80 protein-coding genes are annotated in these 100,113 nt (G+C 71.0%); 40 read left to right on the top strand and 40 right to left on the bottom strand.

Annotated elements, in window-relative coordinates; translation table 11 throughout:
* Both IEZ13_RS40555 and IEZ13_RS40550 read right to left on the bottom strand, forming a co-directional pair.
* A partial coding sequence (locus IEZ13_RS40555) for an ATP-dependent Clp protease ATP-binding subunit (protein ID WP_189285771.1) occupies positions 1-1,627 on the bottom strand: 1,627 nt, incomplete at its 3' end.
* 235 nt (positions 1,628-1,862) lie between these two features.
* Positions 1,863-2,720 carry a helix-turn-helix transcriptional regulator gene (locus IEZ13_RS40550; protein ID WP_183226818.1) on the bottom strand — a complete coding sequence of 286 codons (858 nt, stop codon included), beginning with the start codon at positions 2,718-2,720 and terminating at the stop codon, positions 1,863-1,865.
* Positions 2,721-2,822: 102 nt separating this feature from the next.
* Here IEZ13_RS40550 and IEZ13_RS40545 point away from each other — a divergent pair, with 102 nt between their 5' ends.
* Positions 2,823-3,878 (top strand): aldo/keto reductase, encoded by a 1,056-nt coding sequence (locus tag IEZ13_RS40545; protein WP_183226819.1) that lies wholly within the window; start codon positions 2,823-2,825, stop codon positions 3,876-3,878.
* Positions 3,879-3,943: 65 nt separating this feature from the next.
* Here the strand turns inward: IEZ13_RS40545 and IEZ13_RS40540 are convergent, their stop codons facing one another.
* Entirely contained in the window at positions 3,944-4,861 is a 918-nt protein-coding gene (locus IEZ13_RS40540) for a helix-turn-helix transcriptional regulator (protein WP_183226820.1), read from the bottom strand.
* Between the two features lie 133 nt (positions 4,862-4,994).
* On the opposite strand from IEZ13_RS40540, the gene IEZ13_RS40535 reads away from it, so the two are divergent.
* The 4 genes from IEZ13_RS40535 to IEZ13_RS40520 all read left to right on the top strand — a co-directional run bounded on the left by IEZ13_RS40535 (position 4,995) and on the right by IEZ13_RS40520 (position 9,792).
* A complete protein-coding gene (locus IEZ13_RS40535) occupies positions 4,995-5,915 on the top strand; it encodes an NADP-dependent oxidoreductase (RefSeq protein WP_183226821.1) in 921 nt (306 codons plus the stop codon).
* Positions 5,916-6,025: 110 nt separating this feature from the next.
* Positions 6,026-6,460, top strand: a complete 435-nt coding sequence (locus tag IEZ13_RS40530) for a hypothetical protein (RefSeq protein WP_183226822.1) — start codon at positions 6,026-6,028, stop codon at positions 6,458-6,460.
* Between the two features lie 71 nt (positions 6,461-6,531).
* Positions 6,532-8,532: a M48 family metalloprotease gene (locus tag IEZ13_RS40525; RefSeq protein ID WP_183226823.1), complete on the top strand. Its 2,001-nt coding sequence runs from the start codon at positions 6,532-6,534 to the stop codon at positions 8,530-8,532.
* A gap of 63 nt (positions 8,533-8,595) precedes the next feature.
* On the top strand, positions 8,596-9,792 hold the full coding sequence (locus IEZ13_RS40520; protein WP_183226824.1) for a CehA/McbA family metallohydrolase: 1,197 nt from the start codon (positions 8,596-8,598) through the stop codon (positions 9,790-9,792).
* Between the two features lie 155 nt (positions 9,793-9,947).
* Here the strand turns inward: IEZ13_RS40520 and IEZ13_RS48235 are convergent, their stop codons facing one another.
* Positions 9,948-11,375, bottom strand: coding sequence for a questin oxidase family protein (locus IEZ13_RS48235; RefSeq protein ID WP_183226825.1), 1,428 nt, complete (start codon positions 11,373-11,375; stop codon positions 9,948-9,950).
* 58 nt (positions 11,376-11,433) lie between these two features.
* On the opposite strand from IEZ13_RS48235, the gene IEZ13_RS40510 reads away from it, so the two are divergent.
* From IEZ13_RS40510 to IEZ13_RS40490, 5 genes are all read left to right on the top strand, one after another.
* A complete protein-coding gene (locus IEZ13_RS40510; RefSeq protein WP_183226826.1) occupies positions 11,434-12,600 on the top strand; it encodes an RtcB family protein in 1,167 nt (388 codons plus the stop codon).
* A 9-nt stretch (positions 12,601-12,609) separates the two neighbouring features.
* Entirely contained in the window at positions 12,610-13,179 is a 570-nt protein-coding gene (locus tag IEZ13_RS40505; protein WP_183226827.1) for a dienelactone hydrolase family protein, read from the top strand.
* 123 nt (positions 13,180-13,302) lie between these two features.
* The gene (locus tag IEZ13_RS40500; RefSeq protein WP_183226828.1) at positions 13,303-14,364 is read left to right on the top strand and encodes an aldose epimerase family protein; all 1,062 of its coding nucleotides are present in this window, start codon (positions 13,303-13,305) and stop codon (positions 14,362-14,364) included.
* 61 nt (positions 14,365-14,425) lie between these two features.
* On the top strand, positions 14,426-14,992 hold the full coding sequence (locus IEZ13_RS40495; RefSeq protein ID WP_183226829.1) for an RNA polymerase sigma factor: 567 nt from the start codon (positions 14,426-14,428) through the stop codon (positions 14,990-14,992).
* Entirely contained in the window at positions 14,989-16,080 is a 1,092-nt protein-coding gene (locus tag IEZ13_RS40490; protein WP_183226830.1) for a hypothetical protein, read from the top strand. Before IEZ13_RS40495 ends, IEZ13_RS40490 begins: the two co-directional genes overlap by 4 nt.
* Positions 16,081-16,087: 7 nt before the next feature.
* On the opposite strand, the gene IEZ13_RS40485 is transcribed toward IEZ13_RS40490, so the two are convergent.
* Both IEZ13_RS40485 and IEZ13_RS40480 read right to left on the bottom strand, forming a co-directional pair.
* A complete protein-coding gene (locus tag IEZ13_RS40485; protein ID WP_183226831.1) occupies positions 16,088-16,363 on the bottom strand; it encodes a hypothetical protein in 276 nt (91 codons plus the stop codon).
* Between the two features lie 87 nt (positions 16,364-16,450).
* Complete coding sequence (locus IEZ13_RS40480; protein ID WP_183226832.1) at positions 16,451-17,095, bottom strand: GOLPH3/VPS74 family protein; 645 nt, start codon at positions 17,093-17,095, stop codon at positions 16,451-16,453.
* A 179-nt stretch (positions 17,096-17,274) separates the two neighbouring features.
* Between IEZ13_RS40480 and IEZ13_RS40475 the strand changes: the two genes are divergently transcribed.
* Genes IEZ13_RS40475 through IEZ13_RS40460 form a run of 4 tightly spaced genes read left to right on the top strand, consistent with a single transcriptional unit; the run spans position 17,275 to position 21,478 of the window.
* A complete protein-coding gene (locus tag IEZ13_RS40475) occupies positions 17,275-17,829 on the top strand; it encodes an AbfB domain-containing protein (protein WP_183226833.1) in 555 nt (184 codons plus the stop codon).
* A gap of 51 nt (positions 17,830-17,880) precedes the next feature.
* On the top strand, positions 17,881-18,951 hold the full coding sequence (locus IEZ13_RS40470; RefSeq protein WP_229795650.1) for a hypothetical protein: 1,071 nt from the start codon (positions 17,881-17,883) through the stop codon (positions 18,949-18,951).
* Positions 18,948-20,186, top strand: a complete 1,239-nt coding sequence (locus IEZ13_RS40465; RefSeq protein WP_229795648.1) for a hypothetical protein — start codon at positions 18,948-18,950, stop codon at positions 20,184-20,186. Before IEZ13_RS40470 ends, IEZ13_RS40465 begins: the two co-directional genes overlap by 4 nt.
* A 2-nt stretch (positions 20,187-20,188) precedes the next feature.
* Positions 20,189-21,478, top strand: a complete 1,290-nt coding sequence (locus tag IEZ13_RS40460; RefSeq protein ID WP_183226834.1) for a multicopper oxidase domain-containing protein — start codon at positions 20,189-20,191, stop codon at positions 21,476-21,478.
* On the opposite strand, the gene IEZ13_RS40455 is transcribed toward IEZ13_RS40460, so the two are convergent.
* From IEZ13_RS40455 to IEZ13_RS40435, 5 genes are read right to left on the bottom strand one after another with little or no spacing between them, the layout of a single operon-like run.
* Positions 21,473-22,633 carry a hypothetical protein gene (locus tag IEZ13_RS40455; protein ID WP_183226835.1) on the bottom strand — a complete coding sequence of 387 codons (1,161 nt, stop codon included), beginning with the start codon at positions 22,631-22,633 and terminating at the stop codon, positions 21,473-21,475. The genes IEZ13_RS40460 and IEZ13_RS40455 overlap by 6 nt on opposite strands.
* Positions 22,630-24,297 carry a hypothetical protein gene (locus IEZ13_RS40450; protein ID WP_183226836.1) on the bottom strand — a complete coding sequence of 556 codons (1,668 nt, stop codon included), beginning with the start codon at positions 24,295-24,297 and terminating at the stop codon, positions 22,630-22,632. The genes IEZ13_RS40455 and IEZ13_RS40450 overlap by 4 nt, the downstream gene beginning before the upstream one ends.
* Complete coding sequence (locus tag IEZ13_RS40445) at positions 24,294-26,426, bottom strand: hypothetical protein (RefSeq protein WP_183226837.1); 2,133 nt, start codon at positions 26,424-26,426, stop codon at positions 24,294-24,296. The genes IEZ13_RS40450 and IEZ13_RS40445 overlap by 4 nt, the downstream gene beginning before the upstream one ends.
* On the bottom strand, positions 26,423-27,334 hold the full coding sequence (locus tag IEZ13_RS40440) for a hypothetical protein (RefSeq protein WP_183226838.1): 912 nt from the start codon (positions 27,332-27,334) through the stop codon (positions 26,423-26,425). Before IEZ13_RS40440 ends, IEZ13_RS40445 begins: the two co-directional genes overlap by 4 nt.
* Positions 27,334-28,245, bottom strand: a complete 912-nt coding sequence (locus IEZ13_RS40435; protein WP_183226839.1) for an encapsulin — start codon at positions 28,243-28,245, stop codon at positions 27,334-27,336. Before IEZ13_RS40435 ends, IEZ13_RS40440 begins: the two co-directional genes overlap by 1 nt.
* Before the next feature lie 122 nt (positions 28,246-28,367).
* Between IEZ13_RS40435 and IEZ13_RS40430 the strand changes: the two genes are divergently transcribed.
* The gene (locus IEZ13_RS40430; protein WP_183226840.1) at positions 28,368-28,955 is read left to right on the top strand and encodes a helix-turn-helix transcriptional regulator; all 588 of its coding nucleotides are present in this window, start codon (positions 28,368-28,370) and stop codon (positions 28,953-28,955) included.
* Here the strand turns inward: IEZ13_RS40430 and IEZ13_RS40425 are convergent.
* The 6 genes from IEZ13_RS40425 to IEZ13_RS40400 form a co-directional block, all read right to left on the bottom strand.
* Entirely contained in the window at positions 28,952-33,424 is a 4,473-nt protein-coding gene (locus tag IEZ13_RS40425; protein WP_229795646.1) for a glycoside hydrolase family 2 TIM barrel-domain containing protein, read from the bottom strand. The two genes, IEZ13_RS40430 and IEZ13_RS40425, sit on opposite strands and share 4 nt — an antisense overlap.
* Positions 33,421-36,333 carry an RICIN domain-containing protein gene (locus IEZ13_RS40420; RefSeq protein WP_183226841.1) on the bottom strand — a complete coding sequence of 971 codons (2,913 nt, stop codon included), beginning with the start codon at positions 36,331-36,333 and terminating at the stop codon, positions 33,421-33,423. The genes IEZ13_RS40425 and IEZ13_RS40420 overlap by 4 nt, the downstream gene beginning before the upstream one ends.
* 131 nt (positions 36,334-36,464) lie before the next feature.
* Positions 36,465-37,484, bottom strand: coding sequence for an LCP family protein (locus IEZ13_RS40415; RefSeq protein ID WP_229795644.1), 1,020 nt, complete (start codon positions 37,482-37,484; stop codon positions 36,465-36,467).
* A gap of 199 nt (positions 37,485-37,683) precedes the next feature.
* Positions 37,684-38,673 carry a S1 family peptidase gene (locus tag IEZ13_RS40410; protein ID WP_183226843.1) on the bottom strand — a complete coding sequence of 330 codons (990 nt, stop codon included), beginning with the start codon at positions 38,671-38,673 and terminating at the stop codon, positions 37,684-37,686.
* 162 nt (positions 38,674-38,835) lie between these two features.
* Positions 38,836-39,441 (bottom strand): TetR/AcrR family transcriptional regulator, encoded by a 606-nt coding sequence (locus IEZ13_RS40405; protein ID WP_306421558.1) that lies wholly within the window; start codon positions 39,439-39,441, stop codon positions 38,836-38,838.
* Between the two features lie 23 nt (positions 39,442-39,464).
* Positions 39,465-41,024 carry an MFS transporter gene (locus IEZ13_RS40400; RefSeq protein ID WP_183226845.1) on the bottom strand — a complete coding sequence of 520 codons (1,560 nt, stop codon included), beginning with the start codon at positions 41,022-41,024 and terminating at the stop codon, positions 39,465-39,467.
* Positions 41,025-41,251: 227 nt separating this feature from the next.
* Between IEZ13_RS40400 and IEZ13_RS40395 the strand changes: the two genes are divergently transcribed.
* The gene (locus IEZ13_RS40395) at positions 41,252-41,740 is read left to right on the top strand and encodes a CAP domain-containing protein (RefSeq protein WP_229795642.1); all 489 of its coding nucleotides are present in this window, start codon (positions 41,252-41,254) and stop codon (positions 41,738-41,740) included.
* Positions 41,741-41,869: 129 nt separating this feature from the next.
* Positions 41,870-43,111 carry a CHAT domain-containing protein gene (locus IEZ13_RS40390; protein ID WP_183226846.1) on the top strand — a complete coding sequence of 414 codons (1,242 nt, stop codon included), beginning with the start codon at positions 41,870-41,872 and terminating at the stop codon, positions 43,109-43,111.
* A gap of 1,110 nt (positions 43,112-44,221) precedes the next feature.
* Here the strand turns inward: IEZ13_RS40390 and IEZ13_RS40385 are convergent.
* The 3 genes from IEZ13_RS40385 to IEZ13_RS40375 all read right to left on the bottom strand — a co-directional run bounded on the left by IEZ13_RS40385 (position 44,222) and on the right by IEZ13_RS40375 (position 48,350).
* Positions 44,222-46,543: a tetratricopeptide repeat protein gene (locus IEZ13_RS40385; RefSeq protein ID WP_183226847.1), complete on the bottom strand. Its 2,322-nt coding sequence runs from the start codon at positions 46,541-46,543 to the stop codon at positions 44,222-44,224.
* A 415-nt stretch (positions 46,544-46,958) separates the two neighbouring features.
* The gene (locus IEZ13_RS40380; RefSeq protein ID WP_221246291.1) at positions 46,959-47,624 is read right to left on the bottom strand and encodes an AAA family ATPase; all 666 of its coding nucleotides are present in this window, start codon (positions 47,622-47,624) and stop codon (positions 46,959-46,961) included.
* 273 nt (positions 47,625-47,897) lie between these two features.
* Complete coding sequence (locus tag IEZ13_RS40375; RefSeq protein WP_203834082.1) at positions 47,898-48,350, bottom strand: MarR family winged helix-turn-helix transcriptional regulator; 453 nt, start codon at positions 48,348-48,350, stop codon at positions 47,898-47,900.
* Positions 48,351-48,435: 85 nt separating this feature from the next.
* Here IEZ13_RS40375 and IEZ13_RS40370 point away from each other — a divergent pair, with 85 nt between their 5' ends.
* Positions 48,436-49,347, top strand: coding sequence for an LLM class flavin-dependent oxidoreductase (locus tag IEZ13_RS40370; RefSeq protein WP_183226848.1), 912 nt, complete (start codon positions 48,436-48,438; stop codon positions 49,345-49,347).
* A 122-nt stretch (positions 49,348-49,469) separates the two neighbouring features.
* Here the strand turns inward: IEZ13_RS40370 and IEZ13_RS40365 are convergent, their stop codons facing one another.
* The 3 genes from IEZ13_RS40365 to IEZ13_RS40355 all read right to left on the bottom strand — a co-directional run bounded on the left by IEZ13_RS40365 (position 49,470) and on the right by IEZ13_RS40355 (position 55,196).
* Positions 49,470-50,336, bottom strand: a complete 867-nt coding sequence (locus tag IEZ13_RS40365) for an ion transporter (RefSeq protein ID WP_183226849.1) — start codon at positions 50,334-50,336, stop codon at positions 49,470-49,472.
* Positions 50,337-50,387: 51 nt separating this feature from the next.
* Positions 50,388-54,068: a LamG-like jellyroll fold domain-containing protein gene (locus IEZ13_RS40360; RefSeq protein WP_183226850.1), complete on the bottom strand. Its 3,681-nt coding sequence runs from the start codon at positions 54,066-54,068 to the stop codon at positions 50,388-50,390.
* Positions 54,069-54,197: 129 nt separating this feature from the next.
* The gene (locus tag IEZ13_RS40355) at positions 54,198-55,196 is read right to left on the bottom strand and encodes a LacI family DNA-binding transcriptional regulator (protein WP_183226851.1); all 999 of its coding nucleotides are present in this window, start codon (positions 55,194-55,196) and stop codon (positions 54,198-54,200) included.
* A gap of 153 nt (positions 55,197-55,349) precedes the next feature.
* Here IEZ13_RS40355 and IEZ13_RS40350 point away from each other — a divergent pair, with 153 nt between their 5' ends.
* The 7 genes from IEZ13_RS40350 to IEZ13_RS40320 all read left to right on the top strand — a co-directional run bounded on the left by IEZ13_RS40350 (position 55,350) and on the right by IEZ13_RS40320 (position 63,538).
* Positions 55,350-56,594, top strand: coding sequence for a sugar ABC transporter substrate-binding protein (locus IEZ13_RS40350; RefSeq protein ID WP_183226852.1), 1,245 nt, complete (start codon positions 55,350-55,352; stop codon positions 56,592-56,594).
* 2 nt (positions 56,595-56,596) lie between these two features.
* Entirely contained in the window at positions 56,597-57,544 is a 948-nt protein-coding gene (locus IEZ13_RS40345; protein ID WP_183226853.1) for a carbohydrate ABC transporter permease, read from the top strand.
* Between the two features lie 140 nt (positions 57,545-57,684).
* Positions 57,685-58,446: a carbohydrate ABC transporter permease gene (locus IEZ13_RS40340; protein WP_183226904.1), complete on the top strand. Its 762-nt coding sequence runs from the start codon at positions 57,685-57,687 to the stop codon at positions 58,444-58,446.
* Between the two features lie 8 nt (positions 58,447-58,454).
* Entirely contained in the window at positions 58,455-60,374 is a 1,920-nt protein-coding gene (locus tag IEZ13_RS40335) for a glycoside hydrolase family 127 protein (RefSeq protein WP_183226854.1), read from the top strand.
* Between the two features lie 33 nt (positions 60,375-60,407).
* Positions 60,408-62,093: a carbohydrate-binding protein gene (locus IEZ13_RS40330; RefSeq protein ID WP_183226855.1), complete on the top strand. Its 1,686-nt coding sequence runs from the start codon at positions 60,408-60,410 to the stop codon at positions 62,091-62,093.
* A 66-nt stretch (positions 62,094-62,159) separates the two neighbouring features.
* On the top strand, positions 62,160-62,648 hold the full coding sequence (locus IEZ13_RS40325) for a hypothetical protein (RefSeq protein ID WP_183226856.1): 489 nt from the start codon (positions 62,160-62,162) through the stop codon (positions 62,646-62,648).
* Between the two features lie 134 nt (positions 62,649-62,782).
* A complete protein-coding gene (locus IEZ13_RS40320) occupies positions 62,783-63,538 on the top strand; it encodes a class I SAM-dependent methyltransferase (RefSeq protein ID WP_183226857.1) in 756 nt (251 codons plus the stop codon).
* A gap of 178 nt (positions 63,539-63,716) precedes the next feature.
* Here the strand turns inward: IEZ13_RS40320 and IEZ13_RS40315 are convergent, their stop codons facing one another.
* Both IEZ13_RS40315 and IEZ13_RS40310 read right to left on the bottom strand, forming a co-directional pair.
* The gene (locus IEZ13_RS40315; RefSeq protein ID WP_183226858.1) at positions 63,717-66,146 is read right to left on the bottom strand and encodes an SDR family NAD(P)-dependent oxidoreductase; all 2,430 of its coding nucleotides are present in this window, start codon (positions 66,144-66,146) and stop codon (positions 63,717-63,719) included.
* Positions 66,147-66,179: 33 nt separating this feature from the next.
* Positions 66,180-67,319 carry an FAD-dependent oxidoreductase gene (locus IEZ13_RS40310; protein ID WP_183226859.1) on the bottom strand — a complete coding sequence of 380 codons (1,140 nt, stop codon included), beginning with the start codon at positions 67,317-67,319 and terminating at the stop codon, positions 66,180-66,182.
* 80 nt (positions 67,320-67,399) lie between these two features.
* On the opposite strand from IEZ13_RS40310, the gene IEZ13_RS40305 reads away from it, so the two are divergent.
* Positions 67,400-67,987, top strand: a complete 588-nt coding sequence (locus IEZ13_RS40305; RefSeq protein WP_183226860.1) for a TetR/AcrR family transcriptional regulator — start codon at positions 67,400-67,402, stop codon at positions 67,985-67,987.
* Here IEZ13_RS40305 and IEZ13_RS40300 read toward each other — a convergent pair.
* The 5 genes from IEZ13_RS40300 to IEZ13_RS40280 form a co-directional block, all read right to left on the bottom strand.
* Entirely contained in the window at positions 67,980-68,630 is a 651-nt protein-coding gene (locus IEZ13_RS40300) for a response regulator (RefSeq protein WP_183226861.1), read from the bottom strand. The genes IEZ13_RS40305 and IEZ13_RS40300 overlap by 8 nt on opposite strands.
* Positions 68,627-69,757 carry a sensor histidine kinase gene (locus IEZ13_RS40295; protein WP_183226862.1) on the bottom strand — a complete coding sequence of 377 codons (1,131 nt, stop codon included), beginning with the start codon at positions 69,755-69,757 and terminating at the stop codon, positions 68,627-68,629. Before IEZ13_RS40295 ends, IEZ13_RS40300 begins: the two co-directional genes overlap by 4 nt.
* Entirely contained in the window at positions 69,754-70,590 is an 837-nt protein-coding gene (locus IEZ13_RS40290; RefSeq protein ID WP_183226863.1) for a CPBP family intramembrane glutamic endopeptidase, read from the bottom strand. Before IEZ13_RS40290 ends, IEZ13_RS40295 begins: the two co-directional genes overlap by 4 nt.
* Positions 70,591-70,716: 126 nt before the next feature.
* The gene (locus tag IEZ13_RS40285; protein WP_183226864.1) at positions 70,717-71,577 is read right to left on the bottom strand and encodes an alpha/beta fold hydrolase; all 861 of its coding nucleotides are present in this window, start codon (positions 71,575-71,577) and stop codon (positions 70,717-70,719) included.
* An 11-nt stretch (positions 71,578-71,588) separates the two neighbouring features.
* A complete protein-coding gene (locus IEZ13_RS40280; protein WP_183226865.1) occupies positions 71,589-72,230 on the bottom strand; it encodes a class I SAM-dependent methyltransferase in 642 nt (213 codons plus the stop codon).
* A 101-nt stretch (positions 72,231-72,331) separates the two neighbouring features.
* Between IEZ13_RS40280 and IEZ13_RS40275 the strand changes: the two genes are divergently transcribed.
* The 6 genes from IEZ13_RS40275 to IEZ13_RS40250 are packed head-to-tail and all read left to right on the top strand — an operon-like array spanning position 72,332 to position 75,993.
* The gene (locus IEZ13_RS40275) at positions 72,332-72,796 is read left to right on the top strand and encodes an SRPBCC family protein (protein WP_183226866.1); all 465 of its coding nucleotides are present in this window, start codon (positions 72,332-72,334) and stop codon (positions 72,794-72,796) included.
* Positions 72,793-73,128 carry a YciI family protein gene (locus IEZ13_RS40270; protein ID WP_183226867.1) on the top strand — a complete coding sequence of 112 codons (336 nt, stop codon included), beginning with the start codon at positions 72,793-72,795 and terminating at the stop codon, positions 73,126-73,128. Before IEZ13_RS40275 ends, IEZ13_RS40270 begins: the two co-directional genes overlap by 4 nt.
* A 15-nt stretch (positions 73,129-73,143) precedes the next feature.
* The gene (locus tag IEZ13_RS40265; RefSeq protein ID WP_260179918.1) at positions 73,144-74,346 is read left to right on the top strand and encodes an RNA polymerase sigma factor; all 1,203 of its coding nucleotides are present in this window, start codon (positions 73,144-73,146) and stop codon (positions 74,344-74,346) included.
* Complete coding sequence (locus IEZ13_RS40260; RefSeq protein WP_183226869.1) at positions 74,343-74,882, top strand: YrhB domain-containing protein; 540 nt, start codon at positions 74,343-74,345, stop codon at positions 74,880-74,882. Before IEZ13_RS40265 ends, IEZ13_RS40260 begins: the two co-directional genes overlap by 4 nt.
* A 53-nt stretch (positions 74,883-74,935) precedes the next feature.
* Positions 74,936-75,238: a putative quinol monooxygenase gene (locus IEZ13_RS40255; protein WP_183226870.1), complete on the top strand. Its 303-nt coding sequence runs from the start codon at positions 74,936-74,938 to the stop codon at positions 75,236-75,238.
* 2 nt (positions 75,239-75,240) lie between these two features.
* Positions 75,241-75,993 (top strand): helix-turn-helix domain-containing protein, encoded by a 753-nt coding sequence (locus IEZ13_RS40250; RefSeq protein WP_183226871.1) that lies wholly within the window; start codon positions 75,241-75,243, stop codon positions 75,991-75,993.
* A gap of 223 nt (positions 75,994-76,216) precedes the next feature.
* Here IEZ13_RS40250 and IEZ13_RS40245 read toward each other — a convergent pair whose 3' ends face one another.
* The gene (locus tag IEZ13_RS40245; RefSeq protein WP_183226872.1) at positions 76,217-77,479 is read right to left on the bottom strand and encodes a M20 metallopeptidase family protein; all 1,263 of its coding nucleotides are present in this window, start codon (positions 77,477-77,479) and stop codon (positions 76,217-76,219) included.
* 147 nt (positions 77,480-77,626) lie between these two features.
* On the opposite strand from IEZ13_RS40245, the gene IEZ13_RS40240 reads away from it, so the two are divergent.
* The 3 genes from IEZ13_RS40240 (at position 77,627) to IEZ13_RS40230 (ending at position 81,247) form a co-directional block, all read left to right on the top strand.
* Positions 77,627-78,820: an MFS transporter gene (locus tag IEZ13_RS40240; RefSeq protein ID WP_183226873.1), complete on the top strand. Its 1,194-nt coding sequence runs from the start codon at positions 77,627-77,629 to the stop codon at positions 78,818-78,820.
* Positions 78,821-79,007: 187 nt separating this feature from the next.
* Positions 79,008-79,502, top strand: coding sequence for a PH domain-containing protein (locus IEZ13_RS40235; RefSeq protein ID WP_183226874.1), 495 nt, complete (start codon positions 79,008-79,010; stop codon positions 79,500-79,502).
* 74 nt (positions 79,503-79,576) lie between these two features.
* The gene (locus IEZ13_RS40230) at positions 79,577-81,247 is read left to right on the top strand and encodes a PH domain-containing protein (protein WP_183226875.1); all 1,671 of its coding nucleotides are present in this window, start codon (positions 79,577-79,579) and stop codon (positions 81,245-81,247) included.
* Here the strand turns inward: IEZ13_RS40230 and IEZ13_RS40225 are convergent.
* From IEZ13_RS40225 to IEZ13_RS40200, 6 genes are all read right to left on the bottom strand, one after another.
* On the bottom strand, positions 81,184-82,209 hold the full coding sequence (locus IEZ13_RS40225) for a hypothetical protein (RefSeq protein ID WP_183226876.1): 1,026 nt from the start codon (positions 82,207-82,209) through the stop codon (positions 81,184-81,186). The two genes, IEZ13_RS40230 and IEZ13_RS40225, sit on opposite strands and share 64 nt — an antisense overlap.
* A 50-nt stretch (positions 82,210-82,259) precedes the next feature.
* Positions 82,260-83,225: an ABC transporter permease gene (locus IEZ13_RS40220; protein ID WP_183226877.1), complete on the bottom strand. Its 966-nt coding sequence runs from the start codon at positions 83,223-83,225 to the stop codon at positions 82,260-82,262.
* Entirely contained in the window at positions 83,222-84,172 is a 951-nt protein-coding gene (locus tag IEZ13_RS40215; RefSeq protein ID WP_183226878.1) for an ABC transporter permease, read from the bottom strand. The genes IEZ13_RS40220 and IEZ13_RS40215 overlap by 4 nt, the downstream gene beginning before the upstream one ends.
* Entirely contained in the window at positions 84,169-85,680 is a 1,512-nt protein-coding gene (locus tag IEZ13_RS40210) for a sugar ABC transporter ATP-binding protein (RefSeq protein WP_183226879.1), read from the bottom strand. The genes IEZ13_RS40215 and IEZ13_RS40210 overlap by 4 nt, the downstream gene beginning before the upstream one ends.
* A 28-nt stretch (positions 85,681-85,708) precedes the next feature.
* A complete protein-coding gene (locus tag IEZ13_RS40205; protein ID WP_183226880.1) occupies positions 85,709-86,779 on the bottom strand; it encodes an ABC transporter substrate-binding protein in 1,071 nt (356 codons plus the stop codon).
* 605 nt (positions 86,780-87,384) lie between these two features.
* A complete protein-coding gene (locus IEZ13_RS40200; protein WP_183226881.1) occupies positions 87,385-88,812 on the bottom strand; it encodes an MFS transporter in 1,428 nt (475 codons plus the stop codon).
* A 53-nt stretch (positions 88,813-88,865) separates the two neighbouring features.
* Between IEZ13_RS40200 and IEZ13_RS40195 the strand changes: the two genes are divergently transcribed.
* Positions 88,866-89,540 carry a TetR/AcrR family transcriptional regulator gene (locus tag IEZ13_RS40195; protein ID WP_203834080.1) on the top strand — a complete coding sequence of 225 codons (675 nt, stop codon included), beginning with the start codon at positions 88,866-88,868 and terminating at the stop codon, positions 89,538-89,540.
* Between the two features lie 10 nt (positions 89,541-89,550).
* Positions 89,551-92,028: a DUF4132 domain-containing protein gene (locus tag IEZ13_RS40190; protein ID WP_183226883.1), complete on the top strand. Its 2,478-nt coding sequence runs from the start codon at positions 89,551-89,553 to the stop codon at positions 92,026-92,028.
* Here the strand turns inward: IEZ13_RS40190 and IEZ13_RS40185 are convergent.
* Complete coding sequence (locus IEZ13_RS40185) at positions 91,993-92,397, bottom strand: PPOX class F420-dependent oxidoreductase (protein WP_183226884.1); 405 nt, start codon at positions 92,395-92,397, stop codon at positions 91,993-91,995. The two genes, IEZ13_RS40190 and IEZ13_RS40185, sit on opposite strands and share 36 nt — an antisense overlap.
* Positions 92,398-92,481: 84 nt before the next feature.
* Complete coding sequence (locus IEZ13_RS40180) at positions 92,482-92,880, bottom strand: VOC family protein (protein WP_183226885.1); 399 nt, start codon at positions 92,878-92,880, stop codon at positions 92,482-92,484.
* A gap of 191 nt (positions 92,881-93,071) precedes the next feature.
* Between IEZ13_RS40180 and IEZ13_RS40175 the strand changes: the two genes are divergently transcribed.
* The gene (locus tag IEZ13_RS40175; protein ID WP_183226886.1) at positions 93,072-93,374 is read left to right on the top strand and encodes a hypothetical protein; all 303 of its coding nucleotides are present in this window, start codon (positions 93,072-93,074) and stop codon (positions 93,372-93,374) included.
* Between the two features lie 114 nt (positions 93,375-93,488).
* Positions 93,489-96,305, top strand: a complete 2,817-nt coding sequence (locus tag IEZ13_RS40170; RefSeq protein WP_183226887.1) for an AfsR/SARP family transcriptional regulator — start codon at positions 93,489-93,491, stop codon at positions 96,303-96,305.
* A gap of 53 nt (positions 96,306-96,358) precedes the next feature.
* Here the strand turns inward: IEZ13_RS40170 and IEZ13_RS40165 are convergent, their stop codons facing one another.
* The gene (locus tag IEZ13_RS40165; RefSeq protein WP_183226889.1) at positions 96,359-97,468 is read right to left on the bottom strand and encodes a GDSL-type esterase/lipase family protein; all 1,110 of its coding nucleotides are present in this window, start codon (positions 97,466-97,468) and stop codon (positions 96,359-96,361) included.
* 496 nt (positions 97,469-97,964) lie between these two features.
* Here IEZ13_RS40165 and IEZ13_RS40160 point away from each other — a divergent pair, with 496 nt between their 5' ends.
* On the top strand, positions 97,965-100,037 hold the full coding sequence (locus IEZ13_RS40160; protein ID WP_183226891.1) for a methyl-accepting chemotaxis protein: 2,073 nt from the start codon (positions 97,965-97,967) through the stop codon (positions 100,035-100,037).
* The last annotated feature ends 76 nt before the right edge of the window (positions 100,038-100,113 follow it).

Below are 100,113 nucleotides of genomic sequence, written 5' to 3'. Positions count from 1 at the left end.
CGACCAGACGGGACACCGTGTACCGGTCGTGGAACTCCGACATGTCCAGCTGGATCAACGCGTCCTCGGAACCGAACAGGAACTCCGCGAGCGCCTTGGACAACTCCGTCTTACCGACACCGGACGGGCCGGCGAAGATGAACGAACCGGACGGCCGCTTCGGATCCTTCAATCCGGCCCGGGTCCGCCTGATCGCCCTGGAGACGGCCTGCACCGGCTCGTCCTGGCCGATGACGCGCTTGTGCAGCTCGTCCTCCATGCGCAGCAGGCGGGTCGTCTCCTCCTCGGTCAGCCGGTGGACCGGGATACCGGTCCAGTTGCCCAGCACCTCGGCGATCTGCTCGTCATCGATCTCGGACACCACGTCCTGGAAGCCGAGCCGCTCGGGTGGCGTGCTCAGCCGGCGGATCCGCATCCGGGCGCCGGCCTCGTCGATCAGGTCGATCGCCTTGTCCGGCAGGAACCGGTCCGAGATGTACCGGTCGGCCAGCGTCGCGGCCGCGACCAGCGCCGCGTCGGTGAAGGTGACCCGATGATGGGCCTCATAGCGGGCACGCAGACCCTTGAGGATCCCGATGGTGTGCGCCAAGGACGGCTCACCCACCACGATCGGTTGGAAACGCCGCTCCAGCGCCCCGTCCTTCTCCACATACTTTCGCCACTCGTCGCTGGTCGTCGCCCCGACGGTCTGCAACTCGCCGCGGGCCAGCATCGGTTTCAGGATCGAGGCGGCGTCGATCGCGCCCTCAGCGGCGCCCGCGCCCACCAGATTGTGGATCTCGTCGATAAACAGGATGACGTCGCCGCGGGTGCGGATCTCCTTGAGCACCTTCTTCAAGCGCTCCTCGAAGTCACCGCGATAGCGGGAGCCGGCCACCAGCGCGCCGAGATCCAGCGTGTACAGCTGCTTATCCTTCAGTGTCTCCGGCACCTGGCCCTTGACGATCGACTGCGACAGGCCCTCCACCACAGCGGTCTTACCGACCCCCGGCTCGCCGATCAGCACCGGATTGTTCTTCCGCCGGCGGGACAGCACCTGCATGACCCGCTCGATCTCGCTCTCCCGCCCGATGACCGGGTCGAGTTTGCCCTCTCGGGCCTCCTGGGTCAGGTTGCGCCCGAACTGGTCCAGAATCGGCGACACCGCCGCGACGGCCGACGGCCGACCCTCCTCTGGCTCGCGGCCGAAACCGGCTCCGGTCACCGACTGGACGACCTGCCGGCGCACCTGATCACGGTCGGCGCCCATCCTGGCCAGCACCTGGGCCGCCACGCCGTCGCCCTCACGGATCAGCCCGAGCAGGAGATGCTCGGTGCCGATGTAGTTGTGGCCGAGTTGCAGCGCCTCCCGCAGCGACGTCTCCAGAACCTTCTTGGCCCGCGGGGTGAACGGGATGTGCCCGCCCGATGGCTCCTGGCCCAGGCCGATGACCTCCTCGACCTGCTGCCGCACCGCCTCCAGCGAGACACCGAGACGCTCCAGGACCATCGCGGCGACGCCCTCGCCCTGACGGATCAGACCCAGCAGGAGATGTTCCGTGCCGATGTGGTCGTGGTTGAGCGTCCGCGCCTCTTCCTGCGCGAAGACGACAACCCGACGAGCCCGGTCGGTGAATCTTTCGAACATGACCATCACGCCCTCAACGGGCACCCACGTCACCCGCAAGACGGACGGCACATCAGCGCACCGCAGCGGAACAGAACGCGCTGAGTCGAGGACTCTTGGCCACATCCATGGTCGACGTGGGCAGCCACACGAGGCTCGGGCGGGCGCTCCGCCCATCACGATCCTAGCGGCCCGGCGCGCTTCCTGCCTCCCCTCATTCCAGGGACGACGGTCACCGGGTCGTCTGATGTGGGCCTCAGCGCGCCGGTGGGCGGGCCGGCTCGATGACCCACGCGGCGAGCAACCGCAGCGCGGTCTGGGAGGGCGAGCCGTCCTCCACGGTGTGGACGACCAGTGCCTGGTCCGGGTCGTCAGGCAGCCGCAGCGTCTCGTATCCCAGTTCCAGTTCGCCGACGATCGGGTGCCGGTAGGCGTACCCGCCATGGGTTTTGTCTTTGATGTCGTGCGCGGTCCAGGCCGCGCGGAAGTCGGGGCTGGCCGTACAGAGCTCGTCGACCAGCGCCCGGGTCTTCGGGTCGTCCAGGTGCCTCGCCCCGCCGAACCGCAGGTAGGAGGTGACATCGCGGAGTTTGGCGGGCCAGTCGGCGTAGAGGGTGCGCATGCCCTCGTCGAGAACGATCAGCCGGGCCAGGTTGCGCTGGCCGGGGTCGAGGGCTCCGAAGTCGGTGAGCAGGGCGGCGGCGAGATCGTTCCAGGCCAGCACGTCGGTGTCACGGCCGATGATGTAGGCCGGAACATCCGGCACCGACGCCAGCAGCCGCAGCAGCCCCGGCCGGACCCGCTCGGGCCGGGCCGGTCCTGGATCGGTGTGCGGCCGGGCCAAACGGTAGAGGTGGTCGCGCTCCAGCGGGTCGAGTCGTAGGGCACGGGCGACCGCGTCCAGCACGGCCGCGGAGAAATGCAGGCTGCGGCCCTGTTCAAGGCGGACGTAATGGTCGACGCTGACCCCGGCGAGCCGGGCCAGCTCCTCCCGCCGCAGACCCGGGACCCGGCGCTGGCCGCGGTCGCGGGGCAGACCGAGTTCGTCCGGGCTCAACCGGGCACGCCGGGACCGGAGGAACTCACCCAACTCGGTACGCCGTTCCAAGGTCATGTCGCCAGTATTCCGTGCGGGCGCGGGCGTTGCCTGGTCATGCCGTGCCTAGGCAGCGCACGCTCCTGGCTGCGCCCCTGGGTCTGGGCGAGGGTTACCGGCATGACCGATTCCACTGTGCCCACCCGTCCGCTCGGCGCCACGGGGATGGAGTTGTCCGCCACCGGCCTCGGGGCCTGGGTGATGGGCGGCAGCGACTGGGAGTACGCCTGGGGCCCGCAGGACGACGCCGACTCGATCGCCACCATCCACCGGGCCGTCGAGTCCGGGGTGAACTGGATCGACACCGCGGCCGCCTATGGGCTGGGCCACTCCGAGCGGGTCGTCGGCCGGGCCGTGGCCGGCCTTCCGGAGAACGATCGTCCCTATCTGTTCACCAAGGCCGGCCTGGTCTGGGACGATCCGCGGCAGCGCCACATGCCCCCGCGCAAGCTGATGACCGCCGCGAGTGTGCGCCGTGAGCTGGAGGATTCCCTGCTCCGGCTCGGCGTCGACCACATCGACCTCTACCAGGTGCACTGGCCCGGCGACGGCCGGCTGCTGGCCTTCGGCGACGATCCCGGCTCCGAGCCGGTGGATGCCACCCCGCTGGAGGATTACTGGCAGACCATGGCCGACCTCCGGCAGGAGGGCAAGGTCCGGGCCATCGGCCTCTCCAACCACGGCGTCGACGACCTGCACCGGGCCGAGAAGGTGGCGCACGTCGACGCGATCCAGCCGCCCTTCTCGGCGTTGGCCCGGCAATCGGCCGACGAGATCACCTGGGCGGCCGGCCACGGCACCGGGGTCATCGTCTACCAACCGATGTACTCCGGTCTCCTGACCGGCGCCTTCGACGCGGCGCGGGTGACGGCGCTGCCGGAGAACGACTGGCGGCGCGGGCATCCCGACTTCACCGCACGCCTGGACCGCAACCTGCTGGTGGTCGAGGCCCTGCGGCGGGTGGCCGCCCGGCACGGCGTGCCGGTGGCGGCGGCGGCCGTCGCCTGGACGCTGGCCTGGCCCGGGGTGACCGGCGCGATCGTCGGCGCCCGGCGCCCGGCGCAGATCGCCGGATGGTTCCCCGCTGCGGGTCTCACCCTGACCGACGCCGACCTGGACGAGGTGGCGGCCGCGATCGTCACAGCCGGGGCGGGCTCCGGCCCCAGCCGGCCCTGACCCCGCGACCAGCCCACCCTGACCGCGGCCGGCCCGCGGTCGGCGGCCGCCGTCCGTGGGCACGGCTACCCCATCCCGCCGAGCCACGCGACCGCCTGGCCATGCACGGCCGCGACGCTCCCGCCGGGCTGGTCCGGGCCGGCAGCTCGAACGAAGCGCTCACCGCCGAGCACGCGAAGCAGGCGCAGCTGCTCGAAGTTACGGCTACCCGGCTGGGCGGTGTAGAGCATCAGGTGCTGGTCCTCCGCCGGGGACAGCAACTGCTCGCACTCGAGGTCGATCATCCCGACGCTCGGATGTTTCAGCCGCAGCCGGCCGGTGCGCCGCACCCCGACCTCGTGCCGCCGCCACAGCTCGTCGAACTCGGTGCTGACCTGCCGCAACCGCCGCACCAGGTCGGACACCACCGGATCATCGCCACGACGGGCCGCGGCCGCGCGCAGATCGGCGGCGTGCACCCGGCTCCAGTGGTCGCGGTCCTCCGGAGGGTACTCCTCCCGGTGGGCGGGGTCGGTGAACCACCGCCAGACGATGTTGCGGTCCTCCTGCCGGGTCGGGCAGACACCTCCGAACAGCGCCTCGGCCAGGCTGTTCTGCTCCAGCAGGTCGCCGATGTCGGTGAGGATCTGCGCCGGGGTGTCGACGAGCCGGTCGAGCAGGAACAGCAGACCGGGCCGGACGCGATCACCCGCCTGCCGCCCGGCGGGTGGGCGGTGACCGGCGAGCAGGTAGAGGTGGTCACGCTCGTCCTCGGACAACCGCAACGCGCGGGACAGCGGGGCCAGCACCTGCGTCGACGGCTGTGGGCCGCGTGCCTGTTCGAGGCGCATGTAGTAGTCGGCGGACATCGCGGCGAGCATCGCCACCTCCTCGCGGCGCAGCCCTGGCGTGCGCCGGCGGCCGTCGTCGGTCAGGCCCACATCGGAGGGTTTGAGCCGCTCCCTGCTACGGCGAAGGAAGTCAGCGAGTTCACGGCGATCCATGCCGGCAATCATCCCGCGCGGCCCCAGCCATAGCCATGGATCGCTGGTCCTAGGCAGGGCGATCCGATTCTAAGCCTGCCCGCACGCTGCCAGAGTCGAGCCGTCCCCGACATCCACACGAAGGAGCGGCCAGATGTCACGATTTGTCAGCTTCACCCGGTTCGGCGGAATCGACGTCCTGGAGGTGATCACCGCCGAGCCGGGCGATCCCGGCGAGGGCGAAGTGCTGGTGGAGGTCCGTGCCGCGGGCCTGAACCCGGTCGAGTCCGCCATCCGCGGCGGGTTTCTCGAGGCGGTCTATCCGACCACCTTCCCGGCCCGGCAGGGCAGGGACGTGGCCGGTGTCGTCAGGTTCGTCGGGGCCGGGGTCACCGGCTTCGCCGCCGGCGACGAGGTGATCGGCCTCACCTCCGTTCCCGGCACGCATGCTGAACACGTGATCGTGCCGGCCGCCCAGCTCGCCGCCCGGCCGGCCGGGGTCGGGTGGGAGGTGGCGGGCGCTCTGCCCACCGCGGGCGCCGCCGCGTACGCCGCGGTCCACGCCGTGGCCCCGGCTTCCGGTGACACCGTCGTGGTGGCGGGGGCGGCCGGCGGCGTCGGCTCCCTCGCGACCCAACTGGCCCGGTTCACCGGCGCGACCGTGATCGGCCTGGCCGGGCCGGCACACCACGACTGGCTGCGCGACCACGGCATCGTCCCGGTCGCGTACGGCGACGGCGTCGAGCAGCGGATCAAGGAGACCTCCGGCGGTCGGGTCGACGCGTTCATCGATGCGTTCGGCGCGCCCTACGTCGAGCTGGCCCTGTCCCTAGGTGTGCGCCCGGAGCGGATCAACACGCTGGCCGATTTCGCGGCCGCCCGGGAGCACGGCGTCCACGCGCGGGGCAGCAACCACGTGTCCGTTCCCGAGGTGCTCGCCGACCTGGCCGCCCGGCACGCCCGGGGTGGCCTGGACATTCCGGTGGAGGCGGCCTACCCGCTGGATCGGGTCGTCGACGCCTACCGGCACCTGGAGCGCCGCCACACTCTCGGCAAGCTCGTCCTGATCCCGTGAGGGTGAACAACAGCGGCGGGAATGCTCACGGAAGCTGACAAGGATGCCGATTTCGTACCGGTACGGCTCTCTACGCTTGGCGCCCGGTCCAGCGAGAGGAAGAACGCCCAGTGGACACCGTGCTCAGCGAGGTCGGCCGGCAGACCCTGCAGCTGTCCTATCCCGACGAGGTGGACGAGGTCGAGGCCGCGCTGCGCCGCTTCCGCGGCAGCGCCCGCCGGAGGCCGAAACCGCCGGTCGGGATGGGTGTGGAGCTGCTGCCGTTGGCGGACTACGTGATTCCGGTGCTGGCCGGCCTGTTCGGGATCGCATCGGGCCGGATCGCGGAGCGGGCCACCGATGCCCTGACCGACCGCACCAGGGCGCTGCTCGCCGATTTGCGCGACCGGCCGGGATCGGGAGCGGGGCCGATGACGCCCGAGCAGGAGCGGGAGGTGTTCGAGTCGGTCCTGCTCAGCCTGGAGGGGAGGGTCAGTCCGGAGGAGGCACAACGGGTCGCACACGGGGTGATCGGCGCCCTTCGGATGCGCTCGACCGGTCGATGACCGAAGCGGCACCGGCCCCGCGTTCACACGCCCGCGTCCCGTCGCCCACCGGCGGCCAGTACGTACTGCTCATGACCGTTCTGGTCGCCACCGGCACCTATGCCGGCATCCTCGTCTTCTTCGAGTTCTTCGGCGTCACCTGGCAGGCCGGCGTCCATGAGTGTCTCGCCGGCTTGGACCCGCGCCCGCTGACCGACACGGAGCTCTTCGCTCAGCAACAGCGTTTCGTCGCCTGTACCGCACCTCTGGAGCGTCCGCGGGCGGTGGCAGCACTGACCGGCGGGGCGGCGGTTCTGGCTCTCGCTCTCGGTCTGGCCCTGGTGCTTCCCCGGGTCTACCTGCGGCGCCTCGGTGAGCTGCGGCCGCCGCCGCCTCGATGGCCGGAGACGATGGCCCGGATAGCGCCCGCCTTCTTCCTCACGGCGCCCCCGCGGGTGTGGTTGGGCCCGGGCGATCTGCTCGAGGCGTTCACCATCAAGCGTGGCCGGACGCCCGAGGTGATCATGCCGGCGGGCGCACGCCGAAGATCCGACGCCGAGGTCGCCGCGCTCCTCGGGCACGAGGCCGCGCACGTTGCCGCGGGCGATGTCCGGCTGGTCTGGCTGACCCGGGGCATGCGCTGGGCTCTGCCGATGGTGGCCGTCCTGCCGTTGCCCCAGGTCGTCCTCTGGCTGGTGACCATTCGCGAGATGTCGCCACTGGACTGGCAGGCGCTGTGGATGTGGGTCGGGTACACCGCGCGGACCATAATGCTGCTGTTGGCCGCCTGGGTGCTCGCGGCCCGGATCAACCGGGCCCGCGAACACGAGGCGGATGCCCTCACCGCCGCGGCCGGCGGCCGTGCCGGCCTCGCCGCTCTGCTCAGCCGAGCCCCGGACGAGCCGGTGCCGTTTCGCGAGCGGATCTCGGCCGCACATCCCTCACACGCCAGGCGCAGGCGCTTCATCGACCGGACGGACGGCGCGGCGCCGTACGGCTGGCCCGATGAAATGATCGCCGGGATTCTCGCGACGACCGTCCTGGTGACCTCCTACCAGGTGACGAACCCCGGATTGGTCGGGACGCCGATCGGCGGCTGGATCAACATGATCGACGCCGGGCTCGCCGGGTTGCTGATCACGGCCACCTGCGGAGTGTCCTGGTGGCGCCAGGCCCATCGCCATCCCGTGATGGGGTGGCGCCGCCAGCGCCCGGTGCTCGCCATGCTCGCGGGGGCACCGATCGGCATGCTCACCGGCGTGAGCCAGACGGGCGCCAACGGCGCAGCGGGGTCGTACATCAACTGGTGGAGTCTGCTGACCGTGCCGCTCGCGGTCGCGTCCGCCACGGCGATCAGTGTCAGTTTGGCTCACCGGTGGGCCGGAGACCGGCGGCGAGCGGAGCTCCTGACACCTGTGCTGGTCAACACCGTCCTGTTCGGGCTCGCCTACTGGTTGGGCAGCGGCGGATCGATCACCTTCGTCCAGCACGGTCCCGGAAAGTTTCTGCTGATCGCGACCACCGCGCCGTGGGCGCCGTTCCTGGCCGCCGCGCTCGCTGCCGGCGCGATCTTCGCGTGGCGGATGCCTCATCAGCGAAGGCCGCTGCTGTCCTCGGCAGTGGCCGCGGCAGCCTCCGCTACCATCGTGCGCCTGCTGGCTCCACGAGCCGTGGTGCCGGAAGAGCCGAACGCGGACGCCTGGATCGACATGTGGTCGGCAGCGGCGGCCGGCCTCGCCGTCGTCCTCGCGGTCCTGGTGCTGGCCCGCGCCGAGGACTTCGCCGCGACCCTGTACGCATCTCTGATCGCCACTGTCGCCGTCTCGGCGGCGTTCTACCTCCATCGGTTCGGCGAGTGGGCGTTTCCCGTAGACCGGGCCGTCCACGTGGTGGTGTACCCCCTCGCGGTCCTGGCCACCGGCATCGCCGTGGTCGCTCTGCTCCTGCCATTGCTGCCCACGCGGGCCCGCCGCTCAACGACACGAGCATGGCCTCCCGCCGTGCTGGCAGCCGGCTTCGCGGCCGCCATGACCGCTGGCCTGATCCACGTCGCCGCCGCGCTGCACTACTCGGCGCTCGTTTACACGGGCTGACGTTCACCATGTGGACATCAACGGACTTCACTTTGTTGAGGGTGGTGAGCTTGGCTGAGATTCATGACCGAACTGTCCCGGAGGTCGCTGCTGGTCGGCAGCGGCGCACTCCTGATGCTGGCCAGCACCCCCGGCTCCGCAGAAGCCACCACCACGGGCGTCGCCACGAGCGCCGCCCCGATCCGGGCCACCGGCGCCGCCCGGGCCTCGGCGATCAGCCAGGGCACCACCCTGTTCCACGCCGACCTGCACAACCACACCCTCATGTCGGATGGCGACGGCGATCCGGCGAAGGCGTACGAATCGATGCGATCCGCTGGGCTGGACGTAGCGGCCCTCACCGACCACGCCACCCTGTTGTCCATCAACGGCCTGTCGCGGTCCGAGTGGACGCGGACGGGGCAGCTCGCCGACGCCGCCGACAATCCCGGGATCTATACGGCGCTGCGGGGCTTCGAGTGGTCGCATCCGCTGCTCGGGCACGTCAACGTCTGGTACACGGGCGCGTTCACCGACCTGGGTGGCTCGCCCGGGATGGCCCGGCTCTACGACTGGATCAGCAGGACCGGCGGCATCAGCGGATTCAACCATCCGGGTCGCGAGATCCTGCGGTTCAACGACTTCGCCTACAACGCGGCGCTGCGCGAGCAGATGGTCGGCCTGGAGATGTTCAACCGGGGTGACGACTATCTGTTCGACGGCTGGTCGAGTGGGCAGAGCTCACCGCTGAACGCCTGCCTGAACGCGGGCTGGCGGACCGGGCTGACCGGAGTAACCGATGAACACGGCACCGAATGGGGCTATCCGGAGGGCAAGGGCCGTACCGGCGTGTGGGCGGTGGAGAACACCCGCAACGGGGTGCTCGCCGCGATGCGCGAGCGCCGGTTCTTCGCGACCCGGGTCAGTGGTCTTCGGGTGGACGCGACGGCTTCGGGCGTACGGATGGGTGGAAGTCTGCCCTTCGCCAAGGGTGACGTGCGGTTCGTGGTCGATCTCGACCGCGGTCCGGAGTGGGTGGGTAAGCCGCTGCACCTCCAGGTGTTGCGGCCGGGATCGCGCGCGCCCGAGGTGGCCGACGTCGTCGAGACGGAGGCGGGGCGGGTCACCGAGTTCACCGTGCCGCTGGATGCCGCGGACGGTAGTTGGGTGGTGCTGCGGATCGCCGATCCGTCGCAGGCCAACGCATCCCCCGGTCCGTCCGGGCACCCGTGCAACGACTGGGGAGTCGCCTACACGAGCCCGTGGTGGCTCACCGCGTGAACGGCAGACGTGATGGTCACCCGCCCGGGCGGGCACGACGCAGGATCCCTCCACGGCAGCGATCGAGGTAACCGCTCACGGGGCGCTTCAGAACCCGGCCGCCCGGACGGGCGCAACACGCGGAAGGCCATCACGGCGGGGATCGAGGTGGCCGCTCACGGGGCGAAGCGTTCCAGGGCCCGGTAGGCGTAGGCGAGTGTCTCGGCGTCGCCCGCCTCGATGGTCGCGTCGGCGAGTTTGATGGCGTGGGCGTCGCCGTTGTCGGCGGCGTATGCCATCAGGTCTTCCGGCCTGATGCCGGGGCGCGGCGTCACCGGTCTCGGCTGCTCCGGGGCGTACGCCGAGGTGACCGCGGCGGTCGCGGCCCATGCGGCGGCGAGGCTCGGCAGGTGCAGCGCGCCCGGCAGAGCGGGCAGGGTGCGCAGCACCGCGGTCGGGGCGGTGGCGGCGTGCACCAGCATGACCGGGTTGGCGTAGCCGTAACCCGCCTGCCGGACGACCGCTGCTTCGATGATGGCGAGAATCCGGTCGTGCACGGTGTTCTCGTCGACGGCGAGAAGCCGCGCCGCCGACGGAATCTCGCCGACGGCCAGCGGCTCGGCGGGCACCGAGTCGCGGCCGTTCAGGAACGGCACGGCAGGAGAGCCGGACGGTGCCGGAGAAGGGCCGGTGGGTAACCCGGACGATGCCGCAGAAGGGCCGGTGCGAGAGCCGGACGATGCCGCAGAAGGGCCGGCGGGGATCCGCTTCTCTCGGCCGGTGGGGACGTCGGGCCAGGCCGGGAGATCGGCGAGCTGGGCCAGCCGGGAGCGGATCCCGAAGCGCTGGTCCGGCACGCGCGGGACCGCGTCCAGGGCGGCGCGTGGGTCGGTCGTCCGGTATGGGCCCGAACCGGGCAGGGCCATCGGTTGCCAACGGGCGGCCCAGTAGGCCAGTGCCTGCCCCAGTTCGGCGACACGGCCCGCAGGCGGGCGGAATGCGGCGAGCGAGGAAGCGGCCGCGGAGGAAGACGGCGAGTAGGGCGAGGCTGCATCGGAAGCGACCCCTGAGGAACTCCGGGGGAGAGCAGACGGAGCGGGGCCGGGGAGATCGGAGGGGAGTGCCGGGTCCGGCGGGGTAAGGACGGCTGGGGTGAGGGAGGCTGGGGTGAGGGAGGCTTGGGTGAGGGCGGCTGGGGTAGGGAGGGCTGGGGTGAGGAGGGCGCGGACCGCGTGGCCCACCCGGATCACGCCGTGGGTGGCGCCCGCGGCGATGCCCGGCAACAGCCGCGGCCACCAGCGGGCCAGTACGTCGGGCCACGGGTCCATGGTGATCTCGCGTTCGAAGAAGTTCAGCCAGTCGCCGGTGCGGGTGGGATCGCCGAGCGCGTCCCGCCACTCGTCGGCGACGATCGGGCTGATGCCGCGCGGGCGAGGCTCCAGGTTGCGGCGGTAGTCGTCGAGCCAGCGGTGCACCCGGTCGGCGTGGCCGTGGTGGATGAGGGCCTCGGCCGCCATCGGCGCGTGGTTGGACAGCCAGCCGTCGAACTCCGGCCCGGTGTCGCACAGCCGCTCGTACACCTCGTCAAGGGTCGCGTTCGCCATGGTGACGAGCCTGCAACCTGAACCACGGTAGAGGTCAATACCGGCTAATGTGGGCGGGGTGCAGCAGATCAACAGCCGTCTGATGAACTGGGCGAGCCTCCTCGAGGACGAGACCCGGCGGCAGGCCGAGCTGGCGTCGCAGCTGCCGTTCATCCACCCGCACATCGCGCTGATGCCGGACGCGCATCTGGGCAAGGGCGCCACGGTCGGTTCGGTGATCCCGACCCGTGGCGCGATCATCCCGGCCGCGGTCGGCGTGGACATCGGCTGCGGGATGGCCGCCGTCCGGACCCGCTATCACCGGGATGACCTGCCGCCGAAGCTGAGCACGCTGCGTACCTCGATCGAGCGGGCGGTGCCGCTGTCGGCCGGGTCGAACAACCAGAGGCTGACCGATTCGGCGCGCGAGCGGGTGGGGCGACTGTCCGCCGAGGCAGCGAGGGCCGGTTTCGACCCGGGCCGGTACGCGAAGAACTGGGAACTCCAGCTCGGCTCGCTGGGCAGCGGCAACCACTTCATCGAGGTGTGCCGGGACGAGTCCGGGACGGTGTGGCTGTTCCTGCACTCCGGGTCGCGGGGCGTCGGTAACAAGATCGCGAGCCATCACATCCGGGTGGCGCAGGAGTTCGTCACCCGTGGCGGGATCAGCGTGCCCCATCCGGATCTCGCCTACCTCGTGGAGGGCACCGAGGAGTTCGACGTCTACCTGCGGGAGCTGCGATGGGCGCAGAACTTCGCACTGGTCAACCGGGACGAGATGATGGACCGGGTGATCGCCTCCTTCGCGGAGTTCGTGGGCGGGCCGGTCGACGAGGTGGAGCGGGTGCAGTGCCACCACAACTACACCGAACGGGAGACGCACTTCGGCGAGACGGTGTGGCTGTCCCGCAAGGGTGCGATCAACGCGGCCCGCGGGGTGCCCGGTCTGATCCCCGGGTCGATGGGCGACGCCTCGTACGTGGTGGTCGGCAAGGGTGACGCCATGTCGCTGAACTCGTCACCGCACGGCGCCGGGCGGGCGTACTCGCGGACGAGGGCACGCAAGACGTTCACCCGGGAGCAGCTCCGGAAGGCGATGAAGGGCATCGAGTTCCGGGACACCGACGCGTTCCTCGACGAGATCCCGCAGGCGTACAAGCCGATCGACGTGGTCATGCGGGATGCCGCCGACCTGGTGGAGATCCGCCACACGCTACGCCAGCTGGTCAACGTCAAGGGCGATTAGAATGCCGGTATGGCCGAGGTCGTCCTGTTCCACCACGCGCTGGGGCTGACGCCCGGTGTCACCGCTTTCGCCGACGACCTGCGTGCCGCGGGTCACGTCGTGCACACGCCGGACCTGTTCGAGGGCGAGACCTTCGCGACGCTGCCCGAGGGCGTTCGCAACGCCGAGCGGATCGGGTTCGGTGAGGTGATCGAGCGCGGCGTCCGCGCGGTTCGGGACCTGCCGGCCGAGCTGGTCTACGCCGGTTTCTCGCTCGGCGTGCTGCCCGCGCAGAAGCTGGCGCAGACCCGGCCCGGCGCCCGTGGCGCGCTGCTGTTCTACTCCTGCGTTCCGGCGTCCGAGTTCGGCACGGCGTGGCCCGACGACGTGCCGGTCCAGATCCACGGCATGGACCGGGATCCGATCTTCGCCGACGAGGGTGACCTCGACGCGGCCCGTGACATCGTCGCCCGGAGCAAGTCCGCGGAGCTGTTCCTCTACCCCGGTGACCAGCACTATTTCGCCGACCTTACGCTGCCGTCCTACGACCGCGAGGCCACCACCCTCCTGCTTCGGCGGGTGCTCGACTTCCTGGACTGATCGGCGGAGGGCTCCGTCCCACCTGTTGTGGAGCGCTCCCACACGGCGGCGCCCGGGCGATATGCTGCGGCCGCACGCTGCCGAGAAGGCTGCCCGCCGCCGAAAGTCTGGAGTGTCTCCCCCATGTCATCGGATGCTGTCGCGATCACCCGTGAGGCGTGGGGTTCCACGCCGGATGGCCCCGTCGAGCGCCTCACCCTCGACAACGGTCGAGGGCTGCGGGTGCGGGTCATCACCTACGGCGGCATCGTCCAGTCGATCGAGACGCCGGACCGTGACGGCGAGACCGCGAACGTGGCACTGGGTTTCGACACCCTGCAGGGCTACCTGGACAACCCGGGCCCGTATTTCGGCGCGATCATCGGCCGGTTCGGCAACCGGATCGCCGAGGGCCGCTTCACCCTCGACGGCGTCACCTACCAGACCCCGGTCAACGACGGCGTGAACAGCCTGCACGGCGGCACGACCGGCTTCGACAAGATGATCTGGGCGGCCACCGAGGTGGACGGCGGGATCGCGCTCACCCACGTCAGCCCGGCCGGTGACCAGGGCTTCCCGGGTGAGCTGAGCATGACGGTCACCTACACCCTGTCCGCGGAGGGTGGCCTGCGCATCGACTACCTGGCCACCACCGACGCGGCGACCGTGGTGAACCTGACCAACCACAGCTACTTCAACCTGGCCGGCGAGGGCGAGGGGCACGTCTACGACCACGTGCTGCGCATCGACGCCGACGAGTTCACGCCGGTCGGTGCGGGCCTCATCCCGACCGGGAAGATCGCGGAGGTGGCCGGAACGGCGCTGGACTTCCGCGATCCGGCCACGATCGGCGGCCGCATCCGGGCCGGTGAGACCCAGATGCTGTACGGGCGTGGCTACGACCACAACTGGGTGCTGCGCCCGCGCGACGGCGAGCCGGAGTCGGCCGCCTTCGTGGTGGAGCCGGTGAGCGGCCGCACCCTGACGGTGCTGACCACCGAGCCGGGCATGCAGTTCTACTCCGGCAACTTCCTGGACGGCACGATCATCGGCGGCAGCGGCCGGCCGTACCGGCAGGGTGACGGGTTCGCGCTGGAGACGCAGCACTTCCCGGACTCGCCGAACCACGCGAACTTCCCGTCCACGGTGCTGCGCCCCGGCCAGGAGTACCGGTCCATCACGATCTACCGCTTCGGGGTGAGCTGACAGCACGGTCGGGGGCCGATACTGCTGTAACGTTCGGCCCTCGACCGGACATGGACGTGACGTGGGTTCTGGGACTGAACAGGAAGACCGATTCCGGCGCGTCTACGCCGGCAACTTCGAGGCGCTCCTGGCGTACGCGTTGCGGCGCGTGGATCAGCCGGAGGACGCCGCGGACGTGGTCGCCGAGACGTTCCTCGTGGCCTGGCGCCGCAGCCGCGAGCTGCCACCGGACGACGAGATCAAACTCTGGCTGTACGGCGTGGCCCGCCGGGTTCTGGCCAACCATCATCGCGGCGGCGTCCGCCGGGAACGGCTCGGCGAGCGCCTGCGCCAGCGACTGACCGCCATCGTGACCCGTGATCCGGGTAGCGAGGTTCCGCAGCGTCTGGCCGTACAGGATGCTCTGTCCCGCCTTGCCGAGACGGACCGTGAGGTGCTCACGCTGACCGTGTGGGAGGGTCTGCAGCCGCGTGAGATCGCGGAGGTGGTGGGGGCCAGCGCGGCCGCGGTGCGCACGCGGCTGTCACGGGCCCGGTCGCGGATGCGCGAAATGATCGGTGACGATCTGGCACCGCCCGGACATGTACTCGACGTCCTGACCGCGATCGTCCCGGAGGAGGGCCGATGACCGACAAGCACCTCGACCGCAAGGTTCGAGACGCCGACCCCTACCGTCCCGGTCTCGTCGCCCGCCTCGGCGGGGCGGAGCAGCAGCTCCTGGAGGAGATCATGTCCACACCGAAGCTCGATGTCGTCGAGAGCCGGGCGCCGCGCCGCGGCCTGTCCCGTCGCCTGGCCAGTGCGGTGGCCGCCGCGGCCGTCGTCACCGGTGTCATCGGCGCCACCGCCCTGCTGCGCGACCAGCCGGAGAACGGCGCCACCCCCGGCGCCTGGTCCGGGCCGCTCGGCCTGCCGAGTTCGGATACCGGTGGCGCGGGTGGTGGGTACGAGCTGGATCTGAAGGCCGCGCAGGAGCATCCGCGCCTGCTGGTCGGCCAGCCCGGCTGGAAGATCACCACGGTGTACGGGTTCGCCGCCGCCGAAGGCACGATCGAGTTCGTCGACGGGAACCGGTCGGTCCAGATGAACTGGTACAAGGCCGACCAGTACGACAGCTACTACAAGGACCGGCTGGAGGTCAGCAAGCCGGAGCCGACCACGGTGGCCGGCACCGAGGCGAGCGTGTTCACCTACGGTGGCGGCGATTGGGCGGCCATGCTGAAGCCGGTCGACAGCTCCTTCGTCGAGTTACGCACCAGCAGCGGCTGGGAGCGGTCCGAGTTCGACGCCCTGCTGGCCGCCGTGAAGCGGGTCGACGCGAAGGCGTTCCTGGCCGCGTTGCCGCCGGAGGTGGTCACTCCGGGCAAGGTCCGCGAGGAGGCCGCCAAGGTGCTCGCCGACATCCCGATCCCGCCCGGCTTCGACGTGTCCGCGGTGAACGTGGACGGCGCGAACTCGCCGTACCACTTCGGGGCCGCCGTGACCGGCCAGGTGACCTGTAGCTGGATCGCCGAGTGGTCCCGGGCCGAGGAGGCCGGCGACAAGGAGGCACAGGGTCAGGCCGCGGCCGCCCTGCAGAGCAGCCACCGGTGGAAGGTCCTCCAGGACATGAACGCCGAGGGTGACTGGCCGGAGGCGATCTGGGACACGGTGGATCAGATGATTAAGAAGAACAAGGCGCCGGAGGGCTACAAGGAGGGCCTCGGCTGCCAGTGAGCGCGGCCTAGACGAGACCGGTCGGCGGCCGGACCGGCTGCCGCTGGTCGTCGCGGGCGGCCAGCTTCGCGACGGCGCGCCGGTACTGGCGGGCGCTGATCTCGCCGCTGATCAGCTGGGCGACGAGGGCGCCCTCCAGGGTGGTCGGTCCGGTCGGCGGTTCGGGGACCGTCGCCGGGCCGGTCTCCGTCCCGGCCGGTTCCTGTTCCGGTTCCGGTTCCGGCCAGAAGGCGCTGGCGAGAACCAGGGCCACGGTCACGACGATGACGAGAATGATGAGCACGGCGGCCACCTCCATCGACAACACCATCGTCCCCGGACCGCCCGCTACGACAGGGCCGAACGGATGGAGTGAGCGTATCCCCGCCGGTCAGGCGATGCGAGTAGCCGCGAGGTCCTCGGCGGCCCCCTTCGCCTGACCGGCCAGATCACCGAGCGCCCGCGGCAGGTGGCGGCGGAACTGGTCGAACAGCCGGGCCCGGTCCCGCGGGTTGCAGGTGTCCAGCACGTACGCGTCCAGGCCGGTCGCGATGATCAGCGTGGCGAGCATCAGGTCGGCGGTCTCCAGCGTCTCGTTGTACGACAGGTGTGTCCGGATCCGGGTGGTCGGCTCACCGGTGCTCTTCGGGTCGGCGAACACCAGCTGCGGCGGGTGGGAGCCGAGCAACCGCCGCTTCGCCTCCCACCGGATGGCCCCCGCCGCGATCAGCCGCTTCTCCACCAGGTCGACCGCCATGCCGCTGGTGGCCAGGTGGGCGATCCACCGCCGCAGGGCGTGCGGGCCGGGGGTGGCGGCGAGTCGTTCCAGCAGGACCAGGGTGGCCCGGTCGCCGGTCGGCCGCGGGTCGATCACGTGCACCACGTCGCCGTCCGGGTGCAGTCGGCGCCAGAACATCAGCTCACCGAGCAGTGCGGCGCCCAGGCCCGCGCCGAGCAGCTCACCGGTGATCAGGAGCCGCCCGCCGATGCCGTCGTGGGCTGCCAGGTAGAAGTCGTCCGCCGGAGCAAGCTTCACGGCACATCACGATATCGGCGAATGGTTGCGGTGAGGTTGCGCAGCGTCGAGACCAGGATGGACAGTGGGACGCTCTTCGCGTCCGGCGGCCGCAACCGGCTAGGGTCACCGCCATGATCGACCAGGCTCCTGAGCCCTCGGGCACCGTCTACGGGCAGACTCGCCGTACACCTCCGGTGATGCCGATCATCGTCGGTGTGGCCGCCGTCGCCGTGCTCGTGGTGGGTTTCGTGGCCTGGAACTCCACCGGCGGCGCCGACCGGGCGGAATCCGCGCCGCCCGCGGCCACCGCGCCGCCGTCGCCGGCCGCGACCGGTTCCGTCCCGGCCCAGCTGGCCGCCGGCACCTGGGTGGTGTCCCCGCTCGGCGACCCCGGCACCTATCTGACCACCGGCGGCGATTTCGCGGCGCTGTCCACTGTCGACCCGCTGCCGCTGACCGTGGTTCCCGGCCTGGCCGACGGCACATGCTACTCGTTCCGCACCGAGGACGGCCGCCACCTGCGCCACTACGACTTCCGGCTGCGCTTCGACGTCGCGGAGGACTCGGACCTGTTCCGCGCGGACGCCACCTTCTGCCAGGAGGCGGGCACCGCGATCGGTACGGTCCGGCTGCGCTCGAAGAACTACCCGGAGTATCTGGTGCACCGGCGCGGCGAGAAGCTCTACATCGACAAGCCGGACGGCTCGGCCGGTTTCCCGAAGGCGAGTTCCTTCATGGTGCAGGAGCCGTAGGGGCCCATCGGCCCTGCCGGGCGGGACCGCCGGCGGCCTAGCGTTCGGGTCGTGAGGATCCGGCTTCCCGTTCTGGCCGGCGCCGCGCTCGCCCTGCTCGGCGGCCTGTACGGCGCCCTGCTGCTGCTCGGCGTGCCGGTGCCGGCGCCACCCGGCCCGGTCGACGAGGTGCACGGCCCGGTGATGGTGTTCGGTTTCGCCGGCACGCTGGTGGCCGTGGAGCGGGCCGTCGCCCTGCGCCGCACCTGGGCGCTGCTGGCCCCGGCCTGCTCGGCGGCGGGCGCCCTGATGCTGCTGGTGTTCGGTCCGGTCCTGATCGGCCGGGCGGCCCTGATGCTGGCGTCGGTCGGTCTGCTCGGCGTCTACCGGGCGCTGTGGGCGCGGCAGCAGTCGGCGGCCCTGCTGGCCCAGGCGGCCGGGGCGTTCGGCTGGTACGCCGCCACCCTGCTGTGGCTGGCCGGTTACCCGGTCGCCGAGATCGTGCCGTGGATGGTGGTGTTCGTGGTCGGCACGATCGCGGGTGAGCGCCTGGAACTGGCCCATGTGGCGTTGCGCTCCCCCGCCGCCGAGCGCTGGTTCCTGACGGTGATGTCGGCGCTGGTGTTCGCGGCGACCGCGGCCACGGTCCGGCCGGAGGCGGGCACCCGGCTGTTCGGGCTGGCGCTGCTCGCGGTGACCGCCTGGTTGGCCGCCTACGACGTGGCCCGCCGCACCGTCCGGGCGACCGGTCTCCCCCGGTACATCGCGGTGGGCCTGCTGGCCGGCTACGGGTGGCTGGCGGTGGCCGGGCTGCTGTGGGCGGGCGCCGGCCCGGTGGCCGACGGTCCCCGGTACGACGCGACGCTGCACGCCGTGTTCCTCGGCTTCGTGCTGTCGATGATCTTCGTGCACGCGCCGGTGATCCTGCCTGCGGTGGTGCGCCGCCCACTGCCGTACCACCCGGTGCTGTACCTGCCGCTCGCCCTGCTGCACCTGTCGCTGCTGGTCCGGGTGGTGGCCGGGGACGCCGCCGGGCTGGAGCCGGTGTGGCGCTTCGCCGGGACCGCGAACATTCTGGCCGTGCTGACCTTCGCGGGCTGCGCGGTCACCCTGTCCCGGCGAGCCTGGGCGGTGATGGCATGAACAGGCTGCGTGGTCACCCGGTCCCGGCGGGCCTGGGCGGGGGTGGCATGAACGGGCGGGCCGGCTGGCACCGGCGTACCGGGGCGTTGCCGTTGATGTATCTGGCCGGTCTGGTGGCGCTGGCGTTCGCCCATCCGATGCTGCCCACGTGGCGGTGGCTGGCGATCCACATGCTGCTGCTCGGCGCGGCCACCAACGCCATCCTGGTGTGGGGCGCCCACTTCACGGTGGCCGTGCTGCGGGCCCCGGCGCCCACCCGGCGTACCGGTGAGGCGATCCGGCTGATCCTGCTCAACGCCGGGGTTCTGGCCGTTCTGGCCGGTGGCGCCGCGGACCTGCCCTGGATCGGCGTGGGCGGCGCGGCCGCGGTGTTCGCGGCGGTGGCCGCGCATCTGTGGTGGTTGACCGCCCGGCTGCGGTCGGCGCTGCCGGCCCGGTTCGCGGTGACCGTGCACTACTACGTGGCGGCGGCCGTGGCGCTGCTGACCGGAATCCCGGCGGGCGCGTGGATGCTGGTCACCGACGACGCGGCCCGGTCCCGGCTGATCCTGTTCCACGCCCACGTGAACCTGCTCGGCTGGATCATGCTGACCATCCTCGGCACGATCCTCACGTTCTGGCCGACCGTGCTGCGGACCCGGATGGCCGGCGACGCGGTCGCCGCGGCCCGGATCGCGCTGCCGCTCGCGGTGTCCGGCCTGGTCCTGCTGGCGGTGGCGGTGCTCGCCTGGTGGCCGGTGGTGACGGCCGCCGGGCTGGGCCTGATCGCGGCGGCCGTGGTCCGGACCGCGATCCCGGCGGTACGGGTCGGGCTGGCCAAACCGCCGGAGTCGTTCGCCGCCTGGTCGATCGCGGCCGGGGCGGCCTGGCTGCTGGCGGCGCTCGGGCTGGACGGGTGGACGCTGCTGACCTCGGGCGGCCCGGACGCGGCCGTGGACCGGTTCGGCATCGTGCTGCTGCCGCTGCTGGCCGGGGCGGTGGCGCAGGTGCTGCTCGGGTCGCTGGCGTACCTGCTGCCGATGGTGCTCGGCGGCGGCCCGGCCGTGGCCCGGGAGAGGAGCGCGGCGCTGGACCGGAACTGGGCGCAGCGGGTCGCGATGGCCAACGCCGCGCTGCTGGCGTTCCTGCTGCCGACCGGCCCGTACGCCCGGATCGCCACATCGTTGCTGCTGCTCGTGGCGCTGTGCCAGTTCCTGGCGCCCGCCGTCCGCGTACTCGTGCAAGCCCGGAGGTAGCCGTGTCCCGTCCTCTCGGCGGCGCGGCCGCCGGTGTCGCCCTGGTCCTGCTGGCCGTGCTGGCCGGCACCGTGGCGCAGCGCGCCACCGACCCGCCCACGACGGTGGCGGCGGCCGCCGACGTCGTCCCGACCGGGCACACCACGACCGTGGCGGTGACCGCGAAGGACATGCGGTACCACCCGGACACGATCACCGTGCCGCCCGGCGACCGGCTGATCATCGAACTGACCAACGGCGACGAGCGGCGGCACGACCTGGTTCTGGCCAACGGCGCCCGCACCGGCACGGTGGAGCGGCATGCGACCGCCCGCCTGGACGCCGGCGTCATCGGCGCGACGGTGGAGGGCTGGTGCTCGCTGCCCGCGCACCGGCAGGCCGGCATGACCCTGACGATCGTCACCGGCACCGGCACCGGCGCGCACATGGCGGCCGGAGAACACGGCACCGAACCCGTCCGGGACGCCACCGCGCCTCCCACGCCGGCGGAGCGCACGCACCGCGTCGACCTGCACGTCAAGGAGGTGCAGATCGAGGTCGCCCCGGGCGTGCGGCAGCTCATGTGGACCTACGACGGCACGGTTCCCGGCCCGGTGCTGCGCGGCCGCGTCGGCGACGTCTTCGAGGTGACGCTGACCAACGACGGCACCATGGATCACGGTGTCGACTTCCACGCCGGGGCACTCGCCCCGGACCGGCCGATGCGCCCCATCGACCCGGGCGAGTCACTCACCTACCGGTTCAACGCCACGAAGGCCGGCATCTGGATGTACCACTGCTCGACGATGCCGATGCTGCACCACATCGGCAACGGCATGTACGGCGCGGTGATCATCGACCCACCGGATCTGGCCAAGGTCGACCACGAGTACGTGCTGGTCCAGTCGGAGCTGTACGCCGGCCCGGACGGCGAGGTCGGCGACCTGGCGAAGATGCAGGCCGAGCAGCCGGACGCGGTGGTGTTCAACGGCTACCCCGACCGGTACGCGCACCGCCCGCTCACCGCGACGGCCGGCGACCGGGTGCGGATCTGGGTGCTGGACGCCGGCCCGAACCGCTCGTCGTCGTTCCACGTGGTCGGCGCCCAGTTCGACACGGTCTACCTCGAGGGCCGCCGGGTGCTCGGGCCGGACGATCCGGGCGGCGCCCAGGTGCTGCAACTCGGCCCGGCCTCCGGTGGCTATGTGGAGGCGGTCCTGCCGGAATCCGGTCACTACCCGTTCGTGAGCCACTCGATGGTCGATGCCGAGCGCGGCGCCCGAGGCGTGATCGAGGTGGGCCCGGCGTCATAGCGAGCGAAGCAGCCGCCCGATGTAGGGACGCAGGAACTCGCTGTTGAACGGGGTGGTGACCTGGACGACGTTGCGCCCGTTCGCGGTGATCGCCCGCACGTCCACCCCACCCATCAGGTACGGCCGGGACACCACGTTGCGGATCAGGGACGGCGGCACCGGGCGCAGGTGATAGAACTCCCCGGTCGAGGTCATCAGGATGTCGCCCTCGGCGATCGACTCCTCGGTCCGCCGCGCGGCACTGATCTGCTGCCTGCGGGCCTCGAGGCTGGGATCGTACTTCGACAGTTTCGCGCCCGCGGCCCTGCGCGCGGCGTCGTCCGCGGTGAGCGCCTCCAGCCGGGTGGCCGCCTGTTTCGACTCCAGGCTGGTCACGATGCCGGCTTCGCCGATCCGGTCCACGCTCGCGGGTTCGCGGACCGCGAGCAGCCCGCCGTCACGGAACTTCAGCGGCTGATTCTCCCGGCCGGCTTTCACGATCCACGAGTCGCCGAAGAACTCGACCGGGCGCATTCCGAGATCCTCGATCAGCCCGCCGGCATGCCCGATGGTCTGGCGGTAACCGGGGTGGGCGATCGCCAGCAACTCGCTGGTCTGCCCAAGGGTCGCGTTGAAGGTGCCACCGGAGCTCTCGATGGCGGTGGCGAGGCGGGTCCAGGAGGCGTCACCGAGCGGCCCGGCCCGGAAGAGCCTCGTGAGGCGTGCATGCATGACCGGATCGGCCTCCAGGCTCGCCGCCCGGACCAGCCAGGTGAAGGTGGAACTGCTGACCGCCGGGATCTCGGTCGCGGCGCCCCGGAGAGCGGAAGTGACCAGACTTGCGCCGGGCGTCGCCGCGCGGCGTACGATCGCTTCAAGATCTTCTTGGGTACGGGCGATGCTCGCCAGCACCTCCTCACTGCGTAGCGCGGGGATCCGCCGCACGTCGTCGGCGAGCCTGCCGAGGATCGCCCGATATTCGCCGGCCTGCTCGGCGATGAGCGGCAGACTGCCCATGAGCAACTGGTTCTCGACACGCATGTGCTCCAGCGCCCGGGTCAGCGCCCCCGCGTTCATGGCGCGCAGACCTCGCCCCCAGGCGCTGAACCGGGCCAGCCGCTCGGTTCTGGCACCGTTGGCCAGGGCGATGACGGCAAGTTCGTCGAGACTGGTCACTTGGCCGCCAACAGGGCGAGTTCGAGAATGAGCAGGCCGATGTCGAAGGCGGCCGCCCCGTACGCCATCGCTAGATCGCCGTAGCCGGGCTCCTCCTCGATCAGCCGCAGCGCCGGGTCGAGGGTGGCCGCCCAGGAGGTCCGGCCCATCTGGAAGCAGATCGTCTCCCGGTAGGCCTCGACGGTCGAGTGGCCCGCCGCCGACAACTGGGGCAACAGTCCGGACCTCTTGGCGATCAGCGAGGCGAGCCCACCGGCCGTGTTCAGGTTTTTCCAGTGCTCCGTGTACCGGGTGGGCAGGCCGCGGGCGCGCATCACCTCGGTGGCCGCCGCCCACGGCAGGGTTCCGTCGCCGAATCCCGCCTCGGTCAGGGCCGCGAAGACGGCGACCGGATGGTCGAAAGCGTCCCGCGGGGTGCGCTTCTCCGGATTGCCGCCTAGCCGTTGGGCCTTCTCGTGAATGAGGCTGCGCTCACCGGTCTTCACGTCCGGCCGTGACTCGCCGAGGTGCTGGAGCGACTGCGGGACCGGCGCGATCTCGGTATCCACCCTGGCGGCCGCCTCGACCACCGTGGTCACCGCGTCGGCGCACGCCCGGGCGACGGCCTGCCCGTCCCGCCCGGCCAGCGCGGGCAGATCAAGGCCACGGGCCAGCGGAAACACGGTGATCACCCCGGCTTCGACGACCACCACGTACTGGGCGGCGGCGGCCACCGCGTCGGCGGCGAGCCGGATCTCCTCGCCGATGCGGGCGGTCGCGCTGCCCAGGCCGGTGCCGGACAGCTCATCGGTCAGCTGACGGATGCCGGGGACGAGACGTTTCGCGATGCCGGTGGTGACGGGCAGGAGCCACACCTCGGTGAGCGTCATCGCGAGGCTCCGCGCGGCGGCGGCCGCCGCCGCGTCGATCTTCGCGCTGTGGCTTCGCCGGACGTCCACGGCCCAGGAGCGGACCCTACCGAGGTCGCCCAGCAGGGTCACGAGCGTGCGGAATTCGGGCGCTTCCGGGTCGGGCCGCCACGGCCGCTGCCGTAGCCGCTCGGCGAGGGTGGCCGGGGTGAGGCCGATCCGCTGTTTCTCGTCGGCGAACCGGGCGTACGGTCCGCGCGGATCGAGGCGGGCCATCTCGGCGGCCACCGTCGCCATCGTGGCGTCGAGCCGGTACAGCACCTCGCGCCGGGCCAGCTCCTCCGCCACGACCAGCGGGCGGCCGATCCGGAGGCTCTGCTCGTCGGCGGCCCGCAGCAGCCCCCGGACGGCGGCGGTGATCTCGTCCCAGCGGGAGGCGTCGAGATCGGTGGACGGGCCCCAGTGCGGTCCGAGCGCCCGGTCGAGGGCATTGCCGCGAGCCAGCTTGATCATCTCGTCGACGCGGGCCCAGCCCTCGGTGCGGTACCAGATGTCCACCAGCTCGCCGAGCCGGGCCGGATCGAGCGGCAGGCGGACAGGCGGCAGCCGCCGGTCCGGCTGCCACAGGTCGACTTGGGTACGGCTGCCGCGCCACGACTCGTCACCGCTCAGGAACACGGGCGGCAGCGCCGGGGCGTCCAGGGCGTCGACCGGGACAGCAGGCGCCGCCGAGCCCGGGACGATCCGGGCGTACACGGCCGGGGCCAGGTCGTCCGGCAGATCGGCCGCCGACGTCTCGGCGAACAGGTCGGTCACGGTCCACCCAGTTCGGCGCGCAGCCGTTCGGCCTCCAGTTCGGCCTGTTCGGCCACCGCGGTCAGCCGCCGCAGCTCGATCGCCCGGGTGAGCTCGATGTACTCCTCGCAGCCGGTGCACCGGCCTAGCCGGCTCTCGATCGACATGCCGGGCGTCGGCAGCAGGATCGTGGAGGTCGCGGGTTCGGTGTTGCGGACGTCGCCCAGCATGTTCAGCAGAAACGCCTCCAGCCCGGGATAGTTCGACGTGTTCAGCGGGACGGCCAGCTGGTCGCCGTGCGCGCTCACCACCCGCGGCTCGAACATGCCGGCCCGCAGCACGTTGCTGGACCCGATGATCAGCCGTTCCAGTTGTTCGCTCGGCGGCAGTGCCTGGAACAGCGCGAACCGGTAGTAGGACCAGTGTTCGCGCAGGTGGCTCATCAGCGCGTCGGCGCGTTCCCGGTGCCGGGCGATCTCCTCGAGGGGAAACTTCATCTCCAGTACGTCCTCGGCGGCCTGCTGACCCTGCCGCTGGTCGGCGTCGTCGGCGGCCTTGTCGCCGGCCGTGGTGGCCGGTGGCGCCGCGTCGTACGCCTGCCATTTCTCCATCACCCGCTGGACCCGTCCCGGAACGCCCATGTCCTCCGGGGTGTACATGTTCTCCTCCCGGCAGCGGCCGCTCCACCAGGCCCAGTCCCATTCGTCCTTCATGTGGCCGGCGCGGATGGCGGCGCTGAGCGCGTACGTCTCCTTCTCCTTGTCGGACAGTTCCCCGAGCGATGCCAGGGTGGGGCTGCCCTGCGGCATCGGCAGGACGGTGGCCAGTTGGCGGGCGTACTCGACGGTCAGGTCCTCGTCCTTGCGGTCCTTGAGCGCCATCAACTCGGCCGCGAAGCTGCTGAACTTCGCCTCCACGAGCCGGCGGAACAGCCAGCGGCGGGCGTTGCGGCGGGACGCGTCGGAGACCTCCAGGTGGTCGGCGATCGCGTCCAGCGCGGCATGCGCGTCGACGCGAGCGCCGAACTGCTCGGCCGCGGACCGCAGGTCACGGATGGCGCTGATCAGGTCGGCCTGCTCCTTCGAGACGACCGGATCCGGGTCCGGCTTCGGCTTCTTCGTGCCGGTCTGCGCCACCTTGGCCGCGGCGGCGCGGCGGGCCGCCTGCTCGGTGACCGCGATGGCGTAGGCCTCCAGATAGCGGATCGCCTCGAACCCGGCTCGCAGACTGCCTTCGAGGAGGGCGTCACTGAGCGCCGTCTCGTTGCGGCGCACCACCGCCTCGGTCAGCTCGGTGCTGATCGGGTTCGGCACGAAGGCGCACAGTCGCGAGTCCTCTGGCAGGAACGTTGTCTCGATGGCGTAGTGCGCCAGCACCTCGTAGTAGTCGAGGTTGAGGGTGTGGCACAGGTTCGGGTTCCGGATCTTGCGGGTGATCCGCTGCTCGGAGCCCCACTCCACGGTCTCGCTGATCTTGGTTACGCGCTGGGACCGTACCTTCGTGGAGGCTTTCACGACGGTCTCGTGCACCCGGTTCTGGGTGGTCTTGCCGATCTCGCCGATCGTGCTCTTGTTCGACACCGACGCGTCCGCGCCGAGCGTGATCTCGCCCGCGACCGGCCGGTAGGTGGCCCGCAGCGACCCGCTGACCTGCCACTGGAAGTCGCGCTGCCGGTTCACCTCGGAGTAGACGTCGCTGGTGTCCTTCGTGGAGTCGGTGCCCTCGAACGTCTGCTCGGTGCCGGTCTCGCTGGACTGTTCCAGGGTCTTGCGATGCCGTTCCCAGGTGTACAGCTCGATGGTCGCCTCCTCCTGCGGGGCGAGCGACAGCGAGTGCAGCAGCCGGCCGCGGCTGAGGCCTTTCAGTGTCCAGACCTGGCGCCATGCCAGGAAAAGCGCCACGTCCAGCTTGGGAATCGGCGGGGTGCCCTGCTTCCGGACGGTCTGCTCGGCGACCGGCTGAAAGACCTGTTGGAAGACCGGAAACCCGGTCTTCCCGATCGGCATCGTCGCCGGCGCGAGCTTCGCCGGTGGTTCCGCCACAAAGACCGGAGTCGAGGGTACGGGCGCCGGCGCGCTCTTGGTGACCTCCGGCTCCGGTACGAAGACCGGCGGCTCGTAGTCGTCGAGGTCCTTCTTCAGGTCCTTCAAGACTTACCCACCCGCAGGGTGAGCACCCGCCCGCTGGCCAGCATCAGCTGCGCGGTCCCGTTGGCGCGCAGCGACTGGACCACCTGGCCGGTGAGCGGCACCCGGTACGGCAGGTCGCCCGCGCCGGGGACGACCGGGTTGGCGAGGAAGGCGGCCAGATCGGGGACGGTCACCTGGTCGTCGCGAGGCGCGACGGCGAACCCCACGTCCAGCCGCGCCTGTTGGCGCAGCCGGACCAGCCGGGTCCGCTCCCCGGCCGTGCCGCGCACCACCACGGTACGGCCGGCGAGCAGCGCGGCCACCTCGGCGGGTTCCAGCGCGAGCCGGATCCGCAGCCCGTCGACGTCCAGTTCGGGCAGGGCGAGCAGGCCGTCGAGGGCGTCGGCGGCGATGAGCGGCGCGTCTATCACCTTCGGCAGCAGGCGCAGCCAGACCCGGGAACTGCGCCCGTCACGGACCCGCCGGGCCCGCAGCAACTGTGGCTCGCCGTCGCGGATCGCGGTGATCTGGCCACCGTGCAGGGTCAGGAAGTACTGGGTGCCCTCGCCGGTGAGCATGCCGGACCGGATCAGCTCGTCAACATCGTCGACAACGATCTGATCCGGTACGCCGATGGCCTGGAACGCCTCGGTGCCGTCACCACTGACGGCGCGGCTCAACGGCACCCCGCCGGCCAGGTCCACGGTCCGGGTCGGTGCGCCGGTCTCCTCACGGATGCGTAGGCTGGCCTGGAGCACCGCGTCGTCCTGGGTGACGACCAGCGGATGGGTGACACCGCTCTCGTCGGTGGCGTACAGCTCGACGAACTGGCCGAAGTCGAACCACTCGACCACCTCGCCGACCGGCAGGGGGCGGTTGCTGTCGGAGGCGAACAGCTCCGGGTCGATCGGCGAGTCGGGGTAGCCCATCAGCCGAACCGCAGCCGTACCAGGGATTCCGGGACCTTTATCCGAACGCTGAATCGCTCGTAGATCCGGAAACGCCTGGTCTCGGAACTGTCCACGAAGGTGAACGCGGTGGCGCCGTGCACCGCGATGGCCAGGTCGACCGTCCCGCCGAGCGACACCATCACGCCCTCCCGGTCGTTCAGGGTCCCGGCGGCGTGGAAACCGGCCGTCATGAGTGGCCGGATCCGGTCGGCCGGGGCGATCAGCGTCGACTTGAGCGACCGGTGCGCGTCGGCGAACTGCGGTCCGGCGAGCAGTAACGCGTACGGGCCGTTCAGGCTTTTACCCTGGAGGAACGCGTACGCGTCGGCGACCGCCGAGAACAGGTTCTCGCCGTAGATGCCGGGCACCTGGTCGTCGATCGGCGGCACCGGCACCACGTGCTGCTCATCCGCCACCGAGACGAGGCCGGGGTTGTTGCCGTCGCCCTGGAGCACGGCCAGGTCGATCTGCCGGGCCAGCCGGTTCGCGGCCCGGGTGGCCAGCGCGACCCCGGTGCCGATCCACTGCTCGTCGTAATACTGTTCCTTGCTCAGCACGAAAACCTGGGACTTCTCCAGCAGCGGCAGCACCCGGCCCTGGTCGACGGACAGCTCGCCGCTGGCGGCGTCCTCGTCGATCCGGTTCGCCGGCACGGTTCGCGCGCTGGGCGTCAGCGACGGCACCCGTGGCAGGAACTGGGCGACCACCGACGCCCGGTCGATCTCGTCGACCGTTGCCCGGTCGATCCGCTCCCAGATGTCCGGGCCCCATTCGGGCAGCTTCTCCCGGCCCAGGTTCAGGCCGTCCGGCACGATCGGCGGCGGGAGGTCCGGCGGGCGCGGCGGTTGCGGTGGCTCGACGGGCAGGCCGAGCGGGTCGGTGCGGCGCATGCGGTCATGCTGCTCGGCCCGGCGGGGACACGGTATTCGCAGAAGTGAGTAGCCGCCGGCTGTCCCCGATCGGACAGCGGCCGCCCTGGCGTGCCCTCGGATCCGGCCACCATGCTGCTGAAATGCGTCTCTTGGCGAGTCGTGACTACGAGAGCATCCTCGATCTCGCCGGCCGGCTGGTGGGTGACCTACCGGCCCGGCGCAGCTGGGAGCTGGTCTGCGAGACCCTGATGGCGGCCCTGTCCGCGCCGCGGGCCGCGGTCTTCGACGACGAGGCGCAGGCCCGCAGCGTGTTCGGCGGCCTGAAGCAGCTGGCCATCCCGGTCGGCGGCCCCGCGGTGGTGGTGGCCCGGGACGGCAGCGACTTCTCCGGCCGGGAACGGGCGTACGCGGCCCGGCTGCGCCCGGTTCTGGTCGCCCTGCACCACCGGCAGCCCGCCCCCGGCCGCCCGGATCGCGCCGCGGCTTCCGGGGCCGCTGCTTCGGGGGCCGCGGCTTCCGGGGCCCCAGCGGCCGGGTTGACCCCGCGCGAGCTGGCCGTGCTGCGGCTGCTGGCGCAGGGGTGGACCGCCGTGGCGATCGGCCGCCGCCTGGCGATCCACCCGTGCACCGTCTCGAAACATCAGCAGAACCTGTACCGCAAGCTCGGCACCAACGACCGTCTGACGACGGTGCTGCATGCCCAGATGCTGGGCCTGCTCGACCGCTAACCGCAGATCAAACGGGCGGCCGCCCAGTCGCCGTGGTCGGCGCCGACGCCGTCGCCGCCGTCGGTGATCCGCAGTTCGAGGCGGCTGCCGCCGGTCACGTCCGCGGTGAGCGGCTGGGCGGAGGCGGTTCCGGTCAGCCGGCCGGACGATGTCTTGAGGACACCGTCCACCCACACCTCGAAGGCCACCGACCCGGACGAGCCCATCTCGTCGTCCACGCCGACGTCGGCACGGAAGGTGGTGCAGCCGCGGCCGGTCAGGTCGACCGCCACCCGGGACACCGCGTGCCCGCCGAGTCCCTTGTCGTAGACGACACCGCCGATGGTGAGCGGGCGGCCGTCGCCGGCGGGTTGTTCGGCGTTGCTGCGGTCACGTTCCACCGGGCCCCAGCCGTTGACCTGCTCGAGGAACGGCAGGTCGCTCACCCACAGCGATCCGGACGGCAGCGGGGTACGGACGACGGCCGTGGCCCGTACCGTGCTGCGGAACCCGTCCGGGGTCGCCGAGGTGACCGTCGCGGTGAGCCGGTGCCGACCCCAGTCGGCGCCGGCCGGGGCGGTCACGTCGAAACCGCCGTCGACCGGTGTGACCTGCCAGCCGTCCGGGGCGTCCAGCGTGGTGACCACATCCTCCGGCGCTCCGGCGCAGCGCGGGGTGACGGTCACCCCGATCCGCTCGGGCACCCCGGCCTCGGCCGTCCCGTCGGTCTGCACGCTGACGTCCGGCGGACAGGGAGCGGCGGCCCGCGAGTCCGGCAGCCCACCGGTCGACAGCGGCCGCAGCACCAGCTCGTAGTCGTAGGCGGCGCCGGGCGCCAACCGGTACGGGGCGAGCACCGAGTTCGGCGTCTCCCCCATGCCGGTCTCCCCGGTGGCGGCGTGCAGGGTCACCCAGCCGGCGTTGCGCACGAACGGCAGCTGATGGTCGTACTCGGCCCGGTCGAGGTCGTCGTAGCGGCTCACGCTGACGTCCAGCGATTCGCCGACCGGGCTGCCGACCAGGATCCCGGTCCGGCGGCCGTCGCTGAGCGCCGCCCAGCGGGTGCCGGTGTGGTTGCCGTTGGCCTGCGGTCGTGAATAGGCCGTGAACTGGTCGTTCACACTGCTGCTCCACACACCGACGGTCGCGGCGCTCTGCCGGTCGTTGTAGGTCTCGTGCGGGCCGGTGCCGTACCAGGTGAGTTCGTCCATCGACGCCGGGACCTTGACCTGCACGCCGACCCGCGGCAGGTAGGGCAGCGATCCGGCCCGGCTGCCCCGGGCCTGCACCGCGTGGGCCAGGGTGAGGACACCGTTCGCGTCGATCCGGTAGGTCAGGGTCTGTCCGATCGCGAACGCGTCGGCCAGATCGGGGGCGGCCGCCGTGGCCCGGACGGTGATCACCGCTTCGCCGCCGTCGACCCTCGCCGACACGTCCTCGACGGTGGTCTTCAGCCGGTCGAGTCCGACGTCGTGCCAGATGTTGCGGTCGGCGGTGCCCCAGCCGTACGTCTCGTTGCTGGTCGGAGGCCGGTAGACGTCCAGTTCCGGACCGGCGGTGAGCAGCTCGCGGCCATCGGCGGCCATCGACGTGAGAATCCCGTCGGCGAACCGGTAACGCCAGCCGTCACCCCGTACCTCGATGGTCCTGTCGTGGTGGCGGAGAGCCGGCGCCGGACCGCTCGCCGGACCCGGCAGGATGCCCGGAACCACCCGCCCGCCGGCGGCGAACTGCTCCTTCGCGAAGACCCACCCCTTGCGCGCCCACGGCAGGTCGTCGACCGTCACCGCCTCCAGATCGAGCCAGCGCTCCCGGTCGTCCGGGTTGGCGGGCGCCGCGCCCAGGTTCAGCTCGGCGGTCGCACCGGCCGGAAGATCCAGCGACCGTACGCCGCCGCGCAGCTTCCGGTCGACCTCACGGTGTGACCAGTTCAGCCGCAACCGCAGGGTTCCGGCCGTCTCCTCGTTGTGCACCCGGACGATCCCGGCGGCCGCGTCGACCGCGGTGAACCGGAGCGGCGAGTGCGCCCACGCCACCTCCTCGGTCTCCGGCTGCAACCGGCGGTCGGAGGTGACCATGCCGTCGGTGCCGGACAGGCTGATCCCGAGGCTGAGGAAGTCGCCGCGCCGCTCGAACCGGTCGAAGTCGAGCGCCAGGACCGCGTCGTCCTTCGGATCGGCCGCCACCTGCTCGGTGGTGAGCGCGGTGGCGTAGACGCGGACGTCGTCGACCAGGCCGCGGCCCGTGCGGACGCGAAGGTCGTCCTGCTGGGTCTCGGCGTTGCGGCCCACGTTGACCTCGTACAGGCCGGGGTCGATCGTGCCGGTGCGGGCCGTCTCCGCGGTCGGCACACCGTCGATGAACAGGCGCAGCGCGGAGCCGTCGTAGGTTCCGGTCACCCGGTGCCACCGGTCGTACCAGTCGGCGGGAACGTCGGCGGCCACCGAGATGTAGTCACCGAGGTCCACCCCGAATTCGAGGGTGTCCTGGTCGCGCATCTGGAGCGCGTAGGCCCGGCCCTTCGTGACGATCGGGAAGCTGCCCGCCCACTGCCCCGGCTTCACCCAGGCGTCCAGGGTGACCTGCGCGGTGAGGTCGAGCCGCCGGTCGCGGAACACATTGACGAAGTCGTCAAGACTGGACAGGTTGATCGCCTTTCCCCGGTGCCCGTCGATCGGGACGGGCTTGCCGACCAGGAACGCCTGGATCCGGTTGCCCGACGAGTCCGGGGTGGTGATCAGCGGCTGGCGCAGGTTCTGGTCGGCCCAGTCCCACACGAAACCGCCCTGCATCGACGGCTGCCGGCGGGCGATCGCCCAGAACTCGTCGAAGTTGCCCATGCTGTTGCCCATGGCGTGCGCGTACTCGCCCATGATGATCGGCTTGGTGCCGGTGCGGGCCTTGTTCTCCAGCGACGCCGGGGTGGGATAGCGCGGCCCGGACACGTCGGCGAACGGGGCGTCGCCGTCCGGGTTGTTCGACTGGTGGTAGAGCGGCCGGGTCGGCTCGTTGGCGTCCGCCCACTGCGCCATCGCATTGTGGGCGGTGCCGAGACCCGCCTCGTTGCCGGTGTCCCACAGCAGCACGCTCGGATGGTTGCGGTCGCGGGCCACCATCGCCCGGAACCGGTCGGCGAACGCGTCCTGCCACTCCGGTTTCGAGGCGAGACAGGTACTGGGGCAGTTCTCCCGGGAGTGGGTCTCGATGTCCACCTCGTCGTCGATCCACAGGCCGTACCGGTCGGCCAGGTCGTAGAGGTACGGGTCGGACGGGTAGTGGGCGGTCCGTACCGCGTTGACGTGCAGCTTCTTCATGAGGAACACGTCGTCGCGCTGCGCTTCACGGGTCAGGTGACGGCCGGTGTCCGGGTTCGTCTCGGCCCGGTTGACGCCCTTCACCAGGATGCGTTTCCCGTTGACGAGCAGCTGCTTGTCGCGGATCTCGATCTCCCGGAAGCCGACCGGTTGGGCGCTCATGTGCGCCGCGTGGCCGTCCGGGGCGATCAGTTCCAGGCCGAGCGTGTAGAGGTCGGGATCCTCGGCGGTCCACTTCGCCGGATCGGTGACGGGGGTGCTCAGCGTGGCCACACCCTGCTCGACGTTGCCGTCGACGACCGCGACGGTACGCCCGGCGGCGTCCCGCAGCGTGCCGCGCACCGAGTAGCCGTCGCTCGCCCCGGCCACGTCCACCCGGGCGGTCAGTGTCGCGTCACGATATTCGTTGTCGAGATCCGTGGTGAGGTACGCGTCGCGCAGCCGCACCTGTTCGGTCCGGTACAGCCACACGTCCCGGAAGATGCCGCTGTACCGCCACTGGTCGAAGTCCTCCAGGTAGGAGCCGGACCCCCATCGGTGCACCTGGACCGCGATGTTGTTACGCCCCGGCCGCAGGAACTCGGTCACGTCGAATTCGGCCGGGGTGTAGCCGCCCTGGTCGTAGCCGACGTAGCGGCCGTTCACCCAGACGAAGTATCCGCTGGTCACACCCTCGAAGCGGAGGAACTCGCGGCCGCCGTCCCAGTTCTGCGGCACGTCGAACGTCCGCACGTACGCGCCGGTCGGGTTGACGTCCTTCGGCACGAACGGCGGGTTGTCCGGCCAGACCTCCTCCGGAATGTTGCGGAACATCGGATGGTCGATGAAGTCGGACTGCCAGGTGTGCGGCACCGACACCCGTTTCCAGTCCGACACGTCGTAGCCGTCGGCGGCGAACCCGGACGGCACGTCGTCGGGGCGGTCGAACAGCCGCATCCGCCAGCCGCCGTTCAGGCTGGTCACCCACGGTGACTTCGTGTCCTTCGTGGCGGTCGCGGTCGCGAAGGGCCGCAGGTCGGCGTGCGGCGCCTCCTGGCCCTCGCCGGTCATCCGCGGATCCTCCAGGTAGCGGTACACATCAGCCACGGTCTGCGGTCCGTCGGCGGCGAGCGCCGGGCTTGCCGGAACGGTCACACCCGTGGTCAGCACCAGGATCAAAGTCAAGATCTTCTTCACGGTACGGCCTTCGCGTTCACTTCCACCTCACTGACAGTGATGTATCCGGAGGGGCGGGCGGTCATCACGATCCGGGCCGCGGTGACCGGACCGGCCGCGTTGAATGGGACGTTGACGACCGGGCTGCCCTCGGTCGGCACCGGGATGTCCGCGCTCGCGTCGGTCCAGACGCCGTCCGCGCCGAGCAGTTGCACCCGCAGGCTCGCCGGGAAACTGATGTTGGCCCCGTCCCGGTAGAAGTAGGTGACGACGCGGGTCAGGTCGCGTTCGGCGGGCAGTGTCACGGTGATCGTGTCGGACGGGTTCTTGGCGCCGGACCGCCAGTTCGACCAGGCCTTCTCGGAACGGTTGCCGTTTCGCAGACCGGCCGCCGAGTAGCCGCTCTCCGTGTAGGTGGCCGACACCGTCACCCCGTCGTCGAGAGCGGCGTTGACCTCGATCGGCTCGACCACGGTGACGGTCGCGGTGGCCGGCAGGGTGGTCCCGTCGGCGACCGTGGCCGTGCCGGTCACCGGGAACTCGCCGAGCCGGTCCAGGACCGGAATTTCCCAGGTGACGGGCAGGTCGGCGCGCCCGCCGTGCCGTCCGACGCCGGTGACCGTCGCCGGCAGCGCCGGGCGCCCGCCCGGGTAGGTGGTGGCCGACGCCTGCAGCGTCCGGACGAAGGTGTCGACGGTGACGACGGCGGCAGCCCGGTGGGTTCCGCCGAGCGGATCGGTCGCGGTCCCGGTGACGGCCACCCTGCCGGGCCGCCGCCAACGCCGCTCGTCCGGCATGTCCCACACCACCGGCAGACTGCCGCGGGCACCGTCGCGGTAGACCGGCGTGACGCGCTCCGGCAGCGTGGGCACCAGTCGCGGTACGGTGTGCGCCGCCACCGTCCGTGTCCGCTGCACCGTCTCGTCGACGATCGCCCACCGCTGGTTGGCTCCTGAACTGGGCGGATAGGTGCCCACCGGACTGCCGTCCGCGGTCGCCTGCCCGGTCACGTCGACAAGGCGCCCACTTCCGACGTTGACCAGCGTCCACGTCCCGTCCCCGGTACTGGACAGCATCCACTGCGCCGCTTCGTCCACCCCGGCGGCACCGGCATCGGCAGGCGTCTCCAGGACCAGGGCGTTGTCGCGGACGGCGAGGCGTGCTCCCGAGGCGGCCGCGCTCACGGCGTACCTCTCCCGGTTGGTGTTGCCGGAGGTCAGCTTGGTGATGGACCACAACTGGCCCGGATCCTCGGCGGCGGTGGTGCGCAGCACCGTGCCCGTCCCGGCGGTGTTCGGGGTGAGCGACCGCCCACTCGCGACGCCCCGCACCCGGTAGACATGACCGGACCGGATCAATGCGGCGTCACGGTCGACCCCGCGGACACCGTCGACCAGGAACGTCGTGACCGACTGCGCCGGCACCGTCAATGTGGCCCGATCACCGCGCACACGAACCGGACTGCCTTTGATCAACGCGCCGTCCACACTGGTGACGACCGGTGTGACGGACGCACCGGACCGCACGGACCGAAATGTTGACAGGTCAATATTGACGGTCCTGTCGACTGCACTTGAGTTGACGTGCACGACCGTCAAGTCATCACCGAACGGCTTGATCGCGGCAACAGTTGACGTGTCGTCAACCTTGACGAAGCGATCACCAGGACGGATGTGCCGAGTGAAGTTCCGGATCGTGTCGAACTTGGAGTTCGTCCTGATCGGGCAGGTCTCCAACGTCGCGTCAGCCGTGCAGTTGAACGGGATGTGGATGCTCCCCCAGTTGCCGTTGCCGGCCTGCTGTGGGACAGCGTCCTCGATCGGCTGCCAGAACACCCAGGCGGACGGCTCCAGCTCACGGATGTCGTCGACCATGCGGGTCGCGATCCCGAGCCCGGGCAGCATCCCGGTGTAGTCGGTCGTCCCGGGCCCCCAGTTCCCCTCGACCTCACTCATCCAGAGCCGCTTGCCGGCCGCCTTCGCCGCGTCACGCACGCTGGTCCGTGACCCGGTCCCGTACGTGTGGACGTTGAGCTGCGAAACCGCGGCCCGGGCCTCGGCGCGGTACGCGTTCCAGTTCGTCATGAAGATGCCGGGATTGGTCTCGTCCATGGCGGACACCGTCATCCCGGCCCGTGCGGCCTTGTCCCGTAGAGCGAGGATCACCGCCTGCTGCAGAGCGGGCCCGGCGTGTGCCCCCTCCTGCCGTCCACCGGTCGGCTGCCCGTCAGCGCCGAGCGTCGTACCCCAGTAGTTGGTGTTGGGTTCGTTGAGCGGATCGATGGTGGCGAAGTCGATGCCGTGCGCGTCCTCGATGTGCGAGGCCACGGTGGTCAGGTAGGTGGCGAACTCGTCGGCCCGGTCCGCCCGGATCTGGTCCGCGCTGGAGTCGAATCCGCCGGAGACGTAGCCGCTGACGGTCTGGAAGTACGGCGGCGAGTTGCTGAACGCCTCCCAGATCGTCACGTCGTCCTTGATCTGGTCGATCCACCAGCGCTGGTTGGCGTCGGCGTCCAGATCCCAGTGCGACGGATCCTCCGGGTTCCACCAGTCCCGGTCGGCGACCGTGGTGCCGGCCGGCGCCTTCCAGAAGCCCGGCATGGTGGCGCCGTTCTTCATGTAGTTGGTGCGCACGCCAGGCGCGTTGCCGCCGCCGATGTTGTAGCGGGCGATGGTGAGGTCGAGCCCGTCCGGCCCGAACAGCATGTCGGCGAGTTTCCGGCGGATCGGCTCGGGATAGCCACCGGTGGCGTTGGCGAACCAGACCAGGCTGGTGCCCCAGCCCTCGAACTCCTGCTGCTGGTAGCCGGGGTCGATGCGGATGGTCCTCGACTCGGTGATCACCTCCGCCCTGGCCGCCGCCGGTTGCGGCAGGACGGCGAGCAGGGCGGCAACGATCCCGGCGAACGACCGCCGGAAGGCGAGCGACATGACGGTTCCCCATCCGCTGCGGCGACATAACGATCACAACGGCAACACGTTCGACCAGAAGCGAACACGTTCCGTCGAATCGAGACGTTACAACAGGGATCTCCGACATGGAACAGCATCAATGAATACGTTTACCGGTCGATCCTCACGACCTTCGGGTGGTCGACCAGGAACGACGCCACCCGGTCCTCGGCGACGGCAGCGAAGAAGCCCTTCACCCCGGGCAGGAACTTCTCACCCCGGTAGAGGCCGCCCTCGAACAGCGCCGTGCCGGGCAGGTCGATCGACGTCATGTGCCGGACGTCCAGCTTGCGTGCCACGGTCAGCCAGTCGGCGAGCCGGACGCCACCGTCCACGACGGTCAGCGAGTCACCGGCGGACCGGACGATCGCGGTGACGTCGCGTTTCATCACCCGCTTGGCCATCGCCTTCAGGAACTGCCGCTGGTGCCGCGTCCGGTCGTAGTCGCTGCGCGGCAGGCCGTACCGCTGGCGCACGTAATCGAGCGCCTCCCAGCCCCGGAACCGCACCGGGGCGGCGCTGAGCTGATAGGTCTTCTGCGGGCCGACGTACGGGCGCAGGCACGTGGTCGAGCACACCGCGGTCCGGTCCCGTGGGCGGCCGTCCGGCTTGAGATGCTCCGACCTGACCACCTGGTCGACGGGCACCCGCACGCCGCCCATCGCGTCGACCACCTTCTTGAAGCCGCCGAAGTTCACGATCGCGGCGGCGTCGAACGAGCGGATCCCGGTGACCTTGCCGACCGTCCGGGCCAGCAGGTAGACGCCCTGCCGCGGACTGTACGTCCCGTCCGGCCGCAGGCTGCCCAGCGTCATCGCGGCGTTGATCTTCGCCCGCTCGGCCGCGCTGCCGGACGCCTTGAACGCCGGGATCCGTACCACCAGGTCCCGCGGCAGCGAGAAGAGGTAGACGTCCTTCCATCCCGACGGCACGTGCGCCACGACGATCGTGTCGGCCAGCGGCCTGATGTGCGAGCCACGCGGGTCGATCCCGACGAGCAGGAAGTTGAGGGGCCGACGGTCATCGGCCGGCCGCACTGCTGCCGGCGAGCCGGCGCCCGGGATGCCCTCCTGGCGCGGCCCGCTCGCCGCGACCGCCGCCCCGGCCGGGATCAGCAGAAGGGCTCCCACGGCGATACTGAGCCTGGCCCACAACGGAGCCCGGCGACCTTCGGACCTGGCCATTTATTGCTATACCTCCCGATTTCAGCCAACTCGCGCATGATCACACGGTTGGCGGGAACGGGGAGGCGTTATGCCGCCCTAGTCAGTCGGTCGCGGTTCGCGATCGGCGAGAACCCGATGCGGTACGCCGGACGCGCACCCGGGATCAGCGGTAGCGGCGGCCGCGGTAACGCCGTGCCCGCTGCGTCCGGCGCCGCGTCACGAGGAGCACGACGAATCCCACCGCCGCGGCCGGGAACGCCACCAGCAGGACCGGCGAGATCCCCCAGCCGGTGGCCGCGGGAGTCGTCGGTGGCGCGGCCGCGGCCGTCCCCTTCGTACCGGAAGTGCCGGAAGTGCCGGAAGTGTTGGAGGGTTTGGTCTGTTTCTGTCGTGACGGGCCGGCCGAGGGCGTGGCCGCCAGATCGTCCCCGATCACTGACATGATCCACGGGCGCAGGGCGTCGACCCGGGTGGCGGTGTCCGGCCCGGTGTGCGGGCAGTCGGGCCCGCGGCTGACCACCGCGATCAGGACGGCGCCGGCCTGCTCCTCGGTGAAGTACGGCCCGCCGGAGTCCCGCTCGCAGGGGCTGGTGTTCGACCTCGGCGCGATCCCGGACAACCCCATCTCGGTGGCCGCCACCGACGTGACCTCGAACCTGCCGGTCCGCATCCGGTCGGGGGTCTTCGACGCGTTCGGGCTGGTGAACCCGTACCCGACGAGCCGCGCCTCCTGGCCGGAGGTGGGTTTGCGCTTATTGAGCCGCAGCGGGGTGATGCCGGTGATGGCCCGGTCCAGCCGGATGAGCGCGACGTCCGACTTCCCGTGCTGCTCGACCTGGACGACGTTGGCGGTGAACCCGGCCTTTCCGGTCAGATCGGCCCGTCCCACGGTGGCGATGGTCTTCTCCGCCACGGTCCGCGACACCCGCCGCCCGTTCTCGTCCCGGAAACAGTGCGCCGCCGTGATCACCCAGCGGGGCGAGACCAGCCCGCCGGAGCAGGAGCTGTCCCGGGTGCCGCCGTCAGCCGTGGGGATCCCGAGTGCACTGATCTTGACGGCGAACGGGTACCGCCCGTCGGGCACGCTGTCCCCGTTGGCGATGGCATGGGCGGGCCCACCGAACACTCCCAGCACCATCGAGAGCGCGGCCAAGCCGGTGAGAAATCTCCATAACGGTTTCAACGGGTGTGCACAGTACGCCACCGCCGCAACCCTCCCCAGCCGGCCGAGTCTCCTCACTCAGGACGAGTCCCGAGCCCGCTCAGGTTGCACGAAGCCCGCCACCCTTCTCTACGGGGGCCGCGCCGGAACCGTTCAAGCGGCGGCGCCGCGGAGAACGGCGTCGACGAGGGTCTCGGCGAACTCGTCGTCCGGGATCGCGAGGTTGAAGCGGAAGATCGACTGCATCATGCCGGGCGCCGACAGCATGATCTGGGTCAGCTCGACGTCGAGGTCCGGGCGCAGTTCGCCGGTCTCGATGCCGCGCCGCAGCACCTGGCGGGTCACCTCGCGGCGGGGCTCGATGAAGTCCCGGTACATCCGGCTCAGCTCGTCGTCGCGGATCAGCTCCGGCATCAGGCAGGCGGTCACCTTGCTGTGCCGCTGGGCGCGCGCTGTGCGGTTCGCCTGGACCAGCGCGATCAGGTCCTCCCGGACCGAGCGGCCGGCCAGCTCGGGCAGTGGGCCCTTCATGGCCCGGACCGCGTCGATGAGCAGCGCCTCCTTGTTGGGCCAGCGCCGGTAGATGGTGGCCTTGCCGACGCCGGCCCGCGCGGCGACCGCCTCGATGGAGACGGCCGCGGCGCTCTGGCCCTCGCCGAGCAACGCCAGCACCGCGTCGAGGATGGTCTCGTCGGCCTGGGCGCTGCGGGGCCGGCCAGGAGCCTTGCGCTCCTGGCCGGCCGCGGTGCTGCTGTTCATGGCGTTCATTGTCACTGACCGGTTTACGCGTCGGCCAACTGCCGGTCATGCACCTCGGCGGGGGTGGCCGCGGGGCGCCGGCCGGGCAGCCAGAGCACCGCCACCAGCACGCCGAGCAGGGCGAACACGGTCGAGCCGACGGCCGCGTAGTGCATCGCCGTGACGAAGGCGCTGTCGGCGCCGGCCAGCAGCGCGGGCGCGGCCGGTCCGGCCTGCCCGGCCACCGCGTAGGCGCCGGCGATCGACTCATGGGCCACGTCGGCGGCGGCGTCCGGCAGCCCGGCCGGGGTGGTCAGGTGATCGCGGTAGACCGAGGAGACGACCGCGCCGAGGACCGCCACGCCGAGCGCGCCGCCGAGCTGGCGGATCGTGTTGCTGACCGCCGAGCCGACGCCGGCCTTCTCCCGGGGCAGCGCCGACATGATCGCCTCGGTGGCCGGCGGCATGACGTTGGCCATGCCCACGCCCTGGACGAAGAACGCCAGCGCGACCAGAGCGATCGGGGTGTCCACGCCGACGAACAGCCACAGGCTGAGAGCGGCCGAGACCAGCAGCAGGCCGACGGTGCTGACCGCCTTCGGGCCGAATCGCTTGACCAGCGAGGAGCTGGCCGGCGCGAAGATCATCTGGCCGAGCGCGAACGGCACGAACAGCGCGCCCGAGGCGAGCGGACCGTACCCGCGGACCATCTGGAGATAGAAGGCGCCGAAGAACATCGAGCCCATCGCCGCGAAGAAGACCAGGCCGATGATGCCGGTCGACGCGGAGAACTGCCGGTTGGCGAAGAGCCGCACGTCCAGCGACGGGAAGGTGATCCGGCGCTCGTAGAGCACGAATCCGGCCAGGACGAGCAGGCCGGCGGTGAGGGTGGACCAGGCCGCCGTCTCGCCGAAGCCGTCCTCGCCACCCTTGATCACGCCGTAGGTGAGCAGGGTGAGGCCGACGATCGACAGGATCACGCCGAGCACGTCGATGCGGCCCGGCTTCGGGTCACGCGACTCCGGCACGAGCACGGCCACCAGGACCAGGCCGATCACCACGATGGGCACGTTGATCAGGAAGACCGAACCCCACCAGAAGTGTTCGAGCAGCAGGCCGCCGAGGACCGGGCCGATCGCGACGGCCAGGCCGACGGCTCCGGCCCAGACGCCGATGGCGCGCGGGCGCTCCAGCGGGTCGAAGACGTTGGCGATGATCGACAGGGTGGCCGGCATGACGGCCGCGGCGCCGAGGCCCATCACGGCGCGGGCCGCGATCAGCTGGTCGGGCGAGCTCGCGTACGCCGAGATGAGCGACGCGAGGCCGAAGATCACGAGGCCGGCGACCAGGCTTAGCCGGCGGCCGAGCCGGTCGGCCAGGATGCCGGCGGTGAAGAGGAGCCCGGCGAACACCAGGGTGTACGAGTTGATCGCCCATTCGAGTTCGCTCTGTGTGGCGCCGAGGCCCTTGTCCGGGTCGGCGATGGTGCGCATCGCGACGTTGAGCACCGTGTTGTCGAGCACGACCACCAGCAGGCTGATGACGAGCACACCGAGGATCGCCCATCGGCGGGGATGCCCGGTCTGGGGTTGAGCTTTGGTCATGTGCGGCTTCCCCCGATTTTTCGAAACGGAACCGTTCCGTTTTCAAACGCGACGCTAGTCCCGCCTCCCGCAAAACGGAACGGTCTCGTATCGAAAGTGTCGGCGGTCACTCCGCGAACCCGGCAACCGGACGGTGACCCACGCGCACCGGCCCGGCAATCACCCCCACACACGCCAGGCCGAAGTCAACGGTGAGCCCGCAACACACTTCCCCGGAAGGACCGATTTTGCGCCAGCTTCTCCGCCGCATCGCCGTGACCGCCCTCATCGCCCCGGTCGCCGCCGGCACCGTCATGATCGCGTCCCCCGCCGAAGCCGCCCCCGCCAAGCCCAACGAGGTGGCCCTGCAGACCGAGGTCAACCGGCTCACCAACATCCAGCGCACCAAACACGGCTGCCCCGCCGTCAAGGCCGACGCCAAACTCATCAAGGCCGCCCGCGGCCACAGCGCCTGGATGGCCCGCACCGGCAAGTTCTCCCACACCGGCGCCGGCGGCTCCACCTTCATCAAACGCGTCAAGGCCGCCGGCCACAGCAAACCCTCCAGCGAGAACATCGCCTGGGGCTACCGCACCGCCGCCGCCACCGTCGACGGCTGGATGAACAGCCCCGGCCACCGCGCCAACATCCTCAACTGCAAATCCAAGACCGTCGGCGTCGGCGTCGCCTACGCCGCCAACGGCACCCCCTACTACACCCAGGACTTCGGCTACTGACCCCCACCCGAACAGCGACGCCCCAGCCGATCCCCCTGCGGCTGGGGCGTCGCGCCGTCCACCGACAGCCGTCCGGGGTCGGACGTTCCGCCGGTTCCACTGCGGACGATCATCGGGTTTGATGGGGCGATGATGCCCGGCAGCCCCGAGCGCTTCACCCAGGACGTCGACCGGCGGATGGCCCTCGCCCGCGAGTGGGACGACCTGGTCGAACAGGTCCGCGCCATCGAGGGTTTCGAGGACTTCCTGCGCCCTCCGAGGCTGGAGACCCTGCTCCCGGCCGCGTCCGGCGGCCCCGTCGTGATCATCAACGTGAGCCGCTGGCGCTGCGACGCCCTGATCGTGCACGAGACCGAGGTCACCACGATCCCCCTGCCGGAGCTCACCCAGGACATCGTCGGCGAGCGCGTCGAAGCGTACCTGGACGCGGTCGGCGACCGGCAACTCCGGGTGCTGCGCGGCGACCAGCGGGACCTGGTCGTCGAGGGCGTGACCGACGACGTCGAATCCCTTCTGGACGACTGTCTGCGCTGGATGTGGGAGTCGTTCGCCCGGCCCGTGCTCAACCACCTCGGCCACACGGCGCCCCCGCCCGCCGACGGGGAGTGGCCACGCGTCTGGTGGTGCCCGACCGGCCCGCTCACCCTGCTGCCGATCCACGCGGCCGGCGACCACTCCGAGCCCGGAGCATCCGTCATCGACCGGGTCATCTCGTCGTACACCCCGACGCTACGCGCCCTCGTCGAGGCCCGCCGCCCCCAACCGGACGCCGAGGCCGGCGCCGCGCGGATGCTCTTCGTCGGCATGCCGGAAACCCCCGGGCAGGCATCCCTGCCCAACGTGCTGGTCGAGAAACGCCTGGTGGAACGCCTGTTCGGCGACAACCGCACCAGGTTGATCGGCCCCGAAGCCACCCGCGACGACGTGCTGCGCGAGATGCGCGGCCACCGCTGGGCCCACTTCGCCTGCCACGGCGAACAGAATTTGGCCGACCCGTCCCACGGCGGCGTCCTGGTGCACGACGGCATGCTCACCGTCACCGATCTGAGCGCCCAGCAGCATCGCGGCGACTTCGCCTACCTGTCCGGCTGCAAGACCGCCGTCGGCGGCGTCACCCTCCCCGACGAGGCGATCACCCTGGCCGCGGCCCTGCACTACACCGGCTTCCGGCACGTCGTGGCCACCCTCTGGTCGGTCCTGGACGCCGAAGCCGCCCAGGTCGCCGAACGCGTCTACGAACGCCTCGCCCACAACGGCGTCCTCGACGCCGACCGCGCCGCCGAGGCCCTGCACCACGCGGTCCGCGAACTCCGCCGCAACCACCCCGACCAACCCAGCGTCTGGACCCCTTTCGCCCACACCGGCCCATAACCCTTTCCGGTACGGGCAAGGCCGCCCCCGAAGAATCCTGATCGCCCCGCGGCTCCCCGCGAGCCACCTGCCACTCCAGCCTGTGCCGCGCCCGCCGGGCTGAGTCCCTGCCGCTCCGCTGCGCGAAGCGGCCCTAATCGGGAGGAAGTAGGTCTACTTTCGAGTTAGATCGGTGGTCCGGCAAACCCGGCCACGACGAGCACCTCGCTCCAGCGCCAGTTCCTGCCACCGGCCACAACCAGCACCCCGCCCCAGCGACCGTTCCTGCCATCGGTCCCGTCGCTCGGTGGCCACCCAGCTCGCCAGCCACCCCGACGGCCCGCTTCCGGCAACAGCGCCGTCCCGCTGGGACCTCCCGCCACAGCCCGGGCCGCCGCATACGCTGCCGCTACTGTGCTCACCCACCCGGCCAGTGACCCCGACAAGCGCACACGCACAGGCCTTCGTGCGCACCGACCCGCTCGGACGTCGCCCGCAGCTTCCGCGGCCCAGGCCGACACACCCACCGGCGGCTACGTCACCCATGTGGGCTCATGAACGGGCCGGCTTGCGGATCTCTTCCTTGCTGGCTGCGAGGTCAGGCCACGCCTGGGCGATCGAATGCGCCCCAGCTTGGACGAATCCGAGCCGCAATGGTCATGACATCGATGGTCCGCGACAGCCGTTCCCCGCTTGCACCGGTGCGTGGGAACCTCCGCCCTGACCCGAATAAGGTAGCGCTCCTCTTCACTTGCGCAACAGGAGTGTTCAACGCCGGTTCGCCTGGGCGGCGAACCGGCTTTCCTGTCCTGCTCCGCGGGCGATCGGGTTTCCGCCGGCCGTGAACGGCCGAGGCTCCACGGAAGAGTCCCGCTGACCACCGTCAACGCGCTCGTCGACATATTTCGTCTACTCATGGCGGACGGGAGGCGTGGTGGCGCGGGACCACCGACCTCCGCCCGGTGGGCGCGGCAGAGCCCGCCGTGGCAGAAAGCTCGCGTGGCTGGGCGGAACGGTCCTGATAGGAACGGGACTGCGTCAGGCGTACCGAGAAAGATGCCGGCAGCGAAACGCGAACCTTGACCACGGGTGATCGTCCGCCGCGAGCCGGCCTGTCGTGGGAGCCGTCTTTCAGGTGGTGGGCCGGTCCAGGGTCTGGCGGACCCGGTTCAGTCTGGTGGCCAGATCGGGCGGCAGGTTCGGGTAGCGGTCCCGGACGTCGGTACGAAGGTCGAGCAACTGGGACCAGAGGACCGACCGGCCCGCTTCCAGGCCGCTGATCGCCGCGGCCGGATCGGCGGTCAACTCGCAGGCCGCGGCGTCTGCGGCGAGGGCGGGCCAAGCGGCGAGCCGGTGCCGCTGGTCTCCGCCGTCCAGCCCTCGCCAGGCGAGCAGGTCCAGCAGCGTCACCGCGGTCCGGTATCCCTCGGCCGCCAGCCGTGGGTTCCCGGACGCGGCCGCCGTCTGAGCCCAGCGGACGGCCGCGTCGAGACGATCGGTGACATGCGCGGCGCCGGTGGCGGACGCTTCCCGCCAGCAGGAGATGGCGCCACGTAGATCGCCGGACCGGCCGGTCCGCTCGGCTCGGGCGGCGAGGGCGGCTCCGTAGGCGCTGAGCAGCAGGCCATGCCCGGGTCGCTGGCCCCCGGTTCGGTCCAAGGCCTCGCCGAGCACGGCTATACCGGCCGCCAGATCGGTGGTGTCGCCCCGGCTCTGGAAACGGTCGTACCGGGCGACGCCCTCGGCGGTCAGCGCGGCGATCCGCCGGGGGTCGACGGCCGCGAGCCGTTGCGCCGCCGTGGCCGCGTGCCGGACCGCCGCGTCCAGATCGGCGGGATCGCCCCGTTCCTGCCAGCGTCGTCGCAGTACATGGCTCAGATTGACCAGCCAGCCCGCGGCCTGCTCCCGGTCGGCGGTACCACTGTGAAGAGACCTACCGCCTCTGGCACCGCGTGAAGAACCACCACCGCCGCTCCTGCGGGAGGAACCACGATCACCACCACCGCGAGAGGAAGTGTCATCTTCTCCATGCACGGGATCGACTGTCGCCGCCGAGTCGGGAAGAGCCTGCGTGTCGGCGGTCGCCGCCGGGTCGGGAAGCGCGTGCGTGTCGGGGGATACCCCCGGATCGGGCATCGCCCCGGGATCGGAGAGCGAGCCGGGAAACGCCACCGGGTTGGAATGCGTTCCCGGGCCGGAAAGCGCGCCCGGGCCGGAAAGCGCCGCCAGGTCGGGGAGCGCCGCCTCCTCGAGGAGGCTGACCGCCTCGTCCAGATCCTCGGCGGAGCCGGTGCGGTCGTGGCGGCCGAGTAGGCAGGAGCCCAGTTCGGCGGTGACCACCGCCCGCCGCGGGTCGTCGCCGGGCAGCAGTGCCCGCACCTTCCGCAGCGCCGCCACGGCGTCGCGGAGATCTGCGGCCGCGCCCAGTCGCGCGAACCGTACCGCCCGGGCGGTCGCCAGGTTGACCAGCATGCCCGGGTATTCGGCGCCGACCAGATCGGGGCGTTGCAGGGCGGCCGCGGTCTCGGTGATGGCCCGGTCGAGGTCCTCGTCGGCGCCGGACAGATCGAACCGGGCGCGGAACACGGCGGCCCGGTTGGCGATGTACAGCGGCCACCGCGCCGACGACCGTTCGGTGGCGGCGACCGCCCGGTCCAGCAGGTCGAGGGCGGTGTCGAGGTCCTCGGCGGACCCGGTGCGCTCGCCGCGGTAGCGCAGGACCGTCCCGAGCGTGCCCATGATCAGCGGCCGTTCCGGGTGCCCGTCCGATGAGGCGTCCAGCGCCTGTTCGGCAGCCTGCACCGCGTCCTCCAGGTCGCGCATGCCGCCGTCCTGTTCGAAGCGGGCCCACAGCGCGGACGCCAGATTGTTCAGATGGGACGCCCGGTCCGAACCGGGCTTCGGCTCCGCGGCCACCGCCTGCCGGCACACCGTCACGGCCTCGTCAATGTCGGCGACCGACCCGCTGATCAGGTGCCGCAGCCGTAGGAGCACCCCGAGTTGTGCCTGACAGGAGGCCGAAAAGTCCTGGTCGGGGATCGGCACGGCGATCGAGAGGCGGGCACTGAGCAGCGCCGCTTCCAGGTCGTCCGGGTTGCCCCGGGCCTCGAACAGATGCCGGAGCGCCACCGCGAGCTGGTGGTGCAGGACCGCCCGGGTCTCCGCGTCCACGGCTCCGGCCGCGTCGACGGCCACCTGGCTGCACCGCACCGATTCGCGGAGCACGGTGAGGTCCCCGGTCAGCTGGAACCGGCGCAGCAGCGCGTTCCCGCAGGCGGCGTGCAGGGGCGCCCACTGTGGAACGCCCGGCCCGAACATCCGCAGCACCTGTTCGAGCAGGTCGGTGGCGCGCTCATAGGCGGCCGGGTCGTCGTCCTCCATCGCCCGGGTGAGCTCCACGGCGGCGGCCCGCTGCAGCCGCTCCGCCTCGCCGAATCCGTGCCGCCACCCCATGCTCACCTCACCGCGCGACCGCCCGCTGACCAGCACAGCGTAGGGCCTATCCGGTGTCCGCCCCAGGGCCGCTACGTGGCCCCGGGCAGGGCCTGGCCCGGGCAGCGCCCGAGATAGCGCGCGAGCGATCCATCGGGAACCGCGAACCCCGGCCGGCTCTGAGCGCTGACCCCGCTGGTCAACTACCCCACTGCCATCCGCCGCCCGCGCTGTCCGTCCCGGCGGCCGCTCACGTCGCGCCGTTCGTGTGCCCGGCCTGCCGCCATGACGCGGGCGGGCGACCACGCAAACCGTTACGTGTGCGCTGGCCGGCGCAAACGAGCCGGAGGAACGGACAGTGGACCAATTGACCAGCAGGGTCAGCGTTGTCTCAACGTCCTCGAAACAGCGCTCAGGGCCGGCCGGGGAGATCCGCCTACCGTTCGCGGATGATCCGGGGAGCGGCGAAGTCGCGGTTGTCGATCAGGATCGTGGCGCGATCCTGGGGTGCGCACGCGGCGAAGTAGAGGCGCTGGCCCTCTACGTAGCGCCGCATCCCGGGGTGGTCCGGGTCGGGGCTGGTGCCGTCCCGATCAGCCATGCGCCGGGCCGTCTCCTCGAAGGGGACGTCAAGGAAGACCGACAGATCCCAGACCGGTACGAGTTCGTCGCGGTGCAGGAACAGCCCGTCCACGATGAGCACCGCGCCGGGGTCCGCGGCGCACGGCTCCCCGTCGAGGACGACATCGGTTTCCAGGTCGTGGGCCGCCGCCCGGTAGCGCCGGGAACCACCCGGCCCGAAGGGTTCGAGGACGTCACGCCGGAAGCGGTCGTAGTCGTAGGAGTCCTCCCAGAAGCCCCGCGGGGAGTCCCGGCCCTGCCGATGGCGGACGGCCCGCACGTGGTGGAAGTCGTCGAGCGACACCCGCACGACGGGCCGTCCGGGCACACGAAGCTGGGCGGCGAGCTCGTCCGCCAAGACGGTCTTGCCGGCCCCGTCCACGCCGTCAACACCGATGCGGAGCCCGCCGCCGTCGTCGAGTTCGGCGATGCGGTCGGCGACGTGTCGCAGAGTGGCACACCGGTCAGCGGATGCGGTCATCACACCAGTCTGCGAGGGCGGGTCCCCAGCCCTGCGACCGCACCGCTGGGCTGTCACCGAGCCCAGCCCAGGGAACTTGCCCTCGGTGTCCTCCTGCCCGGCCACCGAACTCAACCCGGTACGCGCATCACGGGTCTGCGTTGCAGGTGGTGAGGACGCCTGCCCGGCCACCGAGCTCGGCCCGGCGGGCGCGTCACGGGCTCGCGTTGCAGCGCCTCGCGTGGAGCCGGCGGGGCGGGGTGGATTCGGCGGGGGCGGCGAACGCCGTACCCATCAAGGGGTTTCGCTGAAGACGACTGGCACCTGGTTGTCGTGGATCACGCGGCTGAGGAGGCCGGCGACCGTGTCGCGTTCCTGGTCGCTCAGGGTGGCGGGCAGCTCGGCGACCCGGCGGCAGGTCTCGGTGTAGAAGCGGTCGGCGAGTTCGGCGCCGGCGGGGGTGAGGGTCACGCGGACGCCTCGCGGGTCGCGTGGATCGGGGTCGCGGCGGACCAGGCCGTTACGTTCGGTGCGGTCGACGAGGCCGGTTAGGCTGGATTTGGCGAGGCCGAGAATGGTGCTCAACTCGCCCATCGCATAGGCCTGGGGCATCAGCACACAGAGCAGTTGGCCCTGTTGCTGGGTGAGGCTGAACTCGCGGGCCGACTCAGCATAGACAGCGTTGACCAGGAATGCCGTGCGCACGAGTGCGGCGACGACTCCGATCTGATTCTCCGACTTGGCCACCGGGAAAGCCTAGCGCAACACCTGCAGTTCGTGCTACGAACTATGCATAGTTCGGAGTACGAACTACAAACCCTGGGGGGTAACCATGCGCAACGTCGTCTTCGGTTTCGGCGCGCACGACGGGATCACCGACGGCCCGGAGTGGCTGCGCCTGACCGCGCAGGCGGACCGGGACGGGCTGGACCATTTCTCGCTGTCCGACCATCCGTATCTCGGTGGGCGGCTGGACGCGTACGCCGCGATCGGCCTGGTCCTGGGGCGCACCGAGCGGATCGCCGGGCTGGCGAACGTCACCAATCTGCCGACCCGGCCGCCTGCGATGCTGGCCCGTACGGTCGGGACGCTCTCCGCCCTCTCCGGCGGCCGCGTCGTGCTCGGCATGGGCGCGGGCGGCCGGTGGGACCGGATCGCCGACATGGGTGTGCCGCGACTGTCGGCGGGCGAGGCGGTGGAGGCGTTCGAGGAGGCGATCGTGCTGATCCGGCTGCTGTCCGGCGGCGGCGACCCGGTCACGTTCGAGGGGAAGCACTACCGGGTGACCAATCTGGATCCGGCTCCGGTCGGGGCGCCGAAGGTGTGGACCGGGTCGGTGGGCCGGAAGTCGCTGGCCGCGACCGGGCGGGTCGCGGACGGCTGGATCCCTGGTCACGCCGCCGACTGGCTGAGCGCCCGCTACCGGGAGTCACGGCCGGTGATCGACGGGGCCGCCGCCGCGGTGGGCCGGGATCCGTCCGAGGTCGCCACGGTCTACAACCTGCCGGGGCGGATCACCGAGCGGCCGCTGCCGGCCACCCGCGACGGTGACGGCCGCTGGCTCGGGGGCTCGCCCGCACAGTGGGTGGAGGAGCTGACCGGCGCGGTCGTCGAGCACGGTGCGGCCGGGTTCACGCTCTTCTCCCCCACCGGCGGCACGCCGGACGGTGTGACGCTGGGCCGCTGGGCGAACGAGGTGGCGCCGGCCGTCCGCGCGGCAGTGGCACCGGCCGTCCGTGCATAGGTGGCACCGGCCGACCCGTGCGGACGTGGCGCCAGCTACTCATGCGGAGGTGGCGCCAGCTAACCATGCGGAGGTGGTACCGGCCACCCGGGCGGAGGTGGCACCAGCCGACCGTGCGGCGGTCAGCCTCGGCGGTCGATTCGCAGCTCCCGCTCCAGGTCGTTGAGCAGGGTGCGCAGTTCGTCGAGACGCTGGCTCACCAGGATGCGGTCGATCTCGTCGGGCACGCCGTCGCGGTCCTCGTCGGTGCCGAGGCTCTCGGTCATCTCCAGTCGACGGGCCTCCTCCATTGAGTTGACGATAACCGCGATCAATATGTTGACGAGCAGGTTGACGGTGATCAGTACATAGCTGACGTAGTAGACGAGAGTCCATGGTGACAACTGCATGCCTTGAGCGATCAGGTCCGGCAACGTCTCCAGGGAGAGCAACACGAACAGCGTGAGCACCGCGCGGCCCAGGGTGCCGTACTGTTCCGGGTCGGAATCCTGGAAGATCAGCCAGCCGGCCATGCCGTAGACGTAGAGGGTGACCAGGGCGAGGGCCAGGAAGCCACCGACGCCGGGCAGGCTGCGCAGCAGGGCGGCCACGATCGTGCGCAGGCCGGGTGAGAAGCGGACCAGCCGCAGCACACGGGCGATCCGGATGACCCGCAGGGCGGCCGAGTCGCCGTGCAGGCCGGGGATGAAGACGGCGACGATGACCACGAAGTCGAAGACGTTCCAGCCGTGGTGGAAGAAGTCGCGGGGGTGCCGTCCGTAGGCCAGGATGCGCATCGCGATCTCGGCGACGAACACGATCCGGAACACCCATTCGAGGCCGTGCAGGAGGCGGGCGACGTCGTCGCTGTGCGGGTAGGTCTCGACGGCCAGCAGCACCGCGTTCGCGCCGATCATCACCACGATGATCACCTCGAAGGCCCGGGATTCGGTGATCCGGGCGCAGCGGTGGGCGATGCGATCGAGACGGGATATCGATGGCGGCGACATCCGGTCACCCTATGCAACGGCGGGCCGGCCCATGCCGGCCCGCCGTCGGGGTCAGTGGGCGGGTGCGCTGAACGGGGCCACGGTGATCTTGTCGATCACCGGGGCGTATTTCGAGCGCAGCAGCACATCCGGCCAGGTGTCGGAGGCGTAGGTCGTACCGTCGAAATTGGGCAGTTCCTCGGACGAGAACGCGATGGTGTTCGCGCCGCGTCTGAGGACGACCGGGATGGTCAGCTCCCAGAAGTTGTTGTCGTGGAAGCTGTGCGGGAACAGTGTTCGTTTCGCCGGGCCGCCGTTGACCGAGATGTCGGCGGGCCGGGCGAGCGGGTCGGGGTTGTAGTGGGTGGCGACCGCCTGTTCCGGGTTGGCGTAGCGGACGCGCATGGCGTAGGTGCCGAGTCTTGCGGCGTTCACGGTGAAGGTGAGGGTGTCGGCGTTGCCGGGTTCGCCGCCGACACCGGTAACCGCTGAACCGCCGCTGGCCAGGGACTTCGCGGTGACCGTGGCGGAGCCGGCGAGTTGCGCGGCTTCGGCCTCCAGGACAGTCGCGGGCAGGACGGTCGCGGTTCCGGCCTCCAAGACCGTCGCGGGCAGGACGGTCGCGGTTCCGGCCTCCAAGACCGTCGTGGACAGCGCGGTCGCGGCTCCGGCCTTCACACCGGTCGCGGGCAGGGCTGTCGAGGATCGGACGGAGAGGCGGTCGATGGCCGTACCCCTCGTCTTGCCCTTGATCTTGACTTTGTTGACGCCGCCGGAGAGGGAGACGGCCGTCGACCTGGATCCGCCGACCGCGATGCCGTTGACCTCGATCTCCACGGAGCCGCCGGTGACTCCGGCGTCGAGCACGGCCGCGGCGTCGGCCTCCGAGTACACCCAGAAGGTGGCGGCGCCGCCGCGGCCCAGGTCGGCGACGCCCGAGCCGGAGGTCTTCCGGCCCGCGTAGACCGGCTTCGCGCCACCGGCGAGGGATGCCAGCTCCGCCTCGTACACGTCGGTGGCGGCGGCCGAATTCGGCAGTTCCAGGGTGATCCGGTCGATGATCGCGTCGCCCTTGGTGGCCTTCGTGCCGTCCAGGCTGCGCGCGGCCAGCGAGATGGTGTGCTCGCCGGCGGTCAGCCGCACCGTCGTGTCGGCGTGGTCCCAGACCACCCACTTGTAGCCGAGCGGCAGGAACACCTCCTGTTCGGCGGCGCCGTCGACACGCAGGAACACGTTGGTCGGCCCCTGCTCCTTGACGAGGTCGAACGTGTTGAGTGAATTGGCGAATACGCTCAAGTCGTAGAGACCGTCGCTGGGCACGGTGACGGTGAAGTCGAGCACGCCGTCGCTGCCGGTGCGCAGGCCGCCGACGTTGTAGGCGCCGGACGTGTAGAACTTCGAGACGTCGCGCGGCGAGCCCTCCGGCCCGTTCTTGCTGTAGCCGCCGCCGGTGTAGGTGGCCGCCTCGGCCTCGAAGGAACCCTGCCAGGCGGTGGGCGAAGCCGCGGTCCGGTCACTCTCTCCGGCGGGGCTGAAGACGATCTCGTACGCGGAAGCCTCGCTGAGCCGGTCGAACTCGAACGCGATCGCGCCGTCGGCGACCGTCACGTCCTTCTCGGCGAGCAGCCGGGGCTGGGCCGAGTCGCCGACCTGCCCGGTCCACGGGATCTCCCGGATCCAGGCGTGCACGGTCTTCCCGAAGTACTTCGGCACGTTGTCGAACCGGATGTAGCCGGCGCTGGTGGCCCCGCCGAAGATGGCGCGGGCCTGCTTCTTGGCCTTGTCGAGGCCGGCCACCCCCTGGAGCGTGTAGTTCTGGCCGGGGTAGGGCGGCGTCACCTTGACGGTCTGGCCGGTCATGCTGCCGTAGGCGTTGTAGAGCCACCACTGCCCGTTGCCGCGGTTGGCCTGCACCGCCGAGTCGGACAGGTTGCCGTCGATGTTCCAGTAGGCGATGTCGGCGTCGACCTTGGACTCCTCGATCGCCGAGATCCACTGGATCATCTGGCCGGGCACGCTGGTGTGGTAGTTGAACGCGTACTCGTTGATGTTGATCGGCAGTTCCCGGCCGGGCAGGATCTCCTTCTCCCAGGCGCGGTACTTCACGACGCTGTCGCGGACCGCCTCCGGGTGGCTCAGCTCGTGCCAGGTGATCACGTCCGGTACGGTGCCGGCCTCGACGGCGTGCTCCAGGAAGCCCTTGACCTGCTCGAACAGGATGCTGGTGTTGGGCCCGGCGATCCGTGCGGACGGCATCTTGCGCTTGATGAGGCGGTAGAAGTCGTCCCAGGCGGCGAAGTAGTCGTCCGGGTCGCTGAGCCAGCTGACCCCGTTGTAACTCCACTCGCCGGTGCCGAACATGTTGCCCTCGGGCTCGTTGAACGGCACGAAGACGATGTTGTCCTGATACACCTCGTCGAGCTTGAGTACCTGATCCACCTGTTGAGCGATCTTCTCGCGGTAGGTGGCGAGTCTCTCCTCGGGTGTGCCGCCCGGCCACTGGTAGGGGAAGCCGCGGTGGATGTCGGTCATGTAGATGTAGACGTCGCCGTCGGTGCTGTCGGCGAGCGGCTTGACCACCTCGAGGGCGTCGGCGCCGGGGTGCTGGGGGCCGTCCTGCGCCTTGGTCGAGACGGTGCGCAGGCGCATGCCCTCGATCAGGTTGTCACTGGGGACGCCGTCGGCGTACAGGCCGTAGAGGGTTCCGGAGGCGCCGCCGTGGAAGTCGCCGGTGGTGGCGGCCAGGTCGATGGTGAGCTCGCCCTCGCGGATCACGGTGACGGTGGCGGAGACCGGGGTGCCCGCCGCGGTTCCGGCCACGCTGAAGGCGCCACGCTGGGCGTACTTCGCCGGGTCGACCGGGTCCCAGGTGACCGGGACCTGCCGGTCGTAGCCGTCGGTGAAGTCGGCGGTGACCGACGCGGGCAGCGCGGGTGCGGTCCCGATCGTGGTGCGGACCTCGAACGTCGTCTGTGACAGCGCGGTCACCGTCGGGATCTCGGCGCCGAACTCGTCGGCGACCTGCGCGGCGGTGAGCGCCGAGCCGTAGACGCGGAAGTCGTCGACGGCGCCGTCGAACAGCGGGTCCGGATAGAAGGAGCGGCCGATGAAGCCGGCGCTCGCGGTGCCGGCGTCGATCAGGTCGGCCGCGGTCGCGGTGGTCGTCGCCTCAGCGACCGAGACCCCGTCGAGGTACGTGGTGAGCCGTCCCCCACCGAGGGTGACCGTGACCGTCTTCCAGGCGCTGGCGGGCAGCGCGGCCGAGCCGGTGACCTGCGCTTCGGCGCCGGCCCAGTCCTTGGTGACGGCGGTGCGCAGCTTCCCGTCCCCGTTGTACGGCGTGCTGAACAGGTAGCGGCTGGTGTCCTTGCCGAGCGCGTAGATCCACTGCCAGGGCGCCGTGGTGCCGTCCCACCGGACGCGGGCGGAGACGGTCAGGTCGGTACGCCCGTCGAGCACCTTCCGTGGAATGGTGACGTAGGCGCCGTTCGAGGTCGGCGCGCCGCCGGGCAGCTGGAGGGCGTGGCCGCCGTCGCGCCCGTCGACCAGTGCCGCGGTGGCGCCGTTGACGAGGGTGCCGTCGAGGCCGTTGCCGGAGGTGTCGGTGACGACGCCGGTGGTGAGGTCGTCGGCGTCGAACTCGTAGGCGACGACGGGGGTGGGTACGTCGGCTGCCAGCGCGGGGATCGTCGGCAGGGTGGCGGTCAGCAGCCCGGCCGCGATCGCAGCGGACAGGCGTTTCCTTCGGGACATGCGTTCTCCAACGCTGATGTGAGCGTTAACACGGGAGTCGTTCCGGCCAAGCTACGTGACCCAGCGATGCCCGTCAATGCCCTGAAGGAAAACGATTGCCTAAACCGATGCCGGCGTCGCGGGGACAGGTCAGACGGCGGTGGAGGCACGCGGGACCAGGCGGCACGGGCGCGCCTGGTGACCGTGCACCGGCTCGCCGTTGATCGCCGCGAGCAGCATCTCGGCGGCGGTCCGGCCGATCCCCTCCAGATCCATGTCCACGCTGGTCAGAGCCGGCCGGGAGCCGTCCACCATGACGTCCCAGTTGTCGAAGCCGACCAGCGCGATGTCCCTCGGGATCTCCCGGCCGGCGTCGCGCAGCCCCTCCGCCAGGCCGCGGGCCACCTGGTCGCTGCCGCAGAACACCGCGTCCACATCGGCGCCGGTGGACAGCAGGATCCCGGCGGCCTGGCGGCCCCACGCCTCGCTCCACTCCCCGTACAGGACCGGGGTGGCCAGTCGGAGACCCTCGGCGGCCAGGGTGTCGACCGCGCCGGCCGCCCGCATCTGTGCCGAGTGGTGGTGCTCCGGGCCGGTGACGTGGGCGATCCGGCGGCGGCCGACCGCGAGCAGGTGCCCGATGGCGCGGCGGGCGCCGTCGGCCTCGTCCGGCACGACCGAGCAGTCCCGCCCGTCGGCCGAGCTGATGAACGCGTAGACGACGGGAACCGGCAGGTCACGGCCGATCGGCTGGCGGGCCTGGGTGCGCCGGCCGGTCACTATGATGCCGTCGACCTTGCGGCTGAGCAGGGTGCGCAAATAGTACTGCTCGCGGATCGGGTCGTCGCGGGCGTCGCACAGGAACACCGACATCTGGCCCGCCCCGAGCGCGTCCTCGGCGCCGATGAGCAGCGGGATGCTGAACCGGCCGATGCTGTCCGTGGTGATCATGCCGACCGTGTAGGTGCGGCCGGTCTGCAGGCTGCGGGCCGCCGCGTTGGCGACGAATCCGAGCTGCTCGGCGGCCTGCTGAACACGTAACCGGGTCTCCGGGCGCAGAGCGCCGCGGCCGTTGAGCGCCTTCGACGCAGTACCCGTGGAAACCCCCGCGAGCGCGGCCACCTGGCTGATGGTGACGGCGCGATCCATGGTGCTCAGCGTTTCCTCCCCAGTTTCCTAGGCGACGCCGGTGCGACGCGTAATCCGACCGTAACTTGCTCTTGACATCGGAACAAGTGGCTACCTAGCTTCTAGGCAATCGATTTCCTTGACATTGCCTACGAGCGTCCAAGGGGAACTCATATGACCACGCTCCGCCTCCGCGTCGCGGCCGCGTTCGCCATCACAGCCTGCCTCGTGGCGGGTTGCTCGTCCTCCTCCGATTCGGGGGACACCGGTGGCGAGGCCGGTGGCACCTACACCATCTGGGACCCGTACCCCCAGTTCGACGGCAGCTCGGACTGGGTGAAGCTGCTGACCAGGTGCGGCACCGACGCCGGCGTCACCGTCGAGCGCACCGGTTACGACACCACCGACCTGACCAGCAAGGCACTGCTCGCCGCCCAGCAGGGCAACTCGCCGGACGTGCTGATCGTCGACAACCCGGTGGTCTCCACGCTGGCCGACGCCGGGGTGCTGACCACCACCGACGAGCTCAAGGTGGACACCTCGGCGATCGAGCCGAACCTGCTGGCCGCCGGGCAGATCGGCGGGGAGGCCTACGGCATCCCGATCGGCGCCAACACCCTCGCCTTGTACTACAACAAGGCGGTCCTGGACAAGGCCGGCGTCGACCCGGCGGCGATCAAGGACTGGGCGGCGCTGACCGCGGCCCTGGAGAAGGTGAAGGCGTCCGGCAAGAAGGGCATCACCTTCTCGGCGATCGGCACCGAGGAGGGCAGCTTCCAGTTCCTGCCCTGGTTCTGGGGTTCCGGCGCGAACCTGACCCAGCTCGACTCGGCCCAGGGCATCGCCGCGCTGGAGTTGTGGAACGGCTGGGTGAAGAGCGGGTACGCGCCCAACTCGGTCCTCAACAACACCCAGACCACCAGTTGGCAGGAGTTCGCCACCGGCGACTTCGCGTTCAGCGAGAACGGCACCTGGCAGCTGGCCAACGCCAAGAAGACCGGCTTCGAGTACGGCATCATCCCGATCCCGTCGCAGGCCGGCGGCACCGCGCCCGCCCCGACCGGCGGCGAGTTCGTCACCGCCCCGGTGCAGGCCGAGACCGGCCGGTACGCGGTGACCGAGAAGCTGATCGGCTGCCTGACCAGCGCGGACAACGCCTACACGACGGACACCACGCTCTCCTACATCGCGGCGACCGAGGCCGTGCAGCAGAAGCAGGTGGCCGCCAACGAGGAGCTGAAGGTCTGGGTCGACGCGGTCAAGGCCGCCAAGGGCCGGACCAGTGACGACCTCGGCACCAAGTACCCGAAGATCTCCCAGCCGATGTGGACCGCCTTCCAGACGGCGCTGAGCGGCTCGGCCTCCCCCGCCGACGCGCTCAAGACGGCGCAGACCACGGCCGCCGCAGCCACCAAGTGACGATGGCACACGACGTGATGACCCGCGTTCCCGCGTCCGCCCCGGCGGATGTGGGGGCGCGGTCCCCGCGGCGGCGCAAGGGTCGCCACTGGACGGCGTGGGCGTTCCTGGCGCCGGTGGTCGTCTACCTGGTCGCCTTCTACGCCTACCCGCTGTACCGCAACCTCGATCTGAGCCTGCGTCACTACACGGTCCGCTCGTTCGTGCAGGGCGACGCCCCGTTCTCCGGGCTGGACAACTACCGGACCGTGTTCGCCGATCCGACCTTCGGGCCGGCGTTGCTGCACACGCTGGTGTTCACGTTCGTGAGCATCGCGTTCCAGTTCGCCATCGGGCTGGCGCTGGCGGTGTTCTTCGCGCAGAACTTCAGGTTGTCGGCAACGTTGCGGGCGCTGTTCCTGGTCCCGTGGTTGCTGCCGCTGATCGTCAGCGCGTCCACATGGACGTGGATGCTCAACAGTGACTCCGGCATCGTCAACACTGCACTTGAGTTGATCCATGTTGATCCAGTCAATTGGTTGACGTCGCCGGACTGGGCGCTGACCAGCGTCATCATCGCGAACATCTGGATCGGCATCCCGTTCAACCTGGTCGTGCTGTACAGCGGCCTCCAGGCGATCCCGGCCGATGTGTACGAGGCGGCCGCCATCGACGGCGCGACCGGATGGCAGCGGTTCTGGCGGATAACGTTCCCGCTGCTGCGGCCGGTCTCGGCGATCACGCTGCTGCTCGGGCTGGTCTACACGCTCAAGGTCTTCGACATCATCTGGATCATGACCAAGGGCGGTCCGGCGGACGCGTCGACGACGTTCGCGACCTGGTCCTACCGGCTCAGCTTCGGCAACCTGCTGCCCGAGTTCGGTCCCGGCGCCGCGGTCGGCAACCTGCTGATCATCATGGCGCTCTTCTTCGGCCTGCTCTACATCCGCTTCCAGAGGAGGCAGGCATGACCGCCGCATCCGCGTCACAGGGCCGCCGGCGAGCAGCGCACGACCGCGCGGCGAGCCCCCGCCGGGCGCCGCACGCGCGCCCGGCGGGTCGCACGAAACAGCACCTCAAGACCGCGCTCGGGCTGTTCTTCACGGCGGTCATGCTGTTCCCGGTCTACTGGATGATCAACGTGTCACTCACCAAGGACACCGACATGCGGGCCGACCCACCGCGCCTGCTTCCCCTCGACGGGACGCTGGAGGGATACCGCGCCGTCATCGAGCAGCAGATGCCGTACCTCGGAACGAGTTTGATCGTGGGTCTCGGCACGGTGGCCCTGACCCTCGTGCTCTCCGCGCCCGCCGGTTTCGCGCTGGCGAAGCTGCGCCCGAAGGGCGGCGGCGCGCTCAGCTTCGTGCTGCTGATCGCCCAGATGATCCCGGGAATCATCATGGCGATGGGCTTCTACGCCATCTACCTGCGGCTCGGCGTGCTCAACACGGTGCCCGGCCTGATCCTGGCGGACTCCACCATCGCGGTCCCGTTCGGCGTGCTGATCTTCACGGCGTTCATGTCCGGCATCCCCGACGAGCTGATCAACGCGGCGCTGATCGACGGCGCGACCCGGTGGCGCACCTTCGTCTCGGTGATCCTGCCGGTGTCACGCAACGCGATCGTCACGGTGTCACTCTTCGCGTTCCTGTGGGCGTGGTCGGACTTCGTCTTCGCCAGCACTCTCGACGGCGGCGGTGACGCCCAGCCGATCACCCTCGGCATCTACCAGTACATCGGCAACAACAACCAGCAGTGGAACGCGATCATGGCGACCGCCGTGGTCGCCTCCATCCCCGCAACGCTGCTGCTCATCATCGCCCAGCGTTACGTCGCGGCCGGCGTCACCGCCGGCGCAGTCAAGGACTGAGGAACCACATGTCTGCACTCCAGGGCCCCGTCGTGCCCACGCCCGATGCCCTCGCCGCGCTCCGGCCGCTGCCCGCCGACGCGGTGCGGCTCACCCCGGACGGTCTGCTCGGCGCCTGGCAGGAACGCAACGCGGCGTCCACGTTGCCGCACTGCGTCACCCGGCTGTCCACCCACGGCAACCTGGACAATCTGCGCCGGGTCACCGGGGATTCCGACACCGCGTTCACGGGTTTCTGGTTCGCCGACACCGATGTGCACAAGACGCTCGAGGCGGCGTTCTGGTCCGGCACCCAGCAGGCTTTCGTGGAGGAGGCCGCCGCCCTGCTGGAGAAGGCCCAGGACGCGGACGGATACCTGGACTCCTACTACCAGGATCCGGAGCACCGGACCCGACAGTGGACGGAACTGCATTTCAGCCACGAGATGTACACGGCCGGCCATCTGATCCAGGCGGCGGTCGCCGCGGCACGTTCCGCGCCCGACGATCCGGTGGCCCAGCAGGTCGTCTCGGTCGCGCGCCGTTTCGCCGATCTTCTGGTGCAACGGTACGGGCAATCGCGCGAGACCGACGGCCACCCGGAGATCGAGACCGCCCTCGCCGAGCTGTACCGGGTGACCGGGCACCGGCCGTACCTCGATCTGGCCGCCCGTTTCCTGGACAACCGTGGCCACCAGGTGCTGGGGCCGGGCCGGTTCGGGCCGGCCTACTACCAGGACCACCAACCGCTGCGCGAGACCGACGAGGTGACCGGCCACGTGGTCCGGCAGCTCTACCTGCTGGCCGGCGCGGTCGACGTGGCCGTGGAGACCGGTGACCGGGAACTGCTGGCCGTCACCGAGCGGCTGTGGGACTCGGCGCTGGACAGCCGCACCTACATCACCGGCGGGCAGGGTTCCCGGCACCGGGACGAGGCCTACGGCGACGCCTACGAGCTGCCGCCGGACCGCGCCTACGCCGAGACCTGCGCCGCGATCGCGAGTTTCCAACTCGGCTGGCGGTTGCTGCTGGCCACCGGCAAGGTGAAGTACGCCGACGAGATGGAGCGGGTGCTCTACAACGCGATCGCCGCGAGCACCGCCGTCGACGGGACCGCGTTCTTCTACTCCACCCCGTTGCAGCGCCGCACCGGCCACGACGGCGGCGGCGAGAACGCGCCCGGTCACCGCCTGGACTGGTACGAGTGCGCCTGCTGCCCGCCGAACCTGGCCCGGCTGATGGCGTCACTGCACACCTACGCCGCCACCGGTGACGACAACGGTCTTCAACTGCACCTCTACGCCGACGGCACGGTGGCGGCGGGCGGTCACACGGTCACCGTCCAGACCCGGTACCCGTGGGACGAGGAGATCACCGTCACTGTCACCTCGCCGTCCGACCAGCCGTGGACGCTGTCGCTGCGGATCCCGGCCTGGTGCCCGGACGCCCGCCTCGCCGTCAACGGCACCCCGGCCCCGTCCCGTGACCAGGTCAAGGACGGATACCTGCGCCTGCACCGCATCTGGCACCCCGGCGACCGGATCGTGCTCACCCTGACCATGCCGGTCCGCCTGGTCGCCGCGCATCCCCGGGTGGACGCCGTCCGCGGCGCGGCCGCCCTGACCCGCGGCCCGCTCGTGCACTGCCTGGAACACGCCGACCTGCCCACGTCCGGGCCGCTGGCCGGCGCCCTGTTCGAGGATCTGGAACTCGACCCGGCGGCCCCGGCCGCGGTGGCCTACCACGGCAGCGGCCTGGCGCCGGTCACGTTGCGGGTCGGGGTCCGTCTCCGGGCGGCGTCCGGCGGCCCGCTCTACCGGGACCTGAACCGGACCATCCCGCCCCCGGCGGCGACCACCACGGTCACCGCCATCCCCTACTTCCTGTGGGCCAACCGCGAACCCGGCCCGATGCGGGTCTGGATCCCGCTGGCGCCACGGGAGGAGTAAACCGTCCCCTTCCCCCATCCACCGAGGTGAACCGTGCGCTACCGACCCGCAGTTCTCCTACTGGTCCTGGCCGGGCTGGCCGTCCCCAGCCCGGCACGGGCCGCCGGCAACACCCTCACCGTCAACGTCGGCACCGTCGTCCGGCCGGTCACCCATGTCGCCTCCGGCGGCCTGTACGCCGTGGACACCGGAACCAAGCCGCCGCTGGAGCAGATGTACCCGCTCCGGCTCAACCACCTGACCCAGCCGCCGCCCGGCGTTCAGCAGCTCGGCAACGGCGCCACCACACCCTGCTGCGACGGCGCGCTCGCCGCCGGGAAGGTCACCAGCGCCGGCGCCCAGCAGTTCTGGCGGCTCCCGGACATCTACAAGGACTTCCCGTACAGGTGGGTGAGCTGGACCGACTGGGAGGCCAAGGTCCGCACCATGGTGCAGACCCGGCTCAACGCCACGACCACCACCAACGTCGACGGCTACGAACTCTGGAACGAACCCGACTGGACCTGGAACACCAGTGCCGCCGGGACGTTCAACGCGGGCTGGACCCGTACCCATCGACTGATCCGCACGCTCGACACGGTGACCCCGATCGTCGGGCCCAGCCACTCGGTCTACAACCACGACTGGATGGTCGGCTTCCTCACCAACGCCCGCGACACCGCCACCCTGCCCGACGTGATCGTCTGGCACGAACTGGAGAACGACAAGTATCTCGACGTGCAGGCGCACGTCGCCGACTACCGGGCGATCGAGTCGTCGCTGGGCATCTCACCGCGACCCATCTCGATCAACGAGTACGCCTCCCCGTCCCAGGTGGACATCCCGAGCGTGGCCGTGCACTACATGGCGGTCTTCGAGCGGCACGGCATCCGGTCGGCGGAGCGCGCCTACTGGTACGAGGCGGGCACCCTCAACGGTCTGCTCTACAACAACGCGCCGACCTCGTCGTACTGGACCTACAAGTGGTACGGCGACATGGCCGGCAACATCGTGCAGACCGTCCCCGGCTCGTGGCTGGAGGGCGTCGCCGCCTACGACAGCACCCGCAAGGTCGTGAACGTGGTGCTGGGCGGCGACAGCGGCGACAACACGGTCCGGGTCAACGGGCTGGGCGCGCTCGGCTCGCAGGTGCGGGTCACCCTGTCGCGCAGCGGCACGACCGGCCGGTTCACCAACCAGAGCGCGCCGATCGCGGTGTCGTCGGCCACCTACACGGTGTCGAACGGCAGCATCAGTGTGCCGGTGACCGGCATGCACGCATGGGATTCGTATCAACTGTTGATCGCGCCTGCATCGGGTGCGTCGACATGGCAGCAGCGGTACGAGGCGGAGAACGCCACTGTCGTCAACGCCAACCGGTTCTCGTCCGGCTCGGCGTCCAACGGCGGGTACGTCGGGCAGATCGACGGCTCGGCGAATCCCCGTAACCAGTCGTTCGTCGACTTCCTGGTCAACGTGCCGGCAGCGCGGTCGTACACGATGACTATCGGGTACGCCAACGCGACCGGGGCGACGGCCACGCACGGGCTGGCGTACAACGGTGGCGGCTGGCAGACGATCAGCTACCCGCCGACCGCCGCGTGGGGTGTGTTCGGTTCGACGGTGAACACCACGGTCACGCTGAAGGCGGGCTGGAACATGATCCGCCTGGCCAAGGGCTCACCGAACCTGACGGCCGGCACGGGTTACGCCGAACTCGACTACATCCACCTCGCCTGACACTGTTTCTCCTGGTCAGCCCATGGGTACTCCGACATGAAAGATCCACACACGGGGGTGTCCGACATGACGGGAACTCATGGGCTGATCACCATCGCACTGCTCGGGTCGGGGCTGCTCGCCGGCGTGGCATCGCCGGCCCGCGCCGACGCCGGGACGTGCAGCGCGCCACGGCACGTCGTCTTCGACACGCCGGGCCGCAACACCCGGATGGACGTACGGCTGTGCCTGCTGCACGGCACACCCACGCGCGGCGCCTACGCCCACGTCGCGTGGGCCCGGGGCGGTGACGACGACGGGGAGCGGGGGTTCGAGGCGCTCACCCTCCACTACCACCTGCAACGGCACAACGAGAACGTCGCCCTCGGCACCTGCAACCTCGCGCCCCGCGTCAACGGGACCGCCACCGGCGCGTACAAGTGCGAGAAGGTGGAGCTGCGCGTCCCGGCCGCGGGCGGCTGGAGCGCCGACGGCTATCTCGAGTACAACGTCGACCGCGACGGCGCCGGCCTGAAACGGGTGGACCTGCGCGGTTCACCGGTCGTCGCCCACTGACCGGAGGAACGTTCGCGGCACCGGCGTGGCTTCACCGTGCCCGGGCGCACCCCGGCAGGTTGCGCGGTGCCGGGCATGGACCTCGGGCTCCGCCGCTTCCCGGCGCGCCGTGTCCGGCCGTTAGGGTGCGGCGCATGAGACTGTTCGGAACGGTGGCCGGCCTCTACGACACCGCCCGCCCCGGGTATCCACCGGCCGTCGCCGACATGATCGTCGACCATCACGGTGGCGTCCCGGCCTCGGCCGTCGAGATCGGCGCGGGTACCGGCAAGGGCACCGAGGTCTTCGCCGCCCTCGGCGCGCCGCTGACCTGTATCGAACCCGATCCTGACATGGCCGCCGTGCTCGCCGGCCGCTTCCCCCGGGCGAGCGTCCACGTCGGCTCCTTCGAGGAGTGGACGCCTCCGGCCGAGGGCGTCGAACTGGTCGCCTGCGCGATGGCGTGGCACTGGCTGGACCCGGGCCGCCGCAACGATCTCGCCTACGCCGCGCTCGCGCCCGGCGGCACGCTGGCCGTTCTGGGTCACCGTTACGGCTACCAGGATCCGGAACAGGGCGCCGCCGTTCAGGAGGCGCTGAACGCCCTCGACCCGACCGTTCAGGAGCGGCCGATCGACTGGTTCCACACGGACGTTCTCGCGTCCGGGCGCTTCACCGGCGTACAGAAGAGGGTCTTGAACACCAGCCTGCCCCTCGCCAAGGACGACTATCTCGCCCTGGTCCGGACCTTCGGTCCGTTTCTGCGCCACTCCCCCGAGGTGCAGCGGAAAGGTCTCACCGCGCTCGGCCGCCTGGTCGACGGCTTCGGCGGCACGATCGTCCTGGATCTGCGCACCACCCTGGTTCTCGCCACCAGGGGGCGCGAGCCGGCGGCTGATGCGCCCGGTTGATCCGGCCGGTTCAACCCTGGATCGTGGGCCGGCCGGCTTGGACGAGACGACAACCGCCCGCGTCAGCCTGGGAAGGGGATCCGTCCCCTGATGCCCCGAAGAAGATAGCCAGTCGAGAGAACGATGGAAAGATCAATATCACCGCGACGGCCATGGCCGGCCCCACCCGCGACATGCTTCAGCGGAGCGGGCCGCGCACCGGTTTGCCGGTCGCGGTACGGCGCAACTCCGTGACGATGGTGATCTCATTCGGTCGCTCGTGCCGGGGCAGCCGTGTGGCCAGCCACTCCCGCAGGTCGCCGGCTGTGAGCGTACGGCCGGGTCGGGTCTCCACGGTGGCCCGCAGCCGCTGCCCGAACTCGTCGTCCGCGACCGGCTCCAGCAGCACGTCCGCGACGTCGGGGTGGCTGGTGATCACGGCGGCCACCGGGCCGGGATACACGTTCTCGCCACCGGAGACGATCATGTCGTCGAGCCGGCCGTCGACGAACAGCCGTCCGGCCGGGTCGAGATGCCCGAGGTCGCCGGTGGGGTGCCAGCGGCCGTCCGGATGCCAGCCCCGCACCCGGATCTCGCCGATGCGGCCCAGTGGCAGCGGTGTGCCGTCCGGCGCGGCGATCCGGACCTGCACGCCGCGGGGCGCCCGCCCGACCGTGCCGGGCGCGGCCCGCAGGTCGGCCGGAGTAGCCATCGCGGCCCAGCCGGCCTCGGTGGTGGCGTACATGTTGAACGTCCGGTCCCCGAAGCGCTCCCGCAGACGTTCGCACAGGTCACGGTCGAGTGGGGCGGCACCGCTGATCACCGCCCGCAGCGAGCCGAGATCCGGCCACGCCGACTCCGGCAGGTCGCAGATGCGGCGAAGCTGGACCGGCAACGCGAAGAGCAGGCCGGCCCGGTTGGCGGCGACCGCGGCCAGGATCCGCTCCGGGTCGCCGCCGGGCACGAGCACCACGGAAGCGCCCAGGGTGAGGCCGGCGGACAGGTAGGTGAGCCCGTACCCGTGATGCGGCGGGGTGGCCACCACGATGGGCTCGCCGGGCCGCACCGGCGTCAGCCTCAGGTGGGTGGTGACCGGGCCGAGCAGCATGCGCAGCGGCAGTGGACGGGAGACGGCGCGGGGCACGCCGGTGGTGCCGGAGGTCAGCACGTACACGTTGCCCGGCCGTCGTGCCGCGACGGGAGGCGCGCTCTCCCCGGTGATCAGATCCGGCCACGGCGTCGCGGAAAGGCCGACGGTGGAATGCGGCGTCGCGGGAGCGCCGACGGTGGCGAAATGCGGCGTCGCGGAAAGACCGGCGGTGGAGTGTGGACCCTCGCCGCTGATCAGATCCGGCCGCGGCGTCATGGGGAGGCCGGCGGCGACGTCCGGCTCGTGCACCAGCCGGCCGATCCGTTCCTGGTCCGTCACCGCCGCGAGGCGCTCGCCGGGCAGGTCCGGCGGCAGCAGGATCACATCGGCTCCCAGCCGGGACAGCCCGGCCGCGGCCGCCACGAAACCGCGGTGCCCACCGCAGGCCAGGCCGACCCGGTCGCCGGGCCCCACGCCGAGGGCTGCCGCGCCCGCCGCGCAGGCGCCGGCCATCGCGTCCAGCTCCGGGTAGGTGACCGGCCCGTCCGCGTCGACCAGGGCGATCCCGTCGGGCGGTCCGGCGGCGAGCGCGGTGGCGAGGCTGCGCCCGTGCCGGCGGCCGGCGCGCAGCAGCCGCACCACCCGGCCGGGCCGCCACAGCCCGGTCGCGGCCAGCACCCGCAACGGCTCGGCGGCGTCGATCGCCCACACCCCGGCGGCCAGCGCCCGTTCGACGGTGCGCGGCATCGCCGCCGAGACGACCGCGCCGAGCCGGGCCCACCACGGCGACCAGGAGCGGCGGTGCGCCACCGACCGGCAGACGATCTCCGCGGCCTCGGCCGCCGACATCATCGGTGCCCGCGCATAGTGCCGCGTGGGCGCGCTCATCCGGGTGCGGACCAGATTGAGGTACGCCGTGCTGACGGTGACATGGTCGCGCCGCAGCTCGACGGCGGCGCCGCGCAGCCACGTGTCGAACGCGGCCTTCGACGAGTGGTAGGCCGACCAGAGCGGCGTGTGCAGGGACAACCCGGCCGTGGAGACGTTGACGATGTGCCCGCCACCGGCCGCCCGCATCGCCGGGAGCAGCACGAGCAGCAACTGGACCGGGCCGAGATGGTTGACGCCGATGGTGCGCTGGATGTCGTGGAACCGGTCGGCGGTGTCCGCGACCGATCGCCGGATGGAGCGTCCGGCGTTGCTGACCACCACGTCGATCCGGGGATAGCCAGCCACCAGTTCGGTGGCCAGGACGGCGGCCGCCTCCGGCGACGACAGGTCGGCCGGGTGTGTGAAGGCGCGCCCGCCCGCCGCCTCGATCTCCGCGCGTACCTCTTCGAGGCGTTCGGCGGTGCGCGCCACCAGCAGCACGGTGGCGCCGGCCGCGGCGAGCCGGCGGGCCGTGGCGGCGCCGATCCCCTCGGAGGCGCCGGTGATCAGCACGGTGCGGCCGGACACGGCGGCCCGCAGCCGCCGTTCCTGGGGGCCGCGACCGGTGATGCCCGCCATGATCCGCATCCATCGCCCGAGATGATTCACCGGACCATTGTGAAGCCCGGCGCCGCTGGACCGTCAGGCGTCGTGATCGTCGCCGAATTCGGGCGGCAGGTCGTCGCTGAGCAGGTCCTCGGCGCGGCCGTCGAGCAGCTTGGCGGTCTCGATGGAGCGCGGCAGCATGGTGTCCTCGTACGCCCGGACAGCCTCGCCGATGGTTGCGGAGCCGGCGAGCGCGAGCGCGAGCTCGGCGGCGTCGAGCATGGCGAGGTTGACGCCGACGCCGAGCGGGGGCATGAGGTGGGCGGCGTCCCCGAGCAGGGCGACGGTCGGGCTGTGCTCCCAGGTGTGTGGAACGGGAAGCGCGAAGATCGGCCGGTCGACGTAGGGGCCGTCGTTGTCGCTGATCATCTGTCGCATGCGAGGGGACCAGCCGGCGAACTCGTCGAGCAGGTGGGCACGGATCCCGGCGGTGTCGCCGGGCCGCAGGCCGGCGGCGGTGATCCAGTCGGCCGGGACCTGACGGATGATGTAGACACGGATGTGGTCACCGCTGTTGCGCTGGCCCCACAGCGCGCGCCGGCCGTCGGCTCCGGTGGCGCTGCCCTGGCCGACCAGTGTGGACAGCTCGGTGTGCCGATCCGCCACGTCATGGAACCAGGCTTCGGTGAAGCTCACACCGGTGTACCGCGGGACGGCGGGTGAGACGGCCGGGCGAACGCGGGAGAACGCGCCGTCGGCGCCGATGACCAGATCCGTCTCGACGACGGCGCCGCCGGCGAAGTGCAGTGTGCGGGGACCGTCGGCGGGCCCGCTGACGCGGGTGAGCGCCTGCCCCCACCGCACACTGCCGGGCGACAGCGAATCGAGCAGGAGGTCGCGGAGCCGACCTCGGTCGATCTCGGGTTTGAACAGCTCACCCTCCTCCGGGACGATGTGCGCCCGCAGCTCGCCGTCGATGCCCAGGACGCGCATCTCCTGGCCCTCCGGGCGGGACAGCCGGAGGAATCCGTCGAGCAGACCGGCCTCGCGCAGGGCGAGCTGGCCGTTGTCGGCACGCAGGTCGAGGGTGCCGCCCTGGTCGCGGGCGTCGCGGCCGGGATCACGGTCGTAGACGGTGACCGCGATGCCGTGCCGTTGCAGGATGCGGGCGCAGGTGAGCCCGGCGGGCCCGGCGCCGATGATGCTGATCCGGGCTTGGCTGATCGGTGACGTCATGACTCCAGAAAAGCAGAACGAGTTCAAAAGTGCAACGAGTCAACTTTTTGCCTGGTGCCACTCACCCCTATACTCGGCTCATGACCCAGACCCCTGTCGGCCGTCGCGAACGCAAGAAGGCGGCAACGCGGCAGGCGATCGCCGACGCGGCCCTTCGCCTGTTCCTCGAGCACGGTTACGACCGGGTGAGCCTGCGCGACATCGCCGACGCGGCCGACGTGTCGACCACGACGCTGTTCAAGCATTTCCCCGGCAAGGAAGCGCTGGTCTTCGACCAGGAGCAGGACAACGAGGCTCAGCTGATCGCGGCGGTGCGTGAGCGGGCCGGCGGCCCAAGCATGGTGGAGGCTCTCCGCGAGCACCTGCTCGGCGCCTACCTTCCCATCGCGCGGCATCCCCAGGCGGCCGATTTCCTCGCCCTGGTCGACGCCACGCCGGCCCTGCGGTCGTACGCCGAACGCATGTGGACCCGGCACACCGACAGTCTCAGCGCCGCCATCGCCGAGGAGTACGGCGTGGACCACGACGACCTCGCCTGCGTGACGCTGGCCAGATTCGTACTCGAGATCCCCGCCCTCGTCCGCGGCCGACCGGATCCGCGCGCCGCCATCGAGGCGATCTTCGACATCCTGGCGCGTGGCTGGGCGCCACCGGACGGCGTCAGGTGACCAGGCCGCGGCGGTAGGCGTAGACCACGGCCTGGACCCGGTCGCGCAGGTCCAGTTTGGTGAGGATCCGCGAGACGTACGTCTTGACCGTCTCCTGGCTGATCACCAGGGTCGCCGCGATCTCACTGTTGGACAGCCCGTTCGCGATCAGGCACAGCACCTCCAGCTCGCGTGCGCTCAGCGGCACGTCACCGGGGGTGTCCGCGGCCGGGCGGATGCGGGCCGCGTACCGTCCGACGAGTTGACGGGTGACCTCGGGGGCGAGCAGCGCCGCACCCGCCGCCACGGTGCGGATGCCGTGCAGCAGGTGCGCCGGCGGGGCGTCCTTGAGCAGGAAACCGCTGGCGCCGGCCCGCAGCGACTCGTAGACGTACTCGTCGAGGTTGAACGTCGTCACGACCAGCACCTTGACCGGATGCGGCACACCGGCGCCGGCCAGCTGGGTGGTGGCCCCGATACCGTCGAGACCAGGCATGCGCACGTCCATCACCACCACGTCCGGCTCGAGTTCGCGGGCGAGCGCGACCGCGGCGTGGCCGTCACCGCACTCACCGACCACCGCCATGTCCGGCTGGGCGCCGATGATCGTGGCGAATCCGGTCCGGATCAACGGTTGATCGTCACAGACCAGCACCCGGATCACGCGCCCACCCCGACCGGAATCCTTGCGGTGACCAGGAAACCGCCCTCGGCCCGTGGGCCCGCGGTGAAGTCGCCGCCCAGCGTGCCGACGCGCTCGCGCAACCCGGCCAGGCCGCGCCCGCTCCCACCGGGTGACGCCGTACTCGAACCCGATCCGTCCGTGCTGACGCGCACGTCTATCTCCCCCACCCCGTAGCGCACCGTGACGCTGGTCCGCGCGCCGTGGTCGTACTTCAGGGCGTTCGTCAGCGCCTCCTGCGCGACACGGTAGACGGTGGCGCCCGCACCGCCCGGGGTGCCCGGCGAACTTCCCTGCTCGACCAGCTCCACCGGCTGCCCGGCCCGCCGGGTCTGCTCGACCAGCACCCGCAGCTCATCGCCATGAGCGGGGTTGAGCAGATCGAGCAGGTGCCGCAGGTCGGTGATCGCGTGCCGCCCGGTGTCCGACACCGCGGTCAGCGCCTCGTCGAGCCGCTCGGGTGCCGCGGTCAGGTATCGCGCCGCCTCGGCCTGCACCACCATCGCGGTCACATGGTGGGTCACCACGTCGTGCAGCTCCCGTGCGATCCGGGTACGTTCGGCGGCCCGCGCCGTCTCCTCCGCATGCCGGCGACGTTCCATCTCGGCCAGCCGGGTGCGCCGCATCCCGGCCCCGACCGCCCACATCGAAGCCAGCAACGCGTAGAAGAGCGCCACCACGTCGAATCCGAGTTGCCCCGCGCGGGCCAGCACGGCGGCCAGCGCGAGGAACCCGGCGGACGCCACGATCATCGTCGCCCGGCGGTGGTGTGCCACGTGGATACCCGCGCTGATCAGCGCGATCGACAGAGCGGTGCCGCCGAGCGTGTTCCAGCCGCAGAGCTGGTCGGCCGCGAAGCCGGTGAACACCAGGGCCAGACAGGTCACGGGCCGTTTGCGGCGGATCGCCAGCGGCAGGCACTCGACGGTGATGGCCAGCACGCCCCAGACGCCGAACGGCCGGGCCGGCACCAGGTCGGCGAGCTGGGTGCCGTGCCGGTGCCAGGCCGGGACCAGGGCCAGCGCGGTGAGCAGGAGCGCGACCGGAAGGTCCTGGACGGTGACGTCGAGGCGGCGCCACTGGTCCCGCAGATCGGCGACGCTGCTCACCGGTCGATTGTAGAGGCGAGCGCGGGCTCGGCGTTGCGGCGCCTCGGCAACAGGTTGCCGCGGCGATGGGCCAGCCACATGAACGCCGCCGTGACCAGAACGCCGGCCACCACGGTGAAGACGCTCGCCTCCGGGCCGAACTGCCCACCGCTGATGAGCGCGTCACCGGTCGACTCCGAATCCAGAACCGCCTGCTGTTCGCCGTTTCCGGAGACCGCGGAGCCGAAGATCGCGCCCTGCGCGTAGTTCCAGCCGAAATGCAGGCCGATCGGCAGCCACAGGCTACGGGTGGCGACGTACGCGGACGTCAGCATGCCGCCGCCGGAGATCGCGATACAGAGCGCGCCCCACAACGTGGCGTCCTTGTTGAGCAGGTGCATGCCGCCGAACACCAGCGCGGACACCGCCAGCGCCGCCCACGTGCCGGTGAGCTTCTCCAGATGCCGGAACAGCACGCCCCGGAAGATCAGCTCCTCGATCGTCACGGCCGCCGCCATGAACCCGATCAGGCCCACCGCGTTGATCGGGTCGTCGCCGATCCCGATGATCCGGTAACCGCCGTTGGCCGCGATCACACCGATCACCGCCGCGAAGATCGCGAAACCCAGCAGCGTGCCCCTGATCAGCCCGGACGCGGCTGCCCGGCGGGCCAGCTCGGTCACCTCACGTTTCTCGGTGGCCCGCACCACGCCGTAGTAGACCGCCGTCACAACCACCGCGCCGACCACACCCGCGACCAGCGAGAGCCAGGCGTTGCCGTCCGCTGAGCGGGACAGGAGACGGGCCAGGAACGAGGCCGCGACCACCGCTACGAATTGGAGAAGGAACCGCATGACACACCCTTCGCAGAATCCGCGGCAGGACCGCCGCGACTGCGAAGAAAACTACGGATCGTCACGAGAGAAAACGTCACCTCTCGGCGGACACTTGCGTGTAGCTCGCCCGAGCTACACGTCTGGTCAGGCCACAAAGGACGTGAGGGCGGCGGCCACGGCCGCCGGGTTCTCCTCCGCCATGTGGTGACCGGATTCGATCGGTACGCCGTGCACGTCCCGCGCCCAGGAACGCCAGATGGCGGTGGGGTCGCCGTACAGGTCCTCCATGTCGTCGCGGGTCGACCACAGGAAGAGGGTGGGGCAGTCCACGAGGCGGCCGGCGCGACGGTCGGCCTCCTCGTGGTCGCGGTCGACGCCGAGGCCGGCCCGGTAGTCCTCCAGCATCGCCCGTACCGTGTCGGGGTCGTGGATCGCGGCCCGGAACTCGGCATGGTTGGCGCCGCCCATCCGCGCCGGGCCGGGCGTGCCGTACCAGGCGTCCGGATCGGCCATGATGGCCCGCTCGGGTCTGCCCGGCTGGGCGAAGAAGAACCAGTGGTACCAGTCGTGGGCGAACTTCGCGTCGCACCGGGCCAGCGCCTCGCTGATCGGCACGCCGTCCATCACCACGAGACGGCGGACCGCCTCCGGATGGTCGAGGGCCAGCCGCAGCGCGACGTAGCAGCCGCGGTCGTGCCCGGCCACCGCGAACGCGGTGTGCCCGAGCGCCCGCATGAGGGCGAGCATGTCACCGGCGACGGCCCGTTTGGACTGTTGTGAGTGGTCCGGCCGGATCGGCGCCTTGCCGGACCTGCCGTAGCCGCGCATGTCCGGGCAGACCACGCTGAAACCCCGTTCGACCAGCCTGGGCGCCACTCGGTGCCAGGTCGATCCGGTACGCGGATGCCCGTGGATCAACAGCACCGGCGACCCGTCCCCACCGTGCCGCACCCGCAGCGCCACCTCACCGACGTCGACCATCTCGTCCACGAAGCCCTCGAACATGGACCGTCTGCTTACCCCGTTCCGGGGTCTGCAGGCCGGACCGCGTCCACGCACTCCACGGTGCCGGCCCTCGTGCGCCGCGTCGCCGCGATCGTGAACCCGGCCGCGCGGACCAGCGGCACCTGGCGGCGGGTGAAGTGCTCGCCGGCCGCCGGGATGGTGAACCGCTCGAACACCCACTGGAACGCGTGGATCGGCGGCCACGTGCTCACCACGTGATCGAGCAGCAGCAACCGTCCGCCCGGCACCAGCACCCGCCGGGCCTCGGCGATCGCGGCGGCCGGATCCGGGACGGTGCGCAGCGCCAGCGCGCAGACCACCGTGTCGAACGAGCCGTCGGCGAACGGCAGCCGCTCCGCGTCACCCTCGTGCAGATCGACCGGACGGCCCAGGTCCGCCGCCCGCCGCCGGACCAGCGCCAGCATCGCCGGGCTCAGATCGAGGCCGGTGACCGTGACGTCATCCGGGTAGTGCGCCAGATTCCCGCCGGTGCCGACGCCGACGTCCAGGACCCGGCCCCGCGCCCGCGCGGCCAGCCACACCCGGCCGTCGCCGAACATGTGCCGCTCCAGGAACGCCATCCGCCGGTCGTAGCTGGGCGCCACCTGATCCCAGATCCGGCGCGCCTTGACGATGCTCCCTGACTCGGCCATACCGCCAGTGTCGCCCGGCTCCGCAAAAAAGTTCCGCGGACCGGTAGTAGAAGCCCGATCCCGTTCGTCATCCCGGTGAACAACGAGATGGGAGACAGCTCATGGATGTGAAGACCGGCGCGGAGGTGACGGTGACGGTGATCGTGCCGCTGCCCCGCGAGAAGATGTGGGAACTGGTGACCGCGGTCGACCGGATCGGCGAATGGAGCCCGGAGACGGTCGGCGCGACCTGGGACGGACCACGGCGATTCATCGGCCACAACCGCTTTCCGGACGGATTCGAGAGTACGGTCACGTGCGTGATCACCGAGTCGACGGAACCGCGGGTGTTCGCCTGGGACGTCCTCGACGACGCCGGCCGGCCCGGTTCCCACTGGCGGTACGAGCTGCGCGACGGCGCCGAGCCGGGCACCACGGAGGTGCGCCACAGCTTCGTGCACGGCCCCGGCCGTACCGGCGTCCCGGCCGACACCGACAGCGTCAACGACCGGCTCGTCACCCTCTGCCGCACCATGACGTCCACGATCACCGCGATGACCCTCGACTCGACGGGAGCCACCCGATGAAGTACCTGATGCTGGTCTGCGTCGACCCCGACCTGGTGGCCGACGAGAACGACGGGGCGCCGGACATCGAGGAGTGGTTCGCCCAGATCAAGGAGAACCACGTGGTCGGCAGCCGCACCCGGCCGGGCGCCGACGCCACCACGGTCCGCGTCCGGGACCGGCAGGTGCTGCTCACCGACGGCCCGTACGCGGAGACCAAGGACCTGATGGCCGGCTTCGACGTGATCGACTGCGCGGACCTGGACGAGGCCGTCGCGATCGCGTCCAAGCACCCGATGGCCTACCGCGGCGTCATCGAGCTGCGGCCGTTCTGGCCCTTCGAAGAAGACTGAGACAAGGACTGAGCCCTGACCGTTCAGGACCGCATCGCCGGGATCTACGCCGACGGGTGGAGCCGGATCGTCGCCACGATGATCCGGTTCACCGGCGGCGACTGGAACCTGGCCGAGGAGTGCGCGCAGGACGCCTTCACGCAGGCGCTGCGAAAATGGCCGGCGGACGGCGTACCGGATCAGCCTCTCGCCTGGCTGACCACGACGGCCCGCCGCCGGGCGATCGACCTGATCCGCCGCGAAGCGCTGGAGGCGGCGAAGCTGCCGGAGGTGGCCATGGTGGAGCCGGCGCCCTACCCGGACGACAGCGACATCCCGGACGAGCGGCTGGAGCTCATGTTCACCTGCTGCCATCCGGCACTGAACCTGGAAGCGCAGGTCGCGCTGATCCTGCGCTGCCTCGCCGGCCTGAGCACCGCCGAGATCGCGCGGGCGTTCCTGCTGCCGGAGAAGACCATGGGGCAGCGGCTGTTCCGCGCCAAACAGCGGATCCGCAACGCCGGGATCCCGTTCCGGGTGCCGCCCGCCCACCTGCTACCGGAGCGGCTGCCGGCCGTGCTGCACGTGTTGTACCTGCTGTTCAACGAGGGTTACACCGATCCGGTCAGGGCGCGGCTGTGCGCCGAGGCGATCCGGGTGGCGCGGGTGCTGGCCGCGCTCATGCCGGACGAGCCGGAGGCGCTCGGCCTGCTCTCGCTGATGCTGCTGCATGACGCCCGGCGGGCAGCCCGCCGGGATCCGGCCGGTGACCCGGTCATCCTCACCGATCAGGACCGCACCCTCTGGGACCGGCCGTCCATCGACGAGGGCGCCGCCCTGTGCGAGCGGGCGCTGCGCCGCGGCCGGGCCGGGCCGTTCCAGGTGCAGGCGGCGATCGCGGCCTGCCACGCCACCGCGCCGACCGCCGGGGAGACGGACTGGGCGCAGATCGTCGCCCTCTACGACCATCTGGCCCGTCTCGAACCGAGCCCGGTCGTCGACCTGAACCGGGCCGTGGCGGTCAGCATGGCCTCCGGCCCCGCGGCCGCGCTTCCACTGGTCGTCGCACTGGCCGAAACCGGTCGCCTCGACGACTATCATCTGCTGCACGCGACCCTGGCGGACCTGCTGCGCCGTACCGGCCGCCGCACGGAGGCCGCGGAGAGCTACCGCCGGGCGGCGGACCTGGCCCCCACCGAGGCGGAACGCCGCTTCCTGACCGCACGCCTGGACTCATGATCGACCGCGATCGCGCCATCGCCCTCGTCGAGGCACAGCTCGCCGAGGAGCGGCGAGCCCAGCCTCACCTGCCGGAACTCGCCATCGTCCACGTCGAGGAACACGAGTTCGGCTGGCTCCTGGTCTGGCAGTCCGCCGTCTACGCCCGCAGCCGCGATCCACGGGACAGGCTGATCGGGCAGGGCCCGTACCTGGTCGACGGCCTGGACGGCAGCATCCACCACATCCCGGTCACCGTCTACTGTCGCGACGAGTGGCTCCAGCTCTACCGGGAACGCATCCGCGGCGAGCCGAAGCCGGATCCGGTGCTCGCCGCCGCCCGCGAACTGCTGCGCGACGAGGGCACGATGGCCGTCCTGCGACATCTGCGCGCGATCGCGCCACGGCTCACCCTGAGCGAGACGAAGGCGTACGCCGACGCGCTCCGCGACGGCGGCGATCCACCGGCGGAACTGGTCGAACGCACCCGGCCCGTGCTCACCGGCCGGCAGCCGGACTTCCAGACCCTCACCGGCCCGTGTCCGATGGAAGCGTGAACACGTCCGGCCGGCGGGAGCCGGCACCCCGCTCCCGCCGGGAGGATTCACTCATGTTCATCGTCATCGTCGATTTCACCACCGCCGCCGCCGACCGGGCCGCGGCCCTCGCCCAGCTCGACAGCGAACACGACGAGACCCGGGCGCGGCCCGGCAATCTCGCCTACCGGGTCTACGCGTCCCGGCACGACGACACCGCCGTCACCCTGGTCCACGAATGGACCGACGAGCAGTCCTTCGCCGACTATCAGCGCTCGCCCTCGTTCGCCCGCTCCGGCCGGGTGATCCGCCCACTCATGACCGGAACCCCGGTGAGCCGCCGGTTCCGCGCCGACCTCCTGGAAACCGTCGCCTGATCATGCACCGCCCGGCGTACAGCTTCGTCCGGTCGTTTCCCGCCACCCCGGCGAACGACTTCCAGGTCGACCGGCACTATCTGCTGTGCGCCTCGACCGGCGCCCTCCGTCTCGAGGCGGAGGGCGCCACCTGGCTGCTGCCACCGGCCCGCGCCGCCCTCATCACGGCCGGCCGTCCGATTCGGATCAGCATTCCGCAACCGGTCACCACCTCCTCCGTCCTGTTCGACACCAACTTCGTCCCGCCGCCTCCGGCGCCGTTGACGGTCTTCGACCTGACCCCGCTGGCCCGCGCGCTGGTCGCCGAGTGCGGCCTCTGCGCCACCGAGGATCAACCCCCGTCCCGGTACGCCGAAAGCGTCCTCGACGCACTGGCCGCCGTCACCTGGAAGCTCGCCGAACAGCCCAGCCCCGTGGTCGTGCCCACCGGCCGCTCCCCCGAACTGCGCCGCGCTCTGCACCTCACCGAACAGCGCCTCGCCGAACAGCTCACCTTCGAGGAACTGGCCGCCGAGGTCGGGCTGGCGCCGCGCTCGCTGGCCCGCCGCTTCGAGGACGAGTGCGACATGACCTGGCGTGCCACCCTGCGCCGGATGCGGATCCTGCGCGCCATCGAGGAACTGGCCGCCGGCGACACCCCGGTCACGAAGATCGCCTACGCCGTCGGCTACACCTCCCTGTCCGCCTTCAACGCCGCCTTCCGCCAGCTCACCACCCGAAGCCCCACCGAATACCGCGCCAGCTTCCGCCCTTGACCGTCCATCGGCACCCGCACCCAACCGGCCTCGCCAGCCGGGCGGGCGCACACGTTCGGGCGGCCGAAGCCGGAGTGGCCGCACACGGAAGCCGTCGCGTGCGCCGCCACCGCGGCTATATGCCACGTAGGCGACCACGACCCTGCGACCGTGTGCGCCCACCCACCCTTGCCGAGCCGCGCCCGCCCGCCCCGGGCAACCGATGGGCTGCGCCACGGGGGTGTCAGGGGCGGGTGCGGGACAGGAGCCAGCCGGACATGGCCCGGACGCCGTGGCCGATCGCGCTCTCGTCCGGCTGGAAGGTGGCGAAGTGGGGGTAACTGGTCTCGACACCGGTGTTCGGGGCCCGGACGCCGAGGAACGTGTAGGTGCCCGGAAGATGGTCCAGGAACAGGGCGTAGTCCTCGCCGCTGAACGGGATCGCGGCGTGCAGCGGCATCACCCGCTCGGTGCCCAGCGAGCGCCGAAGATGCCGCTCCAGGGCCTGCCCCTCACGCTGCGGGGTGACCATCGCCGGGAACGGGTCCGCCGGGAAGTCCACGGTGGCCGGCCCCTCCGCCCGGACGCGGCGCCGGATCTCGGCACGCACCTCCGGGTAGCGGTGCTCCGGCCAGCACCGGGACGCCACCTGGACGGTCGCGCCGGCGGCCCGGGCCTGGACGAAGACGAACCGGGCCAGCGGGCCGCCCGGGGTCTGCAGGTAGGCCACCAACTGCTCCAGGTCGGCGGGGGTGGACGGGCGCTGCACCGTACCGATGCTGTTGATGCTCGTGGCCAAACGCTGAGCGCGCGCCGCGGCATCGTCGCCGGTGAGGGTGATCAGGCCGCGGTCCTGGCCGGGCATCCCGAAACCGGCGATCGTCGCGAACCGGCCAACCGGGAACGGCCCGCAGTGCAGCGCGTGGATCTCGCTGGGGCGGGTCGCCGTGAGGACGCCGTCGGCGATCATCGCGGCGGCGCCGGACAGGCTCTCCTCGGCCGGCTGGAACAGGAACACCACCCGGCCGGCGACCCGCTCCCGCAGCCGGGCCAGCACCTCGGCGATGCCCACCCCGACCGTGGTGTGGATGTCGTGGCCGCACAGATGGGCCGGGCCGGGGCCGCCGCCGATCTGGTCCTGGGGGCCGACCGCATCCATGTCCGCCCGGTAGGCGACCGTCCGCCCCGGCCGGGCCCCGGTCAGGACGCCGACGACACCGTGCCCGCCGACACCGGTCGTGACGTCGAGCCCGGCCGCCCGCAGCCGCGCCGCGACCGCCCCGGCGGTCCGCTCCTCCTGGCCGGCCGTTTCCGGATGGTTGTACAGATCGCGCCGCAGGTCGAGCAGCGCGCCGTCGATCCGGGCGGCCTCCGCCTCCACGGCCAGGGCCACCCGGTCGGTCGCCGAGGCCGCCTCGGTCGACGTCAGCCACGCCCCGGCCGCCGCCGCGAGCGCCCCACCGAGAACGGCCCGCCGATTGATCACCGGACCCTCTGAGGTTCGCATTGTTCCTCCCCCGCCTGGTTCGACGTGGTTCAGCCTTTCGCGATCCGCACCCCGGCACGATGGGGCAGGCTCCCGGTCGATGGTGGTGCTAACCCCACCCAGCGGTCCTCACCCGTGGCGAATGCGAGAACCGGCGAGAATCAGCCGGTGACCTACTCGACGGTGCTACGGGACCGGCGCCTCGCGACTCTGATCGGCGGCGACGCCGTCGCGAAACTCGGTGACGGGGTCGGCTTCGTCGCCCTGCCACTGCTGGCGCTCCAGGTCAGGGGTGCCGTCGATCCGGCCACCGCGGTCTCCGCGGTGCTGGCCGCGCCGTTCCTGCTGCCGATCGCGGTCACCGTCTTCTTCGGAGCGGGCCGACGCCGGTTCGACTCGCGCCTGGTCGTGGCCCTGGACGGGCTCCTGCGCGCGGCCACGTTCGGGGCGGCCTGGCTGCTGGCCCACATCGGACGGCTGACCCTGGGCCTGCTGATCGGCGGCCTGTTCGTGGGCTGCGCGCTGCGGCTGCTGTCCAGCAGCGGCCGCCGCCTGCTGGCCACCGGCATGGCCGGCGAGCAGGCCCGGCTTCCGGTGAACGGCCTGCTCGGCATCTCCGACAGCCTGGCGCTGTACGTCGCCGGCCCCGCCCTGGGTGGCCTGATCTCGGCGGTCACCGGCCCGGCAGCGGCACTCGCGGTGGCCGCCGTCTGCTACGCCACGCTGCCGATAGCGGCCGCCACGACGACCACGACACCGTTCGACGGCCGTACCGGGAAGGCCCGCTCCGGCTGGGAGATCATCCGCCGGCACCGGGTGGCGGCTCGGCTGCTGGTGGTCGTCTTCCTCTTCAATCTCTGCTACGGCCCGGTCGAGGTGGCGCTTCCACTGCTGGTCACCGGGGATCTCGCCGCCGACGCCGGCGCGCTGGGCACCCTGTGGACCTGCTTCGGTGCCGGTGCCCTGCTCGGCGCCGCCCTGACCAGCCAGTTGCGGCGGTTTCGTCCCCGTACCAGCATCGTCGCGGTGATCGCCGGCTGGGCGGCCGCGGTGGCGGCGCTGGCGGCCGCCGGTTCGATTCCGGTCGCGGCGCTCGCCTTCACGATCGGCGGGGTGATCTACGGCCCGTTCACCGCGATCGCCTACACCTACCTCCAGGACCATCTGGACGCCGACGAGCAGCAGCCGGTCCTGACCTTCTACGCGGCCGGCGTCACCCTGGCCGCCCCGCTCGGTCTGGGCCTGGCCGGCCCCCTGATCGCCCTCCTCGGCGCCCGCGGCGGCCTGGCCGCCTCGGCGGCCCTCACCGCCGCACTGGCCCCGGCCGTACGCTGGTGGATCACCCCTCACCCCCGGAGATAGGCCACGGCCGCTCGCCGCGGTCGAGGCGCCGGCCACGATCGGCGGCCCGCAGCCGGTGTACGACGACAGCGGCGACGAGGTGTTCGTCGTCCATCCGGGCGAGGATCCGGAGATCCCGCGCGCGGAGTGGCCCTGGTGACCGCGGCGGCCAGGCGGCCGGGTGGCCCGGCTCCGTCACCATGGGCGCATGGAGGCCTCACTCACCCTGCGCCCGCCGCGGCACCGGCTGGATCGCCGGTTCATCACCTGGCGGACACTCCAGGCCGTCCTCTGGTCCATCGGCGTGCTGGGCACGCTCGGTGCCATCTGGGGGTACGCCGAGAGCGCCCGCCCGTATCTGGGACCGGTGATCCTGGCCGTCGCCGTGACCTACGCGGTGAACATCACCGTGATGCCGTACGCCCGTTACCGCACGCATCGCTGGGAGGCCACCGAGGACGCCGTCTACGCGCTGTCCGGCTGGCTGACCAGGGAGTGGAAGGTGGTGCCGATCTCCCGGATCCAGAGCATCGACACCGAGATCGGGCCGTTGCAGCGCTGGCTGGGCCTCGCCTCGATCACCGTGACCACCGCCTCGTCGGAGGGCAAGATCACGATCGAGGGCGTGGACGCGAAGATCGCCGAGGAGACCGTCGACCGGCTACGTGAGGTGACCGCCGCGACCCCCGGTGACGCCACATGAGCGGGCCGGCGCACGATTCCTCCCGCTCGACCCCCGCTGTCGTGGCGGCGCCGGAGCAAAGCGGGAGCGACGACATGAGCGAGCTCACGAACGCATCGTCCAGCTCGGCCCCGGAGCGAAGCGGAGGCGACGACCTGAGCGAGCCCGCGGGCGAACCGGCCGGCCCGGTCCCCGTCGACGACCAGGGTTGGCGGCGGCTCAGCGTACGGGTCGTCTGGCTCGATCTGGTCCGTGTCGTGATCTCGTTGGCCACCGGCTATCTGGGCATCGTGGTGAGCGACGAGCCGGTGTGGGCGCTGGTGGCCGGCGCCTGTGGTGGCCTGCTGACCGCGCTGCTTGATCTGCGGCGCTGGCAGACCACCCGCTACCGGATCACGCCGGAGCGGGTGGAGATGCGCACCGGCTGGCTGTCGCGCAAGCACCGCACCGTGTCCCGGGACCGGATCCGCAGCGTGGACAGTTCGGCCCGGCTGTTGCAACGGCTGCTCGGGCTGCGCACCGTGCACATCGGTTCGGGCGAGACGGAGTCGTCGTTCAAGCTGGACGCCCTCGACCACCGGCACGCCGCCCTGGTCCAGCGCGAACTGATGCCCGGCTCTTCCGCGGCCGTCCTCGCGCCACCCGATCCCGCCTCGGCCGACCCCGTCCCCGACCCCGTCCCCGTCGCGCGGATGGCGGCGGAGACCGTCATCGCCCGGTTCCGCCGCTCGTGGATCCCGCTGAACGTGGTGTCGGTGTGGGCCGTCTTCGCGATCGCCGGGCCGCTGTTCGCACTGAACTGGCCGCTGCGGGCGCTCGGCGTCGACCTGCCGGAACTGGGCCGCGACCTGATCGGCTGGGACGGTCGCGGTCCGGTGGCCAACATCGCCCTGGTGCTGCTCATCGCGTACCCGCTCGGGGTCATCGCGACGACGGTCGCGTTCCTGTTGGAGAACGGCAATTTCCAGCTGGTCCGCACCGGAACCGCCCCGGACACCGCGCTGGTGACCCGGCGCGGGCTGCTCACCACCCGGACCGTGCAGCGCACCGACTCCCGGATGCGCGGCATCGCCGTGGCCGAGCCGCTGGTGTGGCGCTGGCTGCGGCTGGCCCGGATGAAGGCGCTGTCGTCCGGGCTGGGCGCCGCGGCCGGCGAGGCGACCGGCGGTGACATCCTGCCGCGGATCCGACTGGCCGAGGCCCACGACCTGGCGGCGGAGATCCTGCCGGACGGGGCCCGCCCGCTGGAGGCCACGCTGGCTCGGCATCCGCGTGGGGCGCTGACCCGGCGGCTCGGCATGGCGCTCTACGGTCCGGCGCTGGTGTCCGGGGTGATGCTGGTGTTCACGCTGACCGGGGTGCTGCCCGGGCTCTGGTGGTTGCTGCCGCTGGCGCTGATCCCGGTGACGCTTCCCTTGGCCGTGGTGGCCTATCGCTCGCTGGGTCACGCGGTCGATGGCGATTATCTGGTGGTGCGCCATGGAATCGGCCACCGTCGGACGGTCGCGTTGCAGCGGCGCGCGGTGATCGGCTGGACGGTGCAGCAGTCGATCTTCCAGCGCTGGGGTGGCCGGATGACCGTCGGTGTCGCGACGGCCGCGGGCGCCCGCCATTACGAGTCCCCGGACATGAGCGAGGAGCAGGCCCTGACGTTCATCACGAAGGCGACGCCGGACCTGGCCGCCGCCTTCGTCCTCGATGACTATGCGGAGAAGTCCGGCAGCCCCAACCGCACGGCCACGGTGTCGGCGAACCATTTCAGATAGTCGGGATCGTCGGCGAATCCGGCACGTGCGGCGGCCACCCAGTCCGGTCGCCGCAGCAACTCGAGGTAGTGGTCAGTGCCGGTGACAGCGGCGTTGACGTACCGATAGAAGGTGGGTGGTCTCCGGGCGAGGTGTGCCGCGTGCGCGCTGAGGACCTGGTCGGCCGGTGGATAGTGGTGCAGCGTCATGCCCATGCCGCCGCATTCGGTCATGATTCGCAGCAGCCGCCCGGTGTGATCCACGAGCTCGTCGTCAACGTCGTCGCGGGTGATCGCCTCGTGCAGGTGCGCGGTGGTGGCGACCTTTCCGGCGAAGTAGCCGTTGAGGAAGTCACCGTCGCAGGCGTTCCGCAGCAGCCAATCCCGGGCCTCGTAGGGACCGCTGCGGCAGAGCGCCTCGATGACGTAGACCCGGCCCCAACCGGAGGTCCGCTGAGCGAGCCAGAGCAGGGCCGCCACACCACCGGGTCGGCGGCTCAGCGCCTCCGCGGCCAGTGGCCCGAACCGGTTGGATAGCAGGCCGATGGTCCGGATCAGCGGGACGTCGTCCTCGTGCCAGTCGGTGGCCAGCAGGGCGAGGCCCACCGTGGCGGAACAGCGGTCCGTGCTGTGCCGCACCAGCCGGCGGCCGATGCGGCGGACACGTTTGCGTTTGGCCCGCAACGCCGCGGCGGCGATGTGGTCGTTCCGGTGGATCGGGACATGGACACCATGGAACGCGTCGGCCAGGTCGGCGGGCGAAGCGCTGGGGTCGCCGAAGTACCGGTCGAGGATTTCGGCGACCTCGGCGCCGTCTCGCCGGGGACCTCGCGACCCGGGCAGACCGCCCTGATGGGCCGCCTCGTCAGGGAAGGGCTCGCCGTCCCGGGGCAACGGCTCGTCCGGATGCCGCTGGTGGAGACGGAGAGCGTGGGCGAAAAGGGAGAGCCGGGCGCCTTGAGGCGCGCTTTTCCGGGCGCTCATCCGCGCGGAGAGAACTCGATTCTGTCGATCATGGCGCGGATCCTACCCGGCTACGTGCGGCGTAGGCGTACCAGATAGGTCTGGGCGACGACGACCAGCGCGAGGAAGGCGCCGCTGATCACCTGCTGCCAGTTGCTGTTCAGGTCCCCGACCTGGTTGATCAGGTTCTGGATGACGCCGAGCAGCAGCACTCCGGCCACGGTTCCGGCGATGGTGCCCGCGCCGCCGGTGAGCAGCGTCCCGCCGATCACGACGGCGGCGATGGCGTCGAGTTCCATGCCCGCTCCCAGGACGGTGACCCCTGACCCGAGTTTGGCGGCGTTGATGGTTCCGGCCAGCCCGGCCAGCAACCCCGACAGGACATAGACCCCGATTCTGGTACGCCGTACCGCGACGCCCATGAGCGCGGCGGCGTCCTCGCTGCCGCCCACCGCGTACACGGCATTGCCGAATCGCGTGCGGGACAGCACCACCATGCCGAGCAGCACGATGATCGCGACCAGCCACACCTGGTTGCCGATGCCGAGCAGCGAGCCGGTGCCGAGGGCGTGGAAGGCGTCGTTCTGGACGATGTAGGTGGTGGAGCCCTCGTCACTGACCGCGCGCATGAGCCCGCGGGCGCCGAGCAGGGCGGCCAGCGTGACGATGAACGGCGCCATCCCGGTGTAGGCGATCAGCACCCCGTTGAGCAGCCCGATCGCCCCGCAGACGGCGAGCGGCACGGCGATCGCGGCGAGAAGGCCGTACTGGGAGGCCCAGGCGGCGAGGACCCCGCCGAGCACGTAGAGCGACCCGACCGACAGGTCGATGCCACCCGTGATGATCACGAAGGTCATGCCGAGCGCGATCAGCATCGGCGGGACGGCCGCGACCAGGATGGTGGCGGCGTTGTCGAGGCTGCGGAAGTTGGGGAACGCGCCGAACGCGATCAGCACCACGACGGCCAGCACGGCGAGGGCGCCCTGCCGTTGAAAGGCGGTTCCGGCCCGGCGTTGGGCGACGGCCAGTACGGTCACCTGGTCTTCCTTTCCCGGGCCGCGTAGACGGCGACGAGGATGATGGCCGCCTGCACCATCTCGGTGGTGGACGGCGGCAGGTTGTTCTTGATCATGGTGGCGATCACGAGCTGCATCAGGACGGCTCCGGCGACCGTGCCGAGGACGCGTACCCGGCCGCCGGTCAGCGGGGTGCCGCCGACGACCACCGCGGTGATCGCGGACAGTTCGATGAGCAGGCCGATCGAGGAGGCGTCGCTCGACTGAATCCGGCCGACCGACAGCAGTCCGGCGATCGCGGCGAGGACCGCGCACAGCACGTAGACGGTGATCAGGACACGCTGGACCGGGAGCCCGGCGAGCTCGGCGGCGGGCCGGTTGCCGCCGATGGCGAGAAGGCGGCGGCCGAAGACGGTTCGCCGGACCGTGAACGCCACGACCAGGATGGCCAGGGCGGCCGTCCACACCAGCACCGGGATGCCGAGCAGGTCGCCGGAGCCGAGGTAGATGAGGTCGGCGTTGCGGATGTCCTTGAGCTGCCCGTCGGAGATGACCACGGCCAGGCCGCGGCCGCCGACGAAGAGGGCGAGGGTGGCGACGATCGGTTGCAGGCCCACTTTCGCGACCAGGGCGCCGTTGATCAGGCCGACGGCCACGCCGGCGAGCAACGAGACGATGACGGCCGCGATCACGCCGTACCCCAGATAGAGGGGTATGAGAGCCGCTGCCAGGGCCATCACCGCGCCGACCGAGAGGTCGATGCCCTCGGTGCCGATGACCAGGGCCATGCCGAGCGCCACGATGATGATCGGGGCGACCTGGATGAGCTGGATGCGCAGGTTGCTGACGGTGAGGAAGTAGGGGGTGAAGGCCGCGTTGTAGACGACCAGCGCGGCGATGGCGATGTAGACGCCGTACTTCGGCAGCCAGTCGGCGCGGTGGGGTGTGGTGAGGGCGAGGGTGGTCATGCGCCGGCCTCCGCGATCGTGGCGAGCAGGCTCTCGGTGGTGACGTCCTCGCCGGTGAGGACGCCGACGACGGCGCCGTCGCGGAGGACGACGACCCGGCCGGAGCCTTCGACGAGTTCCTCGGCGTCGGAGGAGACGAGCACGACGCCGAGTCCTTCGGCGGCGAGTTCGTCGATGAGCGCCTGCACCTCGGCCTTGGCGCCGACGTCGATGCCGCGGGTGGGCTCGTCGAGCAGCAGCACCTTGGGGCCGGTGGCGAGAAGCCGGGCGAGCAGCACTTTCTGCTGGTTGCCTCCGGACAGGTCGCCGACGCGCTGGTGCGGGCTGGACGCCTTGATCCGGAGCCGTTTCATGAACCGGTCCACGATCTCGTCGATCTTCGCGTCCGAGACCAGGCCGAACGTCGACATCCGGGGCAGGATGGACAGCGCGATGTTCTCCCGGATGGACAGGCCGGGGATGATGCCCTCGGCCTTGCGGTCCTCGGGCTGCACGGCGATGCCGGCGGCGACCGCCTTGACCGTGGTCGGGTGGCGCAGCGGCGTCCCGTCCACCTCGATCTCGCCACTGTCGACCGGGTAGGCGCCGGCGATCGCCTTGATGGTCTCGCTGCGCCCGGCGCCGAGCAGGCCGCCGAGCCCGACGACCTCACCGGGGCGCACGCCGAAGCTGATGTCGTGCAGCCGGTTGCGGCTGCTGAGCCCGGACACCCGCAGGATCGGGGTGTCGTCGGCCGCCGCGTGGTCGCCGCTGAAGACCGTGAAGCCCTCGCGGCGTACGTCGGAGACCTCGCGGCCGAGCATCAGCGCGACCAGGCGGACCCGTTCCAGGTCGGCGAGTCTGCCGGTGTGCACCAGTTTTCCGTCGCGAAGGATGGTGACGGTGTCGCAGATCCGGTAGAGCTCGTCCATCCGGTGCGAGACGTAGATGATGCCGATGCCGCGTTCGTGCAGGTCCTGGATGACGCCGAAGAGCGTCTCCACCTCGCGGGGCTCCAGGGACGAGGTGGGCTCGTCCATCACGACGACCTTGGCGTCGATCATGACGGCGCGGGCCAGGGCGACCATCTGCTGGGCGCCGAGCGGCAGGGAGCCGAGCCTGGCGCGAACGTCGGTGGTGACCCCGTATCCGGCCAGGATGTCGCGGGCCTCGCGGTCCATCCGGGCACGGTCGACCAGGCCGAGGGTGGTGCGGGGCTCGCGGCCGAGGAACAGGTTCTGGGCCACGCTCATCAGCGGGATGAGGTTGACCTCCTGGTAGATGGTCGAGATGCCGGCCCGCTGGGCGTCCATCGGCGTCGCGAAGGACACCGGCTCTCCCTGGTAGCGGAGCTCACCGGCGTCCGGACGGTAGACGCCGGTGAGCACCTTGATCAGGGTGGATTTGCCGGCGCCGTTCTCACCGACCAGCGCGTGGACCTCCCCGGGCCGCAGCGCGAACGACACGTCGTCGAGCGCCCGCACCCCGGGGAAGACCTTGGACACGCCGGCCACTTCGAGCAGCGTCACGCGTACCTCTCCTTGGTCTTGATCTGGATCAGTAAGCGCTGGCCAGGTCGGCCTTGGCGTTGCTCTCGTCGTAGGAGCGGTCGGCGATGATGATGTCCTGGCCGACCGGCTTGCCGGTGAAGAAGTCACCCGCGGTGGAGAAGGCGAGCGGGCCGAACCGCGGGTTGGATTCGACGACCGCCGAGATCCAGCCGTCGACGATGCCCTGGACCGCGCCCTTGGTGCCGTCGATCGACACGATCTTGACGTCGCCGGGCTTCTTGCCGGCGCCCTTGAGCGCGGTGACCGCGCCGAGGGCCATCTCGTCGTTCTCGCCATAGATGCCGTTGATGTTCGGCTTGGACTGGAGCAACTGCTCGGCGACCTTCTGGCCCTCCTCGCGGGAGAAGTTGCCGGTCTGCTCGAAGGTGATCTTGATGTCCGGGGCGACCTTCGCCATCTGGTCCTTGAAACCGCTGGTCCGCAGGGTGGTCACATTGTTGCCGGGCGCGCCCAGCAGGATCGCCACCTCGCCCTTGTTGCCGAGCGCCTTGGCCATCTCGTCGGCGGCGCGCTTGCCCTGCTCGGCGAAGTCGGAGCCGATGAAGGTCAGGTAGTCCTTGCAGGCGGCCGCGTTGATCTTCCGGTCGATGGTGACGATCGGGATCTTCTTGGCCGAGGCCTTGGCGAACACCGAGTCCCAGCCATCGGAGTTCAGCGGCGCGATGATCAGCAGCTGCACGCCCGCGTCGATCATCTGCTCGACGTCACTGATCTGCTTGTTGAACTGCGAATTCGCATTGGCCGTCGTCAACTGGGTGATGCCGAGCTTGGCGGCCTCGTCCTTGATCGACTGGGTCTCGGCGATCCGGAACGGGTTCGCCTCCTTCTCCGACTGCGAGAAGCCGACCTTCGCCGTCTTGAGATCGATCTTCTCGCCGCCGTGCTGGTCGATCGTGCAGGTGGCGGCGCCCGGGGCGGCCGACTGCACGACCTGCGAGGCGGCCGGTGCCGCGCCGGCGCCGGTGGTGGCCGGCTCCTCCTCCGACTTGGCGCAGCCGGACACGACGAAGGTGGCGGCCAGGGCGGCGACCGCCACCCGGCGGTGGGCAGACTTCATCAACATGACTCCCCAAAACTGAACAGCGAACCGTGAGCGCTGAGACGTTTTCAATCACAGATGAACATATCTAGGCACCAGTTAGTAATCCTGTCAATACATTCAGGTTCCGGAACCGGCCCGCCCGAGCGGTCGCTGCGCTGCTGGTCAGCGCGTTATGGACACGCTCTACCCGCCGGTCTGCCTGGCCCTTATCGGCAACCTCGCGCACCAATAGTGAACGCGAACAATCGCAAACCAACACGAGTTTTCGAAACACGTTGACCGGCCCCGGCCGGTCAACGCCGCGAGCCTCGCCCGTGGCACCCTCACCGCGCGTGAGCGGTTGCCCAAGCGGGCGAGCGGCGCACACGAACGGCCTTGCGTGTGCCCCCCCGCCAGGCCTACAGCAGCGCGAGCACACGAACGGCCCTGCGTGTGCCCCCGTCAGGGCTAGGGCAGCAGCGCGGCCACACGAACGGCTCACCGTGCGAACCGGCGACGGAAGAGGGCTGGAAGAAGGCCAGCAGCCCGGCCGGGTACATGAGCCGGCGGCGAGCGACGGCCGGGAGTAGGCAGATGGCCGGCCGCCGCGAGCCCGGTGCTCGGCACGTCCGTACCGGAAATCAGGTTGTAAGGTCGTTTTCCCGAGAACCTGCGACGCTTTCGGTCCAGGCCGGAATGGTGGCGGGAATCCGGGGCAGGACGGTGCGGGCGACGACGACCGCGGCCAGCAGCAGGGTGGCGCTGAGCGTGAACGCCAGGGCGTAACCGTCGGTGAGCGCCGCCGCGGTGGCGACGTCGCCGGTGCGATGCTGGGCCGCCGTACCGAGGGCGGCGAGGCCGAGCGACGCGCCGATCTGGCGGGAGCTGTTGAGCAGGCCGGACGCCGTTCCCGCCTGCTCCGGTGGAACGCCGGCGGTCGCGGTGGAGACGACCGGGGCGAGGCAGAGTCCGAAGCCGACACTGGCGACGATCGACGGCCCGAGGACGTCGGTGGCGAAGGCCCCGTCCGGGCTGATCCGGCTGAACCAGGCGAAGCCGGCCGCGGTCAGCAACCCGCCGGCGATGAGCAGGGTGCGCGGCGCGACCCGGTAGCCGAGCCTGACCGCGAGCACCGATCCGGCCACCACGCCGAGCGAGAACGGCAGGAACATCGCCCCGGCCAGGGCGGGCCCGATGTCCAGAACCCGTTGCAGGTAGAGCGACGCGAAGTAGAACGCGGCGGCCATCGCCGCGCCGACCAGCAGGTTGTAGCCGTTGGCCCCGGCCACCGACCGGTTGGCGAGCAGCTCGAACCGGATCAGCGGATCACGGGTGGTGGTCCGTTCGACGGCCACGAACCCGGCCAGCAGCGCGACCGCGACGGCCAGGGTGGTCAGGGTGACCGCCGAGATCCAGCCGTGCCGGTCGGTACGGACGACGCCGAACACGAGCAGCGTCATCCCGACGGTCGCCAGGATCCCGCCGAGAACGTCGGGGCGGCTGCCGGGCGCGGGCGGCCGGTCGGTGTCGACGCGCCGGGCCAGGGCGTAGGCGACGGCGGCCATCGGGACGCTGATGAACATGGTCCAGCGCCATCCGGCGTACTCGGTGAGGACGCCGCCGACGAGCACGCCGAGAGCGCCGCCCGCCGCGTTCATGGCGCTCCACACGCCGAACGCGCGGACCCGCGGACGCCCGGCCGGGAAGGCGGCGGTGAGCAGGGCCAGCGCGGCCGGGGCGACGGCCGCGGCGCCGATGCCCTGGGCGGCACGGGCGGCGACGAGCTGGCCGGGGCTCTGGGCGAGGCCACCGGCGAGGCAGGCGAGGGCGAAGCCGGCGAGACCGGCCAGCAGCACCCGTTTCCGGCCGTAGCGGTCGGCTGCCTTTCCGCCGAGCAGCAGGAGCCCGCCGAAGGTGAGGGCATAGGCGTGGATGACCCAGGTCAGGCCGAGCGGGCTGAATCCGAGCCCGGCCGCGATGCGCGGAAGTCCGACGTTAACCACCGACAGATCCAGCGACACCATGAACTGCACGACGGCGACAGCGGCGAGAGGCGATTTTCGGAACATGTTCCGAAAGTAGCAGTGAACCCTCGCCGAGGGGAATGGCCGAAGATGGGTGCGTGCCCCGAACCGACGCATCGACCGGCCGGACCGGCCGCCCCCCGGTGACCTCCCGCGCGCAGATCATGGCCGCCGCCGGCCGCCTCATCGACCAGGACGGCTGGGAGCGGCTCACCGTCCGGCGGCTCGCCGCCGAGCTCGGCATCGGTACGACGACCCTCTATCACCACGTACGCGACAAGCAGGATTTGCTGCTGCTGATGCTGAGCGAGTACGCGGCCCAGATCCCCCGCCCCGACCTGCCGGCCGACCCGCGGGACCGGATGATCGTCACGGCGGCCACCATGCACGACGCGCTCGCCGCCTGGCCGTGGGCCGCCGAGGTGGTCACCACCGACGGCCTGCTCGGACTGGTCGGCGAACCGCTGACCGGCATGGTGGAGACCATCGTGGCCGGCGCCGTGGACTGCGGCTGCACCCGCGAGCAGGCCGTGCACGTGTTCCGCAGCATCTGGTACTACACGGTCGGCGAACTGCTGGTCCGCATCCACTCGGCCGGCGGGCGGACGGCGCTGCGGGACGTCGACTTCACCGGGTTCGACCCGTCCCGGACCCCGAACCTGGCGGCCATCGGCGACCAGTGGCGGGTCCTCGCCGCGCAGGACACCTACCGGACCGGCCTGCGGGCGCTGGTCAACGGGCTGCTCACCGGTTTTGTCGTACCCGAGGGCTAATCTCCCGGCCATGGTTCAGTGGCCCGTCCCCGAGGAGTACGCGGACTTCGTCCGCGCCGAGCGTGAGGTGCTGTCCCGCCTCACCGAGCGGGCGCGGCACACCACCGACCCAGCCGCGCTGCGGGAGCTCGCCGAGGAGATCCGGCTGCGGGTGGAGCGCGGGGAGCACCACACCATCGGCAACCTGCGACGGCATCTGGACGACATCGTCGCCGAGCTGGAGGAGATCTACGACGCCGCGTTCCCGGTCGGCACCGGCGCGGATCTGGCGACGGTGCTGTCCGGGCCGTGGCCGACGGCGCACCGCCGTGCCCTGCTCGCGGCCCTCCTCGACCGCGACCCACGGCACCGGATGAATCTGGATCAGGTGGTCCCGGAGACCTCCGACCCGGCCCTGCTGCGACTGCTCGTGCTCAACCCACTGGGTCACCTGTCCCGGCCCTCGACGGTGCGGGTGCTCGACGCCCTCCACCAGGCCGGTGAGCTGGACTCGGCCGTCGTCGACCGGGCGATCGCCGACGACCTCTACCTGGACCGCGCCGTGGCCGGGCCACCCCGGGCGGCGTGCGCCGGCACGGTGCTCGACCGGGTGGACGCGCTGACCTGGGAGCTGGTCTCGGCGCCCGAGCCACCGGACTGGGACGAGCTGCCCAAGGGGATCCCGCCACGGGGCCTGCGGTTCGTGCGGGCGGCGCTGGACTGGACGGGCGATCCCCGGATCGCCGCTCACCTCGGTGCCGCCGAGCTGACCGCCGACGAGCTGGTGACGCTCCTCGCGCTGCTGGCGGAGCGGCCGGTCGACGACCGGCGCCGGGTGTGGGGCTGGCGGAGGGACGAGCGACTGCTCACGCTGTTCGGGCTGGCGGGCGCCGCTCCGCTGCTGCGCCTGGTCCTGGCGACACCCGCCGACGAGACGGTGCGGCACGACCGGGCGGTCCTGCTGGCCGCGATCGGCGAGGCCGGGGTGGACGACGCCCGGCGGCTGCTGGAGTTGCAGCCCAGCGAGATGGTCTCCGCGGTGCTCGGCGACAACCGGGCCGCCGTGCTGAAGCGGGTGAAGCACAACGCGTTGCAGGGCATCGCCGCGTTCGGGATGCTGCCGCTCGCTCCGGACGAGACGGTCCTCGACCGCTATCTGGCGTTGCGTGCGTCCGCGAAGAAGGGCGTCAAGCTCGGCCCGAACCGGCGGCACAGTCACGCCGCCGCGATCGCGATCGCCCTCGACCATCTGGCGCAGGTGGCCGGCGTGCCCGAGCCGGCTCTGCTGGAGTGGGACTGCGAGGCGGCCCTGGCGTCGCGGGCGCCGTCCGGAGTGGACTGCGGGGAGTACCGCGTGGACCTTCGGTTCGACGCGGCCGAGCCGGTGCTGGCGGTGAGCCGGGCCGGGAAGCCGCTCAAGTCGGTGCCGGCCGCGGTCCGCGCCGATCCGGGTTATCAGGAGCTGCGAGAGCATCAGGAGCTGCTGCGGGATCAGGCCCGGCGGATGCGCACCGGGCTGGTGGAGCGTCTCGTGGCGACCGGGCGGACACTCCAGCCGGACGAGCTGGCCCGGCTGCGGACCCTGCCGGCGGGCGCCGCGATGCTGCCTTCACTGCTCTGGCGCGACGCCACCGGCGCGGTCGGCCTGCTCGACGACGTCGACGCCGCCGGTCCGGTGACCGCGGTCCACCCGGTCGAGCTGCTCACGGACGGGACCCTCGCGGCCTGGCAGGCGGAGATCATGCGACGGCGGCTCCAGCAGCCGGTCAAACAGGCTTTCCGGGAGGTGTACGCGCTGACGCCGGCCGAACGCGAGTCGGGTGACGTGTCGTGGCGTTTCGCGGGTCAGACCGTGGAGGGCCGGGTCGCCGCCCAGTTGCTGTCCGGGCGGGGCTGGAGCGTCGCCGGGCAGTACTCCGACCATCAGGCCACCCGGCCGGCCGGAGCCCTCACCGCCGCTCTGACCGCCGAGTTCCACGGCTACTTCGGCATGGGCGACGTCCTGGTGGACGGTGTCCGGTTCCTCGCCGAGGGCAAACCGGTGCCGCTCGACGAGGTGCCCGCCGTCGTGTTCTCCGAGGCCATGCGCGATCTGGATCTGGTGGTGTCGGTCGCCGGCACGGTGCCGTGGGATTCGGCGCCACAGGCCGCGAGCCGGGCGCAGATCCTGACCACGCTGATCGCCGCCCTGCGACTGTCCCGGGTCACCGTGGACGGCTCGTCGGCCGTGGTGCGCGGCGGCCTGGCCACCTACCGGGTGCATCTGACCAGCGGCAGCATCCACGTCGAACCGGGCGGCTACCTGTGTGTGGTGCCGGCCCGGTTCGGCGCGACCGCTCATCGGCGGCTGTTCCTGCCGTTCGCCGACGAGGACCGGATGACCAGCGTGATCCTCAGCAAGATCCTGCTGCTGGCCGAGGACGAGAAGATCACCGACCCGTCGATCCTGGCCCAGCTCGGCGCGCTGGGGGTGTCAGTGCCCGCCGACGAAGGTGGGGCGGACGACTAGGACGACCCGGTCGGGGGCGTCCTTCGGGGTGTCGGTGCCGAAGGGGGCGTTGTAGCGCTTGGCGAGCTCGACGAAGAAGCCACCGGTCGGGTCCGGCTCGATGCGGTCGACGACACCGCGGACCTCGATGTAGCGGTACGGGTTCTCCGGGTCGATGATCGAGATCGCCACCGCCGGGTTCGCGGTGATGTTCTTGAACTTGCGGCGGAAGTTCGTGTGGGTGAAGCGGATGAACTCGCCGTCCCAGGCGTACCACATGGGGTTGTTCTGGGGGGTGCCGTCTTCCCGGACGGTCGCCAGATCGGCGAAGAGCGGCCGTTCCAGCAGGTCACGAAGCTCGTCGGGGACGATGGCGGTTGCGGTGGTCATCTGTTCTCCTTTGTGGTCGTTCCGCCGCTGGCCAACAGCGGCGTCAACCACCGTATTCCGATAGGCCGACGAGCAGTTCCCCTTTCACTGCGGAGGCCCGCTCAGCAGGTCCCACCGGTTGCCGGCGATGTCGAGGAAGACCGCGACCTTCCCGTACGCCTCGGTGCGCGGCTCCCGCACGAAGGTGACACCGGCATCGACCATCCGCCGGTAGGTGGCGTCGAAGTCGTCGGCCCGCAGGAAGAACCCGACCCGCCCGGCCGCCTGGTCGCCGACGGCCGCGCTCTGCCGCTCCCCGTCGGCGCGGGCCAGCAACAGACCCGTCTGCGCGCCCGGCGGGCGGACCACCACCCATCGTTTCGGGCGGCCGTCGTTGGTGAGCGACGGCGAGTCCTCGACGAGGTCGAACCCGAGCACGCCGGTGAAGAAGGCGATGGCCGGGTCGTACTCGTCCACGATCAGGGCGACGAGATCGATCTGCACCCGGGCAGCGTAGGCGAATCCCGGTCGGCACCACCGGCGGTGACAGGAACGATGTCGGCGTGGCGAACAGGACAGCGGCGCTGAGCGGGCGCGGCGTCCCGGGTCCCGTCACCCCTGGTGATGAACCCCGGTCAGTAACCTGCCGGAATCCGATATATCTGACCTACCGCGAAGAATCCGGAGGTCAGCACATGCCCGTCATCATGATCCTTCGTCTCAAGGCCGACCCGGGCACCGTCGAGGAGACCGCCAAGACCCATGCCGAAACGATGAACGAGATCGCCCAGGCCGGGAGGGCGGCCGGCGCCACCCGGCACACCTTCGCCGGCCGTGACGGCGAGGTCCTGGTGATCGACGAGTGGCCGGACGAGGCCACCTTCCAGGAGTTCTTCGACAGTCAGCCGGACATCCCCCGGATCATGCAGGCGGCCGGCGTCGAAGGGCCGCCGGAGATCTCCTTCTACCGCAAGCTGGACACTCCCGACCAGTTCTAGCGTGACGGTCATCGGTGCTGTCCCGGAGCATTCGGGACAGCACCGGTGACCAGCCGGGGTCAGGACGCGCCCGCACCAGTAGGGTGGCCGCCTGAACCGCGGAAGGGACCAGGATTGAACAGGCCACTGGACATCGGTGTGCTCGGCCGGACCAGTGTGCTGGCCGACGGCGCCGAAGCGGCGATCGGCGGTCCCGGGCCCCGGGCGGTGCTGTGCAGACTGGTGGTGTCGTCCGGCCGGATGGTGACCGACGACGAGCTGATCGACGCGGTCTGGCCCGCTGATCCGCCCCCGTCGGCGAAGGTGACCCTCCAGGGCCACATCGCGGCCCTGCGCCGGGCGCTGGAACCCCGGCGGTCAGCGCAGCGCCCGAAGGTGCTGCTGCGCGGCGGAACCGGATACAGCCTGAGACTCGACCCGGACGCGGTGGACGCCGACCGTTTCATCGCGCTGTCCGAGCGAGGGCGCTCCGAACTGGCCGCCCGCCCGGCCGAGGCCGCCCACGCCTTCGAGCAGGCGCTGGCGCTCTGGCGCGGGCGCGCGTACGCCGACTGCGCCGGCCGTGCCTTCGCCGACGGCGAGTCGATGCGCCTGGAACAGCTACGTGTGGATGCCGAGGAGGGCCGGCTGGAGGCCGAGCTCGCCCTGGGCGATCACGTCGCGGTGGCGGCCGCGCTGGGGGTCTTCACCAAGGAACATCCGCTGCGCGAGCACGCCTGGACGCTGCTGGCGACCGCGCTCTGTCGCGGCGGTCGCATCGGTGACGCGCTGGCCGCGCTGCGTTCGGCACGGGACGTCCTCGCCGAGGAACTCGGCACCGACCCCGGCCCCGAACTCGAGGCCCTGCAAGGCGCCATCCTCCGCCAGGATCCGCGCCTGTTCGCCGCTCCGGAGCGGGTCGAACTCGCCGCCGCATCGGCGCCCGTGGCGCCTACCGGGAACCTGCCCGTCGCGCTGTCGGCCCTGACCGGGCGCGGCCGCGAACTCGCGCTGCTCGCCGAGCTGGTCGACGAGCACCGGCTGGTCACTCTGACCGGAACCGGCGGGATCGGCAAGACCCGGCTGGCGCTCGACGCCGCAAGCCGGCACGGTGGGGACGACGGCCCGTGGCTGGTCGAGCTGGCGGGCCTGCACGATCCGGCTCTGATCGCCGACACCGTCGCCAGCGCCCTGTCGATCGCCGCGAACGGCAACCCGGCCGTGCTGCTCGACGCCCTGCGGCGGCGTACCACGCTGATCGTCCTGGACAACTGCGAGCAGATCGTGGACGGCGTCGCGGACTTCGTCACCGGGTTGCTACGGACGTGCCCGAACGTGCGGGTGCTGGCCACCAGCCGGGAGGTGCTCCAGGTCGAGGGGGAGCGGCGGTTCGAGGTCCCGCCGCTGTCGGCCGGCGCGGCGGGCGAGGCCGTCGAACTGTTCTCCCAGCGGGCCGCGGCCGTCGACCCGGACTGGGCCGCGGGCGCCGACAGCGCCCGTGACGCGGTGGCCCGCCTCTGCGCCGACCTCGACAACCTGCCACTGGCCATCGAGCTGGCCGCCGCCCAGTGCGCGGTGCTGTCGGTCGACCAACTGGCCGCGCTCGCGCACGACCGGTTCGCGGTGCTGCGCGGCGGGCCGCGAGGCAACCGTAGACACGCCACGATGCTCACGACCGTACAGTGGTCCTGGGATCTTCTCTCCGACGCGGAGAGGGAGTCCTTCACCGCGCTCGCGGTCTTCGCCGGGGGTTTCGACCTGCGGGCGGCCATGGCGGTGACCAGGAGCACCGACGTCGTCGCGCACCTGGACACGCTGATCGCGAAGTCGATGGTCACCGTCGTCGGCGGCAACCCGCGCCGGTACCGGATCCTGGAGACCCTGCGCCAGTTCGCCGAACGGCAGCGCACCGCGGAACGCACCACCGAACTCCGGAACCGGCACGCGGCATGGGTCGTCGAGCTCGCCGACGAGGCTGTCGACGCATTGCGCGATGCGCGCGGCGCCCAGTGGATGGCCCAGCTCTCCACCGAGCACGCGAACATCCGGGCGGCACTCGACCACAGCCGTGACGATCCGGCGGTCAGCCTGCGAATCTGCGCCGGCATCTACTGGTACTGGTATCGGACCGGGCACATCACCGAGGGCCTGCGACATGTACGGCCGGTCGTCGAGCACTGGCTCGCCGCCGAGGATCGCGATGCGGCGCCCGTACGGCTGCGGATCTTCACGACCATCGGCCTGACCGTGCTCAGCTACCTCGCCGGGGACCTCGCCTCGGTCGGGTGGGCGCTGACCCACCTCGGCGAGTTGGCCGGCCGGGCCGACGACCCGGTCGCCGTCGGGGAGGCGCTCACCACGCTCGCGTACTTCGAAGCCGGTGGCGGCCGGGTCGACGAGGCGCGGGAGCACGCCGCCGTCGCGGTGCGGCTGGCACGGGACACCGGGGCGACCCGGACCGAGGCCGAGGCGTTGATGGGTCTCGGCACCGCCCACCTGCGCGCCGGTGAGCTGGACCGGGCGGCGGAGGCGCTCACCGCCTCCATCGAGGCGGCCGACCGGTCCGGGAACGCCTGGTGCCGTGGCTCCTCGTCGTGGCTGCTGGCCAAGTGCCGGGTGGCGCAGGGCCGCTTCGGCGCCGAGGTCGAGCGGATGCTCGCCGACGCGCTGACCCGCATGTATGCCGAGGGTGACCGCACCTCGTGGATCGTCGAACTGACCACGCTGGCCTATGTGCGGTTCCGTCAGGGCCGGGTGGAGCACGCCGCCGAGTTGCTGGCCGCCGCCCTGCACCAGGGTGAGCTGATCGGCTACTCGCCGGCCGTGATGGATCCGGTCGACGTCGGCCGGTACATCGGTGAGATGACCGGCCGGCTCGACCACGTGGCCACGGCCCGGGGCCGTTCGCTGACGCACCCTCAGATCGCTCTCCTCGTACAGGACATGGGTTGATCCGGGGCGAAGGGGACGGTCACCGTGACCGTCCCCTTCGCGTGAGGTGGTGATCAGCTCGTGGCGATCCAGCTCAGCGAGTTGTAGAGCTGGTTGCTCCACGCCAGATGCCCCGCGGCGTTCGGGTGCATCGTCCCCTTGTGGTCCTGCTGGATCCACACGCTGTCGTTCATGGTGTTGATGAACCGGTTCGAGGTGGCGCAGTAGCCGTTGCGGGTGAAGGTCGGCGGCGCGACGAGCTTCCAGACCGGCTTGTGCCCCACGGTCCGGCGGGCGTTCGCGTCGGCGACCGCCTGGGCGAGCATGGTGTTGAGCTGGCCGAGATAGCCACGCATCACCTCGTTCTCCGCCTGCGTGAACCCTTCGACGAAGAGGCCGCCGGTGCTGTTGCAGGTGTAGCCGTTGGAGTTGTTGAACAGATCCGGGTACGCCGTCAGGTACACGTAGCTCACGTCGCCCTGCAGACTCCGGTACCGGCCGTTCTCATCCCCCTGGATCGCCGTGATCAGGGAGTTGAGGCCGATCTTGAGCCGCGGGGTGTCCCACTCGAACATCTTGCGGGTCGCGCTGTCCCACGGCACGCAGTTGCCGAACGAGCAGTCCTGGAGGATGTCGGCGTAGCTCAGGTCGTTGCCGCCGATCGAAATGCTCATCGCGTCGATCTTGCGGCTGCCGTACTTCGTGTTGACCTGGGAGATCTGCGACGGCATGCCGGTGGACTTCTGCCCGGTCAGGATGCCGCCGTCCTTCTCACCGTTGAGCCCCATCGCCCAGTCCAGCGTCGCCCCGCTGCACGCGAAGCTGCTGTAGAGGATGTTGCCGGCGTACTTGTTGTTCTGTGCGAGCCGTTTGGCGGCACGCACCGGCGCCGACAGCGCGGACCGGTGGCACTTCTCGTTCGTCCACGGCAGCATGGCGTCCGGGGCGCCCTCGCCCGAGCCGAAGGAGTCGCCCAGCGCGACGTACAGCGGTTCGTAGCCGCCGGGCCGCGAGGGTTTGACCGGCACGGGTATCGGATCCTCGACCGGGTCGTCGCAGTTGCTCAGGTCGCCGCAGGGGGCCGCTTGCGCCGGCTGCGTGACGGCCAGTTCCGCACCCAGCAGGAGGGTCGTCGCCGCCAGACCCATGCCGAAGAGCCGACGGAACGACGTGTTGCTTTTCATCCGGATGCTTCCTTCTCTCGAACCTCTTGCCTGTTGAGGAAGAGCTTCCGGACGCCGCTGGTGATGCACTGGTGATCCGCTGGTGATTCGACGACTTGCTGCGGGGTGTCTTCCCGCTGCCGCTATGGGCCTCCTATGCCGGCTGCCGCCTCGGATCAGTCGACCTGCGAAGAGCGCGCGCGTGTTTGTGTGAATGTCTGATTTCGATATTCTGTGTCATGACATTCCCTGTTACATATGCTTCGCACATATTCGCGCGGACTCGGCGTTCTATTCCCCGGGGGCCTTTGTGGGATGGCGGGAGCACACGTCGCTGGTGTGCCGGCGGGCCGGGGCGGTGGTGGGGACCGTTCTGCTGCCGGCCGTGACGGTGGCGGCCGCGGCCCGGAAGCCATAGGCGTCGGACAGCAATCCGGCTCGGGTGGAACGCCGGACAGGTAACCGGATCTGCCGTATAAAACGGGTATAAGCCGGAAGCTAATGGGAGGTAGACGCCATGGCAGTGGGCGCCGGGTCGCCACCCGTACTGTTGCGGCCGATGCTGCGGATCACCGACCGGATCCGTACCGCCACCCGGCTGGCTGTGGTCGTTCTCGCTCTCCTGGTGCCCGGCGCGCTGGCCACCGGCATGTACACGGTGGCGAACACGGCCGAGATCAACTTCAGCACCAGGGAGCGGGAGGGCTCCGAGGTGCTGCGCCCCGCGCTGGTCGCGCTCACCGACACGGTCGCCGGCCGTACTCCTGATCTGGCCGCCGTCCGGGCCGCCGCGGACGCCCATCCGGACCTGGGGCTCTCCGAGAGCGCCGCGGCCGTACCCGAGGTGGGCGCCAACTCGCTGGAAGAGCGAATCGCCACCGCGGGCGCCCTGGCCAAGCTGGTCACCGAGATCAGCAACGAATCGAACCTGGCCCTCGACCCCGACCTGGACTCGTTCTACGTGATGCACGCCCAGGCGGTGCAGTTGCCGGTGGCGATGCTGACGACGTTGCAGACGGAGGTGCCGGTGCCCGCCGACGGCTCACGCCTGACCGCGGTAGCCAATCAGGCAGTGCTGGCCGGGCGTCTGGCGAGCAGCGCCACCATCTTTCGCAATGATGTCGCGACCGCCACCGCGAACACCGAGGACACCGAGTTGGCCGGCCTGATCACCGAACCGGTCCAGGCCCTCGCCGACCGGCTCGACGAAATGGCCGGGCAGCTCACCGCGACACTCGCCGAGCCCGGGCCGACCGATACCGGGAAGGTCGCCGAGGCGGCGACGGCCGCGGTGATACCGCTGAACGACGCGTTGAACAGGCTGATCGACGCGCGCATCACCACGCACAAGGTCCAGGGGGCGGTGGTGCTGGCCCTCTCGATCGGCGGGTTCGGGCTCGCCCTCTGGTGGGCCGTCGCGGTGCTCTGGCGGACCAACCATGACGTTCGGCAGACGGTCGACGCGGTGACCGCGATCGCCGGAGCCGACCTGTCGCCGCGGCCGCTTCCGGAGGGACGTGACGAAATGGGCGACATCGGGCGGGCGCTGATCGTGGCGCGGACCCGGCTGGCGGATCAGGAAGCCGCCCTGGCCACCGCGGAGGTCGCCCGCGAACAGCAGCTGCGAGCCGGCTTCCAGCACCAGCGGCAGGCCGAGGTGCAGTTCCGCCGCCGCACTCAGGAGATCATCGACGAGTCCACCGGGGTGATCGCCGAGGAACTGCGCCAGGTCACCGAGAAGGTGGGCGAGGTCAAAGGCTCCTCCGAGGTGATCGACAACCGGATCTCGGTGGCCAACCTGGCCGCCGGCGCGATCGTCGACGAGGCCCGCGAGGCGGAACAGGTGATCGCCTCACTGGAGCAGAGCCTGCGCCGGGCGGCCTCGATGGTGAACCTGGTCAACGGAATCGCCGGGCAGACCCGCCTGTTGGCGCTCAACGCGACCATCGAAGCGGCCCGGGCCGGTGATCTCGGGTACGGCTTCACGGTCGTCGCCGACGAGGTGAAACAGCTCGCCACCAACACCGCCGAGTCGACCGACCAGATCACCCAGACCATCCACGACCTGGAACGCGACACCAACGCGATGTCACAGACCATCACCGCGATGATCGAGGGCATCGGCGGCGTGGGCGATGCCGCCACCTCGCTGCGGGACGTGGCGGCCGAGCAGGCCACCCTGATGGCCAACCTCACCGCGCAGATGAACGCCACCCTGGGCCGGGTCGAGGAGATGGCCAACCTGGCCAGCCATCTGGAACGCCGCGAGCACGACCGGATCGCCACCGCCGGCCAGGTGACGTTGCGTCCGGCCGGCCGGCCGGCGGTCGAGGCACTGCTGGTCAACGTAAGCGCCGGCGGCCTGCGGTGCATCGCCCCCGATGATCAGCGGTTCATCGAGGGTGCGGCTCTCGACGTCGACCTGCGTAGCGGCGACACCGAACTCACCGCACAGGCCCGGGTGGTCAACACGGCGGAGCACCAGAACGGGCAGGAGGTCGGCCTACAGTTCCTGGTCAGCGACGATGGCCAGGCCCGGTCGCTGACCGCCTTCGCCGACCGCTTGATGGAGGCCGCCAACGTCGGATGACCCGGACAGAAGCACTGAGGCCGCCACCCCTGGTGGGGTGGCGGCTCGGTGTGTGTCCGGTCAGCTCAGCTTGACG

It is taken from the genome of Actinoplanes campanulatus (assembly GCF_014647795.1).
Taxonomy (GTDB): Bacteria; Actinomycetota; Actinomycetes; order Mycobacteriales; family Micromonosporaceae; genus Actinoplanes; species Actinoplanes campanulatus.
The sequence above is the reverse complement of the archived record's forward strand: the minus strand, read 5'-3'. Positions and strand labels throughout refer to the sequence as shown.

Bases quoted from the DNA above. Each gene is read 5' to 3' on its own strand.
- IEZ13_RS40550 (WP_183226818.1), bottom strand. From the start codon at position 2,720: ATGACCTTGGAACGGCGTACCGAGTTGGGTGAGTTCCTCCGGTCCCGG.
- IEZ13_RS40545 (WP_183226819.1), top strand. From the start codon at position 2,823: ATGACCGATTCCACTGTGCCCACCCGTCCGCTCGGCGCCACGGGGATG.
- IEZ13_RS40540 (WP_183226820.1), bottom strand. From the start codon at position 4,861: ATGGATCGCCGTGAACTCGCTGACTTCCTTCGCCGTAGCAGGGAGCGG.
- IEZ13_RS40535 (WP_183226821.1), top strand. From the start codon at position 4,995: ATGTCACGATTTGTCAGCTTCACCCGGTTCGGCGGAATCGACGTCCTG.
- IEZ13_RS40525 (WP_183226823.1), top strand. From the start codon at position 6,532: ATGACCGTTCTGGTCGCCACCGGCACCTATGCCGGCATCCTCGTCTTC.
- IEZ13_RS40520 (WP_183226824.1), top strand. From the start codon at position 8,596: ATGACCGAACTGTCCCGGAGGTCGCTGCTGGTCGGCAGCGGCGCACTC.
- IEZ13_RS48235 (WP_183226825.1), bottom strand. From the start codon at position 11,375: ATGGCGAACGCGACCCTTGACGAGGTGTACGAGCGGCTGTGCGACACC.
- IEZ13_RS40505 (WP_183226827.1), top strand. From the start codon at position 12,610: ATGGCCGAGGTCGTCCTGTTCCACCACGCGCTGGGGCTGACGCCCGGT.
- IEZ13_RS40500 (WP_183226828.1), top strand. From the start codon at position 13,303: ATGTCATCGGATGCTGTCGCGATCACCCGTGAGGCGTGGGGTTCCACG.
- IEZ13_RS40490 (WP_183226830.1), top strand. From the start codon at position 14,989: ATGACCGACAAGCACCTCGACCGCAAGGTTCGAGACGCCGACCCCTAC.
- IEZ13_RS40475 (WP_183226833.1), top strand. From the start codon at position 17,275: ATGCCGATCATCGTCGGTGTGGCCGCCGTCGCCGTGCTCGTGGTGGGT.
- IEZ13_RS40465 (WP_229795648.1), top strand. From the start codon at position 18,948: ATGAACAGGCTGCGTGGTCACCCGGTCCCGGCGGGCCTGGGCGGGGGT.
- IEZ13_RS40440 (WP_183226838.1), bottom strand. From the start codon at position 27,334: ATGGGCTACCCCGACTCGCCGATCGACCCGGAGCTGTTCGCCTCCGAC.
- IEZ13_RS40435 (WP_183226839.1), bottom strand. From the start codon at position 28,245: ATGCGCCGCACCGACCCGCTCGGCCTGCCCGTCGAGCCACCGCAACCG.
- IEZ13_RS40430 (WP_183226840.1), top strand. From the start codon at position 28,368: ATGCGTCTCTTGGCGAGTCGTGACTACGAGAGCATCCTCGATCTCGCC.
- IEZ13_RS40420 (WP_183226841.1), bottom strand. From the start codon at position 36,333: ATGTCGCTCGCCTTCCGGCGGTCGTTCGCCGGGATCGTTGCCGCCCTG.
- IEZ13_RS40405 (WP_306421558.1), bottom strand. From the start codon at position 39,441: ATGAACAGCAGCACCGCGGCCGGCCAGGAGCGCAAGGCTCCTGGCCGG.
- IEZ13_RS40400 (WP_183226845.1), bottom strand. From the start codon at position 41,024: ATGACCAAAGCTCAACCCCAGACCGGGCATCCCCGCCGATGGGCGATC.
- IEZ13_RS40390 (WP_183226846.1), top strand. From the start codon at position 41,870: ATGATGCCCGGCAGCCCCGAGCGCTTCACCCAGGACGTCGACCGGCGG.
- IEZ13_RS40385 (WP_183226847.1), bottom strand. From the start codon at position 46,543: ATGGGGTGGCGGCACGGATTCGGCGAGGCGGAGCGGCTGCAGCGGGCC.
- IEZ13_RS40380 (WP_221246291.1), bottom strand. From the start codon at position 47,624: ATGACCGCATCCGCTGACCGGTGTGCCACTCTGCGACACGTCGCCGAC.
- IEZ13_RS40370 (WP_183226848.1), top strand. From the start codon at position 48,436: ATGCGCAACGTCGTCTTCGGTTTCGGCGCGCACGACGGGATCACCGAC.
- IEZ13_RS40365 (WP_183226849.1), bottom strand. From the start codon at position 50,336: ATGTCGCCGCCATCGATATCCCGTCTCGATCGCATCGCCCACCGCTGC.
- IEZ13_RS40360 (WP_183226850.1), bottom strand. From the start codon at position 54,068: ATGTCCCGAAGGAAACGCCTGTCCGCTGCGATCGCGGCCGGGCTGCTG.
- IEZ13_RS40355 (WP_183226851.1), bottom strand. From the start codon at position 55,196: ATGGATCGCGCCGTCACCATCAGCCAGGTGGCCGCGCTCGCGGGGGTT.
- IEZ13_RS40350 (WP_183226852.1), top strand. From the start codon at position 55,350: ATGACCACGCTCCGCCTCCGCGTCGCGGCCGCGTTCGCCATCACAGCC.
- IEZ13_RS40345 (WP_183226853.1), top strand. From the start codon at position 56,597: ATGGCACACGACGTGATGACCCGCGTTCCCGCGTCCGCCCCGGCGGAT.
- IEZ13_RS40340 (WP_183226904.1), top strand. From the start codon at position 57,685: ATGCTGTTCCCGGTCTACTGGATGATCAACGTGTCACTCACCAAGGAC.
- IEZ13_RS40335 (WP_183226854.1), top strand. From the start codon at position 58,455: ATGTCTGCACTCCAGGGCCCCGTCGTGCCCACGCCCGATGCCCTCGCC.
- IEZ13_RS40325 (WP_183226856.1), top strand. From the start codon at position 62,160: ATGACGGGAACTCATGGGCTGATCACCATCGCACTGCTCGGGTCGGGG.
- IEZ13_RS40320 (WP_183226857.1), top strand. From the start codon at position 62,783: ATGAGACTGTTCGGAACGGTGGCCGGCCTCTACGACACCGCCCGCCCC.
- IEZ13_RS40310 (WP_183226859.1), bottom strand. From the start codon at position 67,319: ATGACGTCACCGATCAGCCAAGCCCGGATCAGCATCATCGGCGCCGGG.
- IEZ13_RS40305 (WP_183226860.1), top strand. From the start codon at position 67,400: ATGACCCAGACCCCTGTCGGCCGTCGCGAACGCAAGAAGGCGGCAACG.
- IEZ13_RS40290 (WP_183226863.1), bottom strand. From the start codon at position 70,590: ATGCGGTTCCTTCTCCAATTCGTAGCGGTGGTCGCGGCCTCGTTCCTG.
- IEZ13_RS40285 (WP_183226864.1), bottom strand. From the start codon at position 71,577: ATGTTCGAGGGCTTCGTGGACGAGATGGTCGACGTCGGTGAGGTGGCG.
- IEZ13_RS40280 (WP_183226865.1), bottom strand. From the start codon at position 72,230: ATGGCCGAGTCAGGGAGCATCGTCAAGGCGCGCCGGATCTGGGATCAG.
- IEZ13_RS40275 (WP_183226866.1), top strand. From the start codon at position 72,332: ATGGATGTGAAGACCGGCGCGGAGGTGACGGTGACGGTGATCGTGCCG.
- IEZ13_RS40270 (WP_183226867.1), top strand. From the start codon at position 72,793: ATGAAGTACCTGATGCTGGTCTGCGTCGACCCCGACCTGGTGGCCGAC.
- IEZ13_RS40260 (WP_183226869.1), top strand. From the start codon at position 74,343: ATGATCGACCGCGATCGCGCCATCGCCCTCGTCGAGGCACAGCTCGCC.
- IEZ13_RS40255 (WP_183226870.1), top strand. From the start codon at position 74,936: ATGTTCATCGTCATCGTCGATTTCACCACCGCCGCCGCCGACCGGGCC.
- IEZ13_RS40250 (WP_183226871.1), top strand. From the start codon at position 75,241: ATGCACCGCCCGGCGTACAGCTTCGTCCGGTCGTTTCCCGCCACCCCG.
- IEZ13_RS40245 (WP_183226872.1), bottom strand. From the start codon at position 77,479: ATGCGAACCTCAGAGGGTCCGGTGATCAATCGGCGGGCCGTTCTCGGT.
- IEZ13_RS40235 (WP_183226874.1), top strand. From the start codon at position 79,008: ATGGAGGCCTCACTCACCCTGCGCCCGCCGCGGCACCGGCTGGATCGC.
- IEZ13_RS40230 (WP_183226875.1), top strand. From the start codon at position 79,577: ATGAGCGAGCTCACGAACGCATCGTCCAGCTCGGCCCCGGAGCGAAGC.
- IEZ13_RS40225 (WP_183226876.1), bottom strand. From the start codon at position 82,209: ATGAGCGCCCGGAAAAGCGCGCCTCAAGGCGCCCGGCTCTCCCTTTTC.
- IEZ13_RS40215 (WP_183226878.1), bottom strand. From the start codon at position 84,172: ATGACCACCCTCGCCCTCACCACACCCCACCGCGCCGACTGGCTGCCG.
- IEZ13_RS40205 (WP_183226880.1), bottom strand. From the start codon at position 86,779: ATGAAGTCTGCCCACCGCCGGGTGGCGGTCGCCGCCCTGGCCGCCACC.
- IEZ13_RS40200 (WP_183226881.1), bottom strand. From the start codon at position 88,812: ATGTTCCGAAAATCGCCTCTCGCCGCTGTCGCCGTCGTGCAGTTCATG.
- IEZ13_RS40190 (WP_183226883.1), top strand. From the start codon at position 89,551: ATGGTTCAGTGGCCCGTCCCCGAGGAGTACGCGGACTTCGTCCGCGCC.
- IEZ13_RS40185 (WP_183226884.1), bottom strand. From the start codon at position 92,397: ATGACCACCGCAACCGCCATCGTCCCCGACGAGCTTCGTGACCTGCTG.
- IEZ13_RS40175 (WP_183226886.1), top strand. From the start codon at position 93,072: ATGCCCGTCATCATGATCCTTCGTCTCAAGGCCGACCCGGGCACCGTC.
- IEZ13_RS40165 (WP_183226889.1), bottom strand. From the start codon at position 97,468: ATGAAAAGCAACACGTCGTTCCGTCGGCTCTTCGGCATGGGTCTGGCG.
- IEZ13_RS40160 (WP_183226891.1), top strand. From the start codon at position 97,965: ATGGCAGTGGGCGCCGGGTCGCCACCCGTACTGTTGCGGCCGATGCTG.